Origin of the sequence: Megamonas funiformis (assembly GCF_010669225.1) — a bacterium.
Taxonomy (GTDB): Bacteria; Bacillota; Negativicutes; order Selenomonadales; family Selenomonadaceae; genus Megamonas; species Megamonas funiformis.
This window is the reverse complement of the sequence record NZ_CP048627.1, coordinates 288,358-403,700: the sequence shown is the minus strand read 5'-3', so window position 1 is coordinate 403,700 and position 115,343 is coordinate 288,358. Positions and strand designations below refer to the sequence as shown.

At 32.0% G+C, this 115,343-nt stretch carries 108 protein-coding genes, 7 tRNA genes, 1 pseudogene, 1 riboswitch and 1 other annotated feature (1 of these 118 running past the window's edge); of the genes and pseudogenes, 55 read left to right on the top strand and 61 right to left on the bottom strand.

Features of this window, described 5'->3' with window-relative positions; translation table 11 throughout:
* Positions 1-96: 96 nt before the first annotated feature.
* The 4 genes from GXM21_RS01900 to GXM21_RS01885 form a co-directional block, all read right to left on the bottom strand.
* Positions 97-173 (bottom strand) — tRNA-Met (locus GXM21_RS01900).
* 13 nt (positions 174-186) lie between these two features.
* Positions 187-262: transfer RNA gene (locus GXM21_RS01895), tRNA-Thr, on the bottom strand.
* An 11-nt stretch (positions 263-273) separates the two neighbouring features.
* Positions 274-349, bottom strand: a tRNA-Met gene (locus tag GXM21_RS01890).
* A gap of 15 nt (positions 350-364) precedes the next feature.
* Positions 365-440 (bottom strand) — tRNA-Thr (locus tag GXM21_RS01885).
* A gap of 373 nt (positions 441-813) precedes the next feature.
* Between GXM21_RS01885 and GXM21_RS01880 the strand changes: the two genes are divergently transcribed.
* The 10 genes from GXM21_RS01880 (at position 814) to argH (ending at position 11,460) form a co-directional block, all read left to right on the top strand.
* A complete protein-coding gene (locus tag GXM21_RS01880; RefSeq protein WP_008538903.1) occupies positions 814-1,533 on the top strand; it encodes an ABC transporter ATP-binding protein in 720 nt (239 codons plus the stop codon).
* Between the two features lie 11 nt (positions 1,534-1,544).
* On the top strand, positions 1,545-2,465 hold the full coding sequence (locus tag GXM21_RS01875; RefSeq protein WP_008538904.1) for a SufB/SufD family protein: 921 nt from the start codon (positions 1,545-1,547) through the stop codon (positions 2,463-2,465).
* Between the two features lie 111 nt (positions 2,466-2,576).
* Positions 2,577-3,161 (top strand): hypothetical protein, encoded by a 585-nt coding sequence (locus GXM21_RS01870; RefSeq protein WP_008538906.1) that lies wholly within the window; start codon positions 2,577-2,579, stop codon positions 3,159-3,161.
* Positions 3,162-3,400: 239 nt separating this feature from the next.
* Entirely contained in the window at positions 3,401-4,438 is a 1,038-nt protein-coding gene (argC, locus tag GXM21_RS01865; RefSeq protein ID WP_008538907.1) for an N-acetyl-gamma-glutamyl-phosphate reductase, read from the top strand.
* A gap of 27 nt (positions 4,439-4,465) precedes the next feature.
* A complete protein-coding gene (gene argJ, locus GXM21_RS01860; RefSeq protein ID WP_008538908.1) occupies positions 4,466-5,671 on the top strand; it encodes a bifunctional glutamate N-acetyltransferase/amino-acid acetyltransferase ArgJ in 1,206 nt (401 codons plus the stop codon).
* Positions 5,671-6,573: an acetylglutamate kinase gene (gene argB, locus GXM21_RS01855; RefSeq protein ID WP_008538909.1), complete on the top strand. Its 903-nt coding sequence runs from the start codon at positions 5,671-5,673 to the stop codon at positions 6,571-6,573. Before argJ ends, argB begins: the two co-directional genes overlap by 1 nt.
* A 21-nt stretch (positions 6,574-6,594) precedes the next feature.
* The gene (locus GXM21_RS01850; protein ID WP_008538910.1) at positions 6,595-7,791 is read left to right on the top strand and encodes an aspartate aminotransferase family protein; all 1,197 of its coding nucleotides are present in this window, start codon (positions 6,595-6,597) and stop codon (positions 7,789-7,791) included.
* A 23-nt stretch (positions 7,792-7,814) separates the two neighbouring features.
* A complete protein-coding gene (gene argF / locus GXM21_RS01845) occupies positions 7,815-8,744 on the top strand; it encodes an ornithine carbamoyltransferase (protein ID WP_008538911.1) in 930 nt (309 codons plus the stop codon).
* Positions 8,745-8,821: 77 nt separating this feature from the next.
* Positions 8,822-10,036 carry an argininosuccinate synthase gene (locus GXM21_RS01840; RefSeq protein WP_008538912.1) on the top strand — a complete coding sequence of 405 codons (1,215 nt, stop codon included), beginning with the start codon at positions 8,822-8,824 and terminating at the stop codon, positions 10,034-10,036.
* Positions 10,036-11,460, top strand: a complete 1,425-nt coding sequence (gene argH, locus GXM21_RS01835) for an argininosuccinate lyase (RefSeq protein WP_008538913.1) — start codon at positions 10,036-10,038, stop codon at positions 11,458-11,460. The genes GXM21_RS01840 and argH overlap by 1 nt, the downstream gene beginning before the upstream one ends.
* A gap of 455 nt (positions 11,461-11,915) precedes the next feature.
* On the opposite strand, the gene GXM21_RS01830 is transcribed toward argH, so the two are convergent.
* The 4 genes from GXM21_RS01830 to uxuA all read right to left on the bottom strand — a co-directional run bounded on the left by GXM21_RS01830 (position 11,916) and on the right by uxuA (position 17,063).
* Entirely contained in the window at positions 11,916-13,523 is a 1,608-nt protein-coding gene (locus GXM21_RS01830) for a mannitol dehydrogenase family protein (RefSeq protein WP_008538916.1), read from the bottom strand.
* Between the two features lie 65 nt (positions 13,524-13,588).
* Entirely contained in the window at positions 13,589-14,866 is a 1,278-nt protein-coding gene (locus GXM21_RS01825) for an MFS transporter (protein WP_008538918.1), read from the bottom strand.
* Between the two features lie 22 nt (positions 14,867-14,888).
* Positions 14,889-15,908 carry a zinc-binding alcohol dehydrogenase family protein gene (locus GXM21_RS01820; RefSeq protein ID WP_008538919.1) on the bottom strand — a complete coding sequence of 340 codons (1,020 nt, stop codon included), beginning with the start codon at positions 15,906-15,908 and terminating at the stop codon, positions 14,889-14,891.
* Positions 15,909-15,983: 75 nt separating this feature from the next.
* Entirely contained in the window at positions 15,984-17,063 is a 1,080-nt protein-coding gene (gene uxuA, locus GXM21_RS01815) for a mannonate dehydratase (RefSeq protein ID WP_008538920.1), read from the bottom strand.
* A gap of 227 nt (positions 17,064-17,290) precedes the next feature.
* Here uxuA and GXM21_RS01810 point away from each other — a divergent pair, with 227 nt between their 5' ends.
* Positions 17,291-17,980 carry a GntR family transcriptional regulator gene (locus tag GXM21_RS01810; protein ID WP_008538921.1) on the top strand — a complete coding sequence of 230 codons (690 nt, stop codon included), beginning with the start codon at positions 17,291-17,293 and terminating at the stop codon, positions 17,978-17,980.
* 98 nt (positions 17,981-18,078) lie between these two features.
* Here the strand turns inward: GXM21_RS01810 and GXM21_RS01805 are convergent, their stop codons facing one another.
* The 4 genes from GXM21_RS01805 to GXM21_RS01790 all read right to left on the bottom strand — a co-directional run bounded on the left by GXM21_RS01805 (position 18,079) and on the right by GXM21_RS01790 (position 22,132).
* On the bottom strand, positions 18,079-18,774 hold the full coding sequence (locus GXM21_RS01805) for a FadR/GntR family transcriptional regulator (protein ID WP_008538922.1): 696 nt from the start codon (positions 18,772-18,774) through the stop codon (positions 18,079-18,081).
* Positions 18,775-18,882: 108 nt separating this feature from the next.
* Complete coding sequence (locus GXM21_RS01800; RefSeq protein WP_008538924.1) at positions 18,883-20,169, bottom strand: MFS transporter; 1,287 nt, start codon at positions 20,167-20,169, stop codon at positions 18,883-18,885.
* 29 nt (positions 20,170-20,198) lie between these two features.
* On the bottom strand, positions 20,199-21,170 hold the full coding sequence (locus GXM21_RS01795) for a bifunctional 4-hydroxy-2-oxoglutarate aldolase/2-dehydro-3-deoxy-phosphogluconate aldolase (RefSeq protein ID WP_008538926.1): 972 nt from the start codon (positions 21,168-21,170) through the stop codon (positions 20,199-20,201).
* A 20-nt stretch (positions 21,171-21,190) separates the two neighbouring features.
* The gene (locus tag GXM21_RS01790; protein ID WP_008538927.1) at positions 21,191-22,132 is read right to left on the bottom strand and encodes a sugar kinase; all 942 of its coding nucleotides are present in this window, start codon (positions 22,130-22,132) and stop codon (positions 21,191-21,193) included.
* 305 nt (positions 22,133-22,437) lie between these two features.
* Between GXM21_RS01790 and GXM21_RS01785 the strand changes: the two genes are divergently transcribed.
* The 12 genes from GXM21_RS01785 (at position 22,438) to hydF (ending at position 38,423) form a co-directional block, all read left to right on the top strand.
* Positions 22,438-23,388, top strand: coding sequence for a C-terminal binding protein (locus GXM21_RS01785; protein WP_039881341.1), 951 nt, complete (start codon positions 22,438-22,440; stop codon positions 23,386-23,388).
* Between the two features lie 89 nt (positions 23,389-23,477).
* Complete coding sequence (locus GXM21_RS01780) at positions 23,478-24,740, top strand: nickel-dependent putative hexonate epimerase (RefSeq protein WP_008538930.1); 1,263 nt, start codon at positions 23,478-23,480, stop codon at positions 24,738-24,740.
* A gap of 111 nt (positions 24,741-24,851) precedes the next feature.
* The gene (locus GXM21_RS01775; RefSeq protein WP_008538931.1) at positions 24,852-26,690 is read left to right on the top strand and encodes a sigma 54-interacting transcriptional regulator; all 1,839 of its coding nucleotides are present in this window, start codon (positions 24,852-24,854) and stop codon (positions 26,688-26,690) included.
* Between the two features lie 187 nt (positions 26,691-26,877).
* Positions 26,878-27,897, top strand: a complete 1,020-nt coding sequence (locus GXM21_RS01770; protein ID WP_008538932.1) for a zinc-binding alcohol dehydrogenase family protein — start codon at positions 26,878-26,880, stop codon at positions 27,895-27,897.
* A 13-nt stretch (positions 27,898-27,910) separates the two neighbouring features.
* Positions 27,911-29,410: a tagaturonate reductase gene (locus GXM21_RS01765; RefSeq protein WP_008538933.1), complete on the top strand. Its 1,500-nt coding sequence runs from the start codon at positions 27,911-27,913 to the stop codon at positions 29,408-29,410.
* A gap of 3 nt (positions 29,411-29,413) precedes the next feature.
* The gene (locus GXM21_RS01760; RefSeq protein WP_008538934.1) at positions 29,414-30,901 is read left to right on the top strand and encodes a UxaA family hydrolase; all 1,488 of its coding nucleotides are present in this window, start codon (positions 29,414-29,416) and stop codon (positions 30,899-30,901) included.
* A gap of 246 nt (positions 30,902-31,147) precedes the next feature.
* Positions 31,148-31,648, top strand: a complete 501-nt coding sequence (locus tag GXM21_RS01755; RefSeq protein ID WP_008538935.1) for an NADH-quinone oxidoreductase subunit NuoE family protein — start codon at positions 31,148-31,150, stop codon at positions 31,646-31,648.
* 17 nt (positions 31,649-31,665) lie between these two features.
* Complete coding sequence (locus GXM21_RS01750; protein WP_008538938.1) at positions 31,666-32,907, top strand: complex I 51 kDa subunit family protein; 1,242 nt, start codon at positions 31,666-31,668, stop codon at positions 32,905-32,907.
* Positions 32,908-32,923: 16 nt separating this feature from the next.
* A complete protein-coding gene (locus GXM21_RS01745) occupies positions 32,924-34,666 on the top strand; it encodes an NADH-dependent [FeFe] hydrogenase, group A6 (protein WP_008538939.1) in 1,743 nt (580 codons plus the stop codon).
* A 19-nt stretch (positions 34,667-34,685) separates the two neighbouring features.
* Positions 34,686-35,759 (top strand): [FeFe] hydrogenase H-cluster radical SAM maturase HydE, encoded by a 1,074-nt coding sequence (hydE, locus tag GXM21_RS01740; protein ID WP_008538942.1) that lies wholly within the window; start codon positions 34,686-34,688, stop codon positions 35,757-35,759.
* A 31-nt stretch (positions 35,760-35,790) separates the two neighbouring features.
* Positions 35,791-37,209 (top strand): [FeFe] hydrogenase H-cluster radical SAM maturase HydG, encoded by a 1,419-nt coding sequence (hydG, locus tag GXM21_RS01735; RefSeq protein WP_008538943.1) that lies wholly within the window; start codon positions 35,791-35,793, stop codon positions 37,207-37,209.
* Between the two features lie 20 nt (positions 37,210-37,229).
* The gene (gene hydF, locus GXM21_RS01730) at positions 37,230-38,423 is read left to right on the top strand and encodes a [FeFe] hydrogenase H-cluster maturation GTPase HydF (protein WP_008538944.1); all 1,194 of its coding nucleotides are present in this window, start codon (positions 37,230-37,232) and stop codon (positions 38,421-38,423) included.
* A 9-nt stretch (positions 38,424-38,432) separates the two neighbouring features.
* On the opposite strand, the gene speD is transcribed toward hydF, so the two are convergent.
* The gene (gene speD / locus GXM21_RS01725; protein ID WP_008538945.1) at positions 38,433-38,900 is read right to left on the bottom strand and encodes an adenosylmethionine decarboxylase; all 468 of its coding nucleotides are present in this window, start codon (positions 38,898-38,900) and stop codon (positions 38,433-38,435) included.
* A 125-nt stretch (positions 38,901-39,025) separates the two neighbouring features.
* Here speD and GXM21_RS01720 point away from each other — a divergent pair, with 125 nt between their 5' ends.
* The 3 genes from GXM21_RS01720 to GXM21_RS01710 all read left to right on the top strand — a co-directional run bounded on the left by GXM21_RS01720 (position 39,026) and on the right by GXM21_RS01710 (position 40,748).
* Complete coding sequence (locus GXM21_RS01720) at positions 39,026-39,655, top strand: hypothetical protein (protein WP_008538946.1); 630 nt, start codon at positions 39,026-39,028, stop codon at positions 39,653-39,655.
* Between the two features lies 1 nt (position 39,656).
* Positions 39,657-40,055, top strand: a complete 399-nt coding sequence (locus tag GXM21_RS01715) for a GNAT family N-acetyltransferase (RefSeq protein ID WP_008538947.1) — start codon at positions 39,657-39,659, stop codon at positions 40,053-40,055.
* A 75-nt stretch (positions 40,056-40,130) separates the two neighbouring features.
* The gene (locus tag GXM21_RS01710; protein ID WP_008538948.1) at positions 40,131-40,748 is read left to right on the top strand and encodes a LysE family translocator; all 618 of its coding nucleotides are present in this window, start codon (positions 40,131-40,133) and stop codon (positions 40,746-40,748) included.
* A 30-nt stretch (positions 40,749-40,778) separates the two neighbouring features.
* Here the strand turns inward: GXM21_RS01710 and GXM21_RS01705 are convergent, their stop codons facing one another.
* A complete protein-coding gene (locus GXM21_RS01705; protein WP_008538951.1) occupies positions 40,779-41,672 on the bottom strand; it encodes an AraC family transcriptional regulator in 894 nt (297 codons plus the stop codon).
* Positions 41,673-41,790: 118 nt separating this feature from the next.
* On the opposite strand from GXM21_RS01705, the gene GXM21_RS01700 reads away from it, so the two are divergent.
* Positions 41,791-42,387, top strand: a complete 597-nt coding sequence (locus GXM21_RS01700; protein ID WP_008538953.1) for a sugar O-acetyltransferase — start codon at positions 41,791-41,793, stop codon at positions 42,385-42,387.
* Between the two features lie 59 nt (positions 42,388-42,446).
* Here the strand turns inward: GXM21_RS01700 and lysS are convergent, their stop codons facing one another.
* Complete coding sequence (gene lysS / locus GXM21_RS01695) at positions 42,447-43,889, bottom strand: lysine--tRNA ligase (RefSeq protein WP_370763773.1); 1,443 nt, start codon at positions 43,887-43,889, stop codon at positions 42,447-42,449.
* Between the two features lie 65 nt (positions 43,890-43,954).
* A complete protein-coding gene (gene greA, locus GXM21_RS01690; protein ID WP_008538956.1) occupies positions 43,955-44,431 on the bottom strand; it encodes a transcription elongation factor GreA in 477 nt (158 codons plus the stop codon).
* A 237-nt stretch (positions 44,432-44,668) separates the two neighbouring features.
* On the opposite strand from greA, the gene GXM21_RS01685 reads away from it, so the two are divergent.
* On the top strand, positions 44,669-45,292 hold the full coding sequence (locus GXM21_RS01685) for a hypothetical protein (RefSeq protein ID WP_008538957.1): 624 nt from the start codon (positions 44,669-44,671) through the stop codon (positions 45,290-45,292).
* Here GXM21_RS01685 and GXM21_RS01680 read toward each other — a convergent pair.
* Complete coding sequence (locus GXM21_RS01680; RefSeq protein WP_008538958.1) at positions 45,274-46,209, bottom strand: bifunctional riboflavin kinase/FAD synthetase; 936 nt, start codon at positions 46,207-46,209, stop codon at positions 45,274-45,276. The genes GXM21_RS01685 and GXM21_RS01680 overlap by 19 nt on opposite strands.
* Positions 46,210-46,302: 93 nt before the next feature.
* On the opposite strand from GXM21_RS01680, the gene cobU reads away from it, so the two are divergent.
* The 5 genes from cobU to brnQ all read left to right on the top strand — a co-directional run bounded on the left by cobU (position 46,303) and on the right by brnQ (position 53,615).
* Positions 46,303-46,851, top strand: coding sequence for a bifunctional adenosylcobinamide kinase/adenosylcobinamide-phosphate guanylyltransferase (gene cobU, locus GXM21_RS01675; RefSeq protein WP_008538960.1), 549 nt, complete (start codon positions 46,303-46,305; stop codon positions 46,849-46,851).
* A gap of 127 nt (positions 46,852-46,978) precedes the next feature.
* Positions 46,979-47,773, top strand: coding sequence for an adenosylcobinamide-GDP ribazoletransferase (cobS, locus tag GXM21_RS01670; RefSeq protein ID WP_008538961.1), 795 nt, complete (start codon positions 46,979-46,981; stop codon positions 47,771-47,773).
* Between the two features lie 36 nt (positions 47,774-47,809).
* The gene (locus GXM21_RS01665) at positions 47,810-48,448 is read left to right on the top strand and encodes a histidine phosphatase family protein (RefSeq protein ID WP_008538963.1); all 639 of its coding nucleotides are present in this window, start codon (positions 47,810-47,812) and stop codon (positions 48,446-48,448) included.
* Positions 48,449-48,463: 15 nt separating this feature from the next.
* Positions 48,464-52,231 carry a PolC-type DNA polymerase III gene (locus GXM21_RS01660; RefSeq protein ID WP_008538964.1) on the top strand — a complete coding sequence of 1,256 codons (3,768 nt, stop codon included), beginning with the start codon at positions 48,464-48,466 and terminating at the stop codon, positions 52,229-52,231.
* 40 nt (positions 52,232-52,271) lie between these two features.
* Positions 52,272-53,615 carry a branched-chain amino acid transport system II carrier protein gene (brnQ, locus tag GXM21_RS01655; RefSeq protein WP_008538965.1) on the top strand — a complete coding sequence of 448 codons (1,344 nt, stop codon included), beginning with the start codon at positions 52,272-52,274 and terminating at the stop codon, positions 53,613-53,615.
* 37 nt (positions 53,616-53,652) lie between these two features.
* Here brnQ and GXM21_RS01650 read toward each other — a convergent pair whose 3' ends face one another.
* Positions 53,653-54,780, bottom strand: coding sequence for an acyltransferase (locus GXM21_RS01650; protein ID WP_008538966.1), 1,128 nt, complete (start codon positions 54,778-54,780; stop codon positions 53,653-53,655).
* Between the two features lie 266 nt (positions 54,781-55,046).
* On the opposite strand from GXM21_RS01650, the gene dnaG reads away from it, so the two are divergent.
* From dnaG to GXM21_RS01595, 11 genes are all read left to right on the top strand, one after another.
* Positions 55,047-56,861: a DNA primase gene (dnaG, locus tag GXM21_RS01645; RefSeq protein WP_008538967.1), complete on the top strand. Its 1,815-nt coding sequence runs from the start codon at positions 55,047-55,049 to the stop codon at positions 56,859-56,861.
* 64 nt (positions 56,862-56,925) lie between these two features.
* Entirely contained in the window at positions 56,926-58,062 is a 1,137-nt protein-coding gene (gene rpoD, locus GXM21_RS01640; protein ID WP_008538968.1) for an RNA polymerase sigma factor RpoD, read from the top strand.
* Positions 58,063-58,189: 127 nt separating this feature from the next.
* A tRNA-Asn gene (locus GXM21_RS01635) sits at positions 58,190-58,265 on the top strand.
* Between the two features lie 22 nt (positions 58,266-58,287).
* Positions 58,288-58,363: transfer RNA gene (locus GXM21_RS01630), tRNA-Asn, on the top strand.
* 9 nt (positions 58,364-58,372) lie between these two features.
* A tRNA-Ile gene (locus tag GXM21_RS01625) sits at positions 58,373-58,447 on the top strand.
* Positions 58,448-58,701: 254 nt separating this feature from the next.
* Positions 58,702-59,106, top strand: a complete 405-nt coding sequence (locus GXM21_RS01620) for a divergent PAP2 family protein (RefSeq protein ID WP_008538969.1) — start codon at positions 58,702-58,704, stop codon at positions 59,104-59,106.
* Positions 59,107-59,242: 136 nt separating this feature from the next.
* Entirely contained in the window at positions 59,243-60,628 is a 1,386-nt protein-coding gene (gene nagE / locus GXM21_RS01615) for an N-acetylglucosamine-specific PTS transporter subunit IIBC (protein ID WP_008538970.1), read from the top strand.
* 94 nt (positions 60,629-60,722) lie between these two features.
* Positions 60,723-61,412 carry a tRNA (adenine(22)-N(1))-methyltransferase gene (locus GXM21_RS01610; protein ID WP_039881343.1) on the top strand — a complete coding sequence of 230 codons (690 nt, stop codon included), beginning with the start codon at positions 60,723-60,725 and terminating at the stop codon, positions 61,410-61,412.
* The gene (locus GXM21_RS01605) at positions 61,409-62,527 is read left to right on the top strand and encodes a Nif3-like dinuclear metal center hexameric protein (RefSeq protein ID WP_008538973.1); all 1,119 of its coding nucleotides are present in this window, start codon (positions 61,409-61,411) and stop codon (positions 62,525-62,527) included. The genes GXM21_RS01610 and GXM21_RS01605 overlap by 4 nt, the downstream gene beginning before the upstream one ends.
* Before the next feature lie 36 nt (positions 62,528-62,563).
* On the top strand, positions 62,564-63,214 hold the full coding sequence (gene thiE, locus GXM21_RS01600) for a thiamine phosphate synthase (protein ID WP_008538974.1): 651 nt from the start codon (positions 62,564-62,566) through the stop codon (positions 63,212-63,214).
* Positions 63,215-63,250: 36 nt separating this feature from the next.
* Entirely contained in the window at positions 63,251-63,886 is a 636-nt protein-coding gene (locus GXM21_RS01595) for a sugar O-acetyltransferase (protein WP_008538975.1), read from the top strand.
* Positions 63,887-63,921: 35 nt separating this feature from the next.
* On the opposite strand, the gene GXM21_RS01590 is transcribed toward GXM21_RS01595, so the two are convergent.
* The 3 genes from GXM21_RS01590 to GXM21_RS01580 all read right to left on the bottom strand — a co-directional run bounded on the left by GXM21_RS01590 (position 63,922) and on the right by GXM21_RS01580 (position 67,027).
* A complete protein-coding gene (locus GXM21_RS01590; protein WP_008538976.1) occupies positions 63,922-64,626 on the bottom strand; it encodes a GntR family transcriptional regulator in 705 nt (234 codons plus the stop codon).
* 59 nt (positions 64,627-64,685) lie between these two features.
* Entirely contained in the window at positions 64,686-65,918 is a 1,233-nt protein-coding gene (locus GXM21_RS01585) for an MFS transporter (protein ID WP_008538977.1), read from the bottom strand.
* Positions 65,919-66,055: 137 nt separating this feature from the next.
* A complete protein-coding gene (locus GXM21_RS01580; protein ID WP_008538979.1) occupies positions 66,056-67,027 on the bottom strand; it encodes an L-lactate dehydrogenase in 972 nt (323 codons plus the stop codon).
* 325 nt (positions 67,028-67,352) lie between these two features.
* Positions 67,353-67,551 (top strand) — a binding site (T-box leader).
* 48 nt (positions 67,552-67,599) lie between these two features.
* Between GXM21_RS01580 and pheS the strand changes: the two genes are divergently transcribed.
* Both pheS and pheT read left to right on the top strand, forming a co-directional pair.
* Entirely contained in the window at positions 67,600-68,625 is a 1,026-nt protein-coding gene (pheS, locus tag GXM21_RS01575; RefSeq protein WP_008538980.1) for a phenylalanine--tRNA ligase subunit alpha, read from the top strand.
* A gap of 21 nt (positions 68,626-68,646) precedes the next feature.
* Positions 68,647-71,082, top strand: a complete 2,436-nt coding sequence (gene pheT, locus GXM21_RS01570) for a phenylalanine--tRNA ligase subunit beta (protein WP_008538982.1) — start codon at positions 68,647-68,649, stop codon at positions 71,080-71,082.
* Between the two features lie 37 nt (positions 71,083-71,119).
* On the opposite strand, the gene catA is transcribed toward pheT, so the two are convergent.
* From catA to GXM21_RS01550, 4 genes are all read right to left on the bottom strand, one after another.
* Positions 71,120-71,767, bottom strand: a complete 648-nt coding sequence (catA, locus tag GXM21_RS01565) for a type A chloramphenicol O-acetyltransferase (protein ID WP_008538984.1) — start codon at positions 71,765-71,767, stop codon at positions 71,120-71,122.
* 7 nt (positions 71,768-71,774) lie between these two features.
* Complete coding sequence (locus GXM21_RS01560; RefSeq protein WP_008538985.1) at positions 71,775-72,176, bottom strand: arsenate reductase ArsC; 402 nt, start codon at positions 72,174-72,176, stop codon at positions 71,775-71,777.
* Between the two features lie 16 nt (positions 72,177-72,192).
* Positions 72,193-73,179 carry a permease gene (locus tag GXM21_RS01555; protein WP_008538986.1) on the bottom strand — a complete coding sequence of 329 codons (987 nt, stop codon included), beginning with the start codon at positions 73,177-73,179 and terminating at the stop codon, positions 72,193-72,195.
* A 69-nt stretch (positions 73,180-73,248) separates the two neighbouring features.
* Positions 73,249-73,530, bottom strand: coding sequence for an ArsR/SmtB family transcription factor (locus tag GXM21_RS01550; RefSeq protein ID WP_008538987.1), 282 nt, complete (start codon positions 73,528-73,530; stop codon positions 73,249-73,251).
* Positions 73,531-73,616: 86 nt separating this feature from the next.
* Between GXM21_RS01550 and GXM21_RS01545 the strand changes: the two genes are divergently transcribed.
* The 4 genes from GXM21_RS01545 to GXM21_RS01530 all read left to right on the top strand — a co-directional run bounded on the left by GXM21_RS01545 (position 73,617) and on the right by GXM21_RS01530 (position 77,348).
* Positions 73,617-74,540, top strand: coding sequence for a ketopantoate reductase family protein (locus GXM21_RS01545; RefSeq protein WP_008538988.1), 924 nt, complete (start codon positions 73,617-73,619; stop codon positions 74,538-74,540).
* A 39-nt stretch (positions 74,541-74,579) separates the two neighbouring features.
* Complete coding sequence (locus tag GXM21_RS01540; protein WP_008538989.1) at positions 74,580-75,365, top strand: sulfite exporter TauE/SafE family protein; 786 nt, start codon at positions 74,580-74,582, stop codon at positions 75,363-75,365.
* Between the two features lie 121 nt (positions 75,366-75,486).
* The gene (gene trmB / locus GXM21_RS01535; RefSeq protein ID WP_008538990.1) at positions 75,487-76,155 is read left to right on the top strand and encodes a tRNA (guanosine(46)-N7)-methyltransferase TrmB; all 669 of its coding nucleotides are present in this window, start codon (positions 75,487-75,489) and stop codon (positions 76,153-76,155) included.
* Complete coding sequence (locus tag GXM21_RS01530) at positions 76,155-77,348, top strand: FtsW/RodA/SpoVE family cell cycle protein (protein WP_008538992.1); 1,194 nt, start codon at positions 76,155-76,157, stop codon at positions 77,346-77,348. The genes trmB and GXM21_RS01530 overlap by 1 nt, the downstream gene beginning before the upstream one ends.
* Before the next feature lie 722 nt (positions 77,349-78,070).
* On the opposite strand, the gene dhaL is transcribed toward GXM21_RS01530, so the two are convergent.
* Positions 78,071-78,694 carry a dihydroxyacetone kinase subunit DhaL gene (gene dhaL, locus GXM21_RS01525; protein ID WP_008538994.1) on the bottom strand — a complete coding sequence of 208 codons (624 nt, stop codon included), beginning with the start codon at positions 78,692-78,694 and terminating at the stop codon, positions 78,071-78,073.
* A 306-nt stretch (positions 78,695-79,000) separates the two neighbouring features.
* Here dhaL and GXM21_RS01520 point away from each other — a divergent pair, with 306 nt between their 5' ends.
* Positions 79,001-79,846 carry a menaquinone biosynthesis protein gene (locus GXM21_RS01520; protein ID WP_008538995.1) on the top strand — a complete coding sequence of 282 codons (846 nt, stop codon included), beginning with the start codon at positions 79,001-79,003 and terminating at the stop codon, positions 79,844-79,846.
* Positions 79,847-79,916: 70 nt separating this feature from the next.
* On the opposite strand, the gene manZ is transcribed toward GXM21_RS01520, so the two are convergent.
* The 9 genes from manZ to GXM21_RS01475 form a co-directional block, all read right to left on the bottom strand.
* Complete coding sequence (gene manZ / locus GXM21_RS01515; protein ID WP_008538996.1) at positions 79,917-80,732, bottom strand: PTS mannose transporter subunit IID; 816 nt, start codon at positions 80,730-80,732, stop codon at positions 79,917-79,919.
* Positions 80,733-80,748: 16 nt separating this feature from the next.
* On the bottom strand, positions 80,749-81,567 hold the full coding sequence (locus tag GXM21_RS01510; RefSeq protein ID WP_008538997.1) for a PTS mannose/fructose/sorbose transporter subunit IIC: 819 nt from the start codon (positions 81,565-81,567) through the stop codon (positions 80,749-80,751).
* Positions 81,568-81,637: 70 nt separating this feature from the next.
* Positions 81,638-82,114, bottom strand: a complete 477-nt coding sequence (locus GXM21_RS01505) for a mannose/fructose/sorbose PTS transporter subunit IIB (protein ID WP_008538998.1) — start codon at positions 82,112-82,114, stop codon at positions 81,638-81,640.
* Positions 82,114-82,557 (bottom strand): PTS sugar transporter subunit IIA, encoded by a 444-nt coding sequence (locus GXM21_RS01500; protein ID WP_008538999.1) that lies wholly within the window; start codon positions 82,555-82,557, stop codon positions 82,114-82,116. Before GXM21_RS01500 ends, GXM21_RS01505 begins: the two co-directional genes overlap by 1 nt.
* A gap of 236 nt (positions 82,558-82,793) precedes the next feature.
* Positions 82,794-85,520 (bottom strand): sigma-54-dependent transcriptional regulator, encoded by a 2,727-nt coding sequence (locus GXM21_RS01495; protein ID WP_008539000.1) that lies wholly within the window; start codon positions 85,518-85,520, stop codon positions 82,794-82,796.
* A 116-nt stretch (positions 85,521-85,636) separates the two neighbouring features.
* Entirely contained in the window at positions 85,637-86,392 is a 756-nt protein-coding gene (locus GXM21_RS01490; protein WP_008539001.1) for a C40 family peptidase, read from the bottom strand.
* Positions 86,393-86,442: 50 nt separating this feature from the next.
* Positions 86,443-87,708 (bottom strand): DAK2 domain-containing protein, encoded by a 1,266-nt coding sequence (locus GXM21_RS01485; protein WP_008539003.1) that lies wholly within the window; start codon positions 87,706-87,708, stop codon positions 86,443-86,445.
* Positions 87,709-87,839: 131 nt separating this feature from the next.
* Entirely contained in the window at positions 87,840-89,093 is a 1,254-nt protein-coding gene (locus GXM21_RS01480) for an Nramp family divalent metal transporter (protein ID WP_008539005.1), read from the bottom strand.
* A 109-nt stretch (positions 89,094-89,202) separates the two neighbouring features.
* Complete coding sequence (locus GXM21_RS01475) at positions 89,203-89,787, bottom strand: pentapeptide repeat-containing protein (protein ID WP_008539006.1); 585 nt, start codon at positions 89,785-89,787, stop codon at positions 89,203-89,205.
* 87 nt (positions 89,788-89,874) lie between these two features.
* Between GXM21_RS01475 and GXM21_RS01470 the strand changes: the two genes are divergently transcribed.
* Positions 89,875-90,153 (top strand): metal-sensing transcriptional repressor, encoded by a 279-nt coding sequence (locus GXM21_RS01470; protein WP_008539007.1) that lies wholly within the window; start codon positions 89,875-89,877, stop codon positions 90,151-90,153.
* Positions 90,154-90,191: 38 nt separating this feature from the next.
* Here GXM21_RS01470 and GXM21_RS01465 read toward each other — a convergent pair whose 3' ends face one another.
* The 12 genes and pseudogenes from GXM21_RS01465 to GXM21_RS01410 all read right to left on the bottom strand — a co-directional run bounded on the left by GXM21_RS01465 (position 90,192) and on the right by GXM21_RS01410 (position 100,893).
* A complete protein-coding gene (locus GXM21_RS01465) occupies positions 90,192-90,548 on the bottom strand; it encodes a hypothetical protein (RefSeq protein ID WP_008539008.1) in 357 nt (118 codons plus the stop codon).
* 167 nt (positions 90,549-90,715) lie between these two features.
* Positions 90,716-92,248, bottom strand: coding sequence for a cobyric acid synthase (locus GXM21_RS01460; protein ID WP_008539009.1), 1,533 nt, complete (start codon positions 92,246-92,248; stop codon positions 90,716-90,718).
* Positions 92,248-93,642: a cobyrinic acid a,c-diamide synthase CobB gene (locus GXM21_RS01455; protein WP_039881344.1), complete on the bottom strand. Its 1,395-nt coding sequence runs from the start codon at positions 93,640-93,642 to the stop codon at positions 92,248-92,250. The genes GXM21_RS01460 and GXM21_RS01455 overlap by 1 nt, the downstream gene beginning before the upstream one ends.
* A gap of 15 nt (positions 93,643-93,657) precedes the next feature.
* A complete protein-coding gene (locus GXM21_RS01450; protein ID WP_008539011.1) occupies positions 93,658-94,293 on the bottom strand; it encodes a precorrin-8X methylmutase in 636 nt (211 codons plus the stop codon).
* 11 nt (positions 94,294-94,304) lie between these two features.
* Entirely contained in the window at positions 94,305-95,072 is a 768-nt protein-coding gene (locus GXM21_RS01445) for a cobalt-precorrin-6A reductase (RefSeq protein WP_008539013.1), read from the bottom strand.
* The gene (gene cobJ / locus GXM21_RS01440; RefSeq protein ID WP_015563025.1) at positions 95,069-95,806 is read right to left on the bottom strand and encodes a precorrin-3B C(17)-methyltransferase; all 738 of its coding nucleotides are present in this window, start codon (positions 95,804-95,806) and stop codon (positions 95,069-95,071) included. The genes GXM21_RS01445 and cobJ overlap by 4 nt, the downstream gene beginning before the upstream one ends.
* Positions 95,797-96,858, bottom strand: a complete 1,062-nt coding sequence (locus GXM21_RS01435) for a cobalt-precorrin 5A hydrolase (RefSeq protein WP_008539016.1) — start codon at positions 96,856-96,858, stop codon at positions 95,797-95,799. The genes cobJ and GXM21_RS01435 overlap by 10 nt, the downstream gene beginning before the upstream one ends.
* A complete protein-coding gene (gene cobM / locus GXM21_RS01430) occupies positions 96,858-97,619 on the bottom strand; it encodes a precorrin-4 C(11)-methyltransferase (RefSeq protein ID WP_008539017.1) in 762 nt (253 codons plus the stop codon). Before cobM ends, GXM21_RS01435 begins: the two co-directional genes overlap by 1 nt.
* A gap of 23 nt (positions 97,620-97,642) precedes the next feature.
* Positions 97,643-98,224 (bottom strand): precorrin-6Y C5,15-methyltransferase (decarboxylating) subunit CbiT, encoded by a 582-nt coding sequence (gene cbiT, locus GXM21_RS01425; RefSeq protein ID WP_008539018.1) that lies wholly within the window; start codon positions 98,222-98,224, stop codon positions 97,643-97,645.
* Positions 98,225-98,260: 36 nt separating this feature from the next.
* The gene (gene cbiE / locus GXM21_RS01420) at positions 98,261-98,887 is read right to left on the bottom strand and encodes a precorrin-6y C5,15-methyltransferase (decarboxylating) subunit CbiE (protein WP_008539019.1); all 627 of its coding nucleotides are present in this window, start codon (positions 98,885-98,887) and stop codon (positions 98,261-98,263) included.
* On the bottom strand, positions 98,872-99,978 hold the full coding sequence (gene cbiD / locus GXM21_RS01415; RefSeq protein ID WP_008539020.1) for a cobalt-precorrin-5B (C(1))-methyltransferase CbiD: 1,107 nt from the start codon (positions 99,976-99,978) through the stop codon (positions 98,872-98,874). The genes cbiE and cbiD overlap by 16 nt, the downstream gene beginning before the upstream one ends.
* A gap of 109 nt (positions 99,979-100,087) precedes the next feature.
* A riboswitch (cobalamin riboswitch) is annotated at positions 100,088-100,262 on the bottom strand.
* 46 nt (positions 100,263-100,308) lie between these two features.
* A pseudogene (locus GXM21_RS01410) lies at positions 100,309-100,893 on the bottom strand (N-acetyltransferase family protein).
* Positions 100,894-101,102: 209 nt separating this feature from the next.
* On the opposite strand from GXM21_RS01410, the gene GXM21_RS01405 reads away from it, so the two are divergent.
* Positions 101,103-103,472, top strand: coding sequence for a heavy metal translocating P-type ATPase (locus GXM21_RS01405; RefSeq protein WP_008539026.1), 2,370 nt, complete (start codon positions 101,103-101,105; stop codon positions 103,470-103,472).
* 49 nt (positions 103,473-103,521) lie between these two features.
* Here the strand turns inward: GXM21_RS01405 and GXM21_RS01400 are convergent, their stop codons facing one another.
* Complete coding sequence (locus GXM21_RS01400; protein WP_008539027.1) at positions 103,522-104,397, bottom strand: helix-turn-helix domain-containing protein; 876 nt, start codon at positions 104,395-104,397, stop codon at positions 103,522-103,524.
* Between the two features lie 113 nt (positions 104,398-104,510).
* Here GXM21_RS01400 and GXM21_RS01395 point away from each other — a divergent pair, with 113 nt between their 5' ends.
* A complete protein-coding gene (locus GXM21_RS01395) occupies positions 104,511-105,296 on the top strand; it encodes a histidinol-phosphatase HisJ family protein (protein WP_008539028.1) in 786 nt (261 codons plus the stop codon).
* A 49-nt stretch (positions 105,297-105,345) separates the two neighbouring features.
* Here the strand turns inward: GXM21_RS01395 and GXM21_RS01390 are convergent, their stop codons facing one another.
* Genes GXM21_RS01390 through yqeC form a run of 7 tightly spaced genes read right to left on the bottom strand, consistent with a single transcriptional unit; the run spans position 105,346 to position 109,578 of the window.
* Positions 105,346-105,834: a MogA/MoaB family molybdenum cofactor biosynthesis protein gene (locus GXM21_RS01390; RefSeq protein ID WP_008539029.1), complete on the bottom strand. Its 489-nt coding sequence runs from the start codon at positions 105,832-105,834 to the stop codon at positions 105,346-105,348.
* Between the two features lie 13 nt (positions 105,835-105,847).
* Entirely contained in the window at positions 105,848-106,285 is a 438-nt protein-coding gene (locus GXM21_RS01385; RefSeq protein WP_008539030.1) for an MOSC domain-containing protein, read from the bottom strand.
* Positions 106,286-106,304: 19 nt separating this feature from the next.
* Complete coding sequence (gene moaC, locus GXM21_RS01380; protein ID WP_008539031.1) at positions 106,305-106,784, bottom strand: cyclic pyranopterin monophosphate synthase MoaC; 480 nt, start codon at positions 106,782-106,784, stop codon at positions 106,305-106,307.
* Positions 106,785-106,805: 21 nt separating this feature from the next.
* Positions 106,806-107,000, bottom strand: a complete 195-nt coding sequence (gene tatA, locus GXM21_RS01375) for a twin-arginine translocase TatA/TatE family subunit (RefSeq protein WP_008539032.1) — start codon at positions 106,998-107,000, stop codon at positions 106,806-106,808.
* 26 nt (positions 107,001-107,026) lie between these two features.
* Entirely contained in the window at positions 107,027-108,016 is a 990-nt protein-coding gene (locus GXM21_RS01370; protein ID WP_008539034.1) for an XdhC family protein, read from the bottom strand.
* Positions 108,013-108,822 (bottom strand): selenium-dependent molybdenum cofactor biosynthesis protein YqeB, encoded by an 810-nt coding sequence (gene yqeB / locus GXM21_RS01365; protein ID WP_008539035.1) that lies wholly within the window; start codon positions 108,820-108,822, stop codon positions 108,013-108,015. The genes GXM21_RS01370 and yqeB overlap by 4 nt, the downstream gene beginning before the upstream one ends.
* 33 nt (positions 108,823-108,855) lie before the next feature.
* Positions 108,856-109,578 carry a selenium cofactor biosynthesis protein YqeC gene (gene yqeC, locus GXM21_RS01360; RefSeq protein ID WP_008539036.1) on the bottom strand — a complete coding sequence of 241 codons (723 nt, stop codon included), beginning with the start codon at positions 109,576-109,578 and terminating at the stop codon, positions 108,856-108,858.
* Positions 109,579-109,606: 28 nt separating this feature from the next.
* Here yqeC and GXM21_RS01355 point away from each other — a divergent pair, with 28 nt between their 5' ends.
* Complete coding sequence (locus tag GXM21_RS01355) at positions 109,607-110,215, top strand: nucleotidyltransferase family protein (protein WP_008539037.1); 609 nt, start codon at positions 109,607-109,609, stop codon at positions 110,213-110,215.
* Here GXM21_RS01355 and GXM21_RS01350 read toward each other — a convergent pair.
* The 6 genes from GXM21_RS01350 to moaA all read right to left on the bottom strand — a co-directional run.
* On the bottom strand, positions 110,212-110,454 hold the full coding sequence (locus GXM21_RS01350; RefSeq protein ID WP_008539038.1) for a putative Se/S carrier protein: 243 nt from the start codon (positions 110,452-110,454) through the stop codon (positions 110,212-110,214). The two genes, GXM21_RS01355 and GXM21_RS01350, sit on opposite strands and share 4 nt — an antisense overlap.
* On the bottom strand, positions 110,442-111,569 hold the full coding sequence (locus GXM21_RS01345; RefSeq protein WP_008539039.1) for an aminotransferase class V-fold PLP-dependent enzyme: 1,128 nt from the start codon (positions 111,567-111,569) through the stop codon (positions 110,442-110,444). Before GXM21_RS01345 ends, GXM21_RS01350 begins: the two co-directional genes overlap by 13 nt.
* Complete coding sequence (gene yedF / locus GXM21_RS01340) at positions 111,566-112,177, bottom strand: sulfurtransferase-like selenium metabolism protein YedF (protein ID WP_008539041.1); 612 nt, start codon at positions 112,175-112,177, stop codon at positions 111,566-111,568. The genes GXM21_RS01345 and yedF overlap by 4 nt, the downstream gene beginning before the upstream one ends.
* Positions 112,178-112,197: 20 nt before the next feature.
* A complete protein-coding gene (gene selD, locus GXM21_RS01335) occupies positions 112,198-113,211 on the bottom strand; it encodes a selenide, water dikinase SelD (protein WP_008539044.1) in 1,014 nt (337 codons plus the stop codon).
* A gap of 151 nt (positions 113,212-113,362) precedes the next feature.
* A complete protein-coding gene (locus GXM21_RS01330; protein ID WP_008539047.1) occupies positions 113,363-114,673 on the bottom strand; it encodes a nucleobase:cation symporter-2 family protein in 1,311 nt (436 codons plus the stop codon).
* Between the two features lie 62 nt (positions 114,674-114,735).
* Positions 114,736-115,343, bottom strand: partial view of a GTP 3',8-cyclase MoaA gene (gene moaA / locus GXM21_RS01325; protein ID WP_008539049.1) — the 3' portion only. 355 nt of this gene lie beyond the right edge of the window; 608 of the gene's 963 nt are visible here — the last part of the coding sequence; the start codon falls outside the window, past its right edge — the gene reads right to left on this strand; its stop codon occupies positions 114,736-114,738.

Genomic DNA, 115,343 nt, shown 5'->3' with positions numbered 1-115,343 from the left:
ACTGAAAATATTATCATTTTTCATTGAATATTTATATGGTATATTCAAAGGCTACCAACATAAATAAAGCCCCTATTAAGGGGTTGTTGTTTTAATTGGTGGCGGCGCAGAGATTCGAACTCCGGACACTGCGGGTATGAACCGCATGCTCTAGCCAACTGAGCTACGCCGCCATATTATATTTTCTGGAGCTGATGACCGGGATTGAACCGGTGACCTTATCCTTACCAAGGATACGCTCTACCGACTGAGCTACACCAGCAGAATCGGTTTTGGTTGCGGGGAGAGGACTTGAACCTCTGGCCTTCGGGTTATGAGCCCGACGAGCTACCAACTGCTCCACCCCGCGATTTGGTAAAGAATATGGAGCTGGCGAGAGGAATCGAACCCCCAACCTGCTGATTACAAGTCAGCTGCTCTGCCAATTGAGCTACACCAGCGTTTCTCGCTTTCGTTTGTCAGCACCGTGCTGACAGGTAATAATGTTATCATAAGATAATTCATTTGTAAACCCCTTTTTTGAAAAAAAGTTAAAAAAAGTTGTTTTCAAGCATAAAAATTATGCTTATATATATTAATTAAGGATATCTTTTTTATTGATTTCATTTCCAAAAATCTTTATTTTTTTCTTCAAAAAAGCTATATTCTTCATTGACTAGCCATATAAACTCTTTTATAATCAATCACGATTTAACAAATATTTTTGATTTAATTTATTTTGCTAATACATAATAAAAATTGTATAATAGGTATCATATATTATGTATTTAATATATATAAATTACATAAATATATTAGATTGGAGTTAGATTAATGTTAGAATTAAAAAATCTATCATTTTCTGTTAATGATGGAAATAAAACAAAACAAATTCTTAAAGATATCAATTTAGTTATTGATGATAAAAAATTTACAGTAATCACAGGTCCAAATGGTGGTGGTAAATCTACATTAGCCAAAATCATCATGGGCATTGAAAAACCAACTAGCGGAAAAATCTTCTTTAATGGTGAAGATATAACTGATTGGGATATTACTAAACGAGCTTTAGCTGGTATTAGTTTTGCCTTCCAGCAACCAGTTCGCTTCAAAGGAATTGGTGTTAAAGATTTACTCAGCCTAGCAGCTGGAGAAAAATTATCTACTAGTGGTGCTTGCACTTATCTTTCTGAAGTAGGTCTTTGCGCTGCTGATTATATAAATCGTGAAGTAGATACTTCCCTATCTGGTGGTGAAATCAAACGTATTGAAATCGCTACTATCTTAGCTCGTAAACAAACTAAATTAGCTGTTTTTGATGAACCTGAAGCTGGTATTGATTTATGGAGCTTCCAAAAACTCATCAGTGTTTTTGAAAAATTACATGAACAACAACAATCCATTATGATTATTTCTCATCAAGAACGCATCTTAAATATAGCTGACCAAATTGTATTAGTTGCAAATGGCTCCATTAAACAAATTGGCACAAAAGAAGAAATCATGCCTCAACTTATGGAAGTTGCTGGTGTTTGTGATTTCTATAAAAAATAGGAGGACTCCTCATGTTAGATAATCTAGAAAAAGATTTATTAGAAAAAGTAGCCGGTATTAAAGATAAACCACAAGGTGCTTATAATATCCGTTTAAATAGTAAAGCTGTTGATAGAGCTTCTAGTAAAAATATAACTATAACTAAAAAAGAAGATAAAGATGGCATTGATATCCGCATTGCTCCAGGAACAAAAAAAGAAGTTTGTTACATTCCTGTAATCATGGATAAATCTGGCGTTAATGAATTAGTATATAATGACTTTTTCATCGGTGATGATTGTGATGTAACCATCGTCGCTGGCTGTGGTATCCATAACTGTGGCAATGCAGACTCCGAACATGATGGTATTCATGCTTTTTATATAGGTAAAAATTCTAAAGTAAAATATTTAGAAAAACATTATGGTTCTGGCGATGGTGATGGTAAACGCATCATGAACCCTACTACCATTGTTGAAATGGACGAAAATTCCTATATGGAAATGGAAACAACTCAAATTCGTGGTATTAATTCTACAAAAAGAATTACTAAAGGAACTGTTGGTAAAAATTCCACTTTAATTGTAAAAGAAAAACTTTTAACACATGGCAATCAATATGCAGAAAGTGATTTTGAAGTAAATTTAGATGGAGAAAATTCCCACTCTAATATTATCTCTCGAGCTGTAGCTCAAGAAAAATCAAAACAAATCTTCATTGCTAAAATCTATGGTAATAACAAATGCCATGGTCATTCTGAATGTGATGCTATCATCATGGACGATGCTACAATTTCTGCAATTCCTGAAATCAAAGCAAATCACCCTGAATCAAATTTAATTCATGAAGCAGCTATCGGTAAAATTGCAGGAGAACAATTAATAAAATTAATGAGCTTAGGCTTAACTGAAAAAGAAGCCGAAAATCAAATCATAAACGGTTTCTTAAAATAAAATACAAAAGGCTCCAAACAAAATATATCGTTTGGAGTCTTTTTTTGCAGGAAATAAAATTTTTAAAACGAATATTATTTATTGATTAAGATTTATTTAGGAGGCTTTTTCATGAAAAAACTAATTACTATATTTTCATTATTAGCAATTATGCTCTTTAGTATATCTACAGCCTTTGCTGCTAATGAGAAAATCACCATGATGGATGAAGATTATAATTTAAAAAATATCCATACATTGGCTATTTATACACCAAGCTACAAACCTTCCGCATTAAGCATTGAACGTAAAGCTAAATTACCTAATGCTCCAGAATTAATCACTCCTGATATGTTGACAGACGTTATCTTCAAAGTAGCTAAAGAAGATGAAGTTACTTATACTTTATTATCTGATAAAGATGTAATCCAAAATATAAAAGCTACTACAGGTACTGATATCACTACTTTGTCCAATCGTGAAGCACTAGCTATCTATAAAGAAAATATTAAAAATTACGCTGATGCTTATGTAATTTTCACATTTGCTAATGATAGCCGTGTAGTTATGTTTGCTGATGTTTATGATGCTAAAGACAGTCATTGGATTTGTTCTTATCAAATAATCGGCGGAGATACTGAAGATGATAATTTAGAAAATTATTCAATGTTTATGCATAAGTTCTTCCGTACTTTAACTATTCAAAGCCAAAAATAAACATAGTTTATAAATATTAATTTATGGTATATATATTCTTTTAGTTTATATATACCATTTTTTATTAAAAATTTTTAAAAAAACTATTGAAATTTTATACGATTGAGTTGTATAATTATAACCACCTTATTTTGTTAGCGTTTTTTTTATTTTGTGTTATAATTTATTTACATGTTAACACTGCATATCTTTAATTATATTGAAGCGTTAATATTTAACTTTTAAAAATGGAGGATATCATGATTAGAGTAAGTATTATTGGTGCTACTGGATATGCTGGTGCAGAACTTTTACGTTTACTGTACAACCATCCCCAAGTTCAAGTAGTGCATATAACTTCAGAAAGTTATACTGGTAAAAAAATTTCTGAAGTATATCCTCACTTACGAGGATTATATGACCAAGAATTAATCAGTATGAAAGATATGGATACTATCGCAAACGATAGCGATTTTGTATTTATTGGTCTTCCTCATGGTCATGCTATGGAAGTAGGTAAAGCTTTAGCCGATACTAATGTTCGCATTATTGATTTAGGTGCTGATTATCGCTTTGATGATACAGATATCTATGAAGCATGGTATAAAGTAGCTCATACACATAAAGACGCACCTCGCGTTTATGGTTTAGCTGAACTTTATCGCGAAGATATTAAAAATGCTAAAATTATTGGTAATGCTGGTTGCTATACTACTGCTAGTATCTTAGCTTTAGCACCACTTGTAAAAAATGAATTTATTGAACCAAATACTATTATTGTTGATGCTAAATCTGGTACTTCTGGTTCTGGTCGTTCAGCTAAACAAATGACACATTACCCTGAGCTTTATGATAATTTCAAAGCTTATGGCGTAGCTACACATCGTCATACACCTGAAATCGAACAGGCTTTAGGTCATTTATGTCATCGTAAAGTTACTTTGAACTTCACACCTCATCTAGTACCAATGTCTAGAGGAATTTTAAGCACTTGCTATGCTAATATCAAACAATGGGTTACTCCAGAAATGATAGATAAAGCATACACTGATATGTATGGCGATGAATATTTCATTCGCTTATTAGGTAGAGGTGCTTATCCATCTACTAAAGAAGTTCGTGGTTCTAACTTCTGCGATATCGGTTGGCATATTGACCTTAGAACAGGTCGCATTATCGTCCTTTCCGCTATTGATAATTTAGTAAAAGGCGCCGCAGGTCAAGCTATTCAAAACTTTAATATTGCTTGCGGTTTTGATGAAAAAACAGGATTGGATTTCACTCCAATTTATCCATGATATTTCGATAACTCGGAGGTATATTTTATGATAAAAAAAGATACTCAAGGTGTAACGTTTGCCAAAGGTTTCACTGCAGCAGGCGTTAAAGCTGGCATAAAAAAAAGCGGTAACTTAGACGTTGCTGTTATCTATACAAAAACTCAAGCTGTTGTAGCTGGTACATTCACTCAAAATAAAGTAGCTGCTGCTCCAGTTTATGTATCTAAAGAAGTTGTTGCTACAGGAACTGCTCATGCAATCGTAGCTAATGCTGGTTGTGCTAATGCATGCACTGGTCAACAAGGTTTAGATGATGCTCACAAAATGGCACAAATCGCAGCTGATGAACTCGGTGTTAATGCTGATGATGTAATCGTTGGTTCCACTGGTGTTATCGGTGTTAATTTGCCAATGGATAAACTTGAAGCTGGTATCAAAGATGCTGTAGCTAATTTATCTGCTGATGGCAGTGGTAATGCTGGTAGAGCTATCATCACTACTGATACTCACAGCAAAAGTGTAACTTGCGAATTTGAATTATCTGGTAAAACAGTTCGCATGGGCGCTATCGCAAAAGGTTCTGGTATGATTCGTCCTAATATGGCTACAATGCTTTGCTATATTACTACTGATATTGCTATCGACCAAGCGCTTTTACAAAAAGCTGTATCTGGCTGCGTAGAAAAATCCTTCAACATGATTTCCGTTGATGGTGATATGAGTACAAATGATATGGTAATCGTTCTTGCTAACGGCGAAGCAAATAATGCAAAAATCACAGAAGAAAACGCTGATTACCAAATCTTCTTTGATAAACTCATGATGCTTTGCACAGAACTTGCAAAACAAATTGCAGCTGATGGTGAAGGTGCTAGCAAATTCTTAACAATCAATGTAAAAGGTGCAAAATCTTTTGCTGATGCTAAAACTGTAGGTATGGCAATTGCTAATTCCCCACTTGTAAAAACTGCATTCTTCGGTGAAGACCCTAACTGGGGACGTGTAATCTGTGCTGTTGGTTACTCTGGTGCAGATATGGTTCCTGAAAAAACTGTTGTAAAATTCGGTGGCATTACTATTTTTGCTAATGGTACTGGTGCAACTTATGATGAAAAAGCTCTCGCTCATGTTATGAAAGAAAAAGATATCGTTATCGATATTGAATTAAACATGGGGCAAGAAGATGCTACAGTTTGGAGTTGTGACCTTTCTTACGAATATGTAAAAATCAATGGGGAGTATCACACCTGATGAGTAATTTAAATAATTTTTCCGCAGAAGATAAGGCTTCTATTCTAGTAGAAGCCCTTCCATATATTCAAGAATTCTACGGCAAAACCATCGTTATCAAATACGGTGGTAATGCCATGATAAACGATACTTTAAAAGAACAAGTAATGAAAGATATCGTACTTATGAAATATGTTGGTATTCGCCCTGTAATCGTTCATGGTGGCGGTCCTGATATCACATCTTTCTTAAAAAAATTCGGCAAAGTAACTGAATTTGTAAGCGGTCTTCGCGTTACTGATAAAGAAACTGTGCAAATCGCTGAAATGGTACTTGCTGGTAAAATCAATTCTGAAATCGTAAATCGTTTAAATCGCCTCGGCATTCGTGCTGTTGGTTTAAGTGGTAAAGATTCAGATTTAATCATCGCTCATAAAAAATTAGCAGAAGTACATAATGGTACAGACGCTGTTGAACAAGTAGATATCGGTTATGTTGGTGAAGTAGAAAAAATCAATACAGCTTTAATCAATGATTTACTAGATAATGATTATGTTCCTGTAATCGCTCCAATCGGTGCAGGTCATGCAGATGAATCATTTAATATCAATGCTGATTATGTAGCTGCTGAAGTTGCTGGTGCACTTCAAGCTGAAAAACTTTTACTCTTAACTGATACTAAAGGAATTTATCGTGATTTTGAAGATAAATCTTCCTTTATTTCTACACTCACTCAAAGCGAAGCTAAAAAACTCATCAATGATGGCAGTATCGGCGGTGGCATGATACCAAAAGTAGAAGCATGTCTTCATGCTCTTGATAGCGGTACTGGCAAAGCTTGTATCATTGATGGTCGCGAAGCTCATTCTTTAATTCTCGAATTATTTACTTCTCAAGGTATCGGTACAGAAGTAGTTCGTTAATTCGACAAAAGGAGAATTTATATGTTAACTAATGAAGAAATATTCGCCAAAGACAAAAGCGATTATTTGCCTGTCTTTGCTCGTTATAATATAGTTTTAGACCATGGCGATGGTCCATATGTTTATGATACAAAAGGTAAAAAATATATCGACTTTTTAGCTGGCATTGCCGTAAATGTAGTTGGTCATAATTATAAACCACTCGTTGATGCAGTTTCTCAACAAGCTAGCAAAATGATACATTGCTCCAACCTTTATTACACTGAAGTTCAAGTTGAAGCAGCAGAAAAACTCAAAAAATTAAGTGGCATGGATAAAGTCTTCTTCGGAAATTCCGGTGCAGAAGCTAATGAAGGTGCTATCAAACTTGCTCGTAAATACGCAACTAATATTGACCCTGAAAAAATTCAAATAATCTCTGCGCTTCATAGTTTCCATGGACGTACACTTGCTACATTGACTGCTACAGGTCAAGATCATTATCATCATGGCTTTGGTCCATTACCTGCTGGTTTTGACTATGTACCATACAATGATATTCAAGCACTTGAAGCAAAAATGAGTGATAAAACTTGTGCTGTAATGCTTGAAGCTATCCAAGGTGAAGGTGGCGTTCATGTTCCTGATCCAGATTATTTACCAAAAGTACGTGCTTTATGCGACAAATACAATGCCGTTTTAATCTTCGATGAAGTTCAATGCGGTATGGGTCGTACTGGTACATTCTTTGGTTGTCAACAATTTGGTGTAAAACCAGATATTGTAACACTCGCTAAAGGCTTAGCTGGTGGTGTACCAATCGGTGCTTTCATGGCTACAGACAAAGTTGCTAGTGCCTTCCACGCTGGAGACCATGGTTCTACATTCGGTGGTAATCCTCTTGCTTGTGCAGCTGCTTGCGTTGTTTTAGACGCTTTAATTGATGGTAATCTCATGGAAAATGCCAAAGAAATCGGTGCTTATCTTCAATCTAAATTTGAAGAATACAAAGCAAAATATCCAAATTTAATCAAAGAAGTTCGTGGACGTGGTTTAATTTTAGGCATGGAACTTACTCGTCCTGGCCGTGAAATTGCCAACGAATGTTTAGATTATGGTGCAATCATCAACTGCACTGCTGGCAATGTACTTCGCTTTGTACCACCACTTAATATAACAAAAGCTCATGTTGACGAATTAATTTCTGTTTTAGATAAAGTATTACCAAAATACGCTTAAAACTTAACGAGGAGGAAATATTCATGCTAAAAGGCAAAGATTTATTATCTATACATGATTTAACTTCTGATGAAGTTATGGAAATTTTAAATTTAGCTCATGAATTAAAAGCTAAACAAAAAGCTGGTATTGAACATCACATTTTAAAAGGTAAAACTCTCGGTATGATTTTTGAAAAATCTTCTACTCGTACTCGTGTTTCCTTTGAAGTTGGTATGTATCAATTAGGCGGACAAGCATTATTCTTATCCAACCGTGACCTTCAAATCGGTCGTGGCGAACCAATTAAAGATACTGCTCGTGTTCTTTCTCGTTATCTTGATGGTGTAATGATTCGTACTTTCGGTCATGAGATTGTTGAAGAATTTGCTCAATATGCTAGCATTCCTGTAATCAACGCACTCACAGACTTACTTCACCCTTGCCAAGCACTCACAGACCTTTTAACTGCTCAAGAACATAAAGGCAAAGATTTAAAAGGCTTGAAAATGGCTTATATTGGCGATGGTAACAATATGACTCATTCCTTAATGTATGCTTGTGCTAAAGTTGGTATGAACTTTGCTAGTGCTAGTCCAAAAGGCTATGAACCAAATGCTCAAGTAGTAGCTAATGCTAAACTTGATGCTGCACAATCTGGTTCTACTATTGAAATCTTAAATGACCCATTTGAAGCTGCTAAAGATGCAGATATTTTATATACTGATGTTTGGGCAAGCATGGGACAAGAAGCTGAACATGATGAACGTGTAAAAATCTTCAAAGATTATCAAATCAATAATGAACTTCTCAGCGTAGCTGATAAACGCGCTATTGTAATGCATTGTCTTCCTGCTCATCGCGGTGAAGAAATCGCTGAAGATGTTCTTGAAAAGAATGCAAATGTTATTTTTGATGAAGCAGAAAATCGTCTTCACACACAAAAAGCAATTATGGCTCTTTTAATGGGCTGATAAATCTGTTAATATATCTAATAGCCATACATAAATATGACTATTTAAAAATCGTAATTTAAGGAGTTGTAATTTAAATGGAAAATATTAAAAAAGTAGTCCTTGCTTACTCTGGTGGTCTTGATACTTCCGTTATCATTCCATGGCTCAAAGAAAACTATAATGGTTGCGAAGTTATCGCTGTTTGTGCTGATATCGGACAGGGTGACGAATTAAATGTTGTTCATGACAAAGCTTTAAAATCTGGTGCTTCTAAAGTTTATATTGAACATTTAACAGAAGACTTCGTAGAAAACTATGTATTCCCAACTTTAAAAGCTAGCGCTGTTTATGAAGGTAAATATCTTTTAGGTACTTCCTTTGCTCGTCCACTCATCGCAAAACGCCTTGTTGAAATCGCTAAAGAAGAAGGCGCTGATGCTATTGCTCATGGTGCTACTGGTAAAGGTAATGACCAGGTTCGTTTCGAACTTTCTGTAAAAGCTCTTGCTCCAAACATCAAATTAATCGCTCCATGGCGTGAATGGGAACTTCGTTCTCGTGAACAAGAAATTGCTTATGCTGAAAAACATGGTATTCCAATCGCTATAGAAAACAAAACTTATTCCATGGATAGAAATATCTGGCACTTAAGCCATGAAGGTTCTGACCTTGAAGATCCTTGGAACGCTCCAAAAAATAGCATGTACTTAATCAGTAAAGCTCCTGAAAATGCTCCTGATGAAGCCGAATATGTAACAATTGACTTTGAAAAAGGTATTCCTGTTGCTGTAAACGGCGAAAAACTTGCTCCTGTTGCACTTCTTGAAAAATTAAATGAAATTGGTGCTAAAAATGGTGTAGGTATCACAGATATCGTAGAAAACCGTCTTGTTGGTATGAAATCCCGTGGTGTATATGAAAACCCAGGCGGAGCTATCTTATATGCTGCTCATCAAGAACTTGAATATCTTTGCCTTGACCGTCAAACTCTTCATTACAAAGAAACAGTTGCTATCAAATATGCTGAACTCGTTTATGATGGTATGTGGTTCTCCCAACTTCGTGAAGCTCTTGCAGCATTCGTTGATGCAACTCAAGAAACAGTTACTGGTACTGTTAAACTTAAACTTTATAAAGGTAATATTTGCCCAGCTGGTGCAAAATCTCCATACTCCCTCTACAGCCAAGAATTCGTAACATTTGAAGAAGACGATGTTTACAACCAAGCAGATGCTACTGGATTCATCAATCTCTTTGGTCTTCCACTCAAAGTTCGTGCATTAATGAAAGAACAAGCAGGTTTAAAATAATGGCTGAACAAATGTGGGGCGGTAGATTCGCCAAATCTACAGATGAAATGATCAATGAATTTCAGGCTTCTATTAACTTTGACAAACGCATGTATCATGAAGATATAGCTGGTAGCATAGCTCATGCTACCATGCTTTGCAAAGTTGGTATCTTGACTGAAGAAGATAAAAATAATATCATCTCCGGCTTAAAAAATATTTTAGCTAAAATTGAACAAGGTGATTTTAATTTTTCTGTTGACCTTGAAGATATTCACATGAATATTGAAAAACGTCTTACAGAAGCTATCGGTGAAGCTGGCGGTCGTCTTCACACTGCTAGAAGCCGTAATGACCAAGTAGCACTTGATACCCATATGTATGTACGTCGTGAAACAGTTGAAGTTATTAATTTAATCAAAGAATTACAGACTGCTTTAACTGAAACAGCTACAAAATACAAAGATGTAATCATGCCTGGTTATACTCACCTTCAACGTGCACAGCCTATTTTATTCTCTCATCATATGATGGCATATTTCTCCATGCTCAGCCGTGACTTCTCCCGTTTCAAAGGTGTTTATGAACGCTGTGATATTATGCCACTTGGTGCTGGTGCTCTTGCTGGTACAACTTTCCCTATTGATCGTGAATTCGTTGCTAAACAGCTCAATTTTGATGCTATTTATGCAAACAGCTTAGATGCTGTAAGTGATAGAGATTACATCATGGAATTTTTATCCGCAGCTTCTATTCTCATGATTCACTTAAGCCGTATCAGCGAAGAAATCATCTTCTGGTGCTCTCGTGAATTCTCTTTCGTAGAATTAGATGATGCTCATTGCACTGGTTCTAGTATGATGCCACAGAAAAAAAATCCTGACGTATCCGAACTTGTTCGCGGTAAAACAGGTCGTGTAATTGGTCATTTAATGGCTATGCTCACAACTGTAAAAGGCTTACCTCTTGCTTATAATAAAGATTTACAAGAAGATAAAGAAGGTTTATTTGACGCTATTGATACTATCAAATTCAGCCTTGCTGTATATGCTCAATTAATCCGTGGCATGAAAGTTAGAAAAGATGTAATGCTTAAAGCTGTTCGTGAAGACTTCTCTAATGCTACTGACCTTGCTGATTATCTTGTAAAAAAAGGTATGCCATTTAGAAAAGCTCATAGTGTATCTGGTCATGCTGTTCATTACTGCATTGAAAATAACAAATGGCTTGAAGATTTAACTATGGACGAATTCAAACAGATGTCTGATTTATTTGAAGAAGATATCTATGAAGCTATTGCACCAGAAACTTGCGTTAAAAACCGCAATTCCTATGGTGGAACATCTTATAGCCAAGTAGATATGCAACTTGCTCTTGCTGATAAAATCTTAGCTCAAGAACAAGCTCAATTAGATATCTACAAAGATAAACAAATTAAACTTTAATATCTTTAAATATAGAAAGCACGCAAATTCTATAGATTTGCGTGCTTTTTATTTATAATATCATAATGGCGTATGTATGCTATAATATGAAGAATATTTTTCCTTTTTTTCATTTTTTACTAATAATTTATAAATTATACCCACTATACTTAATCCTAAGAAATTAACTATACCTGGTATAAATATCATTAGCAAATCTCCTGTAATTGCAAAAAAAATTATACCCGAAAAAACTGAGATAAAACTACAAAATATTAATATTAAATTCATCTATTTCACCTCTATACTTATTTACAAAGTGTAATTATACCATACTAGTTAAAGTAGTCAACGTTATTACTAAAAGTTTATTTTTTGAAATTATTTATATTATATAGATAATTTATTAATATCAAAAAAAATAAACTAGTTTAATATAAAAATTTTATACTAAACTAGTTTATCAATAAATATTTCTATTTTAAATATTTATTTAAAGTAATTTCTACTCCATTTTTTTTAGAAATCATTTCAAGAAAATATCCTTCTATTTTTTCTCCAATACCAGCATCATATAAATTTACACCAAAAATTTTACTATCACTTAATATATCTTCTAATATATTATGGACATTTATTTTATCTCCCAAATTTATATTTCCTAATTTACTTTGTAGTACTTCTAATAATGGATCAGGGCTTATAGAAAATTCATTTCCTTTATCATCTATTCCTAATAAATATCTACACCAAGCAGCTATTGTCAATGGTATATATACTAAATCTTCTGATTTTAAAGTATTAGATTTCATATATGCTTTAATTGTTTCGCCAAAACGAATAGCTACTTTTTGTGATGTATCACAAGCTATACGTTGTGGTGTATCTGGAATTGCTGAATTAGGAAAACGTTCATTTATACACTTTTCAATAAATTCTTTTGGTAAAATTACACCTGGATCTATTACTACTTTCATACCTTCATCATAACCAATTTTTTCTACTAATTTTCTTAATAATGGACTATTCATCTCACTAGAAATAGAGGTATAACCTAATAAACAGCCAAAAATAGCCAATGCTGTATGTAAGGGATTTAAGCAAGTACATACTTTCATTTTTTCCACTTTATCTACTGTAGCTCGATCAGTAAAAATCACACCTGTTTTTTCTAATGCTGGACGACCATTAATAAAAGAATCTTCAACAACAAGATATTCTGTTTTCTCTGCATTTACAAATGGTGCATATTTGCTTCCTCTGCTACTAACAACAAAATCCATATCATTAAAACCATCTTGTTTCAATTCTTCTTGTATTTTTTCTGAAGGATATGGTGTGATTTTATCAATCATTGTACATGGATATGTTATATTTTTTTCAAGATATTGTTGAAATTCTCTTTTTACTAAATTTCTATCTATCCAAATTTTAGCAATATCTAATATTGCATCATGCAATACTATCCCATTATGTGAACAGTTATCCATACTAACTAAAGATACTGGTTTTGCTCCATTTAAATAGCGCTTATACAATAATGAAGTAATCTTCCCCATAAAACTTTTTACTTGGCTTGGTCCCATTTGTAAATCTTGTTTTACAGACTCTAGATATTCCCCATTATCTTTTTTTAACTTATAACCTTTTTCAGTAATTGTAAAACTCATTATTTGTAAACTTCCTGCTATACAAATACTCTCTATCCTTTCCCAATCCACTTTATTTTGCATATCGCAAGTTAAACTTTCAGTAATACTAGCAATAATCTTTTTTTCATTACTTCCATCAGCATTCATAGTCACTAATAAGCTTAAATTATCATGTGGTCGATATATTTTATCTATTATTTCACTATTATTTGGTGCTACTGCGATAATACCACAATCATCTTCTCCCCTATCTAATAAGGATTGTTGTAAATTAGCTATAAAAGCACGAAAAATATTTCCTGGTCCAAAATGAATCCATTTAGGATTTTTTTTAGTATTTTCTTTAACTTGTCTTCTATTAAATAAAGGTAATTTTATATTTGTTTTATTTACTAATTCTTGTGACGTTAAACATTCTTCATTAAAATACATTTGAAAAATCCTTTCTTTTAATTAGAAAAAATGAATGCCTTAACGACATTCATTTTTTGATTACATTATTTTTTATTCAATGCAATTTCTGATTCACTAATATTCAATTTTTTAACATTAATTAACGCACCTAAAGCACCTAGAACTCCAATCGTTCCGGCTAAAATAAATGCAGGTATAAATGAATCAGTTGCCTGAACAATAAAACCTGTAATAGCAGGACCTAAAATACCGGCGCAATTACCTACAGCATGCATTGCTCCACCAATAGACCCCACATTACTACTATCTACAATATCATTTACTACACCCCAATAAATACCACCAGTAAAATATAAAGCAAATACTGATACAGTAATCATTGCTATAATCAAAATAAAATTAGTTGTATTTGCTGCTACAATAACAGCACCTCCAGATATAAGTAAACAAATACCTAAGACCAATCGTTTTGGAGTTAATGGATCTTTCCACTCTCTAGAATCAGTAATTTTATCAGATATAATTCCTCCAATTGCAATAGCTACAAAACCAAAAGTCCATGGAATTACACTAATTAAACTCACTTCTTCCAGACCTATACCTAAACCTTTTTGTAAATAAGATGGAAACCATGTTAAAAAGAAAAATAAAATATAATTATAGGCGAAAAAAGCTAAAGCAGTAAAAATGATAGTAGGTCTTTTTAAATAAAAACCTTTTCTTAAAGTTACTCTGATTTTAGTGGTAGAAATTTTTTCTTCTGCTTTTTGATTAAATTCTTCTGATACTTTAGCAGGTTTTTTATCAACCATTTTATACCAGATTAAAGCCCAAACTAAACCAATTAAAGTTATTACAATAAAAGATTCTCTCCAACCCACATTTAAAGTAATATAACCAACAATTGGTCCAGAAATAGCAGCTCCTAGTGGAGTACCACTAGAACAAATTCCCATTACAGATGTTTTTTTATTGTCAGGATACCATAAATCAATAGTTTTATTCATTGTTGTTGATAATGGACCTTCTGCCATACCAAAAATTATTCTAATAATTAAAATGCTTAAAAACCCTACAGCAAAAATGAGTGCACCACTAAACAATGACCAAACTATTACAGCTACTAATAAAGTATCTTTTGGTCCAAATTTATCAGCTGCCATACCACCAACCAAATTAAATAACGCATAACCTACGGAAAAAGCTGAAAAAATTATACCCATTTCTGAACTAGATAACGCAAATTCTCCAGCAATATGTCCTGCTGATATTGAAAGTGCTGAACGGTCTAAATAATTGATTACACCACAAGCAAATAATAAAATCATTATTATTTTTCGTTTTTTTGCTATATCATTCATAATTCACCTATATTATCCTTTCTTATTCGAAAATAAGTACTGCTTTTTTTACTTTTTCTGGATTTTCTTCTATTAATTTAAAAGCTTCTTTAATATCTGAAAATTTAAATTTATGTGTAACAAGTGCATCATCTTTCAAATAGCCAGCTTCCATTAATCTAATTACTGGAGCAAACTGATAAGCCTGTAATCTTGAACCAACTACTGTTAATTGTTTTTTCATAAAATGAATTTGTGGTATGTTTGATGGCTTTTCATCCATTCCTAATACACCAATTGTTCCTGCAATGGAAACTAAATCAAAACATATTTCAAAAGTTTTAGGTGTACAAGCTGCATCAATTACCACATTAGCCATTTCTCCATCAGTCCATGTTTTTACAGCCTCAATTAAATTTTCTTTACTTGGATTTACCACCATATCAGCACCATTTTCTTTAGCAAAAGCTAATTTTTCATCAACCATATCAGTAACTAAAACTGTTGCTCCCTTTACTTTTGCCATACGTAATATAGTAATTCCAATAGGACCTGCACCTTGTATAACGACTTTATCTCCTGCACTAATATTTGTTCTTGTTGTTACATTTCCTGCAATCGTATATGGCTCTGCTAAAACAGCTGTAGTCCATGGAATATCTTTTTTTATTTTATGCGCCTGTTTTTCAGCAATTACTATATATTCCCTCATACCACCATCTACATGAACTCCCGATACCTTTAATTGTTGGCAAACATTAGGCATTCCTTTTCTACAAGCATAACATTTTCCACAGTAAGTAATCGGTTCTACTACAATATGATCGCCAATCGCTATATTTTTAACATTATCACCTACTGCTTCCACTTCTCCGACCATTTTATGCCCCATAATTCTCGGATAAGTAGCAAATGGATTTGCACCATGAAGTATATGTATATCTGAGCCACATATTCCTACTGCTTTTATTTTTACTAAAATTTGATCATCTCTTTCAATTTGTGGTTTCTCTATTTCTTCTAATCTTAAATCATTTATACCATAAACAACTGCTGCTTTCATTTCATTTCACCTTTCTATTTTATAAATAACTATAGAGATTTGTCTAAAATCCCTATAGTTATCATATTTTAAATTCTATTTTGCACCGTATATTCTATTAATCGAATCCCAAAGACCACAAAGATAATTTGCACCCAATGCTCTATCATATAAACCATATCCTGGTCTACCTTCTTCATTCCAAATCATTCGTCCATGATCTGGTCTAATTGGTCCATCAAAATCTACATCATATAATGCTTTCATAATTTCAAACATATCTAAAGACCCATGTTTAGATTTATGTGCTACTTCGTTAAACACCCAAGGTTCATGTACTTGAATATTTCTTACATGCATAAATGCAATTCTTTTTTTAGCACCAAATTTACGAATAATATGTGGAATATCATTTTTTAAATTAGATCCTAAAGAACCTGTACAAATGGTTAATCCATTACTTTCACTATCTACCATATTAACAATTTTATCTAAATCTTCTTCATTTTTTACAATTCTAGGTAAACCAAATACAGAAATTGGTGGATCATCTGGATGAATTCCCATTTTAATATTACATTCTTCTGCTACAGGTACAACAGCTTTTAAGAAATACTCTAAATTTTTTCTTAATCTATCTTCATCCATACCTTCATATTGTTCAAATAATTTTGATAGTTCTTCTAATCTATCTGGTTCCCAACCTGGAAGTACAAAACCATTAGAATTATCTAATATTTCTCTTGCCATATCTTGAGGACTTTTTCCAGCTATTAAACGATAATCGTATGCTAAAGCTGTAGAACCATCATATAAAGGTAATGCTAAATCTGTTCTTGTCCAATCAAAAATAGGCATAAAATTATAACAAACTACTTTAATACCTGCTTTAGCTGCATTTCTTAAAGATATAATATAATTTTCTATATATTTATCTCTTGATGGTAACCCTAATTTAATATCTTCATGAACATTTATACTTTCGATATCTTTAAAATCTAAATTATATTTATTAGCATCTTCTTTTATTGATAATAAATCTTCTAATGGCCATACTTCCCCTACTGGTACATCAAATAAAGCTCCTACAATTCCATCCATACCTGGGATTTGTTGAATTTGTTGTAATGTGATTTTATCATCTTTCTTACCATACCAACGAAAAGTCATTCTCATGTTATCTAATCTCCTTATTTTTTATTTAAAATAAATCATTAATTTTAAATTTTCTGTCTTTTATTACTTATATACTACCATACAAGTATATCAATTTCAAGTATTATTATAAAAAAATTTCAAAATCAATAAACAATTCTATACTATTATTAATTAAATTCATCTGTTATAATAAAAAACATACATATTACTGTAATTATATATTACTTATATTGTGAGGATTTTTTATGACAACATTAACTTTATCTCTATTTAAAGAAAATGAATCTGTACGTGAATATGCTTATCGTACCTTACGTGAAAACATATTAAAATTAAAGCTAAAACCTGGGGATAAAATATCTGAAAAAGAAATTTCTGATACTTTATCTATAAGTAGAACACCAGTCCGAGAAGCTTTTATTCGACTATCTCAAGAACAACTATTAGAAGTACTTCCTCAAAGAGGAACTTATATTTCTAAAATAAACACTTCTCAAATTGCTGAATTTAGATTTTTACGTGTTACACTTGAACAAGCAGTTATGAAATTAGCCTGTGAAAAGTTTCCCCCTGAATATCAACAAAAAATCATAGATTGCTTAGAAGAACAATCAACTTGTGTAAAAATAAAAAATTATAGTCGCTTTTTTGAATTAGATAATGGAATGCATTCTATCATCTTTTCCGGATGTGAAAAACCTAATATTTGGCAGTTAATGCAAAATACTAATTTAAATTATATACGTTCCCGAGTCTTAGATTTACATTCTAAAAATAATGAAATTGATTTATTATTTACTCAACATCAACAAATAGTAGAAGCTATTTTAAATCATGATTCTGTTTTAGGTAATAAAATAATAACTGAACATATTAATAAAGTTATTGGTGATATTGAAGAATTAAAAACTATTTATCCTGATTATTTTGAATAATAATATATCAAAATAATAAAGACCTAAATAAATTTATAATAAATTTATTTAGGTCTTTATTGCTTAAAGATACAATAATTATAGCTCATCATTTTAAATTATAGTTGTTTTCTTGTCAATTTATATTTGTAATTATCTATTAAAAATCTTCGTTGTGCATCTAAATGATTTATCATTGCATATTTAGCTCCACTTATATCTCCATTTTCAATACAATCAATTATTCTTTTATGAAAAACAATTGTATCTTTACATAAAGTATTATCTGTCATAAAAATATTCTTTTTTATTGAAGAATGTATTACTTGCGTAATTTTGTGAATTATACTATTTCCACTAGCTTTAGCTATAGCTACATGAAAATTTGCATCTTCTTTATAGTAATCTTTTCCCTCATTTATTAAATTTTCCACCTCATAGCAACAATCCTTTATATATTGAATATCTTTTCTTGTTGCAAATTGCGCTGCCATTGCTGCCATTTCTGGTTCAAAAATCAAACGTAACGTTACCATATCAAAAATTATATTTATATCATCACTAATATATTCTAACCCTAAAGGATCTTTACTCATACCTTGTTGTTCTGAAATAAATGTTCCTGAACCTTGTTTTATTGTTATTATATTTTGAGTAGCTAATACTTTTAGAGCTTCTCTTATAGTACTTCTACCTACATTATATTTCGTTGATAATTCTTCAACTGTTGGCAATTTATCATTTGGTTTAAGATTTTCATTTTTTATTAAATTTAATATTTTGTTTATTGTTATATTAACTAATGATGTAGTCATAAAACCACTCCTCATTTACTTAATTAAAATTATTTTATCATAAATATATAAATAAAAATAGGAGCTTATAGAAATGCCTTTCTATAAGCTCCTATTTTATTATGAATTTTACTTTTCAGGTACTTTTATTTGTTCAATTTTTCCTAAATAACATCCATAAATAAGTGCACCAATTACAGCTGTAATACCATAAGTATATAAAGCAATCTGAAATGAATTAGTTGCAGATAAAATAGCTCCTGCTACAATTGGACTTGCTACTCCTCCAAAATTTGCTACACAATTCTGAATTCCTGCCAATTGAGAGCTCATATTTTTAGGAGCAACATCACTTGCTAAACACCATTGCATAGCACCAGTAACAGCACATCCAAAATTAGCTACTGCCAATAAAGCAATTACAATTACATTTGATTCTACAAATGCTGCAAAACCTACAGAAGTTGCTAATAATATACCAATTACTAATAAAGTTTTACGAGTTTTTGTTACAGACCAACCTTTCATTAAAAGTTTATCTGCTAATATACCTGCAATAAGAGAACCACAAACTGCTGCAATAAATGGTACTGAAGCAGCCATACCCATTTGAGAAAATTGCATACCACGTTCTTCTACAAGATATGTTGGAAACCATGTAATAAAAAAGTATAAAATATAATTCAAAATAAAGAATCCTAAACACATTGCTTGAACATTTCTATATTTTAACAATTGGTACCATTTCATTGTTGACTTGCAATTTACATCTTCAATTACAGCAGATCCATCTTGTTCAATATAAGCCACTTCTGCTTTATTTGTATATTTAGATTTACGTGGATCATTATAGAAAAACCACCATAAAATAGCCCAAACAATACCAATAGCCCCAAAAATTAAAAATGGTGCATGCCATGTAAACATAGTAATAAGACCAACAACTACCGGCATTGCAAAAGCATTACCAAATTTAGAAGCACTATCAAAAATGGCAGTAGCCCTAGAACGCTCATGTTTTGGAAACCATTTAGAAACAACACCAACATTACATGGATAAGAACCAGCTTCACCTACACCAAGAAATAGTCGAGCTGTAACAAAACCAAATAAAGAACTACATACTGCAATGCACATTTGAGCAATTGACCACCATGCAACAGCTATTGAATATACTATACGTTGTCCAAATTTATCAGCAATATATCCCATAGGAACTTGTAACAAAGCATATGCCCAGAAAAAAGCTGCCATGATAATACCCATTTCTGTACCATCAATATTAAATTCTTTCATAATAATAGGTGTTGCTGCTGATAATGCAGTCCTATCAACATAGTTTACAGCAACTGCTACCCATAAAAAACCACATACAATCCACCTATAGTTAGTTTTCTTATTTGTATTTAATTCCATAAAAGACCCTCTTTTCATTAAAAAAAGTATTACTGAGCTTTTCTTCTAACATGTATAGCAAAACCACCTATACTATCTTTTAAATAAACGTTAATAATATTCCCCTTGTCATCTTTAGCCCAAGTTTCATTATTGAATTCCACGCCAATACGTTTCAAATATGCAATAGTTCGTGGCATATCAATTGTATCAATGCAAATATGGCCATGTTCGCCTAAAAACGAGCCTTTTACTACCTCTGCTACATCACCACTAAAATATGCACCAGAAGTTTCTCTTTTTTCTTGTAAAAATACATTTCCTAAAGTATTAGCTATATTATTAGCTTCATTAGCATCTTTTGTATTAATACCTACATGTGCCAATTCAAAACCTAACATTTTTTTCACAATAGCTTTGCAAACCTCAGTAATTTCATTCCATTTTTTCTCTTTAACTAATTTTGAAGGAGTCATAAAACTTCCACCAATAGCTCCTACATTAGATAATGTTAAATATTCATTCATATTATTTTCGCTGACTCCACCAGTAGGCATAAATTTTATATCAGCATAAGGACCAGCTAAAGCTTTTAAAGTTTTTACTCCACCATATGCTTCTGCTGGGAAAAATTTACATACTGATAATCCTAAATTCATTGCAGCTTCAATATCACTAGGTGCTACAGTTCCTGGAATTACATCTATATTATTATCTACACACCATTTGACTACATCTAAATTAAATCCTGGTGTCACAATAAATTTAGCACCTTTTTCTACAGCTTCTTTAGCATGTTCCACATCATGAACAGTACCCGCACCTACAAGAATTTCAGGTACTTCTTGAGTCATCTTTTCTATAACAGCACCACCTGCCTCTGTACGGAAAGTAACTTCTGCTACAGGTATACCACCAGCAACTAAAGCTTTTCCTAAAGGAACAGCATCTTCTACATCATCTAATACAATTAAAGGTACTAAACCTATATCAAAAATTTTTTGTATATTCTTACTAATCATAAATAAAAACTCCTTTAAAATTATTTATTCATAAAATCTTTTAACTCTTGTCTAGTTGGTAAACCTTCATTATCGCCACGACTCATAACCTGAATTGCCCCAATTGCTGTACCTCGTTTAACTGCCTCCGATAAAGTTAATCCTTCCATTAAACCAGTAACTACGCCTGTTGCAAATCCATCACCAGCCCCCACAGTATCAACAACTTTTTCCACTTTATAACCTTCTACCATATAACCTTCTCCATCTTTAGTAGATACGTATGCCCCTTTACTTCCACATTTAGTTACACAAATAGAAGCTCCATTTTGTAAATAAAAATCATTAATCTCTTTTTCATCATCTGTGCCAATTAATATTTTTCCTTCTGCCTGCCCTGGTAAAACTAAATCTGCATATGATGCTAATTCATTAATAGTTTGTATCATTTCTTCTTGAGATTTCCATAATTGAGGACGTAAATTAGGATCAAAACTTATAAATAAACCTTGTTTTTTAGCCTTTTTAATTAAAGAAAATGTAGCTTTCTTAGTATCTTCTGATAAAGCTGGTAAAATACCAGTCAAATGAATATAACCATAATTTGATAAATCTATTTTTTCTACATCATCTTCATTTAATGTTGATGCAGCAGAATTTTTTCTAAAATAAAAAATTTCTGGATCTCCTACACTAGTTCTACCTTTCAACATAAAACCAGTAGCTCGTTCTTTAGAAAAAGATATAAATTCATCACCAATTTTATTATCTTTTAATACTGTAGTAATACGTTTTCCAAAAGGGTCATCACCCAATTTAGTCATATATGTAACTTTATGTTCTAATCTTGCTGTACCTATTGCTACATTAAATTCTGCACCTGCTACTGCTAAATCATAACTACTAACATTATTTAAACTGCCTTCAGTTTGGGCAATCAATAATCCCATAGGCTCACCAACTAAAATTAATCCACTTTGCATTAGTTTATCCTCCCACCTCTAAAATCATCTAACGATTTTCTATAATTCATCATATCAATTTTGATAATATGATATCATATTATATTTTTATATGCAATATTTTTTTCATTCTTTTTTTATATTTCAGATTTTTATTAATCATTTTTCTATTTTTCTCCAAAAAAACAATATCTATTTACTGTTTTATACATTTTAAAATATAAAATCAGTATATTTATAATTATATTTTTCTAAACTTCTTGACTTTTCTATTTTAATATTTTATTATATTTTTATAATACATATGATGAATTGGAGTGATTATGATGAAGGTTATTATTACTGATTGCGATCATGATAATATTGATATGGAAACCAAAATTCTAAATACTGCTCAAATCGATTTTGAGCTAAAACAATGCCATTCTGAAGAAGATGTTATTTCTCAATGCCAAGATGCTGATGCTCTTATTGTTCAATATGCACATATTACAAAAAAAGTTATGGACGCTTTACCAAAATTAAAAATGGTCGTTCGTTATGGTGTAGGTGTTGACACTATTGATATAGAAGAAGCGACTAAACATAATATTCAAATTTGTAATGTACCCGATTATGGAATGAATGAAGTTGCTGACCATGCTATTGCTTTAATGATGGCTATGACCAGAAAAATCGTGCTTATGAACAATTTCACTAAAAGCACAAAATGGGACTATGCTCATTCTATTCCAATACATCGTGCTTCCACACAAACAGTTGGTGTTATTGGTTTAGGTCGTATTGGCAGAAATTTTGCTATTAAAGCTCATGCTCTAGAATACAATATTATCGGTTATGACCCATATTATAAAGAAAATGAAAATACTAAATTTATAAAAATAAAATCTTTAGAAGATGTTATCAAAGAATCTGATATCATATCCCTTCATATTCCAGCAGATGGAAATAAAAACCTATTTAATGATGAAACATTTAAAATGATGAAAAATAATGCTATTATCATTAATGTAGCTCGTGGTGGAATTATTAACGAAGATGACCTTTATGATGCACTTGTAAATAAAGAAATAGCTGGAGCTGCCATTGACTGTGCAGCAACAGAACCTATGATGCCAAATAATAAATTATTTACTTTAGATAATTATTTAGCTACACCACATATGGCATGGTATTCTGAAGAAGCTGCCTTAGAATTAAAACGTAAAGTTGCAGAAGAATGTGTTAGCTTTTTAAAAGAACATACTGTTCGTTATCCAATAAATCATTTGAAATAAAAATCTTATTCTTAATGTAACTAAATAAATAGACTATCGATTAACTTATTAATCGATAGTCTATTTACTAATAAGGAGGTATAAATTCCATGAATGAAATTTATTTATCATCTACTAAAAATTTATCTAATTATGATATTGAAACAGCTATAGATAAATTATTACAGCAGTATGATAATTTAAGAAAAATTCTAATTATTCCGCCAGATTTTACACGTTGTTTTTCTAAAGCTGGTGATATTACCCAAATAATTTATAAAAAATTATCTACTAATGTAAAAATTGATATTATGCCCGCATTAGGTACTCATGCAATGATTAATGACGAAGAACGCATTAAAATGTATGGTGATATTCCTAAAGCTAATTTTTTACATCATAAATGGCAATCAGATACTATAAAGATAGGTGAAGTTCCTAAAGACTTTGTAGCCAAAATATCTAATAATCTATTTAACGATACTATTGATGTTGAAGTTAATAAATATTTTTGGGAAGACGATTATGATTTAATTTTATCTATAGGACAAGTTGTTCCACATGAAGTTGTTGGTATGGCTAATTATAGTAAAAATATTTTTGTAGGTATTGGCGGTCGCCAAATGATAAATAAAAGCCATATGCTCGGTGCTATATGTGGTATTGAAAAAGCTCTTGGCAATGACCACGCACCAGCACGTCAAGTCTTTGATTATGCTCAAAAACATTATTTAAAAAATAAACCTCTAGTATATATTCTAACAGTTACTACCACAAATAAAGATGATACTATTAATTTAAATGGTTTATACATTGGTACCAGCCGCCAAGCTTACGAACAAGCTGTTCAATTATCACAAAAACTTAATATCACCTATTTAAATAAACCTGCAAAAAAAGTTGTTGCTTATCTAAATCCTATGGAATTAAAAACCACATGGGTAGGTAATAAAGGTATTTATCGTTCTCGTATGGCTATTGCTGATGGTGGAGAATTATTATTGTTGGCTCCTGGTATTCACAGTTTTGGAGAAAATGCTGAAGTTGATGAAGTCATTCGTAAATATGGCTATATTGGTAGAACAAAAATTTTAAAACTGTATAATGAAAATAAATTTCCTAATCAATTAATGGTTCCCGCACACTTAATTCACGGTTCTTCTGATGATAGATTTTCTATTACTTATGCTGTTAATCCAAAGTTAATAAGTAAAACAGAAATCGAAAGCGTAGGCTTTAATTATATGAATATTGATGATGCTATAAAAAGATATAATCCTGATAAATTATCCGATGGATGGCAAATAATGCCTGATGGTGAAGAAATTTATTTTATTAAAAATCCTGCTACTGGACTTTGGCGTTTACCTTAAATATAAATAAAATAAAGGAGAATTAAGATTAAAATCTTAATTCTCCTTTGTTTTATTTTGTTAAATTAGCTAAAATAATAATTATATTTATTTTATTAAAGGAGCTTTTATATGAATTCTATTCTTTTTATTGCCCCTCATGAAGAAATTGCTTCTATTGCCAAAAAAACCTTGATAGAAATGAATTTATCTATACCATTAATTGTAGCTAAAAATAAAATTGCCGTAAATATAGCCAAACAATCAGAATCTACATCTATTATCATCAGCCGTGGTGGTACTGTTCGTGATTTAAAAAAATACACAAATAAAATTATAGTTGATATTGGTATTTCTCTTACTAATATTTTAAAATCTATAGAAAAACTTCACCTAGCCGGTTGTAAAAATATCGCTATTATTTCTAATAACAATATAATTGAACCAGAAAGCTCTATTATTAACATTCACCAAACAAGTGTAAAAATTTGTCCCTATTCAAACGATGAAGATGTTTCCAAAATTATTGAAAATCTATTACCTAAAAATATTGATGGAATTATTGGTGATATTAAGCCTGTTGAACTTGCCAAAAAATATAATATTAAAAACAGTATATATATTGAATCTGATATCATCTCTATAAGGAAAGCCATTAATGAGGCATTAATCCTTGCCAACAAACAACAGAAAAAACAGCTTCGCTTGCAAACATTGCAAAGCATTATAGACAATATAAACGAGGGTATTATTGTCTATAATCTAAATAAACAACCTATATTTTACAATAAACTAGGTAAAGAGATACTTAATAATAATACGGTTCTTGCCGGAAAAAAAGGAACTGCTCAACTTAATAATTATCTAACTATGTATAAAGGCAAAATTTTAGATATCAATAATGAAAAATTACTTTTAGATGTTATTTCTTTAGATATTAATAATGAATTAAATAATCAAATCTTGATTTTCCAAAAAGTAAATTTAATTGAAAAGACTGCTCGTAAAATTCAAGTAGCACTCTATCAAAAAGGTCTTTATGCTAAAAAAACCTTTAACGATATTTTATATAAATCTCCCAAAATGGAAAAACTTCTAACTACAGCTAAACAATTTGCCCAATCTAACTCTAATATCCTAATATATGGTGAAACAGGCACAGGCAAAGAAGGTCTGGCACAAAGTATTCACAATGCCAGTCAACGCCACGACAAACCATTTGTTTCTGTAAACTGCGCTTCACTCCCACCAACACTTATTGAATCAGAACTATTTGGATATGTTGAAGGAGCATTCACAGGCGCTAGAAAATCTGGTAAAAAAGGTCTATTTGAAATGGCTCATACAGGTACTATTTTTCTTGATGAAATCGGAGATTTACCACTAGATATTCAAAGTAGATTACTTCGTGTACTGCAAGAGCGTGAAATCATGCGTATTGGCGATGATAAAATACTCCCTATAGATATTCGTCTAATTTGTGCCACTAATAAAAATCTTAAACAACTCATTCATGAAGGCAAATTCCGCCAAGATTTGTATTATCGTATCAATGTACTGCGCATTACCCTACCACCATTACGTGAACGTACAGAAGATATATCTTTATTATTGGATTATTATTTAAATAAATATGGTCAAATATCAACTAAAAATCTCGCTACAGAAATAAATCGTTATTTACTTAATTATCCTTGGAATGGCAATATTCGTGAATTAAAAAATGTAGCAGAAGTTCTTGCTTTTATTTACAAAAACGATATTTCTTTAGATGATGTTAAACATATATTAGATGATGTTAATGATATTTCATCATCTAACACTTCTATGTTAACTTTACCTATAAATAATAATTTAAAAAATATGGAAAAAACTATTATTCAGCAATTAATTGATAAAAATTATTCTAATGATGAAATTTGCCATTTATTAGGTATAAGCAAAGTTACCTTATGGCGAAAAACTAAATAATTTCAAATATGAAATAGTTGTATTTCTTTTATGAAATATAGCTATTTCTTTTTTTTACTATAAATCGTTTTTTGCTATAAAAATCTTTAAAAATTAAGTAATTCAAACTAAATCAGTTAAAAATTTAAAATTGGCATACTATTTGCATTATATAATATTAGAAAAATTTTTAAATGGAGTGATTTAGGTGAAAACCATTATTATTAATAAACCTGGTGAAGTTGAAATTATTGAACAAGCTATGCCTGTACGTAAACAAGGAGAAGCTTTACTTAAAATATTATATGGTGGAATTTGTGGTAGTGATTTAGGTACATATCGTGGAACATTTGCTTATGCTTCCTATCCACGTATTCCTGGACATGAATTTTCCGCAGAAATCATCGAAATTGGTGATAATGACCGCAACTTAAAACCTGGTATGATTGTAACTTGTAATCCATATTTTAACTGTGGTCACTGTTATTCTTGTCAACGTGGTCTTGTTAACTGTTGCACTAGTAATGAAACCATGGGCGCACAACGTGATGGTGCTTTTTCTGAATATATAACAATGCCTATTGAACGTATCTATGATGGTAAAGGATTATCAGCAAAAACATTAGCACTTATTGAACCATTTTGTATTAGCTATCATGGTATCAGCCGAGCAAATATTCAGCCTAATGATAAAGTTTTAGTAATCGGTGCTGGTACAATTGGTGTTCTTGCTGCTGTAGCTGCTAAGGCTAAAGGAGCTAAAGTTTATATTTCTGATGTAGCAGAAAATAAAATGAATTATGCCATTGAAACTTTCGGTCTTGATGATGGTATTTTAAATGATAGCCCAGAAAACTTTATTAAACGTGTTGAAGAAATCACTAATGGCAATTATTTTGATGTAACCATTGAAGCAGTAGGTCTACCATCTACCTTCCAAGCTTGTATTGATGCTGCGGCATTTGGTGCTCGTATGGTACAAATAGGTGTAGGTAAACGCACTCATGAATTTGACTTCACTTTGCTTCAGAAAAAAGAATTAAATGTTTATGGTTCTCGCAATGCTTTGAAAAAAGATTTCTTAGAATTAATCGATTTAGTAAAATCTGGAAAAGTTGATTTAGAAAAAATCGTTACTAATACTTATAACTTAGACGAGGCTGATAAAGCTTTCCAAGATTTCTCTAAAAATGTTGCTTCAATGCTAAAAGTTGTTATCAAATTTTAAGTTGGTGTAAATAATGAATAAATTAAATGCTGATAATTTTCCTGAATTAATCTGTAAACGACCTGAAAAAATCATTCAATTTGGCGAAGGTAATTTTATTCGTGCCTTCATGGATTGGATTATTCAACAATTAAATAATCAAAATAAATTCAATGGTAGTGTAGTTGCTATTCAACCAACACCTCATGGCAAAGTGGTCGGTAAATTAAATACTCAAAACGGATTATTTACTACTATTTTACGTGGTATTCAAGACGGTCAAACTGTAAATACTAAAGAAATCATCTCCTCTATCAGTCGTGGTATCAATCCTTACACTAATTGGCAAGATGTTTTAAAATGTGCTGAAAACCCTGAAATCGAAATTGTATTTTCCAATACTACTGAAGCGGGACTTACCTATAACAATCAAGATACAGCCACAATGGCACCTCCACTTTCTTTCCCTGCTAAATTAACCTTATTTCTCTATCATCGCTATCAATATTTTCATGGTGATGCAACAAAAGGAATGTATATTATTCCTTGTGAATTATTAGAAAATAATGGTCAATTACTCAAAAGTATAATCTTAAAATACTGTAAACAATGGCAATTACCTTCTGACTTCATCACTTGGCTTAATGCCCACAATAAATTCTACAATACTTTAGTAGATAGAGTAGTTAGTGGTTATCCTAAAGATGAAATTGAAACCCTTACCCAAGAATTAGGTTATAATGATATACTTATCGCTTGTGGTGAACCATTCCATTTCTTAGCTATTGAAGGAGATACTAGTTTAAATGAAAAATTACCACTATTAAATAGTGGATTAAATGTCGTTATTGAAAACGATATCTCCCAATACCGCCAGCGCAAAGTTCGCCTTTTAAACGGTGGGCATACAGCTAACGTTCCAGCTAGTTTTCTCGCTGGATTAAATACTGTAGCTGAAATGATGAATGACCAAATCACTGGTAAATTTGCCCAACAAACCATAAATAATCATATTTTGCCGTCAATTTCTATGGATAAAGAAATGCTCATTGATTTTGCTAATGCTGTAATTGAACGTTTCCAAAATCCATTTATCAAGCATCAATTATCAAGTATTTTACTTAATTGTACATCAAAATTTAAAGCTAGAGTTTTACCTTCTATTTTAGAGTATCATGATAAATTCCATACATTCTCACAAAATTTAAGTTTTAGTTTCGCCGCTTATATAACTTTATATAATACTTCTAAAATTAATGGAAATCATTTCTATATTGAACATAATGGTACAACTTGTGAGTTAACTGATGATGAGTATGCTATTCAAAAATTAACTTCCGCATGGAAATATTATGCTAAAACTCAAGAATCTGCCACTGTAGTTGTTAATGAAATTTTAGGTGATACTAATTTATGGGGCATAAATTTAACTACTTACCCTGAACTTATTAATGATGTTAGTAAATATCTTTATGCCATTGATACACAAAATATCAAACAAATCATGCAATCATTATTATTAAATGAGGAATAATCTATGGACATCTTACAAATCAATAAATTAGATAATGTCGCTGTTGCTCTAACTGATTTAACCAAAGGTAAAATAATACAAATAGATGAGCATGATATCATTTTAAAAGAAAATATCCCTGCTGGTCATAAAATTGCCTTAAAAAATATCAACAAAGATGAACAAATTATCAAGTATAGCTTCTCTATTGGTCATGCTACAGACGATATTATAGCTGGTTCTCATGTGCATACACATAACTTAAAAACTAACTTAGGAAAAATCTTAAATTATAGCTACAAGCCGACAAAAATATCAAATTTACCTAAAATTGAAAACTGCACCTTCAAAGGTTATCAACGAGAAAATGGTGATGTTGGCATTCGTAATAATTTATGGATTGTACCTACAGTAAATTGCGTTACCAGTACCGTTCGTTACCTTGAAAAAATCGGTAAAGAATTAATAAAAAATTATCCTAATATTGATGACTGTATTGGCATTACTCACCCTTATGGTTGTTCACAAATCGGCAAAGATTATCAAATGACTCAAAAAATTTTAGCTGATATTGTTAATCATCCTAATGCTGGTGCAGTATTAGTCATCAGTCTTGGCTGTGAAAACAATAATCTAACTGAATTTAAAAAAATTCTTGGTAATTACAATTCTGACCGTGTTAAATTTTTAGTAACTCAAGAAGTTGAAGATGAAGATATCATCGGGAAGCAACTACTAACAGAATTAGCTACATTTGCCAATAAATACACTAGAACTACTTGTCCTATTAGTAAACTACGCATTGGTCTAAAATGTGGTGGTTCTGATGGCTTTTCTGGCATTACAGCTAATCCTTTAATTGGTGAATTGTCAGACTTAGCTATTGGTAGTGGTGCTACTACTGTGCTTACTGAAGTTCCTGAAATGTTTGGTGCTGAAACTTTATTAATGAATAGAGCTATTAATGAAGATATTTTTCACAAAACGGTGGATTTAATCAATAATTTTAAACAATATTTTAAACGTTATGACCAACCTATATCTGATAATCCCTCTCCAGGTAATAAGGCTGGTGGAATTACTACTTTAGAAGACAAATCTTTGGGCTGTGTTCAAAAAGGTGGTCATGCTCCTATTGTTGATGTATTAGATTATGGCGATACTATCAATAAAGTAGGTCTTCAATTATTAAATGCTCCTGGCAATGATTCAGTATCTACAACAGCTTTAGCAGCTTCTGGCTGTCAAATAATCTTATTCTCTACAGGACGTGGTACACCATGGGGTACAATTGTTCCTACTATTAAGATAGCAACCAATAGTAAATTAGCACAGCATAAATCCAAATGGATTGACTTTAATGCAGGCGAATTAATTGAAAAATCCTCTATGGAAAAACTTCGTAATGAACTATTTGATTATATATTAACTATTATTTCAGGTAAATTAACAAAATCTGAACAAATGCATTTCAATGAAATAGCTATAATGAAAGATGGTATTACTGAATAATAGTAATATATTATTATTTAAAATAAATTTATCTGAATAAAAAATCAACTAATAAAATGTAAAAAATAAGAGCATTATATTAATCAATGCTCTTATTTTTTACACTCTTAATTTAATTGTAAAGTTTACACTTTTTTATATTCACTCTAAATCTAAATTATGTTAATATATTACTAACATAAATTTTATTTAGTCAGTTAAGTAAAATTATTATCTGTATATATTATATAAAGGTAGGTTGATGACATGATTGAGGATAGCACAAAATTTGAGCTAACAGATGAACTCAAAGAAAAAATTGATAATATCTTACAAGCTCACGATTATGATTACACTCAAATTGTTGGTATTCTAGTAGAAGTTCAAGAACAAATTCCCCAACATTATATTCCTAAAATTGTAGCTTACTATATTGTAGAAAAACTTCCTAACGTAAAACTTTCTGTCATTTATGACTGTATAACTTTCTACGATACTTTATCTGATAAACCTCGTGGACGTTACCCAATTGAAGTATGCGATAGCATCGCTTGTAAAGTAAATAATAATGAATTCTTAATTGATACATTGCGTCGTCTTTTAAATATTGATTTTGATACTGTAACTTATGATGGTAAATTCACTTTAGAAAAAGTATCTTGCTTTGGTGCTTGTGATGTTGCTCCAGCAGTAAAAATAAACGGCACAGTATATGGTCATTTAGACAGCGAAGAAAAAATTAGAGATTTATTACAAAAATTCATCTAAGAAACGGAGGTATTTTCATGAGTAGTGTAAAATACATAACTGAAAATTTTGGTAAATATGATGTATTTTCCATTGAATCATATATGAATATCGGTGGTTTTTCTGCTTTGAAAAAAGCAATTACTATGGATAAAGAAGATATTGCTAGTTTATTAACTGAAGCAAAAATCAAAGGTCGCGGTGGTGCAGCATATCCTATGGGACGTAAATGGTCTCAAGCTCGTGCTGTAGAACGTCCTCATCATTGTGTAATTTGTAACGCTGATGAAGGGGAAACTTGTACTTTTAAAGATCGTGAATTAATAAAAAATGACCCTTTCAATCTAATTGAAGCCATCATCATTGCTGGTTGGGCAGTAAATGCTGAAGATGGTTATATTTATATGCGTTCAGAATATAGCAGATTCCGCCCTCGCCTTTTAAATGCTATCAAACAAGCTGAAGAAAATGGTTTTTTAGGTGAAAATATTTTAGGCACTGGTTGGAATTACAAAATTCATCTCTATTCTGGTGCTGGCGCATACGTTTGTGGTGAAGGTACTGCTCTTATCCGCTCTATGGAAGGTAAAGCTGGTCGCCCTCGCATGAAACCACCATTTATGAAACAAAGTGGTTTATTCGCTCGCCCTACTTGCATGAATAACGTAGAAAGCTTATCTATCGTACCTCATTTACTTCGTGATAGTGCTAAAACTTACATGAAATACGGTGTAGGTGAATCCTTAGGTACAAAACTTGTAAGCGTTGGCGGTAACGTAAAAAAACCTGGTGTATATGAAATTCCATTCGGTACTACAATCCGTGAAATCATCTACGATTTAGCTGGTGGTATTCAAGGTGATCGCAAAATTCGCCTCATTCAATTCGGTGGTGCTTCTGGAAAAATAGCTGATGATAGTATTTTAGATGTTCCTTATACTTATGAAGATTTCAAAGAACATGATTTAGTCATCGGCTCTGGTTCTATTCTTGTAATCGATGAACGTACTTCTGTAATAGATTTCTTACGTTATACTCAAGATTTCTTTTTACATGAAAGTTGTGGTCAATGCACTCCATGTCGAGAAGGTAACCGCCATATCAAAATGTTCTTAGATAAAATCAAAGCTCAAACTCATACACAAGAAGACTTAGAAACTATGCAAACTTTTGCCAAAGTTATGCCTATGTCTTCACTTTGTGGTTTAGGAGAAACAGCTCAAAACGCTTTAAAATCCGCTATGAAAATTTTCCCTGATACGTTTAAAATAAAAAACTAGGAGGAATTGGAAGTTAATGGAAGAGTTAATTAATCTTAAAATAAATAATATGCCTATAAGTGTAAAAAAAGGCACTAAAATTTTACAAGCAGCTCAAATGCTTCATATAGATATTCCCCATTTATGTTATCATCCTGATCAACGCATCAAAGCACGTTGCCGTATCTGCTCTGTAGAAGTTGTCGGTCAACGCCGTTTACTTGCAGCTTGCTCTACTGAATGTTGGGAAGGTATGGAAGTATTCACTGATACAAAAGTTGTACGCGATACTCAACGTGGTATTTTGCAATTAATCATGGCTGACCATGAAGAAAATTGCTTGACTTGTCCTCGTAATGGCAACTGTGTGCTTCAACAACTCTGTAGCCGTTTCAATGTACTTCGTCCAAACATTCCTCATGTTGGTCAACATATCGAAAAACGTGGTGCTAATCCAAGCTTAGTACATGACCCTGAAAAATGCGTTAAATGCGGTCGTTGTATCCGTGCTTGTAAAGAAATTCAAGGTATTGAAGTTTTAGGTTTTGCTGGACGCAGTACAAATATTCATGTAACAACTCCATTTGATGCTGAATTTGATAATACAAAATGTGTGCTTTGCGGACAATGTAGTCTTGCTTGCCCTGTAGGTGCATTAGTAGAAAAAGATGATACTGACCGTGTTCTTGATGCCATCTTCGACCCTAATAAAACTGTTATCGTTCAAACAGCTCCAAGTGTGCGTATAGCTTTAGGCGATGAATTCGGTATGCCAAAAGGCTCTATCGTAACTAAAAAAATGGTTACTGCACTTCGCATGATTGGCTTTGATAAAGTATTTGATACAAACTACGGTGCTGACCTCACTATCACTGAAGAAGCTAATGAATTAATCGAACGCATAAAATCTGGCAAAAAAATGCCAATGGCTACTTCTTGCTGTCCTGGTTGGGTAAATTATATGGAAAAACATTATCCTGACCTTTTAGACCATTTATCTACTACAAAATCTCCTATGCAGATTTTCTCCGCTATCACTAAAACACATTATGCAAAACAAGAAAATCTCGACCCTAAAAATATTTTCACTGTAGCAATCATGCCATGTATCGCTAAAAAATATGAAATCACTCGTCCTGAAATGGCTCATGATGGTCGTCCTGATACTGACGCAGTATTGACAACTCGTGAATTAATCAAACTCATTAAATATATCGGTATTGATTTTGAAAATCTTCCTGAAAGTGAATTTGATAATCCTATGGGTACTGCTACAGGTGCTGCTGCTATCTTTGGTGCTACTGGTGGCGTTATGGAAGCTGCACTTCGTACTACTTACGAATGGCTCACAGGAGAAGAAATGAAAAATGTTGAATACACTCCTGTTCGCGGTTTTGATGGTATCAAAGAAGCTCAAATCAATATTGGCGATAAAACTATCAACATCGCTGTAGCTCATACTTTAAATAATGCTAAAATCCTCATGGATAAATTGCGTGCTGGCGAATGTAAATATGATTTCATTGAAGTAATGGCTTGCCCAGGTGGTTGCTTAGGTGGCGGTGGTCAACCAATAGGCACTACTATGGAAGTAAATAAAAAACGTATGGAATCCATCTATCAAATAGATAAAAATACTAAATATCGTAAATCTCATGAAAATCCATATTTAAAACAACTCTATAAAGATTTTCTTGAAAAACCAGGTAGTGAAATTGCTCATAAATTATTGCATACTCATTACCAAGCACGTAAAAAACAATTTGATTTTGAAAAATAATTTATTGAAATAATTCATTATGGAAACTAAATTAAATTCATTAAACATTATTGATGATTTAGTCATCAATCCCCAATTTAATAAATCAAAAATAAAAAAACTTCTTGATGAATTATCTCAAGAAGCCTATGCAGGGCCGCTTAGCAAATATCTATTTGCAGCGGCTCGCTTTGTTCGTGAAAAATCATACGGACATAATGTCTTTTTGCGCGGTCTTATTGAATTTACCAATTACTGCAAAAATGATTGCTATTATTGCGGTATTCGCTGTTCTAATCATAAAGCTACTCGCTATCGCCTATCTTTAGAAGAAATATTATTATCTTGTGAAATAGGCTATAAAAATAATCTTCGCACCTTTGTCTTACAAGGAGGCGAAGATATGTATTTTTCTGATGATAAAATGATACAAATAATTAAAGAAATAAAAAATAAATATCCCGAATGTGCTATCACTTTATCCATCGGTGAAAAGACAAGAGCAAGCTATCAAAAATATTTTGACGCTGGAGCAGATAGATATTTGCTTCGTCATGAAACAGCTAATATTTCACATTATCAAAAACTTCACCCAGCAAAAATGGATTTAAATAATCGCTTAAACTGCCTAAAAAATTTAAAAGATATTGGCTATCAAGTGGGAGCTGGTATGATGATTGGCTCGCCATATCAAACTTTAGCTGATTTATTGACTGACTTAGAATTTTTAAGTGATTTTCAACCTCATATGATAGGCACTGGCCCTTTTATTCCGCATGAACAAACACCGTTTAAAGATAAAACGGCAGGTAGCGTTGATTTGACTTTAGTCATCTTGGCTATAATTCGTTTATTACTGCCTAAAGTTTTATTGCCAGCAACAACTGCACTTGCCACATTAGCTCCGAATGGAACTATAAAAGGTCTTGAAGCTGGCGCTAATGTCATCATGCCTAATATCTCACCTTTAAATATTCGTTCACTTTATACTTTATATAATAATAAAAAAATAACAGGTGGCGAATCTTTAGAAGGTATCATAAAATTAACAAATGCCTTGCAAGAACATGGCTATCATGTAACCTCTAGTAGAGGAGATAGCTTAATGTCTTAATATATATTTCTAAAGAAAGAAGTTGATAGATTTGTACAATCCAAAATCCTCTAAAGCAGAAGAATTTATCAATCATGAAGAAATTTTATCTACTCTTGCTTATGCTGATGAACATAAACATGATAAAGCTTTAATCACTGAAATTTTAGCTAAAGCAAAACTTGAAAAAGGTCTTTCTCACCGTGAAGCTTCTGTGCTTTTAGCTTGTGATATTCCTGAACTCAATAAAGAAATTTTCGCTCTAGCAAAAAAAATTAAAGATGATTTTTATGGCGATAGAATTGTTCTATTCGCGCCACTTTATCTTTCTAATTACTGTGTTAATGGATGTGTATATTGCCCTTATCATGCTAAAAATAAACATATTGCTAGAAAAAAATTAACTCAAGAAGATATCAAACGCGAAGTTATCGCCCTTCAAGATATGGGACACAAACGCCTTGCTTTAGAAACAGGCGAAGACCCAGTAAATAATCCTATCGAATATGTACTTGAAAGCATCAAAACTATTTATAGCATAAAACATAAAAATGGTGCTATTCGCCGTGTCAATGTCAATATTGCTGCTACAACTGTTGAAAATTATCGCAAATTAAAAGAAGCAGGTATCGGCACTTATATTTTATTCCAAGAAACTTACCATAAAGAAAGCTATGAACAACTTCACCCAACAGGGCCAAAGCATAATTATGCTTATCATACAGAAGCTATGGATAGAGCTATGGAAGGTGGCATTGATGATGTTGGCTGTGGCGTATTATTTGGCTTAGAAAAATATCGCTATGAATTTGCAGGTCTACTCATGCACGCAGAACATCTCGAAGCACGCTTTGGCGTAGGTCCTCATACTATCAGCGTTCCTCGTATCCGTCGTGCTGATGATATCGATCCATCTACTTTTAATAATGGTATTGATGATGATACTTTTGCCAAAATCGTAGCTTGTATCCGCATTGCTGTTCCTTATACTGGCATGATTGTTTCCACTCGTGAAAGCCAAGCTTGTCGTGAAAAAGTATTGCAACTTGGTATCTCTCAAATCAGTGGTGGCTCTCGCACTAGCGTTGGTGGCTATGCCGAAAAAGAAGCTCCCGAAGAAAATTCCAGCCAATTTGATGTAAGCGATAATCGCTCCTTAGATGAAGTCGTAAATTGGCTTATGAAATTAGGTTTTGTACCTAGCTTCTGTACAGCTTGCTATCGCGAAGGTAGAACAGGAGATAGATTTATGAGCTTATGCAAAAGTGGTCAAATCTCCAATTGCTGTTTACCTAACGCTTTAATGACACTTAAAGAATATCTTTGCGATTATGCTAGTGATGATACAAAACAAGTAGGCTATAAATTAATTCATGAACAATTAGCGCAAATTAAAAGCGATAAAGTTCGCGATATCGTAACTAAACAACTTCATTTAATCGCTGAAGGTCAACGTGATTTCAGATTTTAATAAAAAATAAGGTGTATATTATGGATTTAAATCAAACTCCATTTGCCAATCGCACCCATATCGCTTTTTTTGGTATTCGTAATGCTGGTAAATCTAGCATTATGAATGCCTTAACTAATCAAAATATCGCTGTAGTTTCTCCAATCAAAGGAACGACAACAGACCCAGTGCATAAAGCCATGGAACTTTTACCACTTGGTCCTGTAAATATCATTGATACAGCTGGTCTTGACGATATTGGCGAACTTGGCAAATTGCGTATAGAAAAAACTAAACAAATTTTAAATAAAACTGATATCGCTATTTTAGTCATTGACGCTACTTTAGATTTTACCGATTTTGACCGAGATATTTTAAAATTAATCACTGATAAAAACATTCCCTATATCGTAGCTTATAATAAAGTCGATTTAGTGCCTGATTTCAAACCTAAAAATGAAAATATTAAACAATATGTATATATCAGTGCCAAAGAAAAAACAGGTATTGAAGAATTAAAATCTAAACTTGTACAAGTAGCCAAAACTAAACAAGAAAAATTTATCTTAAAAGATATCGTAAATCCCAAAGATACTGTAATTTTGGTAATTCCTATTGATAAAGCAGCTCCTAAAGGGCGACTTATTTTACCTCAACAACAAGTAATTCGCGAATTGCTCGATATTGGTGCTACTGCCATCATGACTCAAGATGATAATTTAGAAAATACTTTAGCCAATCTAAAAACTAAACCAAAACTCATCATCACGGACAGCCAAGTTTTTGGCAAAGTAAATAAAATCGTTCCTCAAGATATAGAATTAACTTCTTTTTCAATTCTCTTTTCCCGCTATAAAGGAGATTTAAAGCGACAAGTAAATGCTGTTAAAGTCTTAGATACTATCAAAGATGATGATAAAATTTTAATTGCTGAAGGCTGTACACATCACCGCCAATGTGATGATATCGGCACTGTGAAATTACCTAATTGGATAAAAAATTATACTAAAGCCAACCCAGAATTTATTTTTACCTCTGGCACAGAATTTCCTGATGATTTATCTAAATATAAATTAATCATTCACTGCGGTGGCTGTATGCTCAATCAAGCGGAAATGCAATCAAGATTAAAAAAAGCTCATGAGCAAAATATACCCATGAGCAATTACGGTACTACTATTGCCTATATTCACGGCATTTTAAATAGAACCTTACATGTATTTTCTGATTTTTAATTTCATAAATTATAATTTTATTCTGCGTGCTACAGTTTTAATAACTTTAGCACCTTTATTTTTTATACTGCGAAGTGGTCTAAGTGGTGCAATACGAATTTTTATACGTGGTTTAACATCTTTGACCGTACCAAAATCGCCACGTTTTAAATAAGTCATTCTTATTTTTTCTGGCTTCATTAATTTTTTCAAAGCCTTAATTGCTTTTTCAGGTTTACCATCTTCTTGGCAAATAAATACATCGCTAGCAACATATTTTAATTTTGGATACGTACGCACTACTGCATGACCTTCTTGAAGTAAAATAAATACAATAGCTTGTTCTTCATTCCATAGTTGAGCACGAACTTCTATCGGTGTATATCCAGCCATATTCATCGCCATGTCCAAGGACTCACGCAAATCTTCATAATTACTTAAATCTTTATTTTTACAATCGTACATATCTACAGTTAATTGTCTAGCTAAAATCTTCACATCGCTTCTCTCCCTGCCTTAAAATTTACTAATATTATATCATAGCTATAAAAATTATTATATATATCAATCGATTAATAATATATAATAATTATAGAATATATTAGCTTTAAGGAGTGATTTTTATGTTAAAAAAAGTTATGACTTTAATATGCTTTTGCTGTTATCTTTGCTTTATGCAAATAGGTTTTGCTCAAGACATTATCAAACAAGAAACACCCCAAAAACAGACATTGAAAGTGGCTATTTTACCTACGCTTTCCAGTAGCCAACGCTATCCAGATGTCAATCAATTACTCTATAACAATTTAACCCAAGAAATGTATATTCCTCTAAATGATACTTTACAAGCAGTTGAATATATTGATGAAAACAGTATTTATTCTGCGATAAAACAATCCAACTTTACTTATAATCAAAATCTTGATACACTAAAAGATACAGCTGATTTATTAGATGCTGATGTCGTAGTTGGTTATACTATCCCTACTATGTATCAACATTATTATCATTCCATCTCTCGTTTAGATGGTTCTCCGCTTTTAAATAGTTATATATCAGTAAACCTTTGGGTATATTATCGCCCATTGAATAAAACATTTAAAATCTCTGATAGACGTCAATATTTTGATGAAATCTCTACATGGGGAATGTTAACTGAACTTGCTAAAGATGCTTCATCAAATCTCAATAAAAAAGCTGAACTAAAATCGCTATTAAAACAATCAATAAAAATAAAGAAAGGTGAATTATAATATGAATATCACTTACTCTCAAGAAAAAAATTTTGATGCAAAAACTCTTTTAGATTTCTTCACAGTATCTGGTAATCCTGATGCTAAATACGAAGAAACATTAGTTGAAGCTATCAACAATGCAGGCACTGTAGTTTCTGCATGGGATAAAGATACAAATGAACTTGCTGCACTTATCACTGTAGTTGATGATGGCAAAATGACAGCTTATATTCGCTATCTTGTTGTTGCACCAAACTATCGTGGTAAAGGCATCAATGATGAATTAATTGCTCAAGTAAAAGCTAAATACGAAAATTATCCTTATCTTTTTGCTTTTGCTCCAGATGATTTCCATGCTTCCTTCTTCTCCAAATTAGGATTTAATGTATTAGATGGTGCTAAAGTATTAGCTCGTTAATTTATAATACTAATACAAAACCGCATTTATTAACTTAAGTGCGGTTTTATTTTATACATATCGAGGTGTTTATCTATGGAATTAACTACTCTTTTATATTTTTTGATAGCTTCTGTGCTACTGACTTTAGCACCTGGCCCAGATATCATGTATTTACTTGCTAAAAGTCTAGCTGATGGCACTAAAGCTGGTATTAGCTTAGCCCTAGGCTTAACGACTGGTCTTATCTTTCATACAACACTTGTAATCATTGGTGTTGCTGCTATCATTCAACAATCACCACTTGCCTTTGCCACCTTAAAATATATTGGTGCTGCTTATTTATTATATCTTGCTTGGGGAGCATTCCATGCTCAAGGCAATTTAAAATTAAATGCTGTAAATAATAGTACTTCCTTTTTTAAATTATATCGTCGTGGGCTCATCATGAATGTTTTAAATCCTAAAGTATTATTATTTTTCTTAGCCTTCTTACCTCAATTTGTCAATTTAAATTCTGATAGTGTCAGCCTTCAAATTGCATTTTTAGGATTTATCTTTGGCTTACAAACACTTATAATATTTTCCCTAGTCGCTATCTGTGCTGGCAAAGTCCGTGACTATATTTTAAACGTAAAAAACTTCAACAAAATAATGGGCTATATTCAAGGTATTGTTTTACTCTTTATCAGCTTAGCCCTAATCATAAGTTAATTTAAAAAGCTCTTGATTTTAGAAATACCTCTAACTTTTCAAGAGCTTTCTATATTCTTTAGGTGTCATTTTCATATACTTTTTAAATAATTTACTATAATAACTAGTACTACTAAATCCAACTTTTAAAGATATCTGTAAAATTGATAATTCTTTATCTTGTAATAAATAAAGACTTTGTTGAATACGATAATGCAAGATATACTCAAATATACTTTCTTTCATAAACTTTTTAAAACTATGACTGCAATCACTTATAGATATATGTAAATTATCAGCTATATTTTGCAAAGTTATCTTTTCTGCATAATGTTTATGTATAAATTGCGTTATCTGCTTTATTTTTATTAATTGTTTATAATAATTTCTATCTATATCTATTTCAATTTCACTTTCAAAAACTTCCCATAAAATTTGCCATAATTTTAACAGATGTTCCTTTATCTCTAATTCATAAAATAAATTCTGTTTTCGGTAACATTTATCAATATACTTTACTTGTTTTATTATTTTCTTTTCTAATTTATTTTCTGGTAAACACACAAAAGATGATAAATTTTTACTATAAATAACAGGCAATACATATTTTTTATAAATTAATTCTTCCTCATTAGCCAAAAAATGTATATTAAAAGTCATTGCAAAATATTTACATTCTTCTTTATTGATATGTTCACCTCTATGAAAAGTATTCGCATTGATAAATAGACATTGCCCTTTCTTTAATTCATAAATTTTATCATTGACCTGATATCTCATCTTACCTTGATATACATATGTAAACTCTACTTCTTTATGCCAATGACAAGCAAATTTTCCATTATAATATTGCCAAATATCTTCATATCCTATTCTAAAAGGAAATTCTACATTACCATGTTGCTTTAATTCTTGTTTATTTTTATCTATTAATAAATCTCTCATTTTCAATTCACTCGCTTTATAAAATTTGCAAGATATTTATATATTTTAATTATATAATAACACAAATAAAAATCTCCATTTATTATAATAAAGAAAAATAACAGGAGGTTATATTTTCATGAGTGAATTATCTAAATGCTTACAAGGTAAACAATTTAATTGTATCGATAATGAATTAGTTTCTATTATTACTAAAGCTCGCAGACTCACCAAACAATACAATCAGACTAAATTTGAAGATACCATACAAAAAGACAATATTCTATCTGAATTATTTGCCAAAATAGGTAACAATGTAAAAATTGATGTACCTTTCTATTGTGATTATGGTCAACATATTTCTATTGGCAATAATGTAATTATCAATATTAATTGTACCTTTGTTGATTGTAATAAAATAACTATTGGCAATAATGTTTTAATCGCTTCTAATGTTCAAATTTATACAGCTACTCATCCTGTAAATATTAGTGACCGTCTACTTGATAATTGGTCTTATAATAATCCACACGCATTTTTCAATACGTATGCTTTACCTGTAACAATAGAAGATAATGTTTGGATTGGTGGTGGTGTTATAATTTTACCTGGAGTGACTATCGGTAAAAATTCAGTAATTGGCGCTGGAAGTGTAGTTAATAAATCAATACCACCTAATTCATTAGCTGTTGGCAATCCATGTAAAGTTATCCGTAAAATCAATAATAAAAATTAAACAAAAAAACCAGTAGATATATAATCTACTGGTTTTCTTATCTTATAATTAACTTTTAATTAATTTTCAATTGGTTTCATTGTTGGGAATAAGAGTACATCACGAATAGAAGAGCTGTCTGTTAAGAACATTACTAAACGGTCAATACCGATACCAAGACCACATGTTGGTGGAAGACCATATTCAAGAGCTGTGATATAATCATGGTCCATCATATGAGCTTCGTCATCGCCACCTTCACGAGCTTTTTGTTGATCAATGAAACGTTGTTCCTGATCAATTGGGTCATTTAACTCGGAGAAAGCATTTGCAAGTTCACGACCATAAATGAACATTTCAAAACGGTCAGTGAATGCAGGATTTTCTTTATTGCGTTTTGAAAGTGGAGAAACTTCTGTTGGATATTGTGTTACAATAGTTGGCTGAATTAAAGTAGATTCTACTTTTTCATCGAATACTTCATATAAGATTTCGCCAATAGAATGTTTACCTTCACAAGGAACAGCTAATTCTTGTGCAATTGCTTGTGCTTCTTCTAAAGTCTGAACTTTGCTGAAGTCTTTGCCTGTAGTTTCTAAAACAATATCATTCATTGTAACACGACGGAAATTACTTAAGTCAATTTCTGTACCTTCATAAGTAATTTTAGTTGTGCCACAAGCATCCATTGCAGCCTGTTTAATGATACCTTCTGCTAAATCCATTAATTCATTGAAGTCTGCATATGCTTGATATACTTCGATAGATGTGAATTCTGGATTATGTCTTACGTCAATACCTTCATTACGGAAAATACGACCAATTTCATAAACACGTTCAAAGCCACCAACTACAAGACGTTTTAAATATAATTCTGTAGCGATACGAAGATACATATCAATATCAAGTGCATTATGATGAGTGATGAATGGACGAGCATTTGCACCACCAGCGATTGGGCTTAATACAGGTGTTTCAACTTCTAAGAAGTTACGGCTATCTAAATAGTTACGGATAGATTTAATGATTTTTGTACGTGTGATGAAAGTCTGACGTACATCTGGATTTACGATTAAATCTAAATAACGTTGACGATAACGAGTTTCTACATCTTTTAAGCCATGGAATTTTTCTGGTAATGGACGAAGGGACTTCGCTAAAATAGAGAAATCAGATACTTTGATAGTGATTTCACCGCGATGTGTTTTGAATAAAGTACCTTCCACACCGATGATATCACCGATATCTAATAATTTAAATTCACCATATTTTTCTTCACCAAGGTTATCAAGACGGAAATATGCTTGAATTTTTCCGCTAAGATCGGAAACAACAGTGAAGCTAGCTTTACCATGACCACGAACAGCCATTAAACGACCAGCTACGCGCACTACAGTTTCTTCTCCTAAAGTTTCAAATTGGTCTAAAAGTTCTTGAGCATGATGAGTTACATCATAACTACGACCAAATGGTTCAATACCTTTATCTATGAAAGCTTGCATCTTATCACGACGCACCTGCATAAGTTCATTGATATCTTGTTGTTTTTCTTCTATATGCTGTTTTGCCAACGAAAGTCCTCCTCTTCTTATTTTTTAATTTCTACAATTTTATATTCTAAAGTACCAGCTGGCACTTTTACTTGAACTACTGTTCCTACAGTTTTTCCTAAGATAGCCATACCAACAGGAGATTCATTGGAGATTTTACCTTCTGTAGTATCTGCTTCTGTAGAACCTACGATTGTATATGTTTCATCTTCATCATATTCCATATCTTTGATTACTACAGTATTACCAAGATGTACTACATCTTTATTGCTATCATCAGCTTTGATGATTTCACTATTTCTAATCTGGCTTTCTAAAGTGAGAATTTCACCTTCAATGAAAGCCTGTTCGTTTTTAGCATCATCATATTCAGAGTTTTCGCTAAGGTCGCCTAGTGCGATAGCTGCTTTTAAACGGTCAGCAACTTCTAAACGACGGACACTTTTTAAATATTCAAGTTTTTCTTCTAGCTTCTTTAAGCCTTCTTCGGTCAAAACTACTCGCTTATCTGCCATTTTAATGCTTCCTTTCAGTCATACAATTCATTATACAAAATCATACAATAGTTAAAAATAATAGAAGAAGTGCCAAGCTAACGCCTGACACTACCTTTTTGCAATCAGCAAATATTATATAGGTTTTACGGTATTTTGTCAATTTTTGACAGTAGTTTTTGAGACATTTATACTATACATATCATAGAAAAATTTGTCTTTTACTTGTAAAAATTTATAATGAAAAGGAGTTTTATTATGCGACTTTATCTAATTATTCTCTGCCTTTGTTTTAGTATCCTTTCTATGGGTATGACCTTTGCTCCTACAAAAAATAATTTGCACTACAACAACTTAGCTTTAGGCGATAATTATGAAGATATGATTGCTCAATTTGGTACGCCTCGTTATGATGAACAAAACTATCTTTGGGGTCAAAAAATCACATATTATGTTTATAAAAATAATAACAAAATTGGCATAAATAATGATACTAAAAAAATAGTTGATATGATTATCGTCGATGATACTTATAATCACAACGATAAATTAAAAACTGGCATGACTTCCTATAAAATAGAACAAGTATTTGGTAAAGCAGACAGACAAATGTTTGAAGGCAATACTTGCTATATTTATAAAAATGAAGCTAAAGAAAAACTCATCATTCAAGTTGAACCTACAGATAAATATTTAGAAAGCTTCCGCATAACTAATCTACCAGTTGAATTACCTATAGATACGACTGAATATCTTCCTGATGATGCCACTGACGAAACAGAAAATCCTTTAATGGCAGATAAACAAATCGATACTTCTGCTGTTAGTACTCCTGCTAAAGATAAATTCCAAATAAATTATAATTATTCCTTCACAAAATAAGCTTTAGCTTGTTTTACATCTTTTTTCATTTGATTTAATAATGCATCAACTGAAGTAAATTTTATTTCCCTGCGAAGCATTTTTAGAAAATCAACACGTATGATTTGTCCATAGATAGTTTGTTGAAAATCAAAAATATTTACTTCCACGCGACGGCTGATATCTTCAAATGTTGGATTTGTACCTACGCTAGCTACAGCTTGATATTTTTTCCCTTCCACATAAGCCTCAACAACATAGACACCATTTGGCACCATAGCACGCTCTGCTTTTATAGCTAAATTAGCAGTTGGAAAACCTAATAGACGACCACGTTTTTTTCCATGAATTACTTCTTCATCTATGCTAAATGGCTTACCTAACATTTTATTTGCACAATCTAAATCACCTTCAGCTAATGCTTTACGAATGACAGTGCTACTTACCATATTATTATGGCAATAAATAAAATGTTGCATATATGCTTTAAAACCATATTTTTCTCCAAGTTCTTTTAATAAATCCGGTGTTCCTAATCCTTTTACCCCAAAACTATAATTAGGACCTGTAACTAAAAATTTAGGAGATAAATAATCTTTCAACATTTTAACGAAAGCTTCTGGTTCCATCTGACAAAGTTCTAAATTAAATTCAATATTAAATAAAAAATCTACACCTAAAGCTTCAATATCTCTAATCTTGGCTAAAGTATCATTGATAATCAAAGGTTTACGCTTCGGAGCAATCACAGATAACGGGTGATTACTAAAGGTAAATACAGCACTTAATCCTTGATTTTCTTTAGCCAATTTGACAGCTTGCATTATGACATTTTGATGACCTATATGTACACCATCAAAAGTCCCTAAAGCAACAGCCAAATTTTTACCTTGCAAATTTAAATTTTTTATATCCAAAAGCGAGGAAAAAACTTGCATACAATTCTACCTCTTTACTACTTAAAATTTATATATAATTTAGAATAACATACTTCATCTAAAAAATAAATCTATACGCAAAGGAGCCTTGTTATGGGCAAAATAATTTTAATAACTGGTGGTGCGCGCTGTGGAAAAAGCAGTTTTGCCGAAGACTATGTAAAAACTCATGGTCAAAATATCGCCTATGTCGCCACCTCACAAATCTATGATGATGAAATGGCTTATCGCGTGAAATTACATCAACAACGCCGTCCTAGTTCATGGCAAACATTTGAAGCACCATTTCACGCTGAAAAAGCTATCCATGAAGCTTTTTGTCATCACGATATAATTCTCTTTGATTGTTTAACACTTTATTTAAGCAATTATCTTTGCAGTGAACAAACACAAGCATACTCTATGGAACAATTATCTGCTGGAGCTAAAGATATGATGTCATCTCTAATTGAAGCAGTACAAGCACAAAATGCAGATAAAACATGTGTATTTGTAACTAATGAAGTCGGTTCTGGCATAGTTCCAGAAAATGCTCTTGCTAGAAAATATCGCGATTTAGCAGGACTTTGCAATCAACAAATCGCTAAAGCTGCCACTGACGTTTATCTCGTTGTTTCTGGTATTCCTGTAAAAATAAAATAATTTTTATATTTATATTTTATGTTTTTTCATCTATTATATAAATTATTCTCGTTAGTTCGTTTCTTTTGAATGAATAAAAATTTTTCATAAAGAAACGAACATATTATTTTAAAGGAGGTATTTTTTAGTGAATAATTTTTTATTGGGTCTACAATTTTTAACACGCATCACTATCAAGAAAAATCTTGATTGGTCTGAAAAAGCTTGTGGTGGCAGTGTTAAATTTTTCCCTTTAATTGGTGCAATTTTAGGTATAATATATGTTCTAGTGGGTTATGTGATATATTATTTATTGCCTAGTTTTAATATTTATCTATCAGCACATCTCATAGGTTTTATCCTTCTATTTTGCAATATCTTTTTGACAGGAGCACTTCACTGCGATGGCTTCACTGATACTATGGACGGTATTTTATCAGGAAGAAAACGCGAACGTATCTTAGAAATCATGAAGGATAGTCGCGTAGGTGCTCATGGTGCTACTTGTTTAATTCTAGTTTTGATTGGCAAATATAGTATGTTTACTGATTTAATGGTAAATCAAAATATTTATATTACTCATACTCAATTTTTCAACAGCTTATTTGCTTTATTCTTAATGCCGATTATCGCTCGTTGTTGCATGAGCATTGCTGTAGTCTTATTCCCTTATGCTCGCAAAGAAGGTCTTGGCAAAGCTTTTCATGAATATTCTTCTAAAAAAAGTATGGCTTTTGCTCTTCTTTTCACTTTTATCATTTCATTACTTCTAGGCACTATTGGCGTTATTGCTCTTATCTTTACTATAATCGTTATGTATTTGTTCAATCGCTATGTTGCAAATCTAATCGGAGGTTTAACAGGCGATGTATATGGTGCTACTGCAGAAATAGGTGAATTAGTAGTTTTATTTGTTTTTGTCTTAGCACAATCTTTTATATGATTTAATTTTCAAGTTAAAAATTAAGGAGGATTTTCTTTGACTAAGCTTATTTTAATTCGTCATGGTAGAACACTTTGGAATAGTTCTGGAAAATTTCAGGGACAATCTGATATTGAATTATCTCAGGAAGGAATTTCACAAGCTGAAAAACTAGCTGAAAATTTTCCTGTTACTCATATAGATAGAGTATATAGCAGTAATCTAAAACGAGCTTATATCACTGGAGAAATAATCGCTAAAAAATTTAATGTGCCAATCATCAAAGATAAACGTCTTTGTGAAGTTTCTTTCGGCTCTTGGGAAGGTTTAACTTATGATGAAATTCATGAAAAATGGCCTAATGAAATCGAAACTATGTTTTCTACTCCAGATGTTTTGACTATGCCTGAAGGAGAATCTTTCGCTCAAGTGCAAAAACGTGGCGTTGAAGCTCTATTAGATATTGTAAACAAACACCCTGATGAAACTATTGCCATCACAGCTCATGGTGGAATTTTACGCACTTTACTTGCTTATGCTTTGCATATGCCACTTCGCTATATTTGGACTTTAAGACAAGATAACACAGCTGTAAATATCGTTACTTTTTATGGCGATAAAATCAATGTTGAGTTATTAAATAGCACAGCACATCTTAGCCTTACACAATTGCCAAAATTAGGTCGTTTTTCTTAATTAACGAGGTTTATTATGACAAAAAAATATCTTATTTTACCTCAAAATGGTGGCGATAAATTTCGTCAGCTTCTTGCTTCTATGCCCGGAACAGCTCAAGAACAAAAAATCATGCAAGAAGCTACTATTAAACATGTAGAAATTGATGTAAATAACAATTCATGGGAAATCCTCATGCAAACTTATAATGGTATACCTGATGAATTATTAGCTAAAGCTTCATCATATATCTCGCAAAAATGCAATATTCCCACTGTAATTTTTTATCAAGATATTGTGGACTTGCCACAAGAAGTAGCCCGCCATTGGTCTATCATTGTTCAAAATGCAGCTAATGGTAACCCTACTTTATTTTCCATTTTAAACCAAGCTAGTCATAGCGTTGATGGCAATAAAATCATGATAGATTTCAAAGGCGACCATATTGAAGATATTTTACGCTCTCATAATATTGAAGAAACTATATCTCAAGCTGTTCAAGCTATGGTACATTGCCCTTGTCATGTTATCTGTCGCATTGATAGTCAACAACAACCTGCAATAAATAATACTTTAGCTGATTTTGACCCTGAATCTTATCTTCGTCAACTTCAACAACAAGCTAAAACACAAAACCATACAGTCAGCAAAAATAATACACCGCCACCACCTGCTAATAATGCAGATAACCCTGCACCAAAATTCCGTCGCAAAAGTGAACGCAAATTAATGATTGATAACATTCCTGAAGAACATATTGAAATCACTAGCATTGATGGCGAAATGAAAAATATCGTTTTACGCGGTCGCATTTTCAATATCAATAATCGTGAATTCAATACAGGAACTAATCTTCTAACTTTTGATCTAGCAGATGAATCTGACGGTATTTCTTGTAAAGTATTCTTAAAAAATAAAGATGACTTTGAAGAAGTAATGTCTGCTCTAAAAAAAGCTGATATTATCAAAATAAAAGGCTCTATCCGTTTTGACTCTTATCTCAATGATTATGTAATGATGCCACTTAATATCTGTTTGTCTGAATTACCAAAAAGAGAAGATAGAGCTATCGAAAAACGCGTAGAACTACACGCACATACACATATGAGCAATATGGACGCTGTTGTATCAGCAAAAGAATTGATATCTACTGCCGCTCGTTGGGGCTGGCCTGCTATCGCTATCACTGACCATGGTGTCGTTCAAGCCTTCCCAGAAGCGATGAAAGCTGCCAAAGATAATAAAATAAAAGTAATCTATGGTATTGAAGGATATCTGACAGGCGATGATTATCAACAGCGCAGAGCTAATCACATCATCATGTTAGCCAAAAATTCTATCGGTCTTAGAAATATTTATCGAATGGTCTCCTTATCTCATTTGAAATATCTCTATAAATCAAGACCTAGATTACCGAAAAAAATCATCTCTGAATTGCGTGAAGGTGTAATCATCGGTTCGGCTTGTGAAGCAGGTGAATTAATCAGAGCTATTGTAAATAATGAAAGCGATGAAAAATTATTAGAAATAGCTAGTTTTTATGATTATCTTGAAATTCAACCCATCGGCAATAATGCCTTTTTAATCCGCAACGAAAATTTCCCTGATGTACAAACTGATGAAGACTTAATAAAAATCAATTTAAAAGTTGCTGAGCTTGCTAAAAAATTAAATAAAATGCTCATAGCGACTTGTGATGTTCATTTCTTAAATGCCAAGGATAGTATTTATCGTGCTATTTTAATGAAAGGCAAAGGTTTTGAAGATGCGGAAAAACAACCGCCATTATATCTTCGCACAACTGATGAAATGCTCAAAGAATTTAGCTATTTAGGCGAAGAATTAGCCTATGAAGCAGTCGTTACCAACCCACGCAAAATAGCAGATATGGTAGAAGTCTTCAAGCCTATTCCTGATGAATTATATTCACCTATGATACCAGGAGCTGACCAAGAAATTCACGATATGTCATATGCCAAAGCTCGTGAATTATACGGTGAAAATCTGCCTAAAGTAGTACAAGACCGCTTAGAATTAGAATTAAATTCCATCATTGGTCATGGTTTTGCCGTGCTTTATTTAATCGCTCATAAACTCGTAAAAAAATCACTTGATGATGGCTATCTTGTTGGTTCTAGGGGTTCAGTTGGTTCTTCCTTTGTCGCTACTATGACGAATATAACAGAAGTAAATCCTCTACCACCACATTGGCGCTGTCCTCATTGTCGCCACAGCGAATTTATTGAAGATGGTACTTATGGTTGTGGTTTTGATATGCCAGATAAAGATTGCCCTCATTGCGGAACTAAAATGATTAAAGATGGCCATGATATTCCATTTGCTGTATTCATGGGATTTGACGGCGATAAAGTTCCTGATATTGACTTGAATTTCTCTGGTGATTATCAACCAGTAGCTCATAAATACACTGAAGAATTATTCGGCAAAGATAATGTTTTCCGTGCAGGAACTATCGCCACTGTAGCTGATAAAACTGCTTATGGTTATGTAAAAAAATTCTTTGACGAAAAAGGTATTAAAAAACGTGATGCTTATATCAACAGTCTTGTAAATGGTTGCACTGGTGTAAAACGCACTACAGGGCAACACCCTGGCGGTATCATGGTTATTCCTCGTAATATGGACGTACATCACTTCACACCAATTCAAAGACCTGCTGACGATACTACGACAAATACGATAACTACACATTTTGATTACCACTCTATCAGTAGCCGTCTAGTAAAATTAGATATACTTGGGCACGATGATCCTACAGTAATAAAAATGCTCGAAAATATAACTCATCGCGACCCTAGAACTATTCCTTTTGATGACCCAGCTACTATGAGTATTTTTTCGTCTACAGAAGCACTTGGTGTAACGCCAGAAGAACTCGGTGCTACATCTGGCACATTTGGTATTCCTGAATTTAGAACACCATTTACACGTCAAATGCTCGATGACACTAAACCTAAAAAATTCAGTGATTTAGTGCGTATCAGTGGATTTTCTCATGGTACTAATGTGTGGCTTGAAAATGCTCAAGATTTAATTACCTCAGGAACTTGTACTGTTTCCGATGCGATTTCTTGTCGTGATGATATCATGATGCATTTAATTCACAGTGGTATTGATCCACTATTTTCCTTTAAAACTATGGAAAAAGTGCGTAAAGGTAAAGGTCTTAGTGAAGATGATATTAAAGTCATGAAAGATGGCGGTATACCTCAATGGTATATTGACTCTTGTCTAAAAATAAAATATCTCTTCCCACGTGCTCATGCTACAGCTTATGTTATGATGGCATATCGCATAGCCTTTTGCAAAGTTCACTATCCACTTGCCTTTTATGCTGCTTATTTCTCCATTCGTGCTGCTGAATTTGATGCAGATATTATTTCTAAAGGTAAATTAGCTGTTCGTGATAAACTAGACGAAATTATTGAACTTGAAAAGCAGAAAAAACTATCTGTAAAAGATAAAGGCTTCCAAGTCGTTTTAGAACTTGCTTGGGAAATGTATCTTCGTGGTTTTTCTGTAGAAAAAGTAGACCTTTATAAATCAAATGCTGATAAATTCATCTTACATGAAAAATCTCTATTACCGCCATTTACTGCCCTTACTGGTATCAGTACTATGGCTGCAAATAATATCGTTCAAGCTCGCCTTGAAGGGGAATTCACTTCTATTGATGACCTCAAAAAGCGTGCTAGTTTATCTACACCAATTGTTGAACGCTTGCGTGAACATGGTTGCTTAGATGGTCTACAAGAAAGTGACCAAATTTCCTTATTCAGTTAAAATCAAAAATTAAATAAAAACTCATCAGAAAGGATTTATCATGAAACGAACACTTTCACTTTCCCAAAATATTTTAGTTGGGTCTATGCTATTTGGTATGTTCTTTGGTGCAGGAAATTTAATATTTCCTGTACATCTAGGACAAGAAGCCGGCAGTAATATTTTTCTAGCTAATATCGGCTTTATGCTCACTGCTATCGGTCTTCCATTTTTAGGTATTGTCGCTATGGGGATTTCTCGTAGTGAAGGTCTTTTTGATTTAGCTAGTCGCATTAATAAACCTTATGCTCATTTTGTTACTGTACTTCTATATCTCACAATTGGACCTGCTTTTGCAATTCCACGTACAGCAGCAGTTTCTTATGAAATAGGTTTATCTAGCCATGTTGATGCTTCCATGCAAACAATTTATTTAGCAATTTTTTCACTTATTTTCTTTGTTTTAGCATTAGCATTTGCTTTAAAACCAGGTAAAATTCTCACATGGATTGGTAAGATTTTAAATCCACTCTTTTTAGTATTTATTGCAATTTTAATGATAACTGCTTTAATCAATCCAATGGGTTCACCTGATGCTATGCCTGTACAAGAAGCATATCAACAAGAAGCTTTCTTCAAAGGTTTCACTGAAGGCTACAACACTATGGACGCTTTAGCTTCTCTTGCTTTTGGTATCATTGTTATTCATACATTGCACAATCTAGGATTAAAAAATCCAAAAGATGTAGCTTATGGTACATTAAAAGCAGGTATCGTTGTTTTAATTCTCATGGGCATTATCTACAGTTTCTTAGCTTATATTGGCGCTTGCAGTCTAGGACAATTTACTTTATCTGCTAATGGTGGTATTGCTCTTGCTCAAATCTCTACTTATTATTTTGGTTCATTTGGTCATATTCTGTTAGCTCTTACTGTTACTATAGCTTGCTTAAAAACTTCCATCGGTCTTATCACTGCTTGTTCCACTACATTTAGTGAATTATATCCTAACTCTTTTAGCTACAGAACATATGCTTTTATCTTCACTATTGTTTCTTTCTTAATTGCTAATGTTGGTTTAACTAGTATCATTTTCTTAGCTATTCCAATTCTCATGTTATTATATCCATTAGCTATAACACTTATCATCTTAGCATTTATCAGTGCAATTTTTGGCTATCATCGTTATGTATATTCTGTAACCACACTTTTCACTTTATTTGCAGCTATTGGTGATATGTTAAATTCCCTACCTTTTGGACTAAATAACACAGCTACTATCAGCGCTATTATTGAAGTATATAAAAATACTTTGCCATTTTTTGATATGGGTATGGGCTGGATTGTCCCTTCCATCATCGGTCTTGTCATTGGCGTTATTATTTCTTTTATTAAAAAAGATTAAAAAAATGCGGTAACACTTATTTGTGTTACCGCTTTTCTTATTTTTTAGGATAAACGCCTATTGTCAATTCATTTAATTTTGGATATTTCGTATTGCCAAGCTTTCTAAATATTATAGCTACAATTAAAGTAAACAATACTACTAATACATAAAAAACCATGGAATTAACAGCCGTCATAACTATATTAAATTTTGCCATAAATAAAGCTAAATAAGTGATTGCCACAGGATGAGCTAAATATACAAAATATGAATGTCTACCTAATAAAGAAAATAAACTTGTTCCTATCTTAGCTAAAAATCCATATTGAAATTCTGCAAATAAATATAAGCTAGCACCTAAAGTATAAACAAGACCAGCTGGAGATAATTGATGAGCAGTATTTATTGCTCCTTCTGGAGAATAACCATTGTAATAAATACAATAATAATAATATACTAATAACCCAATTAAGCTTATAAAACCAAAAGCTCTTAATTTATTCAAATTATCTCTCATGAAAATTTTAAATTCATCATAATGTACAGATACATATCCACCTAATAAAAAGATAAATACATAATGTATTACCCAATAATTTAAACGATACATAAAAATAGCTTTAACTATTTCATTTTGAATACCATATGGGTTTATCAAAAAGCTTGAATAATAATCTACTGCCATTTGAAAAACGAATAAAACTACTAATAATACAATATTTAATCTTTTTACAATAAAAATCCACAGTGGCATTAAAGCATAAAACCAAACCAATAATATCATAAAATATAATTGATAACATGCCAAACCAAAAAATAAAATGCCAATCAAATTCAATGGATGAAGTAAATACAACGTTTGATTTGTTATTGTATAATGCAAAATATAAAAAATAGACCATACAAGATAAGGGATTAACACTGTTTTAAATCTTCGCTTCATAAAATTTTTATAATTAAATTTTTCCTGTAAATCTAAATTATAAAATAAGCCAAAAGCAGAGATAAAGAAAAAAATCGGTACTGAAAATCTCGTTACAATTTCATACAAAGCCAATAATTGTAAATTAGGAGTGGGATTATTCATCAAGTATTGTGAACCCACATGTATACCAACTACGCCTAGCATGGATATTCCACGCATATATTCAATAGCTGGCACTCTCTCTTTTTTTATACTCACATGAATACCTCTTTTATTATTTATTTTTATTCATCATAGCAAATCCATCTTCAAAATACAATAACTACTACATAATACACTAATAAAGCAGGATATTTAAGCATACGTATTGAATAGTATAGATAAAGTCCCTAAAATGTAAATACGAAAAAATTTTAAATAAAATTAAAAAATAAAGCAGGATTTTCATAATTATGTGTAGAATGTATTTACGTTATGGCAAAAATCATCTATAATTAAATAGTTTTATTGAAAGGTGAGTTTATATGCGTACACAAAACTTGCACGATGATTTTGTTGAACAAGTGCGTTCTTCTTCAGATATCTTATCTGTCATCTCAAGTTACGTTCATCTCAAAAAACGAGGTAATCGCTATTGGGGTTGTTGCCCCTTTCACAATGAAAAAACACCTTCATTTTCCGTAGTTCCCCAACAGGGATTTTTTTATTGCTTTGGTTGTCATGCTGGTGGTAATCTATTTAAATTTATATCTCTTATAGAGAATATTTCTTATTATGAAGCCATAAAACTACAAGCCCAAAGATTGAATATTCCTATACCGACTACGAAAAAAAGTGCTGACGAACTCAAACAAGAACAACAAAAAGATTCATTGTTTAAAATACATGAACTGGCGGGTTCTTTTTTTCATAATTGTTTAACTCGTACCTCTCTTGGAGAAGCTGGTAGAGCATACTTTTCTTCTCGCCAAATAAATTCAGATATAATTACGAAATTTAAACTTGGCTTTGCTCCTAACCTTTGGGATAAACTATTTACCTCTTTTACTAAACGAGGCATTACTAAAGAGTTACTTGCTAAAGCAGGTCTAATCACTATAAAAGATTCTGGTAAAGTCTATGACCGTTTTCGCAATCGCATAATCATTCCTATCATGAATGAACATGGTCAAATCTGTGGCTTTGGTGGCAGAATTATCAATCCAAATGATTCTCCCAAATATTTAAATTCACCAGAAACACTTATTTTCAATAAAAGACATTTGCTATTTGGTTTAGATCATGCACAAAAATCAATAAAAGAAAATAACTTCAGTATTGTTGTTGAAGGTTATATGGATGCTATCGCATTACATAGTCATAATATTACTAATGCTGTAGCGTCATTGGGTACTGCATTTACTGCTCAACAATGTAGAAAAATTCTTCGCTATTCACCAAATATCTATTTTTGCTATGATAGTGACAATGCTGGGCAAGCTGCTACTATGCGAGCTTTAGCTATCGCTAGCAGTAATGGTGCTAATGTTAAAGTAATCACCATTCCTGATGGCAAAGACCCAGATGAATTTTTACGCCATCATGGTAACAAAGAATTTTATGCATTAATTGATAAAGCTCTTCCGCTAATGGAATATCAATTGCAATATGTATTAAAATCAACAGACCGCAATACTTTAGAAGGAAAGCTTTTAGCAGTAAACCAATTAATGCCACTTTTAGCTAATATTACAAACACTGTCGAACGCAATGAATATATTATTCGTATATCAAATGTTTTGGGTATAGATGAAGGCGTTATTCGCAGTGATTTGCAACGACAAAATTCGCAAAGAAAATTTAATGCATATGATGTCTCTACAGATAATCTTCCTGGAATAAATTCACGCAAAGCATTCTCTGAAAAAAAAGATGCTTTGACCATGGCAGGAAGATGTATCATCAAAAAAATTTGGCATGAAGCTAGTATTTTAGATTATGTTCTAAATCTTATACCAGCTGAAGAATTTCCCAATAAAACTCATGGAGAAATTCTAAAATATTTAGCAAGTACACTTGCTAATAATCAGCCTTTTACAGATATTGATGCTGCTGAGAAACTAAGTGATACCGCTTATAGTGAACTTTCACATTGTTTAGTTGAAGAATTTACAACTGATGATGACATTCAACTCACTGAAGATTGTCTAAAACTTTTACGTCGTTATTATCTAAATAGTAATTATGAAAAACATCGCCTTTTAGCAGATGAATTACAACGAAATGGCGACAGTAGATTTTTAGAAGAATTAAAAATTAGTCAACAAATACGAATGGAAATGGATAATTTATCCTCGTAGAGCTCCTATAAATCTGGAGACATAAGCCCTATACCTATAATAAATTAAGAGGAGGCATGTAATAATGGCTCAATCCAAAAAAAATGTAAAAGCCGTTAAAGATACTAATGCAGCAGCTGCTGCCAGCTTAGACGCAATCAGTAAGTTATTAGATAAAGGTAAAAAAACTGGCGTTTTAACTTACAATGAAATTATGGAATCCCTTCAATCAGTTGACATGTCACCAGATGAAATAGACGAATTATACGATACATTCACCAAACGTGGCATTGACATCATTGATAATGGTAATGATATAGGACCAGATGATGATTCTAATCTCAAAGATGATGAAGATGATATTGATATTGACCTTAGCATTCCTGAAGGTATAAATATCGATGACCCTGTTAGAATGTATCTTAAAGAAATTGGTCGTGTTCCATTATTATCTGCTGATGAAGAAATAAAATTAGCAAAACGCATGGAAGATGGGGATCTTGAAGCTCAAAAACGCCTAGCAGAAGCAAACTTACGTCTTGTTGTAAGTATTGCTAAACGTTATGTTGGTCGTGGCATGCTCTTTTTGGACTTAATCCAAGAAGGTAACTTAGGCTTAATAAAAGCTGTTGAAAAATTCGATTACAATAAAGGCTACAAATTTAGTACTTATGCTACATGGTGGATTCGTCAAGCCATTACTCGTGCTATTGCCGACCAAGCTCGTACTATTCGTATTCCTGTCCACATGGTTGAAACCATCAATAAATTAATTCGCGTATCTCGTCAACTTCTCCAATCCTTAGGACGTGAACCAAGCCCTGAAGAAATAGCAAAAGAAATGGACGTAAGTGTAGATCGCGTACGTGAAATCATGAAAATAGCTCAAGAACCAGTATCTTTGGAAACACCTATCGGTGAAGAAGAAGATTCTCATCTTGGAGATTTCATTGAAGACCATGATGCACCAGCTCCTGCTGAAGCAGCATCTTTTGTACTTTTAAAAGAACAATTAGAAGATGTTCTTGATACTTTAACTGAACGTGAAGAAAAAGTTCTTCGTCTTCGCTTTGGTTTAGATGATGGTCGTGCTCGTACTTTGGAAGAAGTAGGTCAAAATTTTGGTGTAACACGTGAACGTATTCGCCAAATTGAAGCAAAAGCACTTCGCAAACTTCGTCATCCTAGCCGTAGTAAAAAATTAAAAGATTTCTTAGAATAAGCTTTGTTTAAAGCCTATTTATTGCTTATATAAATAGGCTTTATAAATTTTTTAAAAAGTTTATAAAAAAAGTGTTGACAATATAGTTAATAATGTATTATAATAATTTCCGTTGGTGATGAGACATTCCTCGATAGCTCAGTTGGTAGAGCAATCGGCTGTTAACCGATCGGTCGTAGGTTCGAGTCCTACTCGAGGAGCCATTTTCTAACAAGATTGTAAGATTCCTTGATAGCTCAGTTGGTAGAGCAATCGGCTGTTAACCGATCGGTCGTAGGTTCGAGTCCTACTCAAGGAGCCATTTTTATTTGGGCCTATAGCTCAGCGGTAGAGCCCCCGGCTCATAACCGGTTGGTCCCTGGTTCGAATCCAGGTGGGCCCACCACTTAATAAAGATGATAAGCTTCCATAGAAATATGGAAGTTTTTTTGTTGCCTTTTTTGCTAAAAATTCAATAATGTAAACAAAAGATAGATAAAAATTTTTCCGTTTTTATCTATCTTTTTTTATTTACTTAAACTATTTTAAAATTAATATTTATACCTAATCTTTGATTTTACATAAATATGATTTTGTTTAAATTAAATCTTTGCTATAATTTAATTATCTTAAATTATTTTTAGAAACCCAGGTGATTTTATGCAGTCTTGTATGATTTTTGTTCCTTTTATTGGTTGGCTTGTAGCAGTTATCATAAAATTTATAACTAATTACATTTACTATTCTACTTTGGATTTGAAATTATCTTTCAGTAACGGTGGTTTTCCTAGTGTACATACGGCTACTATAATTACCACTACAACTTATATCGGCTTTTATGATAATTTTAATTCTCCATTATTCATCTTAGCTGTAACTATTGCTTTTATCATTATGATTGATGCAACTCATCTACGTCGCTCTATTGGTAAACATGCCTCTATTTTAAATCACTTAACAGGGAAGGCAGACCTCCATGAAAAAGAAGGTCATACTTATTTCCAAGTCATCAGTGGCGCTATTATTGGTATCCTTACAGGATACATTCTCTATAATTTTTTCTGAAGTTGTAATATTGACGTGAAATAAAATTTATAGTATATTATGGGCAAGTAAAAGTTTGTTTTTATATACTATAAATTTCTTTTTATTAAGAAAATTTAAACTTTTATGCTAAAATTTTATAGGAGGGGATACTATTATGTCCAGTTGGTTTTCCAAACTTCAAGCTGTAGGTAAAGCGTTAATGCTTCCTGTTGCCGTTCTTCCTGCTGCCGCTCTTTTACTTCGTTTAGGAGCACCTGATGTCTTCGACATTCCATTTATTACTCAAGCAGGTGGTGCTGTTTTCAATAACTTAGCACTTATTTTTGCCGTTGGTATCGCTGTTGGCTTAGCTAAAGATAACAATGGTGCGGCAGGTCTTGCTGGGGTTATTGGCTATTTAGTATTAACAGAAGCACTCAAAGCTATCGATAAAGATTTAAATATGGGTGTTCTCGCTGGGGTTATTGTTGGTATTATTTCTGGTATACTTTACAATAAATTCTACAATATTAAATTACCAGAATTCTTAGGTTTCTTTTCAGGCAGACGTTTCGTTCCGATCGTTACTGCTGCAACATTCGTTGTTTTAGCTCTTATTTTTGGTATTATTTGGGGTCCTATTCAAAACTTTATTCATAGCATCGGTGAATGGATTGTTGGTGCTGGTGCTGCTGGTGCCTTTGTCTATGGTGTATTAAACCGTTTACTTATTCCTGTTGGTCTTCATCACATTCTCAACTCTCTTGTTTGGTTCGTATTTGGTTCTTACACTAATCCAGAAACAGGCGTTACTGCAACAGGCGATTTAAATCGTTTCTTCGCTGGTGACCCAACTGCTGGTGTATTCATGGCTGGTTTCTACTTTATCTTTATGTTCGGTGTTCCTGCTATCGCACTTGCAATGTACAGTGCTGCTAAACCAGAAAATAAATCAAAAGTTGCTGGTATGATGTTCTCCATCGCTTTCACAGCTTTCTTAACTGGTATCACTGAACCTGTAGAATTCACTTTCATGTTCTTAGCTCCTGTTCTTTATGCATTCCATGCTGTTATGACAGGTATTGCTCTTGCAGTTGCTAATATGTTTGGTATTTTACATGGCTTTGGTTTCTCTGCTGGTCTTATTGACTATGTACTAAATTATGGTCTTGCTACTAAAGCTATCTTAATCATTCCAATTGGCTTAGTATTTGGTATCATTTACTTCATTGTTTTCAGATGGGCAATCATTCACTTCGACCTTCCAACTCCTGGTCGTTTTGAAAATGAATCTGACAACGAAGCTATTGAAAATGCTAACCCAGATGAATTAGCTCAATCCTTTATCAATAAATTAGGTGGTGCTGATAACTTAACTACTATCAGCTCTTGCATCACTCGTTTACGTTTAAATGTTAAAGATATTGATAAAATCGATGAAGCTGGTCTTAAAGCTCTAGGTGCTGCTGGTGTTATCAAAAAAGGAAATAGCATTCAAGTAATTGTTGGTACAAAAGCTGAAGCTGTTGCTGACGATATGAAAAAAATTGCTAAAAAATAATTAAATATTAATAAAAAGCTGGTTCAATATAGAACCAGCTTTTTTTGTATCTATTATCATGATATCATATATTTAATCAATTTATTTTAAGGAGATGATTTTTTTGTCTTTAGGTGCTAGATTACAAACTGTAACAAAGTTCGTACCCCATGGCAGTGTCATTGCTGATATTGGCACTGACCATGGTTATTTACCTATAGAATTAGTAAAAACTGGAAGATGTTGTAAAGCAATCGCTGGTGATGTAAACGAAGGTCCTTATTTAGCAGCCAAGCGTTCTGTACGCAATGCTTCATTGATGAATAAAATCGATATTCGTTTAGGTAGTGGTTTAGAAATTCTTCAACCTAACGAAGTAGATATTGCTATATTTTGTGGTATGGGCGGAAATCTAATGGTTCAATTATTACAAGATTGCTCTGAAATTGTAAATTCTTTAAAAGGTCTAATCCTACAACCACAACAGGGATTTACCGCTCTTAGAAAATATCTTTACAGCATAGATTGGCATATCGAAGATGAAGCTATAGCAAAAGAAGATGGTCGCATTTATCAAATAATTTATGCTAAACCTGGAAAACAAGCTTTACCTACTGAACTTGAGCTTGAAATAGGGCCTGTATTAAATCGCACTAGACCTACTTTATTTAAAGAAATGATTGCTGAATTTATCGCCAAAGCCAATCGCAGTTTAAACGGCATGGCAAAATCTGAGACTGCTAAAAATACTGCACATTATCATCAATTACAAACTTATGTAAAAGCTTTGGAGGAATTATTATGATTAAATGTCAAGTTGTAGTTGAAGCTATGGATAGACTTGCCCCACGTTACCTCGCTGAAAATTGGGATAATGTAGGTCTTTTAATCGGTAATCCTGCTCAAGAAATCACTAAAATTTTGACTTGCTTAGATGTTACAGAAAAAGTAATTGATAAAGCTATCTGTGAAAATTATAATATGATAATTTCTCACCACCCATTTTTATTTAAAGGTATAAAAAAAATTGCTACTGATAAACCTCTTGGCAGAATGCTCCAAAAAATTCTCAGTAACAATATCGCTATCTTTGCTGCTCATACAAATTTAGATACTACCTATGGTGGTGTAAATGATGTTTTAGCTCAAAAACTTCAACTCACAGAAGTAAAACCACTTACTATTTCTTACCGTGAAGAAATTTTAAAATTAGGAGTCAATGTTCCTAGCGATTATGCTGATGCTGTTCGTGAAGCTTTAGCTAAAGCGGGAGCAGGTGCTATCGATAATTACAGTGATTGCTCCTTCACTTATAATGGCACAGGATATTTCAAACCTCTTGAAAATTCCAATCCTTTTATCGGTCAACAAAATAAATTATCCAATGTGCAAGAAGTTCGCATAGAAACTATTTTACCTAGCAAAATAAAAAATCGTGTGATTAAAGCTATGTTAAAAGCTCATCCTTATGAAGTTCCTGCTTGGGATATCATTCCTACAGAAAATGTTTATCACGAAAATGGACTTGGACGCATTGGTAAACTTGCTGAGCCTATCACACTTGATGAATTTGCTCAACGCATAAAACAAAGTCTTCCTGGTGATACTTTCCGCTATGTAAAAGGAAATGACAAATTAGTAAAAAAAGTAGCCCTTTGCTCCGGTGCTGGTGTTGAATTTTTAGATAAAGCTGCTATGCAAGGTGCTGACACTTATATAACTGGTGATGTTAAATATCACGAAGCACAACATGCTCAAGAATTAGGTATAAATATCATTGATGCAGGTCATTTTGGCACAGAATTACCTATAGTTGAAACTTTAGCTCAATATTTACAAGAAGAAAATATTAAACAAAAATGGCAAATAACAATCACTGCTGATAATGACGCAACAGATGTTTTCACTACTATAAAATAAAAAATAAAATTCTATATTTAGAAAAGAGGTCTTTCCATGCGTAAAGAAATGGAACATTTTATCAACAATCCCATCTATACTATAACTGCTGAAGCAATGTCTAACGGTCGCAATAATATTGAAGTTGTAGGCAAAATGCTCGAAGCTGGCATTAAATTTATTCAATATCGTGAAAAAGAAAAGCCTGCACTTGAACGCTATCAAGAATGTATGCAACTAGTAAAAATGACTAAAGAAGCTGGTGCTATATTTATCATTGATGATTTTGTAGACCTTGCTATGGCTGTAAATGCTGATGGTGTGCATATCGGTCAGACAGATTTGCCACCTCAAGTAGTTCGTCAATTAATCGGCGAAGATAAAATCTTAGGTCTTTCCACTCATGAAGAATCTCAACTTCAAAAAGCAAATGAACTTGGTGATATTATTGACTATATCGGTGTAGGCCCTGTCTATGCTACACAGACAAAAAAAGATGCTGTACCTGTTGGTTTTTCCTATGTAGATTATGCTAGTAAATATGCTAAACATCCATTTGTAGCTATCGGTGGTATAAAAGAACATAATATTTGCGAAGTAGCTTCTCACGGGGCTAAAACATTCGCTATTGTATCTGAAATTGTCAGTGCTGATGATATCGTAAATAAAATAAAATCTATTGAAAAAACATTACAGAATAAATTATAATTTAATATAGTAAATTAACGAGCGGGAGATGATTCTATGCGTTTAGAAGAACAAATGAAATCTGGATTACTTTATCGTGAATATGGTCACAAAGACCCTGTTGACCAAGAATACGAAAAAATTATTGAAAAACAACGTGTAAATGCTAAAGAAATGATGTTTGATTTTAATAATACTCGTCCTAGTGATATGGAAACAAGAACTAAAATTCTCAAAGAATTATTAGGTTCTGTAGGAAAAGGTATCTATCTTGAACCACCTGCACATTTTGCTTATGGTTGCAACACTCATATCGGTAAAAATTTCTATGCAAACTTTAATTTCCAAGTTGTAGATGACTGTGAAGTATTCATTGGCGATGATGTTATGTGTGGTCCAAATGTATTACTTTGTGTAACAGGTCACCCATTAGACCCTGAATATCGCCTTGGTGGTACTCAATTCTCCTTGCCAATTCATATCGGTAACCGTGTATGGCTTGGCGCTGGTGTAATGGTTATGCCTGGTGTTACAATCGGTGATAACTGTGTAATCGGTGCAGGTAGTATCGTAACTAAAGATATTCCAGCTAATAGCTTAGCTTATGGTTCTCCATGCAAAGTAATACGTGAAATCGGCGAATATGATAAAAAATATTTCCGCAAAGATGTTTTAGTAAATGATTTTAAATAAAATGACAAAAGCCTTAGGTTTTCCTAAGGCTTTTTTTATAAATTAAATTTAGCCAAGATATTTCCTGCAAAAATCATTCCATGCATACTAGAAATATCTGACTCTATCTCATCTTTAGCTACTACAGACAATCTACTTTTAAGTGCTAAATAAATAGAATAATGATACATATAGACATTTTCATTTGTATTTCGTTCAATAATCAATTGTTTATAATGATATCTATATCGTTGCAAATCAGGTTTTATGCGTTTATACATCTCTGAAATATAATCATTATGTGCAGCCTTAACGATTAAATCATGAAATCTCTCATCATTTTTACAAAACAATTCATCATCAATTGGTTCGTCATTGCCCTTGCGAAAGTTCAACAAAATTTCCTTTAAACCCATAAGTTCTGCTTTTGTTATGCGTTTAGCTGCCAAATAAGCAGCTTGTCCTTCCAAAAATTTACGAGCTTCATATAGATAAAAACATTCTTGTGGACTTATCTTTCGCACCGTCAAAAACCTTTTACTGCGTCGCTCAAGCCAACCATCTTTTAAAGCTCTATTAAGAGCTATATTTACAGGTGTTCTACTCACATCTAATTGCTGTGCAATCTTTGACTCAACAATCTTATCACCTGGCAATAATAAGCCCTGCATAATATCATTTTTTAAATGTTTATAAATAACGTCAGCTAATACGATAAAAGGATTTTCTTTTTTACATGCTTCAATATCTAATTTATCCATATATTTTCACCACCACAAGCATAATTTCCTTAATTATACTATATAAAGCTCATATAAGCTTAAGAAAATGCCCTTTTCGTCTGAACTTTTAAAGCAGGGAATGTAAATACAAAAATTATATATATGCAACTACATACAATATAAAATACCATAGATAAATCCCAACCATAATACGAAAGTATAATACTCCAAATAAAATTCAATACAGTATAAATAGTATAGCCCAATGCCCAAAACACACCAAACATAATAGTTAGTTTACGTGGGTTCATATTTGGCAATTCATGAGGAAAATTCAGATACACAGAATACTGAGAAAACATCACAAATCCGCCAATCGCAAATAAAAAGTATGCTAATCCTGGATTTATATATGCCATATACAAACCTAAAGCCATAGCAATAATCATCATAATACCATGAACTAATAAAAACGGCTTACGCTCAAAAGGTACTTTGCCAATTAAAATACTAAATAAAGTCCCCACTATACCACCCATAGTAATTGCCAATATCATAAATTCAGCATTAAAACCATTATTGACCTGTGCAACTAATTTTACTGGTATAGATACTAAAGACATTACATATAAAAATAAAAAACCGCCAAAGCCCATGGAAAAACAATATACAAATTTATCTGTCAATGCATCTTTATATTTATATTCCTCTTGATGATGTGTATTTTCATCATTAGGTGAAAAATCCTTTGCCAACATAGTCCATAAAACTAAAAGCAAAATACTAAATAAGCTAAATACATACATTGTATGTTGCCAATCACTGATAACCACATCTTTATATAAAAAGAAAATAATAGCCACTAAACCTGCACCAATATTATATGAAGCTGTAACTAGCGCACTTGCTATAATTTTTTCATCATTAGCTATAAATCTAGCTACTACAGTATTCATATATACCATTATCATAGAACCGCCTAATGCCATAATCATACGCGCAATAGTATATAGCCAATAATTTGTAGCAAATACAGCAACAAAAGAAAAACAAAGTAATACTAATGCTACAATACTTGCCTTTCGCGGATTTAATTTCAATAAAATATACGCTGCGACTAAGTTCGCAAAAATTCGAGCAATCGTTATTGTATAATTTATAACTTCTGAAACCATCGGTGATACTTGTTCACCATTAAAATAATGATATACAATCTTTTCGGATAAATTTGAACCAGCCACCCAATTTGAAGCAAACACTATATACGATAATAACAAGATAATAAACATCATTATTCCCTGTGATTTTTTTACATTGGTCAAAGTATTCATAATACTATTCCTTTCTTATCATAACAATTAAAACACGACCTTATCTTTAAATTTTAAACCTATAAAAATAGCGAGATTTTCTACTTAAATAAAAACCTCGCTATTAAAATAAATATTTATAAATTATCTAATTGTATTTAAGCTACAGCTTCTGTCTTTTTCTCAATAGCTTTCATAGCAAATTTTACACTTTTAGCAGAAGCTATCATTTTACCTACTTCTTCATCAGTCAATTTTGGTGTAAATTTCTTGATAATTCCTGTGTTATTAAGCATACAAGGCAAGCTCAAAGCCACATCATGAATGCCATATTCACCAGTTAAAATAGATGACATTGGTAAAATTGTATATTCATTATATTTTATAGCTTTAATAAAACGACAAGCTACCATAGCAATACCTGTATTTGTACAACCTTTTAAATTAATTACATCATATACGACTTGCATGATTTTTTGTTCAATCATACCTTTATTTAATTTATAATCACGATTAAAAAATTCATCCATATTGCCTAAGCCTAAACTTGCAATGTCCACTGTGCTCCATGCCACAAAACCAGAATTGCCATGTTCACCTAATACATAGCCATGTACAAGTTTTGGGTCTAAATGATAATAATCAGCCAAAATTCTACGTAAACGGAAAGTTTCTAATAAAGTGCCTGTACCAATTATCTTTTCTCTTGGATAATCAAAATTAGCAGATACATAATAAGTAGCTACATCTAAAGGATTAGTTACTACTAAAATAATTGCATCTTTTGTATAACGAACGATTTGCGACATTACACTATCCATGATTTTACAATTTGTCTTAGTTAAAATTAATCTATCAGGTGTTTCTCCTGGTTTTATACTTGGACCAGCTGTGATGATAATCATACTAGCATCTTTGCAATCTTCATAATCGCCTTCATGAATATAGATATTATGACTGCTAATGCAAGCTGTAGCATGACTTGTATCCAAAGACTCACCCATGCATTTTTTCTCGTTAATATCAATTAATACAACTTCTGATGCTAAACCGAAATCTACAATTTTATTCAATACTGCTGTACCAACATTACTAGCACCAATAATAACGATTTTACCTTCATTAAACATAATTCCCGCACCTCTTTTATAATTTATAAATATTCTTATTTTTCTAACGTTTTATCTTTGACTATATTTTATCGCTATTATTTTTCCGTTTCAAAATCCATTCTATTTTTTAGAGATTTTTACAATAATGCTAGTTTTCATATACTTTATTGTATTTTATATCTATAATTTGTTTTTTATAAATGCCATAATTCGCAAAATCGCCTCTAAAATACACAAAAATAACATAAATTAAAATTATTTTTTTATAAAAATCTTCAATATTTGCTCAATCTTGTTTTTAATAAATTTTTATGATATACTTTTCACTGTAAAATTGTAATATAACTAAGCGATGATAAAGAGAGTAAATTAAGATTTCTTTTACAGAAAATATTGTCTAGGCTGAGAACAATAAAAGAAAATTTAATTGAAGTTCACTTTGGAGCTTCTATGGTGAAAATAAGTAGTCATAGCGTCTGGCCGCGTTAATGCTTTTAAGTATCAATTAGGGTGGTACCGCGAAACAAGCTTTCGCCCCTTCATGGGGTGAGAGCTTTTATTTTTTGTTAAAATTTTGTAGGAGTGAAATCATGGAACAAGAACTCAAAAGTTTACAACAAGAAGCGATTAATGATATTAATAGTGCTTCTAATCTCAATGCACTAAATGATGTGCGTGTAAAATATCTTGGTAAAAAAGGCTCTTTGACTAGCATTTTACGTGGTATGGGTAAATTAAGCCCTGAACAACGTCCTGTAGTTGGTCAAATGGTAAATACAACTCGTAAAGAATTAGAAACTGCAATCGCAGCTAAACAAGAAGAATTAAAAGCAGCTGAACTTGCAAATCGTTTAGCTACAGAAAAAATTGATGTTACGCTTCCTGGTCGTCGTCAAAGTTTAGGACATCTTCATCCTTTAACTGTTACCTTAAATAATATAAAAAATATCTTCACTAGCATGGGCTATTCTATCGCTGAAGGTCCTCAAATTGAATCTGATTATTTCAACTTTGAAGCTTTAAATCTTCCAAAAGATCACCCAGCTCGTGATATGCAAGACTCTTTCTATATCACAGAAGATATCTTACTTAGAAGTCAGACTTCTCCTGTACAGGCTCGTACAATGCAAGCTCATGAGCCAAATAGCCCAATTCGCATCATTGCTCCAGGTCATGTATATCGTCGTGATGATTATGATGCTACACATTCCCCAATGTTTACTCAAGTTGAAGGTCTTTGCATTGATAAAAACATCAGCTTTGCTGACCTCAAAGGCACACTTGTTACTTTCTTACAACAAATCTTCGGTGAAGATGTAAAAGTTCGCTTCCGTCCAAGCTTCTTTCCATTCACTGAACCAAGTGCTGAAGTAGATATCTCTTGCGTTATGTGTAAAGGTAAAGGTTGCCGTGTATGTAAAGGCACTGGCTGGCTTGAAATCTTAGGTGCAGGTATGGTTCATCCTTATGTACTTGAAATGAGTGGTTATGACCCTAAACAAGTTAGCGGTTTTGCTTTCGGTATGGGTGTTGAACGTATTGCTATGCTCGCTTATGGCATTGATGATTTACGTTTATTCTATGATAATGATGTACGTTTCTTACGTCAGTTCTAATATTAAGGAGGATTATATTTAATGCAAGTTTCTATTAAATGGCTTAAAGATTATATAGATTTTACTGAAACTCCAGAACAGCTTGCTGATAAACTCACAATGGCTGGTATTCCTGTAGAAAATGTTGTAGACCCTGGCGAAGGTTTAGAAAAAGTTGTAACTGGTCGCATCGAAAAACTTGAACCACATCAAAATTCTGACCACTTACAAATCTGTACTATGAATGTTGGTCTTGCTGAAAATATCATCATTGTAACAGGTGCTCAAAACGTAGCAGAAGGACAAGTTGTTCCTGTAGCTATGGTAGGTGCTCATTTACCAAACGGCATGAAAATCTCCAAAGGTAAACTTCGTGGTGTAGCTTCTAATGGTATGCTTTGCTCCGCTCAAGAATTAAAACTTGACCTTGAAAAATTACCTGAAGAACAAAAAACTGGTATCTTCATTTTACCTAGTGATACTCCTGTAGGTATTCCTGCTAAAGATGTATTAGGTTTAAATGATGTTGTATTAGAATTTGAACTTACAGCTAACCGTGCAGACTGCTTCAGTGTTTTCGGTCTTGTTCGTGAAATTGCTGCTATCACTGGCAACAAACCACATTTCCCTGAAATCAAAGTTAATGAAGATGATAACACTAAATTAAACGATATCTTCTCTGTAGAAATCGCAGACCCTGATTTATGCTCTCGTTTCTCTACACGTATGCTTAAAAATGTAAAAATTGGCCCATCTCCTGAATGGATGCAACAACGTCTTGAAGGTGCTGGCATTCGTTCCATCAATAATGTAGTTGACGTTACAAACTTCGTTATGATTGAACTTGGTCATCCTATGCATGCTTATGATTATGATAAAATCACAGGCAAAAAATTAATTGCTCGTCGTGCTATTGAAGGTGAAGAACTTCATACTCTTGATGATACTTCTCGCAAAGCAAAAGGTGAAATGCTCGTAATCGCTGATAGCGAAAAAGCTGCTGGTCTTGCTGGTATCATGGGTGGTTTCGAAACAGAAATCACAGACACTACTACTACTGTAGTATTAGAATCTGCTGATTTCTATGGTCCATGTATCCGCAGAACTGCTCGTGCTTGCGGTCTTTCTTCTGAAGCTTCTGGCCGTTTTGAACGTGGTGTTGATAGCGAAACTACTATTAAAGCTCTCGACAGAGCAGCTCAATTACTTCAAGAAATGGGTGCTTGCACTGTTTGCGAAGGAATTGTAGATGTATATCCAAATCCAAAACAAGCTAATTATGTTACTTTCACACCAGAACAAATCAACAATCACCTCGGCACTAATATCGCTAAAGATGTTATGCTTAATATCATTACAAGCGTTGGTTTTGATGTTACAAAAGATGAAAATGATGAAATCACTGTTAAAGTTCCATCTTGGAGAAATGATGTAACTTGCATGGCTGATATTTCCGAAGAAATTGCTCGTTTACATGGTTTTGATAAAATTAAATCCACGCTTCCAAATGGCGTTTCTATGCAGGGAACTCAATCTGCAAAACAAACATTTATCGATAAAGTAAAAGCTTCCTTATCTAGCCAAGGACTTTATGAAACAATTTCCTTTGCTTTAACTAACGAAGAAACATTCAATAAATTAAACATTCCACAAGATAGTCCACTTCGTAAAGCTGTACCTATCATGAACCCACTTTCTGACGAATATCCTCTCGTTCGTACAACATTACTCAGCAGTATTTTTGATAATCTTGCTCGCAATCTTGCTCGTAAAAATGATGATGTAGCTTTATTTGAAGTAGGTTCTGTATTCTTCCCTAAAGCACTTCCTGTAACAGAACTTCCAGATGAAGTTGTAAAAATTGCAGGTGCTATTACTGGTCGTCGCAATGCTCAGGGCTGGAACCAAACAAATGATATGGTAGACTTCTACGATGCTAAAGGCATTATCGAAGAATTACTTGCAAACCTTCGTGTAACTCGTTATACAGTTGAAGCTGGTACACACTACGCTATGCACCCAGGCAAAACTGCTCTCTTCAAAAAAGGTCGCGATGTAATCGCAACAGTTGGTGAAGTTCATCCTGCTGTACTTTCTGCTTATGGTATTACAAAACCTGTATATATCTTTGAACTTGACGCTACTACTGTTATGAAATACATGGCTAAAGATTTCAAATATAAAGCATTACCAAAATATCCAGCAACTAGCCGTGACCTTGCAATGCTCGTAGATGTTGATGTAAATGCTGCTGATATCGAAAAAGCTATGACTAAAGCAGCAGGTCAAAATCTCACTCAAATCACTTTATTTGATGTTTACACTGGTAAACAAGTTGAAGAAGGCAAAAAAAGCTTAGCATTCTCCTTGACTTTCCAATCCAATGATAAAACATTAACTGATGCTGAAATTGACCCAGCAATCGAAAAAATCGTGGCTAAACTTCAAAAAGATTTCAATGCAAATCTTCGTGGCTAATAAAAATAAAAAGGCACTACAATTGTAGTGCCTTTTTTTATATTTCAGCTGTTTTATCCAACCATTCTTGCAAATCATTTATAAATCTTGATAAATGAAAACCATCACATACTCCATGATGTACTTGAATAGCTAATGGCAATAATATTTTTTCACCTTGTTCAAAATACTTTCCTATAGTGAAAATAGGCAAATAATAATCATATCCTTTAGCTAAATTCAAATTAAAACCTGTAAAACTAACCCAAGGAACACAAGAAACATTAAACACATTTTTTTCTAATAATAATTTAGAGCTTTTTATCTCTTGCTGTTGATAATTTTTCATATCCAATAAATAATTTTGATAAAACACTTCAAAATCATCATCATATTTTGTCCACACTTGATAAAACTGTTCTTGCGCTTCTTCAAAGACTGTAAAAATAGGATTTATTTTATCATAATATCCTATTTCTCCATCTTCATTTAAATCCATGCGGAATTCTTTATATTTATTAACAAACTTACTCAAACCATATAAAATTACAGGAAAAAATTTTAGTTGTTTTATCTCTATTTTATTTTTTAAATCTGTGATATCTAAATTGATTGTCATACTATAAGTGCAAGGAACATCTTTGCTATACAGCTCAAAAACTTTTTTTCTTTGCCATTTTTCTTTATCTATTTTTATAAAATCCATTTCAATATCACAACTCTTTATTATTTATTCTAGCTATTAAATTATTCATTTTCGCTTTTATCTGCTCAACAATTTTCAAAAATTCCTCATCAGATTTTCCTGTAGGGTCTTGTAGACCCCAATCTTCACGATATTTACATTTAATCATAGGGCAAGCTACATTACAACCCATAGTTATAACAATATCAATCTCTGGTAATTCCTGCAATAATTTAGGTCTTTGCACCTTTGTTATATCACCATAACCTAAAGATTTCATAATACGAACTGCATCAGGATTTATTTGATTTTTTAACTGTGTTCCTGCTGAAAAAGCTTCAAATACATTTTTTCCCATTTCTTTAGCTATGACCTCTGCCATTTGAGATCTACAAGAATTATGCACACAAATAAATGCTACTTTTAACAAATTTTACACTCCTATCTTAAAATACAAAATTAAAAACATAGCCTACAAAAATAATCCCTATACTTACAATACTTATAAATAAAAACAATAATTTTCTTTGCAATACTTGGCTGAGCATAATAAGTGATGGAAGTGATAAAGCTGTTATCGCCATCATCAATGCTAAAATCGTACCAGCTGGCACACCTACTAAATACAAAGCTTCAGCGATTGGCAAAGTTCCAAATATATCAGCATAAATAGGTATACCAATAATTGTAGCTAAAATAACAGCAAAAGGATTATTATTTCCCAAAATACTCAAAATAAATTCTTGTGGTATCCAATTATGAATTACTGCACCTATTAATACGCCCAATAATACATAAGGAAAAACTTTTCTCACGATAATTTTAGTATCATTTAAAGCATAATTTAATCTTTGTCTTTGATTAAAATACTCTGATTCAGCATAAAAATCTCTAATTGCTCCATCATATTTTTTCAAATATCTTTCAACCTTCATTATCGATAAGACTTTACCGCCAACAACAGCTAATATTACGCCTACAACTGTATAAAAAATAGCAAATTCAGGTCCAAAAAACGACATCAACATAAGCATAGATGCCACATCTACCATAGGAGAAGATATCAAAAAAGAAAAAGTCATGCCTACAGGTAATCCTGCTCTAATAAAACCTATAAAAATAGGCACACTTGAACAAGAACAAAATGGCGTTACAGTTCCAAGTAGTGCAGCAATTATATTTCCAGTAAAACCATCAAAATGCGTTAAAATTCGTTTTGTCTTTTCTGGTGGAAAATACGACTGAATATATGATATCAAATAAATTAAAGTTACTAATAAAATAGTTATCTTTATCGTGTCATAAAAGAAAAAATGAGCACTTGACCACCAATTTGAATTTTGGTCTGCATGGAAATAATTTATTAATACATACCAAACTAAATCATTTAGCCATTGCATTCCTAGTATTTGTTCAACAAAAAAATCAAACATTATCTCACCTCATATCAAATATTTTTGATATGTTTATTATATCAATTTTTTTTGATATGACAAGTCTATTTATTCATGTTGAAAAAATTTTATCGCCTTTTGACTAAATACTTCTGTCAATAAAGAACTATTAATACTATAAAAATTCCATTTTCCCTGCGGTTTTACTTTTATTAAATTCGCTTCTAACAATAATTTTAAATGATAAGATAATTTACTTTGAGCTATAGCAAATTTTTCCATTAATTTACAAACACAAATTTCCTCATGTTTTGCAATTTCTTGTAAAATTTTCAATCTCATTTCATCAGATAACGCTTTAAAAATTTTTACATAATCAATCTCTTTCATATTATTTATCTCACTTTCTTATTTTATTAAGAAAAATCTTTTATACTTTGCTATAATAACTATATCATATTTAAGGAGGGATTTTCTTGAAATATCTCATTGTCGGCACTGGAGGAACTGGAGCTTGCATCGGTGGTTTTTTAGCTAAAAATAATCATGATGTAACCTTTATCGCTCGTGGAAAACATCTTGAAGCCATCAACGAAAATGGTCTTACCATCAATTCTGATAGAATTGGCAAATTTAATTTAAAACCCGTAAAAGCAATGACTACAGAGCAATATCTTCAAACAAATGAAATACCTGATGTAATTTTCATTTCTGTCAAAGGATATGCTCTTGATGATATCATTCCTTTTTTAGCCAAAGTAAGCAAGGAAAATACCATCATCATTCCTATACTAAATATCTATGGTACAGGTTATAGACTAGCACCTAAATTACCTCATACAAATGTAATTGAAGGATGTATCTATATTGTTGCCTATATTTCTGCACCTGGAGAAATATCTCAAAAAGGTAATATTTTCCGCATCGTCTTTGGCACACGTGGAAAAACTCCATTAAAAAATCAATTAGAACAAATTGCTCAAAACCTTAAAGATAGTAATATTTCCGTTGTCTTATCAGAAAATATCGCAGAAGATACCTTCCGCAAATTCGTTTTAATCTCCCCTTATGCTAGTTGTGGAGCTTATTTTGATATACCAGCAGGTATCATGCAAAAACAAGGAAAAGAACAAGATTTATTCATTGCCTTAACAAAAGATTGTATTAATCTAGCTAAAGCTTATAATATTAATCTTCCTGAAAATATCATTGATATAAACTTAAAAACATTAAATGCTATGACACCAGATACTACAGCTTCTATGCAAAAAGACTTACAAAAAGGCAGTCAATCAGAAATTGATGGACTCATTTTTGAAGTTGTTCGCATGGCAAAAGCCAAAAATATCGCTGTGCCAGCCTATGAATTAGTAGCTAAACATTTTGGTTTTATAGCCTAAAATATAACAAATTACAAAATATGAAAGTAAGGTTTTTTTATGATTGAAATTCTTGTATTATTTGTCGTCGGTATTGGCGTAGGTACATTTGGTACTTTAATAGGTATTGGTGGTGGTTTAATCATGATACCACTTTTTACTTTTGCACTCACACCTTCTATTTTTCATAGTGCTCCTGAAATCGTTGGTACTTCATTATTTGGTGTATTTTTAAATGCACTTTCAGGAACATATGCTTATGTAAAACAACATCGCGTTTATTTTAAAGCAGCCATTCCTTTTGCTATTGCTACACTTCCTGGAGCTATTTTAGGTAGCCTTGTCAGTGATTATTTCACAGGCCCTACTTTCAGTCTTAGTTATGGTATCTTTATTTTAATCATCTCTGCTATCATGTATTGGAATTCATCTAATAAAAAAGCTATCGCTACAAATTTTGATGAAACCTTATTTATAGCTCGCAAAAAACTCGGTATTATTTTAAGTATGTTTGTAGGTTTTATCTCTAGCATCTTTGGTATTGGTGGCGGTATCATTCATGTTCCTGTTATGATTTATGCCCTTGCTTTTCCACCACATATGGCAACTGCAACATCTCATTTTGTCTTAGCTGTTTCCTCTTTTATGGGTGTTACATCTCATATATTTTTAAATCATATCGTTTGGATACCTGCTCTTGCTGTTGGTTTTGGTGCTGTAATCGGCGCTCAAATCGGTGCTAGATTATCTAAGAAAACTAAACCTCGCAGTATCATTTTACTTCTTTGCATTTCTTTATTCTTATTAGGTATTCGCATGATTGTTGAAAGCAATCTCTTATTTTAAGCAAAAAGCTTCTGTTCTCGACTCTAAAAAAGAACAGAAGCTTTTTATGTAAAAACCATGTATTTATAAATCTTTTGTGATAAAATAATCTTTGAATATATTTATAAAAAGGAGAATTATTTTGCGTTTACGAAGAAAACCTTGGATTGATGAAGCTATTTTAGATTTTAATGATTTTGTATATACTAAAGGACAAAGTCCTTCTGAAGAAATTAAAGGTCATTGGCATGAAGTATTTGACCGTCAGGCACCTCTTTATGTAGAACTTGGCACAGGAAAAGGAGATTTCATCAGTAAAACAGCAGCTCTTCATCCTGAAGTTAATTTTATCGGTATAGAACTTCAACAAGATGTTTTATACTATGCTGCTAAAAAAGTAAAAGAACTTGGCTTAACTAATGTTCGCTTAATGGTATTTAATATCGAACAAATTGAAAATATCTTTGCTGAAGATGAAGTTGACCGTTTTTATATCAATTTCTGCGACCCATGGCCAAAAGCTCGTCATGCAAAAAGACGTTTAACTTATGTAGGATTTTTGGAAAAATATCGCAAACTCTTAAAAGATAATGGGGAATTATTCTTTAAAACCGACAATAGACCTCTATTTGATTTTTCATTAGAACAATTTGAACTTGCTAATTTAAAAGTAAATGCACTTACTTTTGACCTTCATAATAGTGAATATCAAGCTAACAATATCATGACAGAATATGAACGTAAATTTAGCGGTTTCGGTGAAAAAATCAATCGCTGTGAGGTAACTTTTACTAAGCAGGATAAAAAATAATGTTGACTAAGCAAAAATTTTGGATAAATGATATGGAAGCTATCACCTGTATCATGTTTATCCTGATTGTCATTGGCACTATAAATATTTGTAGTGCCAGCTTAATAACTGCTTATACTAACTTTGAAAATCCCTATTTCTTTTTAATTCGTCATTTAATAAGTTTGTTAATTGGATTTGTCGCTTTTGCTTTAACTTCTAGATTTAATTATAAAAAATTAAAAAATAAATCTTTACTGCTTACAGTCATAACGATTTTATCCTTAAGTGCTGTATTAATTATGGGTGTTACTGTAAATGGTTCTAAGCGTTGGCTATCACTTGGATTTATGCAATTTCAACCTTCTGAAATCGCCAAAATTGTTACCATTATCATCAGTGCTTCTTATCTTGGTCAATGTATAGATAAAAAAATTCCTATAACGGTAAATCCTCAAAAAAATATTATATTTCTTCTATGTCTAATAATTGCAGGTTTTGTTGAAGCTCAACCTGATATGGGAACTGCACTTATCATCATTGGTATTCCAACCATTATGTATTTTATTGCTGGTCTATCCAAAAAATGGATTGGTATAATCTGTGGTATTGGTTTTATCTTACTTACACTTTTAGCAACCTTCCAACCATATCGTTTAGACCGTATCAATAGTTGGTATGACCCTTGGTCTCGTTCCCAAGAAGATGGTTATCAAATAGTTCAATCCATCTTGGCTATTGGTTCTGGAGGATTTTCTGGCATGGGCTTAGGTCATGGATTTAGTAAATATTCTTATCTACCTGAATCTCATACAGACTTTGCCTTTGCTGTTTTTTGCCAAGAAATAGGATTTATGGGCGCTTTTATTGTCTTTTTACTTTTAATTGCACTAGCTTTTTATTGTATAAAAATTGCTCTACGCACTAAAGATAATTTTGGCAAAATGCTTGTATGTGGCATTACTTTATTGATTGTAGGTCAAGCTACTGGCAATATGGCTATGGTTATCGGTATTGTTCCTGTAGTTGGTGTACCTTTACCGTTCATCAGCTATGGTGGTACTTCACTTATCTTAAATATGATTAGCATAGGCTTAGTTTTAAGCGTAGACCGACATAATCATATCATAAAAAAAAGTACTAAAAATGAAACAATAACTACTCCACCTATTAAATATTTAAGCAAGAAAAAACATCTCTATCGTTTAAAATAAAAAATAAATAATGGCAAAATAAAAGACGATTAACATATCTTCATGCTAATCGTCTTTTATCTAGTATACTGTGTATACATCAAACTACCTCACTATTTAATTTTTTTGCAAATCTTCCCTTAAGATAGAAGTCTTTGCTGTATTTATCAGTCAGCTAACGTGTGTAATATGCATTTAATTCCAAATACATCTTTTTACATTCTTTTATAATATTCTAACTAACTTAAAATACACCTAATACGTATTATACACTTTTTGAATTAATAATAAATTTTGTAACGTTACTATTTGTGCACACTTATAAATCAGTTTAGACTTTAACTAACAATGCCTTACTATCTATAAAATCTAGTTTTTCTTTACAAACTTGCTTTCTTCAACAGCACGAGATATCTAAGTGCAACTTTCATTAAAGCCTTTTTGCAAATCCGCTATAACCCTCACTCCTTTCGAATGCATTCTATATAAATAATTTTTAGTTCCTCTGTACAATAATTTCTATTGCTCATTCTCCATAAACTATTTTTATATCATTACATTCAATTGTTTTAAGCACTATAACTTTTCTTTCTGTTTTTATTATAGCACAGTCAAAATTTTATTGCAATAATCAGATTATTTTTTTTATATATTTTTTTCTGTAAAAATAACATTTTAATAAAAAAATATAAGTGCCTACTAAAAAATCTCATAGTAGACACTTATGAATTATCCTTTGCTTATTAACGTTGAAAAAAGTTATATAACTCTCTAACCATAATAAGAGAAGATGTAGCACCTGGGTCTTGATGACCAATACTTCTGATACCTAAATAGCTTGCACGACCTTTGCTTGCAGAAATAGTGCGTGTATAATCTGCACCTTCTTTTGCAGCTCTTGATGCTTCACCTAAACATTGGAATAATGTTAAATCTTTTTCTTTACCTTTTACAAAAGCTGTATGTACAGGAATTAAAACATCTAACATTGTTTTTTCACCTGGTTCTACACGACCACGTTTTTTAATAGCTTCGATAGCTTCACCTAAAACTTTAATTACAGAATCAACTGTAAAAGATGTATTTTCATCACAAGCTTTAGCTGCACGGTTGAAAGCTGCTGCATATAATGGACCAGCTGCACCGCCTACATTTTCAGAAAAAGCTGTACCTATAGCTTTGAAAACTTTTGCTGGATTTCCATCATCATTCATATTGTCAATTTCTTCTAAAGCAGCTTCAAAACCAATAGCCATATTATTGCCATGGTCGCCATCACCAATAGCTTTATCTAACATATTTAAATAATCTTTTTGGGCTATTATAGCTTTTGCTATATGTTCAACTGCATCTTTAATTCTTGTCATATACGATATTTCCTCCCAAAATTTTAATGAAAATTATAATATTATTTAATTAAATAACTTATAAATAGCCTAAATATACAGATTAATTTTAACATATAATCTGCTTACTGTGTATATGTATATCTAAAAAAATGATATCTATCAATATACCATTTTTATCTAATTATACAATACAAACTATACAAAAATCACCTTTGTTGTATTTCTTTTGCTAAAATAATATAATAGTATATTATATTATTCTATTTTTTACAATATTTTAATATAACATTTTTTATAATCTATTTAAATAAAAGAGGTATCTATATGTTAAAGCCAAATGTTGGTCATATAAATTATTTAAATTGTCTTCCTTTAACTTATACATTCACTAAAAATCCTAGTGATAAATTCAATTTATTTAAAGATGTTCCTGCTAATTTAAATCAAGCAATCACGCAAGATAAATTGGATATCAGTCCTGTTTCATCTATCATTTATGCTCGCAATTTTGATAAATTAATGATTTTACCCGATATCAGCATTATGGCTGACGGCCCTGTACAAAGCATAATTTTAGTCAGCAAAAAACCTATTCATGAAATTACCACAGATAAGATTTTACTCACATCTCAATCGGCTACTTCACATTGTCTTTTGAAAATAATCATGAATAAACGTTATCATGCTACACCAGATTATTCTATTGCTAAAGTTTCACCTCAAAATCCTTTTTCTGATGAAAACGCTACCGCTTCTCTATTCATTGGTGATGATGCTCTCTTTTTAAAATATCATCAAGATAAGAATTTATATTATTATGATATCGGTCAGCAATGGAAAGAATTCACTAATCTTTGCATGGTATATGCAGTATGGGTAGTACGCAAGGATTTTGCACAAGAAAATCCTCAAAAAACCTCTATTATTCAGCAATATATAAAAAATGGTTTTGCTAATGGTTTTGCCAACCTTCATCAGGCTATAAAAGAAATCGCTACAGATAAACCATTTTCTTTCACGCAATTAGATGAATATCTTCATATAATTCAATGGAAATTACAAGAAGAACAACTCAAAGCTTTATCTTTATTTTATCAATATGCTTTTGAATTAAATCTAATTGATGCACTTCCACAATTAAATATATTTAATCCAAATACTAAAAATTAAATACGTAAAAACAAAAATGGTGTTGATAAAATATCAACACCATTTTTTATATTAATTTTGGTCGGGGAACTTATTTAAGAATACCTAGACCGTAACCAATAATACCTACAGCGAATAAGCCAAAGATAATCCAAATTGCATTGACTTTTTTCTTCATGAGTTTCATGCATAAGAATGTAAGTAAAAGTGGTATGAGACCTGGCATTAATTGGTCTAAGATAGATTGAACAGTAGTTGTAACTACACTACCATCTTGCATAGTTACTTCAGAAATAACTACTGGAATATTAACGGTTGTCCATTTATTTACCAGTGCCCCCATGACGAATAACCCTAAGATAGAAGCACCTTCTGTAATTTTTTGAAGAGTATTACCAGCTACGTCCTGAATAATATCAGTACCTTTAGTGTAGCCATATTTAATACCATACCAACGAATAAGTAAACGTACTACATTGAATAATACAAAGAATAAAATAGGACCAAGCAAGCTACCGCCCATAGCTAAAGAAGCACCAAGAGCTGCGCAGATAGGACGAAGAGTACCCCAGAAGATTGGGTCACCAACACCTGCAAGAGGTCCCATCATACCAACTTTAATACCGTTAATAACACCATCTTGAATGTCTTTACCATTAGCTTTTTGTTCTTCCATAGCTGCTACTACACCAATGATTGGAGCTGTAACGAATGGCTGTGTATTATAAAATTCTAGATGTCTTTTAATAGCTTGTTTTCTTTCTTCGCCTTCATATAATTTTTTAATAATAGGAACCATACCAAAGCAGAAACCAAGTGCCTGCATACGTTCCATATTCCATGAACCTTGAAGGAAATTTGAACGAATAAAGGTCCAGAATAAATCATTTGAACTTAATTTTTTCATAATCTTCAACCTCCTCTTAGTCTAATTCATCATCAAGATCATCATCTACATCACTTTTTGCACTGCCAGCGCTTGCTGCTGCTGGAGCTGCCACTTGATGATATTTAGGGCTAAGCTGAATGTAAACAATTGCACAAACAAGACCAATTACACCAAATGCAACTAAATTGAATTCAGTAAATGCTGCTGTAACAAAGCCGAGGAAGAAGAATGGCATTAAGTAACCAGCATTCATCATGTTAATAACCATTGCATAACCAACTACAACGATGAAGCCACCAGCAACTTGAAGACCACCTGTGATTACTGGAGGAATTGCATTTAATAAACCTTGAACAGCATCTGTACCAATGTACATAGCTACAAGTAAAGATGGAACAGCTACACGTAAAGCTTGAAGTAATAATGCACCCAAATGGCAGATATCAATACCTCTTAAATTACCTTCTTGAGCAAAACCATCTGCTTTATGTTGGAAAACTACTGTTATTGTACGGCAGATAATAGTTAATACCTGACCTGCTGCTGCAAGTGGCATAGCAATCGCAATACCTGCACCAATACTTTGATGACCAGCAATTACAAGAATTGTAGAAATAACAGAAGCAAGTGCTGCGTCAGGTGCCATAGCTGCACCGACATTCATCCAACCAAGTGCAATCATTTCCAAAGTACCACCGATTATAATGCCTGTTGTCATATCACCTAAAATTGCACCAACTAATGTACATGCTATCAATGGACGATGTGTCTGAAATTCATCAAGAACACTGCCCATACCAGCTATTGCTGAAACAATAAAAATAGCTATAAGTTGTACTCCACTGAGTTCCATAAAAAAACCTCCATTCATAAGAGCAGATTAACAGCCATTGAAATTAATAGCTGTTAATCTTTTCATTTAATTATTTAATAATTTCCATTAAATTAACACGTTTATCTGTATCTACTTTTCTAAATTCGATTTCAATACCTTTTTCACTTAATTTTTTGAAGGATTCTACATCTTTATCATCTACAGAAACAGCATTTGTAATTTGGCGTTTACCTTCTTTAAAGCTCATACCACCAACGTTTACAGATTTAATATCTACGCCACCTTCAACCATGCGTAATACACTTGTAGGATTTGTGAAGAGCAATAAGCATTTATCATTTTCATATTTAGGGTTGTTGTATACGCGGATAGCTTTATCTACGCTAACAACACTGGATTTGATACCTGGAGGAGCTACTTGTTTTAAAAGTGTAGCACGAATAGTATCTGATGCTACATCATCATCACATACAATAATACGTTCACAACCAGTAACTTTTGCCCATACAGTTGCTACTTGTCCATGGATTAAACGGTCATCAATTCTAGCTAATACAATTTTCATTATAAATCGTCTCCTTCGTCATCTGTTTCGCTTTCAACTTGGCTTTTATGGAATTTTTGAGCTCCAGCTACACTAGCTTCTACAGCTTTTTCCATTGCATCTTGAACATTTGCATTTTCGCCATTGCATAAACGATAATTTATTACTTCTACAAGCATTGGTAAGCTAACGCCTGTTACAATACCGCATTTATCATTTTCCATAGCAACACGGCATGCAGCATTATAAGGGCTACCACCAAATAAATCATTTAAAATAATTACACCATTAGTAGTGTCCATTTCTTCCATGGCTTTATTATATTTAGCCATTAAATCTTCTGGACCTTCCCCTGGTACTAATGTTACTGTTGTTAAATTATCTGGCTGACCACAAATCATAGCACAAGTATTTACTAATTCTTCTGCTAAATGCCCATGTGTACCAACAATAATACCTAACATTTTAATTTCCCCTTTCAAAATTCTTCTTGTTATATATTATATGCAAATGGCGTGCCAACTTTTAGTGTCAAAATTTTTACTGTAACTATAAGGACTTTTTAAATGGTAATTATGCGTATTATCTAAAAATTGACACTCTTCTTCCATTTACTAAACTGTGTCAATTAAAAATTGACACTAAAACAAAAAGTCTGTGTCATTTTTAATTGACACAGACTTTTTTAGACACACTTTTTTTAAATCATGCTTACAATATAATACATTTCATCTTTTGTTAATTTTATTTGTAATGTTTCCTCAAATATTTTTGCAGCTTCTTCTACAACTTTTAATTTTTCTTTATTTATATTTTCTATATTTTTTTCATTAAATTTAAGTCCATTATTAATTACCATTCGCTCTAATGCACAGCCTATATGAATTATCAAGCGCAATTTCTGAGGATTGTCCCATGTTAATTTTAATTTTTCTTCTAAAATATTGATAAATTTAAGTAAAATATCAATTATTTTATTAGGATTTAAATATAACAACATTTCCTGCAATCCATCTTCACAAAAACGTTTCAAAACAATATTTGTTTCGTCTTTTTTTACAATATCTTTTGCTCCCACAATTTCACGCAAAATAATATCACCTTGACCGCTGATGATTTGCTCAATTGGTATAAATGGAGCATCTATATGTGGATTTTTTATACCTACAACAGCAATAATCTGATATTTATGCCCTATTTCCGTTAAGCGTTTATGCATATCTACAATGCCTATAGGAATTACTTTTATATGGTTCATTGAAGCATCAATCAAGATATCAATCACTAAATTTTGTAATTTTTCCGCTGTTCCCTTACCTGTACTACAAATTGTTACTACAGCTTTTTGTCTATCATTTGTGTCATCAATTGATAGTGTGTTATGTTCATAACCATTAAAATTCTTCAAGGAATCATATATAGCACTTAAACTGATACCTGCAATATCTGCTTTTCTCATCGCTTCTAATACAAATGGCGTCGTAACCATGCCTAAAGTCCTAACTGGCACACCTAATCTTTCTTCTAATATAGGGCCAAAGCTACATAAAGAACCCATATCCGCTAGTAATAATACACCTTCTTGGCAATTAATATTTTGTAATTGCTCAACAATCTGATTTAACATATCCTCTGGTCGACACTCTAAAGGCATATCAAAAGCTAATATCGGCGCTTTATTAGCACTAAACAATTTTCGTGCCACATTCACCATAGAACTTGCTGTATATTCACCATGCATAGCTACTGCTATTACTATCTTTTGCGATTTATCTTCTTGTTTTAAAGATTGCAATAACATAGCAAAATATTCTGTTTCTGATTTTGACACAGATACTTTATATTTTTCTTCAATCATCAATTTTATTTTTGTCGCTAATTTAAATTCTATAGAATTTGTGTCAATTGTACCTTCCAAAGCATTATGCAAATTCTGCTTTCCTTTTATGCGATTGAATAATGAACTTAAATGCAAACCAAACGCATATAAAAAACGCTCTCTTGATACTAATTTTATATAACGCTCCACTAAAGATACTACTTGCTGAGCAAATTCCACCATATCTGCATCAATGATTTTCAATAATCTATCATAAACAGATAAAGAAATATCATCTTTTTGATTATAAAAAGTTTTTACATACGTATTTACGTCCGCTACGACAATTTGTTGAATTAATTCTTCCGCTATGCCTTCTCGCTTAAGCATATTAACCTTATTTTCTACCATTTGATATAAATTAAATGGCTCATCTTCGCTTTCACGAGGCAATTTACTTTTGCTAGATGGTGTTACATACAATCCTTTTTCAATATAACGACTAATCAAAGCTATATCTTCACGCGTTTGACTCATCGGCAAAATCCCTGATTTTATATTTGCAGGCAACATTTGATAAGTTATCTCAATATGACCATCTGTCTTTATACCGTTTAAAAATGCTTGTGCACATAAAAGACGAATATTAGATTTTAATTGACCAACATTACCATTACCAATACTGCCGATAATCGCTTTTATCGCATCTGAAGAAACTTTTACTGGTCTTTTTATACTGCGTGATTCTTCTGTAAATAACACTGTCATTATTTCCAATTTTTCTTTTAACGAACGCTCTGCTAATGGTGGTATAGATATTATATTAGGAATACGTCTTTTAAAAGTCTTAGTCAATACTGAATCAGGATTTTCTGTAGTCGCTCCAATGATTAACACACTAGCTGTTCTTTCTCTTTTCGTTTCACCTAAACGATTGAAAGTCCCTGTATCCATAAAATAAAAAATCATTTCTTGCCCTTCTGGTGGCAATCTGTGAATTTCATCTAAAAATAAAATACCTTCATTTGCTGATTCAATTAAACCTGGTACAGACTTATCCGCCCCAGTGAAAGCACCTTTAATATGCCCAAAAATATGTGAAATCAACAATTGAGGATTATTATAATAATCTGCACAGTTAAAAGTTACAAAAGGTGCATTCGTAGCAAAACGACCAACTTCTTTACCATATTCAAACATCATGTGTGCTAAGAGCGTTTTACCGACACCAGTTTGACCTACAATCAGTGTATGTAATCCATTTGGAGGATAAATCACTGCCGCTTTTGCTTGTTCTACTTGCGTTTTCAAACTATCTTCTGCACCAATTAAATCACTAAATGCAGATTTATCTATTTTATTTATTTTATTAACAGTTTTTATTTCTATCTTATCATTGATATTTTCATCATTTATTTTATATAAAACAGGTCTACCTGAAATCTTCATTATTTTACCCATTCTATATAATTTATTTAACTCTCTACTGACATTACTGCGTAAAATTCCTAAATTATCTGCAATAGCAGTAGCTGTAAGAGCCTTCTCACTATCTTGACTCTTTGCTACCTCTTGTAAATATTCAAAAACCCTTTCAATACGTTTCATTGTCAATTACCTTTCTATTTCAAAAATTCATTTCCACACCTAGATTTCTTCAACAATGAAATCATCTCTTTTTACCATTTTTAGAAAAAACAGCAGGAAAAAACCTGCTGTTTTCTTTATTTTACTATATGTTTACCACCATAATATCGAGATGCCCAATACGTATTATCTAAATTATCTACACGAATACCTCTACTTGTTGATGCATGTATAAAATTTCCGTTGCCTAAATAAATACCACAATGAGAGGCTCCTGGTTCATACGTAGTAAAAAATACTAAATCTCCAGCTTCTAAATCATCTGGTTCGACAAGTTTTCCTAATTTATATTGTTCATCTGCCGTGCGAGGTATGCGAATTCCATGTTTAGCAAAAACATATTCCAAATAACCAGAGCAATCAAAACCTGCTGGTGTATCTCCGCCAAACACATACGGCACGCCAATATAATCCTTCGCTGTAGCTATAATACCTGGGACTTCTTTTTTAGATAAAAATTGTCTGCCATATGGCACTGAAGATAAATTATCTAAAATAATTTTTTCGTTAATAGATGACTGCGAATTGACTATAACATTTTGTTTTCCGCCTTTAATAGCCCTCCATGTCTCACGATTTACAATGCCTGTAACTTTTATTTTATGATCTTTTTGAAAAGCTTTTACTGCTTCTTGCGTCTCTTTATCATAATTACCGCTAACTTTACTTAAATCATAATTCATACGAATGAGGTTTTGCTGTAAAACTATTACATCATGTCCATGAGAATTCAATTTTAGTATTGGTGCCGCCTGTGCATTAGCATTTATAAAACAACAAATAATTGCCAAAATCAATACTTTATAACTTAATATACAATATCGTTTTTCCATCTCCACCTATTCCCACCGTCCCTTCACTTTTATTTATACAATAATTGATATTAAATAGCTTCATGCATATTCTGTAAGTTAACTTTTAAAGTTTCGTTCACATCAAAAGCTTTTAAAGCTTTTATTTGTTCTTCTACATTATTAGTATAAAGAATTTCTATATTATTTTTTAATAAGCGTTTTACTTGTGCCATAACTAAAGAGCTTGATTTATTATTAGATAAAATAATATAGTTTTTAGCAATATCGCCATGAATTAAATTAATTAAATCACCAACAGCAGGGCCACTTACTTTATCTTGAGTGATTACTGCAATTGCACCTAATTGTTCTAAACTTTGAGCTGTTTTTTCATCATCAGCTACTGCTAAAATAGCGATATCCATAATAGTTTTATCTACATTTTTCAAATCATGTGGTATAGCCAAATTTTGAATTTTAATGTCTTCGATTTGACCCCAATCTACAGCCTGACCAACTACTAAACCTGGGCAATCTGTGTGTAAATACACAGTTATTCTATCATCTAATGATTTTACTACTATTACTTTACCTAATGGATTTAACATTTTTTCTAAATCACTGATACTAGCACGACATTTTACTAAACTAAATGATACTGCATATGTATAAACAATATCGAATTTAGGATTTGGTACATCATGAGATTTTTTAAAACCAGAAGAAAATAATAATACTGGTGATACATAATTTCCATCCAAACCAGCTCTACAACCTTGTAAAAATACCATTAGAGCTTTTGCCCCTGCATCTACAAAGCCATTTTTCTTTTCAGCTTGACTTAATGCAATGCCACCTGCTTTGATAGCTTCTGTTAAAATTTCAGCAATTGGTAAATTTGCACGAACAGCATTATAAGCACCTTTTGCCACTGCTTTTGCTGTAATAATCAAAGGACGTTCTACTTCATCATTTACTGCTCGTTGAGCATATAAAATACCATATTGGAAAGATTTTCCAAAAACAGAAGATGATGCATCATATTTTCCTGCTAAACCTTTAGCAATACCACGTAAAATTTGTGAAATCAATACACCTGCATTGCCATGAGCACCTAAAACTGCCGCACTGCCTACACGTTTAGATACTCCACCAATGCTATCTGCTTGTAAATCACGAAGAGACATCGCAGCTGCACCAATTGTACGTAAAATATGTGTACCTGCTTTTTCATCCATTAAAGAATCAGCATTTAAAGCATTGATATTTTCATATTCTAATAAAAAGGCACTGTAGGCACCTGCTATCATTCTTTTAAAATCGTTACCTGTTATTACTTCTCTATTTCCTGTCATAAAAACCACTCCAATATTCTACCTGAATAATATATATATTCTACTAGATAATATTCTAAAAATCCATCAATATATCCTTTTATTATTTACAAAAAAATGGATGCATTAAAATTATACATCCATTTTATCACTTATTTATAAAAAATTTCCCATAATAAAGTTAAATTTAAGCAAGTTACAATTATACCGACAATAATTAAAATTATTTTCTGATATAAATGATTTGCAAATTTACCCATTATTTTTTTACTAGATGTTAAATATATCAATAAAAAAATAGTAATTGGTAATTGTATGCTTAAAAACATCTGTGAATAAATCAAACCTTCAAATGGGTCTTGAATAAATAATATAACTAATATAGCTAAACCATAAGTTATCAATACACCATGCCATGAATGATAATCTTTAATATTATAATCTTCACCAAAAATACCAGAGAAAATACTGCCTCCTGCTATTCCGCATGTCGCTGTTGAAGATATTCCTGCAAATAATAAAGCTATGGCAAAAATTAAGGCTGCACTATCACCTAAAATAGGTCTTAATAATTCTGTCGCTTGTGCTAAATCATCTACTTGTAAATTATTTGTGAAAAATACACTGGCTGCAATAATAATCATCGCACTATTTATTGCCCAACCAAGTCCCATAGAAAATAAAGTATCTAAAAACTCATATTTCAATTGTCGTTTTATAATTTTTTCATCTTGCAAATTCCATTGACGCGATTGTATTACTTCAGAATGTAAAAATAAATTATGTGGCATGACTACTGCCCCTAATACACTCATAATAATTACAATTGAGCCTTCTGGAAAAGAAGGTGTTACCCAACCACTTATAGCCTCAGTCCATTCAACTGAAACCATATTCAATTCAAGTAAAAATGAAAAACCAATAATAGATACAAAAGCTATGATTATTTTCTCCATTTTAGGATAAGAATTAGTTTTTAATAAAACAGCACAAAAAACTGCTGTGATTATAGAGCCTATAACAAGTGGTATATTAAATAATAAATTGAGTGCTATAGCTCCACCTAAAATTTCTGCTAAAGCTGTTGCAATAGATGCCATCATTGCCGTTGCTAATATTGGTCGTGAAAGCCACTTCGGTAGATATTTAGTAGATGCTTCAGATAAACAAAGCCCTGTTACTATTCCCAGATGAGCTGCATTATGTTGAAGCAAAATTAGCATTATCGTTGAAAGTGTTACCATCCACAACAATAAATAACCAAAATCTGCACCAGCTGCCAAATTTGATGCCCAGTTACCAGGGTCAATAAAACCAACTGTAATTAAAAGACCTGGACCAATATAGCGAAGAATTTCTCTAGCTCTTTCGCTTGCTGAATGTTTTTTACTATAATCTTTTAACATAAATTTATTCCTTTACTTTTATTTATTTGAAAATATTTCTCAATTAATATTTAATTTAAATTATAACAAATATAAATATATAATCAACAAATATTTCTTACAGGAATTATTATTCGATTACAATTTCCAAACAATCTAATAAATCAATTACATCAGGATAAGAAAATTTAGCATTTTTTAAATTGCAATCAGTGATATCTATTTTAAAGTTTTTAGCTTTTCTAAAATCTGTTTTTGTTAAATTAGAATGCTTAAATTTTGTATTTTGCAAATCAAGTTTTCTAAACTTACAATCTTTTAAATCACAATTTTCAAAACTACATTCATATATTTTATTATCTTCAAAATTAGTATTCACCATTTTTAAATTCTCAAAATAATTATATTCCAAAGAACAATTTTTTAATTGCTCTATGATTTTTATGCCCTTAATTTTCGCTCTAAAATCCTGCCATAAAATTCCTACTAACTTGCAATTAAAAAAATTGCTATATTTTATTTGTGAATTTTCTATTTTAGGATTAATAATTTGACAATCTATAAATGTGCAATTTACAAAATCACAATTGATTATTGATTTATCCCACCAAAACATATGATAAAATTTACAATCGATAAATTCCATATTCTTAATATCATTTTCAAATATATCTAATTTAAATATTTCATTTTCATAAATAATTTTATTAAACATTTTATATTCCTTTAATTAAATAGCATTATTAATAGTATTTATCTTCATGATATAATGATTATATCATTATAAAAAGGAGATTATCTTATGAAACAATGTATGGAAACAGAAAAGCTCCATCGCCGTATAAAAAAAATTATTGGGCAATTAAATGCCATAGATAGAATGATTGATGATGAAACTATTCCTTGTGAAAATGTTTTAATGCAAGTAAATGCTGCAAAATCCGCTCTACATAGTGTTGGCAAAGTAATTTTAGAAGGGCATTTAAAACACTGTGTAATTGATGGTATTCAACATGGTGATGCAGAAAAAACAGTTGAAGAATTTGCTAAAGCCATTGACCATTTTTCTAGACTATCATAAAAAAAGCGATTGATTTTCATCAATCGCCATTTTTATTATTAGAGCATTTGTTCTTTTTTCGCTAAAATATCTGCTACAGCTTTGCATGCTGGACAATCACAATATTTTGCACCTTTTGCCTTAATATCTTGAGCATGAGCTAATACATTTTTTGCCATTTCTTCACCAAAAACTTTAAAACCCATTTCAGAATTAGCAAAAGCAATCAATCCATCAATCGGCATAATATCAGCTTCAAGCTCTGCTATATATTTTTTAGTTTCTGCTAATTGATTATCTGTGCCAATAGCATCAAGCCAATTTTGTGCTGCTTGTTTTGCTTCTTTGCTACAAGAAGGAGCATTCATTAATTCATGTGTTTTTTCTACAACATAATCTAATACTTTTTGATCCATGATAAATCCATCGCCTTTCTAAGTATTATTTTCTCATTACTTTTATAATATAACTACTCAAAACGGCTGTAAAGTAAGCACCTTTTAGTAACATAGTTACTTTAAAGTAACTAATTATCAAATAAAAATGCACCTTAAAACTATATTAAGTCTTAAGGTGCATTATTTTATGCTTCTTGTAAAATTTCTCTTAATTTTTCCATATTCATATTTTGACGAACAGTATCTGCTAAACGATTAAATGCTGCTTGTTTCGCTGCTGCATAATTTGTACTTACAGGTAATGCTTCTAATCCTTTACGTTTACGCAATATATTGATCAGACTACGGCGATATTTATCATTATCAAAAATACCATGAATATATGCACCCATGACATTTTGTTCTTGATTTATCATACCTTCTGCCACCTGTACATCTTTATCAGCACGTTTTGTGATCATGAATGGATGATTTGCTTCTTTTGTAAATTTAGTAGTTCCCATATGAATTTCATAACCAAATAAATCATCTATAGATAATTTTTCACCTAAAAATTCCCAAGAAAGACATTTTGCTTCAACTTGTGAAGTGAGTTTTTTCTCTACAAAAGTAGTTTCCATTGGCAAAAAGCCAAGTCCTTTTACGCTATCATTATCTGATTCAGTATGCAATGGGTCACTGATTTTTTCACCAAGCATTTGATAGCCACCACAGATGCCGATGATAGGAATGTTTTTTTCATGAGCTTCATTTAAAGCTTTTTCCATACCACTATCACGCAAATAAAGCATATCTTCTGTAGTGTTTTTGCTACCTGGAAGTAAAATTAAATCTGCATCACCGATTTCTTGACCTTCTTTTACATAATAAAGATTTATATCATCTTCTTTACTCAAAGCATCAAAATCAGTGAAATTGGAAATTTTAGGAGTTTGAATTACTGCAATTTTTATTGGTGCATTTACTTTATCTTTCGCTTGAGTCTTTTTATCATCTAAAGATACAGAGTCTTCATCTTCAATACCTAAATCAGGTAAATAAGGAATTACACCTAAAACTGGTTTTCCCGTTTTTTCTTCGAGGAAATCAAGTGCAGGCTGTAAAATAGTTACATCGCCACGGAATTTATTGATGATAAGTCCTTTTACTAAAGCTCTTTCATCTGGTTCTAAAAGCTCTAAAGTTCCCACAAGGGAAGCCAATGCTCCGCCACGGTCAATATCAGCAATCAACAATACTGGTGCATTTAAATATTTAGCAATACGCATATTTACGATATCATTTGCTTTTAAATTCACTTCTGCTGGACTGCCTGCACCTTCAATCACCATCATATCAAAGCGCTCTTCTAAACGGCGAATAGCTTCTTTTACAGTATCAAAAGCTTTTAATGAATATCCCTTATGATATTCGCGTGCAGACATATTACCTACAGCTTTTCCCATTAAAATAACTTGTGAACAAGCATTTCCTGTTGGCTTCAATAATACAGGGTTCATCTCTACAAATGGCTCAAGACCTGCTGCTTCTGCTTGAGCTACTTGAGCCCTGCCCATTTCATCGCCATCTTTAGTTACATAAGAATTAAGTGCCATATTCTGTGCTTTAAATGGCACTACAGACATACCTTCTTGATAAAAAATTCTGCATAAAGCTGTAGTTAAAATACTTTTTCCTACATGAGAAGAAGTACCTTGTAACATAATATGTTTAGTCATCAGTTTTCCTCCATCTCTAGTGATTTTTTATAAGCTCTTATTTTTTCCACAAAATATTTAGCATTTTGCTTTGAGCCTAAAAAATGTAAATGCAAATATGAACCTACAATATTATCTTTAGCATATCCTGCTTTGTATTTCATATTATTACGCATTTTCGTAAATTCAAATGCCCATGGAAAACTTTCATCTTGTGTATCAATCTGCGTTGAAAAATGAAATTCATGACCTTTTATCTCATCATTTTGTTTTCCTAAAATATTATCTTGCAGAATTTTTGCTTTTACATAACCCACAGTCTGCAATTTTTTATTCATTTGAGCTTTTGCAGGAATAAGCCCCACCATTTCATAAAATCTTTGCTCAAAATCATAAATTCCCTGCATTAAATACATAAAGCCACCACATTCAGCATATATTGGCATTTTGCGTTCATTAGCTTTGCGTATGGATTTTATCATCGAAGTATTTTGCATAAGTTCTTGAGCAAAAACTTCTGGGAAACCTCCGCCAAAAATCAAAGCATCAACATCATCAGGAATAGTTTCATCTTCTAGTGGACTAAAAAATTTCAACTTCGCCCCTAAATTTTCTAATTGAGCTAAACTTGCTGGATAATAAAAAGAAAAAGCTTTATCTTGTGCAATACCTATAGTTATATCTTTTTTGATATTTTCAGCTTCAAATTCTTCAACTTCAATAGCTGGTGCTGTTTTAGCAAGTTCAATGATTTCATCTAAATACACTTCTTGAGCAATTTTTTCAGAAATCTTTTCGATGACCTCACGTGCATTATTTTCTCCAACTGGTGTCAAACCTAAATGACGCTCTGGCATATGCACACTATCATCACGGAAAATTGCACCATAAACAGGCACATTTATTTTCTTCATAGCTTCTTCAATCAAAGCTTTATGTGTTAGTGAACCTAATTTATTTAAAATTACACCGGCTAAATTCACATCACTATCATATAATTTAAAACCAAGTGCTATAGCTGCGGCTGAATCGCCCATTGATTGCACATTGATGACTAAAATCACAGGTGCATTTAATTTTTTTGCTAATTGTGCTGTAGAACTAACACCATTTTTTCCACCATCATAAAGCCCCATAACACCTTCGATAATCGCTATATCGGCATCTTTTGATTCTTGCACAAATAAATCATTTATCATACTTTCATCAACAAGCCATGTATCGAGATTATGACCTTTTCTTCCTGCCGCCATGCCATGATAACTAGGATCAATATAATCAGGGCCAACTTTATACGGTTGTACATTTAAACCTTTATTTTTTAATGCACGAAGTATTCCTGTAACGACTGTAGTCTTACCTGAACTACTTTGAGTGGCTGCAATAACTACACGAGGAATATTTACTTTTTTCATCATTAAATCACCTTATTAAATGCGTGTATTATCAATGATATACATTACTGCATTAATACAAGAAGCAGCAATTGGGCTACCGCCTTTTGTTCCTGTTACTGTAATATATGGAACTTTTGATTCAGCAATTAATAAATCTTTTGATTCAGCAGCTCCTACAAAACCAACTGGTGTACCAATGATAGCAGCTGGACGAATATTTTCTTCATTCATTAAACGGATAACTTCAAATAAAGCTGTTGGTGCATTACCAATAGCAACGATTGCTCCATCTAGTTCTTTGCCAAAATGACGCATAGCAGCAATAGAACGAGTGATACCATGTTCTTTAGCATATTTTGCAATTTCTGGATCTGCTATTTTACATTCTACAGAGCCACCCCAAGAGGCTAATTTGCGTTTATTGATACCAGTGCGAACCATTTCTACATCAGTATAGATTTTGCAACCAGAAAGCAAAGCTTTTTTCATGGAAGCTACTACATCTTTATGAATGCGAATGATTGGTGCATAATCCACATCACCAGAAGCGTGAATAATACGAGAATAAATTTTTGTTTCTTCTTCGCTTAAATTTAATTTTTCAATATATGGTTTAATAATTTCAAAACTACGAACTTCTATCGCCATTGGGTCTTTGATAAATTCCATCAAAATCCCTCCTATTTTTCATATTTGGCAACAAATATGCCTACACAATCATAATCATGAGTTAAATTTTTATAATCTATTCTAGGTCTATCAATAATGACAATTTCTAGACCTAATTTAATTGCAGCTGTCAATTTTGTTTCTGTGCCACCTAAAGTACCACTATTTTTCATTACAACAACATCTGCATTGTATTTTTCATATAAAGCTATATTCAAGCTTTCCGAAAAAGGCCCTTGCACAGCTACTATATCTTTGGGAGATATTCCACAGTTTTCACAGATTTGCAAAGAAGCAATCGCAGGAAGTACTCTCGCTATAATATGCTTATTGTATTTTTTACTATCATTAGCAAATAAATCTAAACGATTGCTACCTGTTGTCAAAAAGATATTTTCACCTAATTGCATAGCAAGGTCAGATGCTTCTTCATAAGTTTTCACTAAATGAAGTTTATTATAAGCAGGTATTGGTGTTACTTCTCTTTCATAGCGAATATAAGGTATATTTAATTCATCACAAACCTGCATAGCTGTTTTAGATACATTCACCGCATATGGGTGCGTAGCATCTACAAAAACTTTTATCTGATTTTCTTTTAAGCAATTCTTCATAGCTTCTTCATCTAATTTATGGTCATTGATGATTAAATTTTCATCTTTCGGTAATAACTCTTTACCATAATTAGTAACTACGGAAGCCATAACTTTATAATTTTGCTTTAATAAATATTCTACAAGACCTCTACCATCTTGCGTTCCTGAAGCTACAAAAATCATACTTCATAGCCTCTAGGTGTTATCATAAAGCCTTCTTTAGCAAAAGTTTTGCTATTGCCAATGATTACCATAGAAAACATATTGATATCTTCTTTGGTGAAGTTTTCTAAATCAGAAATAACCATTGTTTCATTTTCACGGCTTGCACTATTTACAATGCCAACTGGAGTTTTAGGGTCTTTATGTTTTAACATGATTTCACGAATTTCTTCGATATGCTGTACACGTTTATGGCTTTTTGGATTGTATAAACCAATTACAAAATCACCTTGAGCTGCAAGGTCTGCACGTTTTTTAATCAATTCCCATGGAGTCAATAAATCACTTAAGCTGATGATTGCAAAATCATGCATAAGTGGAGCACCTAATACAGCAGCAGCTGCATTTACAGCAGAAAGACCTGCTACAATCTGAACTTGTGGTCTTTCTTCTTTTGGCAATTTCAATAATAATTCTAAGACAAGACCTGCCATACCATATACACCAGAGTCACCACTTGAAACTACTGCAACATTATGACCTTTTACAGCTTCTTCAATAGCCATTTTACAGCGGTCAACTTCTTGCATCATTCCTGTGCCAATTACATTTTTTCCATCTAAAAGATGTTTTATCAATTTAATATATGTGTTATATCCTGCTACTGTATCAGCTTCTAAAATAGCATTTAAAGCACGAGGAGTCATATCCTCTTTACCACCTGGACCAATTCCAATTACTTTAATCATTCCCATGCTAAGGACACCGTCACTTTCTCAAATTTTGTTTTCGGCAAAATTATTTTTGCCCTCTCATTATATGCCAATATAGCAGCTTGACATACATTTCCTATACCAATTTGTTTTTTCACAAAATTAGATTCAGGTAATTTATATTTATCAATCACATTTTGCATGATTGTATTATCATAAAAACGAGTTTCTACTTTATATTTTTCTGCCCATTGATGTAAAGCTTTCTCATTTTGCTTGACGATTGTAGAAACTAATGCTTTGATTTTTAAATCTTCACAATCTGCCATTTTTTTTGCTTCATTTATTGCCTGTTCTACAAGATTTAATTCAACATCTTTGCGACAACCAACGCCAATTATCAATTGTTTTCGCGTTAAAAATAATATATTTTCTCGCACTTGTCGCTTATCTGTGATAAATACACAAAAGTCATTTTGCCTATCAAGTTCTTCTACATCAATCAATTTAGCTTCAATCTTAAAATCTCTAGCCAAATCAATTATTATTTGTTCACTTTGCTTTAAATCTTTATCTACATAATAAATAACTTTTTGCTGTTGAATTAATGCTGAATTAATTATTTTTATATGTTCTAAAGGATAAGGCACTAAGTTATATTTTCTTGCCACCACATCAGGAGCAATTATTTTATTCGTATCTGTCGCTGTAGTAATAACTGGAATAGCATTTAATATATCAGCAATCTTCAACGTAAGTTCATTTGCTCCACCCAAATGACCAGATAATAAGCTTATCGCAAAATTAGCTTTTTCATCTAAAACTATTACAGCTGGGTCTTTGACTTTATGCACAATAAATGGTGCTATCATTCGCACAGCAATACCTGTCGAAGTGAAAAATATAATCGCTTCATACTCAGCAAAAATATTTTTTATCAGTTCACTCATTTTGTCATACTCATATATATGATCAACTAAACTAATATCATATCTATCTTTTTTTACATAGATATCACAAGTTTTCAAGGTATTTTGCAATTTACAAGCTAAATCAGCACCATTTTTAGTTACAGTAATAATCGCATATTTCATTAAGCTTTATCTGTGCCTTGACGATACATATGACTAAATTCTGGTGCATAAAGACGAGATTTTGCATATTCTGTATCTAAACATTTACTTACAACAATCATAGCTGTACGAGAAATATTATTTTCTTTAACGATATCGGCAATAGTTTCAAGTGTACCACGTACAATTTTTTGTTCAGGCCAAGAAGCTTTCTGCACGATAGCAATAGGTGTAGATGGTTCATAGCCACCTTCAATCAACTGTTCTACTACTTCAGAAATCATATGCACGCTCAAGAAAATACACATAGTAGCTTGATGAGCTGCTAAAGATTTTAATTTTTCTTTTTCAGGAACAGGTGTTCTACCTTCATTACGTGTGATGATTACAGTCTGAGAAATTTCAGGAAGTGTATATTCCTGTTTCAATGCTGCTGCTGTAGCTAAGAAAGAACTTACACCAGGAATTACAGTGTATTCAATATTGCGACGAGATAATTCGTCCATCTGTTCTTGAATAGCACCATAAATTGCAGGGTCACCAGTATGAAGTCGAACTGTCATTTTACCTTCTTGTTCTGCTGCTGTAATTGTTTCAATAACTTCACCTAAAGTCATAGAAGCACTATTATAAATTTCACAATCTGCTTTTGCATAATCTAATAATGCAGGATTTACAAGAGAACCAGCATAAATAATTACATCTGCCTCTTTTAATAATCTTTGACCTTTAACTGTAATAAGTTCAGGATCCCCAGGACCCGCACCAATAATATAAACCATAAAAATATCCTCCCTAATTCATCTTATTTTAGTTTTTTACAAGTAACAATATAAACTGGATTTTGTGCATTGAACATATCGTATGAACCGATTTGTCTTAAACGATTTACTTGTACTTGAATTGCTTCATAAATGTAATTTTCTTTTTGCTTCATATATGTTGTAATTTCAGATATTGTCTGGATTGTTACCGCATTTACGATAATGCGTCCACCTTCATTTAATTTACTATCAATTATATCTAAAATCTCAAACATATGCTTACCACTGCCACCGATGAATACTACATCACAATTTGGCAATTCATCTAATCCTTTTGGTGCTTCTGTGGCAATGACTTTAACTTTACCTTCTAATTTAAATTTAGCAATATTTTGATGTAATAAATCAACAGCTAAATCTTTTTTCTCTATAGCATAAACTTCTCCTTGAGGAGCAAGTAAAGCCGCTTCAATAGATAAAGAACCTGTACCAGCACCAATATCCCAAATGATATTATCAGGACGAATTTTTGCCTTGCACATTGTCAAAATGCGAATTTCTTCTTTTGTCATTGGCACTTTATCGCGAATAAATTCTTCATCTGCTATTCCTGGTAAATTCAAATATGCACCAACTTTCTATTCATAATTTATTTTATATTAACCTTCAACTATCATCACACAATGACTCGCACATGCTTTTGTCTGTGCTTCATCTAAAGATAAGCTAACTATCTTTTCATCAGGATAAGAAAGTCTAGAACAAATATATGCTCTCGCATTTTTATCCCAGCCTCTTGCTATCAAATATGTGGCTATAGCATTAGAATTAAATTTATTATCTGTGAGCATACCGATTATGCGACCTGGATAATATTTTAAGTCTTCATCACTCGGCACACGTCCATGAAAACTAAGTAGACTAGCTTCTTGCCATGGAAGTGCTATCTTAGCAAAAGCTGTTTGCATGGAACTTAGTCCTGGAATTACTTTTATATTTTCTAAAGGAAAATTCTTGCGCAAAGCACTTAACAAAGAATAATATCCCGGATCACCAGATACCATTACTACTACATCATTATCATTTAATTCAACTTTTATAAAATCCATCACAGCACTGATATCTGCTTTTATGGCAAAAGTTTTTTGACCTTGATGAGAAAATTCATTTAATGCTCTTGTTCCTCCAACTAAAACTTTTGCTTCATTTATAGCTTGCATAGCCATAGGAATGACATATTCTTTCGCTCCTGGACCAATTCCAGCCACAATTATTTTATGTTCCAACCTAATCTACCACCTATTTCTCTTGCATTATCGTCCATGCCCAAAATTTCACCTTTCAAAGTAACCATCACAGTTCCTACTTTAAAAGCATTAAATACATGTTGTTCACTGCGAAGACTAGCTCTTTTAGCTAATAAATCATAAAAACCTTTTTCTACCAATCCATATCTTTCAATGATTGGCATAGCTGCTTCTGTTGTCTTCACTTTAAAAATTTCTTCTACGCCTTTTTTGTCCATGCCCAAAAGAGCAGCATAAGAAGCTAATATTTCCAAGCGAGCATCAGCTATTTTACTATGTGTATAGAAAATTCCTCCAGCTACTTTTACTAATTTACCTAAATGACCAAATAAAAGCACTGATTTAATTCCTTCATCAGCAGCAAATTCCAACATATGACCGATAAAATTACTTGTCTGCACCATAGCTTTTGCTGGAAGATTTAATTTACTAGCGATATTTTCACCAATTTTCCCAGGAACAAAAATAATATCATCAAATCCATTTGCTTTAGCTACAGAAATCTGCGGTGTAAGCGAATTTTTAAAGCCTTCTTCAGACATTGGACGCACCACGCCAGTAGTGCCAATTACAGAAATACCGCCTTCTATACCTAATATAGGATTAAGCGTTTTTTTCGCTAGTTCCACTCCTTTAGGAATAGAAATTGTAATATCACAGCCATAACCTTCTGGCAACAATTCACGAACGACTTTCGTCATCATTTTTCTTGGCCCTGGATTTATTGCCGGCTCTCCTGGCGGAATAGATAAACCTGCCTCTGTAACTTTTCCAATACCTAAGCCAGCATAAAAATTGATTTTATCATCATCTTTATTTATTTTTACTTCCGTAAATACAGAAGCTCCATGTGTGATATCTGGGTCATCACCAGCATCTTTTATGACTTCTGCTCTTGCTCCAGTTGATGTAAGCTCTACATTTTTAATGGGAATATGCAATAATTCTCCACTTAGAGCATATAATTCAATCTCTTGAACGACATTTCCCTGTAAAGCAAGTATAGCAGCTTTTGTACCAGCAGCTGCACAAGAACCTGTTGTATAGCCACTTTTCATTTCTTTACGCATAAAAAAATCTCCCTTTGGGCAGGGAGATAGACTTATCCCGTATTTCTACGAAAAATTCTCCACCTGCCCATCTCTCGTGAGTCTGAAAAATATATCATCTATAAATTTCACGGTGTTTTTCCAATAGGCAAGTCTCCTGACTTAGGTTCCTCGCTGATTTTCGCCTTCCCAAAATAAATTATTTCAGTGACATAATTAAAAATAGCTCCCCTTACAGTGGCGGGACCGTACTGGCTCTTCCAGTTTCCTTATTAAGCTTACGCACCTATCTCTATTTAATTTAATATATTATATTATAGGCATTATCCATTAATACTGCAAATCAAATTATTATTTCTGCAATATCTTTTCCACTAAATTTTTATCTAAATCAGGCAAATAAATAATTTCTTTTGCCAATGTTTCATGTTTATTTATCATTTTTTCCATGAAAACCATATCATACCAACAATTTTGCTTATAACCACATTTTGTAAAATGAGCTATTTTCTTATAATTAAATTTTTCATGGAAAGCTATACTTTGCGGATTGGGATATGTTATGCTTGCTACTAAATTAGTTATATTTTGCAATTTTAAAATCGCTTCTAATTTCGTATATAAAATTTCTCCTATTTTTCTACCTTGATATTTTTCATTAATATAAATAGAAGTTTCTACACATCAATTATAAGCTTGTCGTTCCCTAAAAGTAGAAGCATATGTATAACCTACTATTTCATCACCAATACAAGCTAAAATATAAGGAAATTTCGACATTATTTTTGTTATACGCTGTTTAAATTCGTCAATTATTGGCACTTCATATTCAAAAGTGATATTTGTATTTTTTACATAGGGAGCATAAATTTCTACTAATTTTTCTGCATCATCTATTTTGGCTAAACGAAAAATTATTTTTTCATCATTCTTCATTAAAATCTCTCCTCAATGACTAAATTTTTACTTAAAATCTATACAAATATTTATACTAAATAATTCTAGTCAAAATTTATACTGAGTCAAATAAAAATTTAATCATTATTGATATTCATTCTTGACACCATATACCCCATAGGGTATACTAAAGACATAAAGATAATACCCCTAGAGGTATATAATTATTTTAGAAAAGAGGCGTACATATGGCTACTACTTCTAATTTATCTATTGATAATAATAATCACAAACAAAAAGCATATTCAATCAATATCCATTGTGCTAATTGTGCTGCCAAAATCGAACGAAAAATCAACGAATTATCTGATATAGATAACGCTACTATTTCTATTTTGACTAAACAATTAACTTTGACAGCTAAAAATCCTGATGAATTATTACCTACTATTCAAAAAATAGCAGACAAAATTGAACCTGGCACTATAATCTCTCAACTTGAAGAAAATGCTTCTAATTATAAAGAAAAAATCTATCTAATCGAAAATCTAGATTGTGCTAACTGTGGTGCTAAAATCGAAAAAAAATTAAACGAATTACCTGAAATTAAATCTGCTCAATTGACATTTGCTACTAAAAAATTAAAAATAGTAGCTCAAAATCCTGATGCACTTCTACCTCAAATAAATAAAATAGCTAATTCCATTGAAAATGGGGTAAAAATCATAAAAGCTGACGAAGCTTCTTCAAAATCTCATCAAAATACAAAAAAATTTTTTGATGAAAAAACCATTGATATTATTGAAATTGTATTTGGTGCCATTTTATTTATCATTGGCGAATTTACCTCTCTTGTACCTGACCAATACACACTTTATCTTTATATCGTAGCTTATTTAATTTTAGGTTTCCATGTACTAAAAACTGCCATCACCAATTTATTTCATGGCAATGTCTTCGATGAAAACTTCCTCATGAGTATCGCAACTTTGGGAGCATTTGCTATCAAAGAATATCCTGAAGCTGTCGGTGTTATGCTCTTTTATCGCATTGGCGAATATTTTGAAGAACGTGCTACAGAAAAAAGTCGCAGTCAAATCATGGACGCTGTTGATTTACGACCTGAAACAGTAAATCTTCTCCATGGTGATAAAATTTCTGTTATTTCTGCTCATGAAGCTAAGGTTGGCGATATTTTATTAGTTCGTGCTGGCGATAGAATTCCTGTTGATGGCATTGTCATTGAAGGAGAAAGCCGTTTGGATACATCACCTGTTACTGGCGAACCTGTTCCAATAAAAATTGCCCCTAATAGCTCTATCACTTCTGGTTGTTTGAATATTTCCGGCGCTATCAAAATGAAAGTGGAAAAGCCATTATCTGAATCTATGGTTTCGCGCATTTTACAAGCTGTAGAAAATGCTGCTGCTAATAAACCTAAAATAGATAAATTCATCACTCGTTTTGCTAGAATTTATACTCCTATTGTCGTTTTAGTAGCTACGCTTACAGCTATCATTCCTTCATTGATTACAGGTGATTGGGAACATTGGATTTATACAGCTTTGACTTTTTTAGTAATTAGTTGTCCTTGTGCTTTAGTATTAAGTGTGCCACTTGCTTTCTTTTCTGGTATCGGTAGCGGTTCCAAACAAGGAATTTTATTTAAAGGTGGTCTAGCTTTAGAAGCTTTAAAAAATATAAAAACTATCGTCATGGATAAAACAGGTACACTGACTCATGGTAATTTCACAGTTAAAACTATAAATCCTACAAACAATTACACAAAAGAAGAATTGCTCTCTCTTTGTGCTAGTTGTGAAAAAATTTCCTCTCACCCTATTGCTATCAGTATTATCAATGAAGCCACTAAACAAAAACTCAATTTAAAAACTACTACTGATAATCAAGAAATTGCTGGCGAAGGCATAATTTGCACTATTGATAAACAAAAAATTTATTGTGGTAATAAACGCTTAATGCAACGATTTAATATTGCTTTACCTGATGATTTACCTATTAATGCTGGTACAGAAATATTTATTGGTATAGATAGTAAATATGCTGGCTCTATTGTTATTGATGATACTATCAAAGATGATGCAAAATCCACTATTGCTAAATTAAAAAATTTAGGTTTAACTACAGCTATGCTCACAGGTGATAATGAACATAGTGCTTATGCTGTAGCTAATGAAGTAGGCATTGATAAAGTTCATGCTAAACTTTTACCTGAAGATAAATTAAAAAAATTATCTTCACTTAGACAAGAACATGGTAATGTACTTTTTGTCGGCGATGGTATAAACGACGCTCCTATTCTCGCTGGTGCTGATGTTGGCGCTGCTATGGGTAGTGGTGCTGATGCTGCCATTGAAGCTGCTGACGTAGTATTTATGAATTCTAAAGTTCATTCTATTTTCCAAGCGATAAATATCTCTCGTGATACCATTCGCATAGCATGGCAAAATGTAGTCTTTGCCTTAGGTGTAAAAATACTCATCATGATACTCGGTCTTATGGGATTTGCTTCCATGTGGGCAGCAGTTTTTGCCGATACTGGTGTGGCTATAATTTGTATTTTAAACTCCATTCGCATTCTTTATAAAAACTATTAATAGCTTTCAACTTTTAATAATCTGTTCATTTTCTTTTTAGATGAACAGATTATTTTTTATATTTACGAAAATTTCTTGGAGTACATCCATTATATTTTTTAAAAAGTTCTGCATAATAACTTCCACTATTAAATCCACATTCTAATGCAACTTCTGTAATTGATAAATCTTCATTCTTCAATAAAATCTTACTTTTTTCTAACCTATATAAATTAACAAAATCATTTGGTGTTTTATTTACATATCGCTTAAAAAGTTCATAACACTTACTTTTACCTACATTTCCAGATTTTGCAATATCTTGCAAAATTATTGCTTTTTTATAATTTTGATAAATAAATATTACCATCTGTTTAAATATATTCACATCATCAGAAGTATCATCTTTTATTAAGTTTAAATTTTTATCATTATCTATTAAATTATATATTTGATACCATAAATCATATACTAAAGACAACAATCTCCATTCTTTTGCTCTACAAGATTTTTCCTGCCAATCTATTAATGCAAATAATATTCTATCTAATTGTTTTCCTTCATTATTTTTTAAACACCATGCCAATAGACCATTATTCTCAATAATAGGAATTACATATTCTTGATACATAGCTTTATTAATTTTTAATACTGAAGGATTTACCATTAAACAAATAAATTTACAATCATCATGATTATATTCATAACCATAATGTATCTGCTTTGAATTTACAATTAAAATATCATCTTTTATTAAACGAAAAATTTCTCCATTTATATAAAAATTCATTGAACCTGATAAAATTTTTATAATTTCTATATCATCATGCCAATGACATAAAGCTCTTTTATTTTTATATTGTATTAATTCTCTTATCTTTATAGATATTGGCAATAATAAATTTTCATATTCTACTACTTCTAAATTATTTTCTATTATATACATAAAGCTCATCCTCAGCAGATTATTGTTATAAAAAACTCGGTCAATATTGATAGTATTATCCCTTATTATATATTATTATGACTCTATAATTAATTATTTTAGGAGGTTTTATCATGTTAGCTGATTATCATATGCACACTGAATTTAGTGATGACTCTACTTGCCCTATGGAAAAAGCTATCCAAACAGCAATAGCTAAAAATTTCGATGAAATCTGTTTTACTGAACATATTGATTATGGTGTAAAAACAGATTTAAATTGTGATTGTCAAAAATATCTTGAAAAATTTACATATTATCAAAAATTATTTTCTCCTCAAATAAAACTAAAATTCGGCATGGAATTTGGTATGCAAACACATACTATCAATCAATTTGCCAAAACATTTGCTAGTTATCCCTTTGATTTTATAATACTTTCTTGTCATCAAGTCAATAACCTTGAATTTTGGAACCAAGCTTTTCAAAAAGGAAAAACACAACAAGAATATAATGAACTTTATTACCAAGAAATTTTAAAAGTAATCCAGAAATATAAAGATTATTGTGTTCTTGGTCATTTAGATATGATTAATCGTTACGACCAAAAAGGGATTTATCCTTTCAATAAAGTCTTTGACCTTGTAAATGAGATTTTAAAACAAGTCATAAATGATCATAAAGGCATTGAAATTAATACTTCTTGTTATCGTTATGGACTAAAAGATTTAACGCCTTCCGTTGAAATTTTAAAACTCTATAAAAAATTAGGTGGTGATATTATAACCATTGGTTCTGACGGTCATGATGTTGACCAATATGGCTTTAAAATCCAAGAGACTAAACAAATATTAAAAGATTTAGGATTTAAATATATCTATACATTTGACAAAATGAAACCTATTGTTCATACAATTTAATAATTAAAATAAAAAAACTAGATGCAGTTAAACTACATCTAGTTTTTTATTATTTTCTAGCACATTCATTATCTAAATTAAGCATAATTTTAAGACCATGGTCTAATGTTGGCAATAAATATTCCAAACATTCTCTTACAGCTTTAGGACTTCCCGGCAAATTAATAATCAAAGATTTTTTTCTAATGCCTGAAGTTGCTCGACTCAACATAGCTCTTGGTGTAATTTTTAAACTATACATACGCATAGCTTCAGAAATTCCTGGTGTTTCTCTTTCAATTACATCTTTTGTCGCTTCAGGTGTATTATCCCTTGGCGAAAAACCTGTACCACCTGTTGTCAAAATCAAAGGAATTTCTTTATCCGCAAGCTCTATCATTTTGTCTGCCAATAAAGCTCTATCATCTGGCAAAATTTCCATGGATACTACTTTATAATCAGACTCTTCTACAATCTGCTTTATACATGGACCACTTAAATCTTCACGAAGACCTTTTGCACCTTTATCACTTGCAGTGATTATCGCCACTTCAAACATTTCATTCACCTTCTCAAGCTTCTACAAAAATTGTATCTTGTGCTTTAATTTCTCCGCCATTTAATACAATCGCAAATACACCTTCATTAGGCATGATACATTCACCTGTTTGCTTTTGAATATTGCAACCTAAATGGCATTTTTTACCTATCTGAGTGATTTCCAATAAAATATCATTTACTTTCAATCTTGTACCAATCGGCAAATTTTTTAAATCAATACCTTCAACTAAAAGATTTTCGCCAAATGCACCAGCAGGAACTTTGAAATTATATTTTTCTTCAAAAGCTCTCACCGCTTCCACTGCTAATAAACTTATCTGACGATGCCATTTTCCAGCATGAGCATCATGTTCTAAACCAAAATCTTTTATCATCAAGCCCTTATCTACAGCAGTTTTTAAAGTACCTTTTTGTTCACTGATACATACAGCTAAAATTTTTCCTATCAATTAAAATCTATACTCCTTATTATTTTTCATAATCATAAACGCCAGATTTTCCGCCTTCTTTATGCAATAGACGTATATCTGATATTTCCATACTTTTATCTATAGCCTTGCACATATCATAAATCGTCAATAAAGTAACTGATACAGCATGGAGTGCTTCCATCTCAACGCCAGTCTTACCATTGACTTTTGTTGTCGCAATAGCTTTTATCATATAATTGTCTTCGTCTAATTCAAAATCAATCGTAACTTTTGTAATAAATAATGGATGACAAAGCGGTATCATATCACTTGTTTTTTTCGCTGCCATGATACCAGCTATTCTAGCAACAGCTAATACATCACCTTTTTTATTAGTCTGTTCTTTGATTGAGCGAAAAACTTCTTGATTTACTTTTATACTACCTTCGGCAATAGCTATGCGCATGGTAATGTCTTTTTGACTAACATCAACCATGATAGCTTCACCATCTTGATTAAAATGCGTAAAATTCGCCATATTTTCCTCATTTATAATTTATTATTTTAATTTTTTAGCCACATCAGTTACATCTTTAACAGTATTCACTGTATCTGTGATATCTGATGTTGAATTTCTAAATTCTTTTATGCTTTTACCTAAAGCTTTACTTATTTCTGGCAATTTCTTAGGGCCAAATACCACTAACGCAATCACTAAAATCAAAATTAATTCTGGTATACCTAATCCAAACATCTATTTTTCTCCCATCTAAAATTATTTTACTGAGCTCTTTTTTGAATTAACTGAGCTACAATACTAATTGCAATTTCGGAAGGTGTTTCCGCTTTAATATCTAGCCCTATAGGCATGATAATTTGTTTTATTAAATCTTCGCTAAAGCCTTTTTCAGCTAAATAATTTTCTACATGAATTTTTTTATGTCTACTGCCAATCACGCCAATATATGCTGGAGGATTTTTCAATAAACTTTCTAAAACCAAAGTATCTTTTGTATGACCATTAGTTACAACTATTACATAATCACTATTTTTTATTTCCACTTGCTTACTAAAATCTGTATAATCTACAACTACAATGCGTTTAGCGTCTGGAAATAATTCTTTTTTAGCAAATTCACTGCGTTCTTCAAGCACGATATATTCAAATTCTAAATTTGGCAATAATTTTGCGACCTCTTGAGCTACATATCCGCCACCGAACAAATAAACTCTAGGGCTTTGCTTCATGATTTCTAAATACTGCCCAGATTGATTTGTTGTATCCATCTGCAATAAAGATTTTTTAGTCAACTTTTCTTTCAAAGCAAAACTTTCCGCTAAGTCATAAACTTTAAAGTCAAAGTTTTCATTTTGCCAACTTAAGTTCAAAACGATTTTATTTTTTGTATTAATTAAAGTCAATGCTTTTTCCACTTGAACTAAATCTTTTTGCTGTAAACAATATAGAGCAACTGTCAACTGACCGCCACAAACCATACCATATTCACCGGCAGTAGCATTATTCAAAGAAAAAGTCTGCACTATGGATTTACCATTTTTTAAATTTTGTTTAGCTTCCTGTATAGCCAAATATTCTAAAGGACCACCGCCAATTGTATCCACCGTTGAGCCATCAGATAAAATAAGCATATGTGCACCTACTCCGCGCGGAGCAGAACCTTTTTTCTCCATGACCATTGCTAAAATCACAGGATTATTTACTTTTAATTGTGTCTGCACTTTTTGCCAAAAAGCTTTTATTGTAATCATTTTTTGCCCTGCTTTCTCAAATTTTTCAAGCCATATAATACAGCTTCTAAAGCACCGCCACCTATAGCTCTAGATTTATCAGATATACTGAAACAATGGCTTTGCTCTGCTCGTGGGTCAATGTCTCCACATTTCATCTTATCTGTAACTATAATACCATCATGCAACATACCGCGGACAATACCATCTATTAAAGCTGTTACTTCCCTATCATCAACATAGGCTACAATATCGCCTTTTTTTACAAAATCACCAATTTTTGCCACGGATTTAAATACGCCCTCGCCATTAGCTCTGATAATTCGCTCTACAGTATAACCGCCAATATTTCCTGGAACACCTGTATTTTTTATAGCACTGCCCTCTTCGATTACCTTACCTAAGAAATGACCTCTTTTCGTTTCGATAACATAATCGCAATCTTTTTTAGCTGTAAATCCAGGCCCTACAGCAATGACAATCGGTGCATCATCAATTTTTGTATTTATATTTTTCTTAGCCATTATAGCATCAATGATAATATCTGGTTTATACTCTTTCGCAATATCAGCATTTTCATCAACAATTACAGCAATTTTATCTTTTGCGATAACTTCTTGTGCCTCTTGATAATTATTTACTAACTTTCCTTTTATGCCTTCTATATTCACTTCATTTTCATAAACAGCATTAGAATAAGACACTGTCAATCTCACAGTCAAAGGCTTTTCTATCTCCGTCATAATAATCGGAAATCCTGCTCGTTGTAATCGCCAAGCAATGCCTGAAGCTAAATCGCCAGCGCCTTTTATCAATATTTTTTCCATTAAAATTACCTTTACCTTCTCTATTTTTACTTTCTAAAACTCATCACGATAACTACTTATCGCCACTTTTATTTTACATTCTGTCAATTTTTCAGCTATAAATATAGCCTCTTTTAAAGCAAGTAAAGTATCAACTTGATTTAGGATAACAAAAAAATCTCGCCTACCTATATCTTTTCTTGCCCCTTGTTCACTTGATATCACTTTTATTATATCATTTTTTGTCAGATTTTCGTTTACTTGCTTTTGTAAAAACTTTGCTAAAAGTTCTGCCCGACATAAAGATTTTAACGGCTGATTTAATGCACTCATGCCTACGATATACACTACTTTATTTGATGAAGATATATAAACTGGTTCTTTTTGTTTAGGGAATTTAAATGGCAATCTTTTTGCTCCATCAGCTTCAATCAAAGTTATATCTGCCAAAGATATGATTTCTCGCAAAAATTCTTCGTCCCATGAACTTATCTTTTTGCCATAATCTTGACCAGTAAATACCCAATTTTGCTGTTTTAATTTTTGCTTTAATAAATTTTTATCTCTTATTGTTATGGCATCTGCTGTTTTAAACATCTTTGTTGTTGTTGTAATCAAAACTTTCTTATGTTCACGCACTAAATTTTTAGCTAATAATTTTATTGTAGACGTTTTACCACCTGCACCAGATATAGAAATTATATCTTGATTTTTCACTTGCAAATACTCTACTATACTTTTATTAATCAACTTTTTCTTTGTATATTCTAAAAACATAAATTTATTCTCCTATGAGGTGTTTTCTATGTATAAAAAATCTCTATGCGTTGTTATTTTGGCTGCTGGCAATAGCTCTCGTTTCGGTGCGAATAAATTACTTTATCCTATAAATAATATTCCTATGTATCAATATACTTTAAATTTAATCAAAAAGCTAAATCCCAAACAAACAATTTTAGTTACTAAATATCCTGAAATCACCAAAAAAATTGACCCAAATATAATAATTATTCCTAACTATGATACTCATTTGGGTCAATCTCATTCTATGCAATTAGCCATAAAAGCCAGCCAACAATTATCTTCTGCTGATAATACAAATGATAATAATATTGACGGCTATTTATTCATCGTTTGCGACCAACCATTTTTGACATTTGCAAGCCTAAATAAACTTTATCAAACATGGCAAAAAAAAGATAATATCTGCGCTCTATCATATAAAGGGAAAAGAGGTAATCCTGTGATTTTCGCTCAAAAATACGTGCCAGAATTACTTGCTATCCATGGAGATAAAGGCGGTCGCATTGTCATTCAAAAACATCTTGATGAATTAACTTTAGTCGAAGTAAATTCTGCTAAAGAATTAGTAGATATAGATACATTATCCATATTAAATGAACTTCAAGACTAAAACTCAAGCTCTAAAATATGGCCAACTGCTAAATTATTTTGTTTTATAAAATCTTCTACTATAGATTTATCTTCTATTTTACTAGTCCAACCAATGCCACAACCACCTGTAAGCTCCACAGGTACAGGCAATAATCTGCCAGCGATATTTCCTTTTTTACAAGCAGATTCAAAAGCAAAAGCATGTGTTGGATTATCAAATGTTATCACTAATTTTAAAGATTTTCCTAATCTTGACATAAATCGTCCCTGATTTCTTTTATTGCTATTAATGCTTGTTTTACTTCTTCTTGTGTATTAAATCTTGAAAAACTAAAACGAACTGTGCCTTGTTTATCAGTTCCTAAAGCCTGATGAATAAGTGGCGCACAGTGTATACCACTGCGGACAGCAATGCTGTATTCCATCCATAATCTATCTGCAACTATCGAAGAATCTATATCTTTGATATTAAAACTTATCACTGGTACGCGATTTCTTTTAAAACAACCATAGATTTTTACATCTTCAATATTTTTTAGACCTTCATAAAAATCTTTTGCCAACAAAAGTGCATCTGTATCTAAACCATTTTTTAAAATCCAATCTACAGAAGCATTAAGCCCTGCAATACCATGAACATTTGCTGTTCCCGCTTCAAATACATTTGGCATCATATCTGGGTGATTTTTCGCAAAACTATAAAAACCACTGCCACCAACTTTCACAGGTACAGGGTGAAGACCTTCTCGCAAAACTATTCCACCTGTACCTTGCGGAGCAAATAATTCTTTATGACCTGTAAAACATAAAATATCTATGTTGAAATTTTCCATGTCTATCGGTATTAAACCAGCTACTTGAGCAGCATCTAAAATAAATAAAGCATTATGTTCATGAGCTATAGTTCCTATACGCTGTATATCCATGAGATTACCAGTAACATTTGATGCTCCTGTTGTAATCACAGCCAAAGTATCAGGACGAAAAGCTCTTTCCATCAATTCATATTCAAAATTTCCATCTTTATCTACAGGAATTATGGTTAAATCCAAATCGCCATCACGTAGATATAATGGGCGCAATACAGAATTATGGTCATTTGCTGTAGTTATGATATGCCCTTTATTAAAAAAAGATGCTATGACTAAATTCAAACTCTCTGTCACCCCAGAAGTAAATGCCACATTTTCTGGTTTTGCATTAAATAAAGTAGCAATTTTTTCACGTGCTTCATAAACAATTCGCGAAGACCAAATAGATGGCCCTGTTGCACTTCTTGATGAATTGCCAGCATTAGCTAACGCTTCAATAACAGCAGTAACTACACAATCTGGACGATAATAACTCGTTGCTGCTTGGTCAAAATAAATCATGGTTTTACCACTTTCGTCGCTTTTGCTTGACGCTCTACAATATCAAGCATATTTACGATTTTACCTACAGCTAATTTTTCTTTTAACTGATAAAATTCTAAACAAGTGCCACAAGCTACTATTTCTACACCAGCATCAGCTAAAGTTTTTAAGTCCTCTAATACTTCAGAACCTTCAACTGCTAATTTAACACCACTATTATAAAAAATAACAGCTTTAGGTAAAGTTTCTAAACATGTCAAAGAATAAATAAAGCCTTTAATCAAAATACTGCCTAATTTATCATCGCCATGACCCATTACATTACTGCTGACTACAACGACAAAAGAATTATCTGTCTTTGTTGGCACTTCACATTTTATTTCTTCTTGTTGAGGAATGAACATGGATTTTTTTACAAACAAAGATACTATATAATCTGTACCTTGCTGTACTTTTTGAGATGGTAAATTCATCTGGCTTGCCATTTTTTCCAAATTCTGTGCAGAAACTAAATTATCGACAACTACATTTAATTTATCATCTTGTGTCAAAGTTTTTAATGTATCTCTAGCCATTACAAGCGGTTTTGGACAAGCCTGACCTCTAGCATCTATAGTTTTTTCCATAAAAATCACCTCTAAAAAAATTACATAACATTTATTTTATATTTATTTAAATTTGTCACCTTACCCACAATGCGAGCATCTATCTCTGCTTTTTGCATTTCTTCCACTAAAGATTTACTATCCTTAGAATTTACGCTTATCAATAAACCGCCAGAAGTTTGTGGATCGAATAAAACTTCTTGCATAGCAAAAGATATTTCATCTGCAAAAGAAACTTTTTCTCCTGCAAAATTACGATTTCTCTGACCTGCACTTGTGATTAAAAAATTATCTGCATAAGTCAAAGCTTCTTTGATAATCGGTAAATTTTTTGCGTAAACATCTACACTATAATCTTTAGCTACCATTTCTAAAAGATGACAAATAAAACCAAAGCCTGTTACATCAGTGCAAGCATGAACATCATAATCAGTCATGATTTCTGCCGTCTTTTTATTTAAAGTAGTCATGGATTTTATGGCTTTTTGCATAGCCTCATCACTTGCTTCACCAACAGAATTTGCCGCCATGATAATACCTACACCTAGTGGCTTTGTTAAAATTAAATCATCATTTAATTCTATAGTATTATTTTGATATATTTTTTGAGGATTGACAATACCTGTTACTGCCAAACCATATTTTATACTTTCATCATTTACAGAATGACCACCAGATAAAATTCCGCCAGCTTCCATTATTTTACTAGCTCCACCAGCCATTATCTGCCCTAAAATATTTAAATCTTCATTTTCAGGAAAACACACTATATTCTGTGCAGTTTTTACTGTGCCACCCATAGCATAAATATCACTTACTGCATTTGTTGCTGCTATCTGCCCAAAAATATAAGGTTCATTTACCATCGGTGGGAAAAAATCCAATGTCTGTATCATTGCAATATCATCTGTTAATTTATATACAGAAGCATCATCACTTGAATCAAAACCCACTAATAAATTTTCATCTTCAAATTTAGGCAATTTAGATAAAACTTTACTTAAAACCTTTGGCCCTAATTTGGCACTACAACCACCACTTTTACAAAAAATCATAAATATCCTCCTCCCAGTATTCAATCAATTAAATTTATAAAAATTTTATTTTTACTTTTTTATCAAATGATTTAATAAAAGTTTACCACATATTTCCTAACAATAAAAAACTCCTTTAGCTAAAAACTAAAGGAGTTTCTTTTATTATTTATTATTTTTTTAATTTATTATTTCTATTTAAAATAGCATTTAAAATAATTGCTGTTAAACTTCCGATTGTAATACCACTATGGAAGATAATGCTCCAAATGCCAGTTAAATGTTTGAAGATTTCAGGAATAGCCATGGATAAAAGACCCATTGCAAGACTGATACCTACGATTAAGACATTATAATTGCCTTCGCCTTCATATTCAACTTTCGCTAATACACGAATACCATTTGCTGCTACCATACCAAACATAGCGATACCTGCACCACCAAGTACAGGAGCTGGAATACATGCAACTAAAGCTGCCATTTTAGGGAATAAACCTAATAACATTAAAATTACACCAGAACCAGCTACAACAAAACGGCTCTTTACATTTGTGAGTGTGATAAGACCGATATTTTGAGCAAATGCTGTATAAGGGAAAGTATTTAAGATACCACCAAGTAAAGTGGAGAAACCATCAGCACGAAGACCTCTTGTAATTGTTTTTTGGTCTGCTGGTCTACCTACGATAGCACCTACAGCGATAATATCACCAGTAGTTTCTGTCATAACAACTAAGATAACTAAAATCATTACAATAATTGCTGGAATATCAAAAGTTGGTACACCAAAATGAAGAGGAGTAACAAGACCTAGCCAATCAGCTTTACCGATATGGCTAAAATCTGTATAACCACAGAAAGAAGCTACTACTGTACCTATTACCAATGCTAACAATACGGAAATATTTCTCCATACACCAGAAAACCAACGATAGAATATAATTACTAACAATAAAACAAAAGCAGATAACAATAAAGTTGGAATACTTCCAAAATCTGCAGCAGCTGGATTACCACCACCAGCCCATCTTACTGCTACTGGCAATAAAGACAAACCAATAATTGTAATAACACTACCAGTTACTACTGGAGGGAAAAAGCCAACCAATCTGCTAAAAAATGGAGACATTAAAAACATGAACAACCCGCTGGCTATAACAGCACCATAAATCGCTGTTAACCCATCAGCTTGACCAATCATTATCATCGGCGAAACAGCTGCAAATGTTACACCTTGCACAATTGGTAATTTACTTCCCATTTTACATGGACCCAAAGTCTGAATTAAAGTCGCAATACCAGCAGTAAATAAGTCTGCATTAATCAAATAAATTAAATCCTCTGTACTAAGACCGATAGCATTCGCCACGATAAGTGGTACCGCTACCGCACCAGCATACATTGCTAATACATGCTGAAGACCATAGAGAAACGTTTGACCTAATGGCAATCTTTCATCAACTGGATGTACAGATTTGTTCATTAAAAATACCTCCTGTATTCAATTAAAATATATAATATAGTGATATTTATTTATTATATCACTTATCCACCAATTAAAGACATAGATTTATCTTCTTTTTGTGAAAAAGCTTCATTTTCTAAGTGATGATTTTTAGGTTTATGATAAATAGTATCCTTTATTATCGCTAAAATTTCTTCATCTGTTACATTCTTTTTCAATAAATCATTTAAATTAACACCACTATTATAATGTAGACAAGGTTTTAACATGCCTGTTGATGTCAATCGTAAACGATTGCAATTAGCACAAAATTTATGTGATAATGCAGAAATAAATCCTATTTTTATTGATAAATTTTCTACTTGATAATAATGTGCTGGACCTTCAAATACATCTATTTGTTTTAAAGCTCCATATTTTTTGCTAATTATAGCTTTTAAATCATCTTCTTTTACCGCTTTAAAATTCTTTGCCACATTCATCGGCATTAACTCGATAAAACGCAAATCTATTTTATTACAATTGGCAAATTCTATCAAAGGTATAATTTCTTTTTCATTTATACCCTGCATAATTACACTGTTGATTTTTAAAGGAATATTTTCTTTTTGAGCTAATTTTATTCCTAATAGAACTTTATCTATATCTCCGCCACGTGTAATTTCTCTAAATAAATCTTTATCAATAC

Bases quoted from the DNA above. Each gene is read 5' to 3' on its own strand.
- GXM21_RS01880 (WP_008538903.1), top strand. From the start codon at position 814: ATGTTAGAATTAAAAAATCTATCATTTTCTGTTAATGATGGAAATAAA.
- GXM21_RS01875 (WP_008538904.1), top strand. From the start codon at position 1,545: ATGTTAGATAATCTAGAAAAAGATTTATTAGAAAAAGTAGCCGGTATT.
- GXM21_RS01870 (WP_008538906.1), top strand. From the start codon at position 2,577: ATGAAAAAACTAATTACTATATTTTCATTATTAGCAATTATGCTCTTT.
- argC (WP_008538907.1), top strand. From the start codon at position 3,401: ATGATTAGAGTAAGTATTATTGGTGCTACTGGATATGCTGGTGCAGAA.
- argJ (WP_008538908.1), top strand. From the start codon at position 4,466: ATGATAAAAAAAGATACTCAAGGTGTAACGTTTGCCAAAGGTTTCACT.
- argB (WP_008538909.1), top strand. From the start codon at position 5,671: ATGAGTAATTTAAATAATTTTTCCGCAGAAGATAAGGCTTCTATTCTA.
- GXM21_RS01850 (WP_008538910.1), top strand. From the start codon at position 6,595: ATGTTAACTAATGAAGAAATATTCGCCAAAGACAAAAGCGATTATTTG.
- argF (WP_008538911.1), top strand. From the start codon at position 7,815: ATGCTAAAAGGCAAAGATTTATTATCTATACATGATTTAACTTCTGAT.
- GXM21_RS01840 (WP_008538912.1), top strand. From the start codon at position 8,822: ATGGAAAATATTAAAAAAGTAGTCCTTGCTTACTCTGGTGGTCTTGAT.
- argH (WP_008538913.1), top strand. From the start codon at position 10,036: ATGGCTGAACAAATGTGGGGCGGTAGATTCGCCAAATCTACAGATGAA.
- GXM21_RS01830 (WP_008538916.1), bottom strand. From the start codon at position 13,523: ATGTATTTTAATGAAGAATGTTTAACGTCACAAGAATTAGTAAATAAA.
- GXM21_RS01825 (WP_008538918.1), bottom strand. From the start codon at position 14,866: ATGAATGATATAGCAAAAAAACGAAAAATAATAATGATTTTATTATTT.
- GXM21_RS01820 (WP_008538919.1), bottom strand. From the start codon at position 15,908: ATGAAAGCAGCAGTTGTTTATGGTATAAATGATTTAAGATTAGAAGAA.
- uxuA (WP_008538920.1), bottom strand. From the start codon at position 17,063: ATGAGAATGACTTTTCGTTGGTATGGTAAGAAAGATGATAAAATCACA.
- GXM21_RS01810 (WP_008538921.1), top strand. From the start codon at position 17,291: ATGACAACATTAACTTTATCTCTATTTAAAGAAAATGAATCTGTACGT.
- GXM21_RS01805 (WP_008538922.1), bottom strand. From the start codon at position 18,774: ATGACTACATCATTAGTTAATATAACAATAAACAAAATATTAAATTTA.
- GXM21_RS01800 (WP_008538924.1), bottom strand. From the start codon at position 20,169: ATGGAATTAAATACAAATAAGAAAACTAACTATAGGTGGATTGTATGT.
- GXM21_RS01795 (WP_008538926.1), bottom strand. From the start codon at position 21,170: ATGATTAGTAAGAATATACAAAAAATTTTTGATATAGGTTTAGTACCT.
- GXM21_RS01790 (WP_008538927.1), bottom strand. From the start codon at position 22,132: ATGCAAAGTGGATTAATTTTAGTTGGTGAGCCTATGGGATTATTGATT.
- GXM21_RS01785 (WP_039881341.1), top strand. From the start codon at position 22,438: ATGAAGGTTATTATTACTGATTGCGATCATGATAATATTGATATGGAA.
- GXM21_RS01780 (WP_008538930.1), top strand. From the start codon at position 23,478: ATGAATGAAATTTATTTATCATCTACTAAAAATTTATCTAATTATGAT.
- GXM21_RS01775 (WP_008538931.1), top strand. From the start codon at position 24,852: ATGAATTCTATTCTTTTTATTGCCCCTCATGAAGAAATTGCTTCTATT.
- GXM21_RS01765 (WP_008538933.1), top strand. From the start codon at position 27,911: ATGAATAAATTAAATGCTGATAATTTTCCTGAATTAATCTGTAAACGA.
- GXM21_RS01760 (WP_008538934.1), top strand. From the start codon at position 29,414: ATGGACATCTTACAAATCAATAAATTAGATAATGTCGCTGTTGCTCTA.
- GXM21_RS01755 (WP_008538935.1), top strand. From the start codon at position 31,148: ATGATTGAGGATAGCACAAAATTTGAGCTAACAGATGAACTCAAAGAA.
- GXM21_RS01750 (WP_008538938.1), top strand. From the start codon at position 31,666: ATGAGTAGTGTAAAATACATAACTGAAAATTTTGGTAAATATGATGTA.
- GXM21_RS01745 (WP_008538939.1), top strand. From the start codon at position 32,924: ATGGAAGAGTTAATTAATCTTAAAATAAATAATATGCCTATAAGTGTA.
- hydE (WP_008538942.1), top strand. From the start codon at position 34,686: ATGGAAACTAAATTAAATTCATTAAACATTATTGATGATTTAGTCATC.
- hydF (WP_008538944.1), top strand. From the start codon at position 37,230: ATGGATTTAAATCAAACTCCATTTGCCAATCGCACCCATATCGCTTTT.
- GXM21_RS01720 (WP_008538946.1), top strand. From the start codon at position 39,026: ATGTTAAAAAAAGTTATGACTTTAATATGCTTTTGCTGTTATCTTTGC.
- GXM21_RS01715 (WP_008538947.1), top strand. From the start codon at position 39,657: ATGAATATCACTTACTCTCAAGAAAAAAATTTTGATGCAAAAACTCTT.
- GXM21_RS01710 (WP_008538948.1), top strand. From the start codon at position 40,131: ATGGAATTAACTACTCTTTTATATTTTTTGATAGCTTCTGTGCTACTG.
- GXM21_RS01705 (WP_008538951.1), bottom strand. From the start codon at position 41,672: ATGAGAGATTTATTAATAGATAAAAATAAACAAGAATTAAAGCAACAT.
- GXM21_RS01700 (WP_008538953.1), top strand. From the start codon at position 41,791: ATGAGTGAATTATCTAAATGCTTACAAGGTAAACAATTTAATTGTATC.
- lysS (WP_370763773.1), bottom strand. From the start codon at position 43,889: ATGCAGGTGCGTCGTGATAAGATGCAAGCTTTCATAGATAAAGGTATT.
- greA (WP_008538956.1), bottom strand. From the start codon at position 44,431: ATGGCAGATAAGCGAGTAGTTTTGACCGAAGAAGGCTTAAAGAAGCTA.
- GXM21_RS01685 (WP_008538957.1), top strand. From the start codon at position 44,669: ATGCGACTTTATCTAATTATTCTCTGCCTTTGTTTTAGTATCCTTTCT.
- GXM21_RS01680 (WP_008538958.1), bottom strand. From the start codon at position 46,209: ATGCAAGTTTTTTCCTCGCTTTTGGATATAAAAAATTTAAATTTGCAA.
- cobU (WP_008538960.1), top strand. From the start codon at position 46,303: ATGGGCAAAATAATTTTAATAACTGGTGGTGCGCGCTGTGGAAAAAGC.
- GXM21_RS01660 (WP_008538964.1), top strand. From the start codon at position 48,464: ATGACAAAAAAATATCTTATTTTACCTCAAAATGGTGGCGATAAATTT.
- brnQ (WP_008538965.1), top strand. From the start codon at position 52,272: ATGAAACGAACACTTTCACTTTCCCAAAATATTTTAGTTGGGTCTATG.
- dnaG (WP_008538967.1), top strand. From the start codon at position 55,047: ATGCGTACACAAAACTTGCACGATGATTTTGTTGAACAAGTGCGTTCT.
- rpoD (WP_008538968.1), top strand. From the start codon at position 56,926: ATGGCTCAATCCAAAAAAAATGTAAAAGCCGTTAAAGATACTAATGCA.
- GXM21_RS01620 (WP_008538969.1), top strand. From the start codon at position 58,702: ATGCAGTCTTGTATGATTTTTGTTCCTTTTATTGGTTGGCTTGTAGCA.
- nagE (WP_008538970.1), top strand. From the start codon at position 59,243: ATGTCCAGTTGGTTTTCCAAACTTCAAGCTGTAGGTAAAGCGTTAATG.
- GXM21_RS01610 (WP_039881343.1), top strand. From the start codon at position 60,723: ATGATTTTTTTGTCTTTAGGTGCTAGATTACAAACTGTAACAAAGTTC.
- GXM21_RS01605 (WP_008538973.1), top strand. From the start codon at position 61,409: ATGATTAAATGTCAAGTTGTAGTTGAAGCTATGGATAGACTTGCCCCA.
- thiE (WP_008538974.1), top strand. From the start codon at position 62,564: ATGCGTAAAGAAATGGAACATTTTATCAACAATCCCATCTATACTATA.
- GXM21_RS01595 (WP_008538975.1), top strand. From the start codon at position 63,251: ATGCGTTTAGAAGAACAAATGAAATCTGGATTACTTTATCGTGAATAT.
- GXM21_RS01590 (WP_008538976.1), bottom strand. From the start codon at position 64,626: ATGGATAAATTAGATATTGAAGCATGTAAAAAAGAAAATCCTTTTATC.
- GXM21_RS01585 (WP_008538977.1), bottom strand. From the start codon at position 65,918: ATGAATACTTTGACCAATGTAAAAAAATCACAGGGAATAATGATGTTT.
- GXM21_RS01580 (WP_008538979.1), bottom strand. From the start codon at position 67,027: ATGTTTAATGAAGGTAAAATCGTTATTATTGGTGCTAGTAATGTTGGT.
- pheS (WP_008538980.1), top strand. From the start codon at position 67,600: ATGGAACAAGAACTCAAAAGTTTACAACAAGAAGCGATTAATGATATT.
- pheT (WP_008538982.1), top strand. From the start codon at position 68,647: ATGCAAGTTTCTATTAAATGGCTTAAAGATTATATAGATTTTACTGAA.
- catA (WP_008538984.1), bottom strand. From the start codon at position 71,767: ATGGATTTTATAAAAATAGATAAAGAAAAATGGCAAAGAAAAAAAGTT.
- GXM21_RS01555 (WP_008538986.1), bottom strand. From the start codon at position 73,179: ATGTTTGATTTTTTTGTTGAACAAATACTAGGAATGCAATGGCTAAAT.
- GXM21_RS01550 (WP_008538987.1), bottom strand. From the start codon at position 73,530: ATGAAAGAGATTGATTATGTAAAAATTTTTAAAGCGTTATCTGATGAA.
- GXM21_RS01540 (WP_008538989.1), top strand. From the start codon at position 74,580: ATGATTGAAATTCTTGTATTATTTGTCGTCGGTATTGGCGTAGGTACA.
- GXM21_RS01530 (WP_008538992.1), top strand. From the start codon at position 76,155: ATGTTGACTAAGCAAAAATTTTGGATAAATGATATGGAAGCTATCACC.
- dhaL (WP_008538994.1), bottom strand. From the start codon at position 78,694: ATGACAAGAATTAAAGATGCAGTTGAACATATAGCAAAAGCTATAATA.
- GXM21_RS01520 (WP_008538995.1), top strand. From the start codon at position 79,001: ATGTTAAAGCCAAATGTTGGTCATATAAATTATTTAAATTGTCTTCCT.
- manZ (WP_008538996.1), bottom strand. From the start codon at position 80,732: ATGAAAAAATTAAGTTCAAATGATTTATTCTGGACCTTTATTCGTTCA.
- GXM21_RS01510 (WP_008538997.1), bottom strand. From the start codon at position 81,567: ATGGAACTCAGTGGAGTACAACTTATAGCTATTTTTATTGTTTCAGCA.
- GXM21_RS01505 (WP_008538998.1), bottom strand. From the start codon at position 82,114: ATGAAAATTGTATTAGCTAGAATTGATGACCGTTTAATCCATGGACAA.
- GXM21_RS01500 (WP_008538999.1), bottom strand. From the start codon at position 82,557: ATGTTAGGTATTATTGTTGGTACACATGGGCATTTAGCAGAAGAATTA.
- GXM21_RS01495 (WP_008539000.1), bottom strand. From the start codon at position 85,520: ATGAAACGTATTGAAAGGGTTTTTGAATATTTACAAGAGGTAGCAAAG.
- GXM21_RS01490 (WP_008539001.1), bottom strand. From the start codon at position 86,392: ATGGAAAAACGATATTGTATATTAAGTTATAAAGTATTGATTTTGGCA.
- GXM21_RS01485 (WP_008539003.1), bottom strand. From the start codon at position 87,708: ATGACAGGAAATAGAGAAGTAATAACAGGTAACGATTTTAAAAGAATG.
- GXM21_RS01480 (WP_008539005.1), bottom strand. From the start codon at position 89,093: ATGTTAAAAGATTATAGTAAAAAACATTCAGCAAGCGAAAGAGCTAGA.
- GXM21_RS01475 (WP_008539006.1), bottom strand. From the start codon at position 89,787: ATGTTTAATAAAATTATTTATGAAAATGAAATATTTAAATTAGATATA.
- GXM21_RS01470 (WP_008539007.1), top strand. From the start codon at position 89,875: ATGAAACAATGTATGGAAACAGAAAAGCTCCATCGCCGTATAAAAAAA.
- GXM21_RS01465 (WP_008539008.1), bottom strand. From the start codon at position 90,548: ATGGATCAAAAAGTATTAGATTATGTTGTAGAAAAAACACATGAATTA.
- GXM21_RS01460 (WP_008539009.1), bottom strand. From the start codon at position 92,248: ATGACTAAACATATTATGTTACAAGGTACTTCTTCTCATGTAGGAAAA.
- GXM21_RS01455 (WP_039881344.1), bottom strand. From the start codon at position 93,642: ATGAAAAAAGTAAATATTCCTCGTGTAGTTATTGCAGCCACTCAAAGT.
- GXM21_RS01450 (WP_008539011.1), bottom strand. From the start codon at position 94,293: ATGGAATTTATCAAAGACCCAATGGCGATAGAAGTTCGTAGTTTTGAA.
- GXM21_RS01445 (WP_008539013.1), bottom strand. From the start codon at position 95,072: ATGATTTTTGTAGCTTCAGGAACGCAAGATGGTAGAGGTCTTGTAGAA.
- cobJ (WP_015563025.1), bottom strand. From the start codon at position 95,806: ATGGGAATGATTAAAGTAATTGGAATTGGTCCAGGTGGTAAAGAGGAT.
- GXM21_RS01435 (WP_008539016.1), bottom strand. From the start codon at position 96,858: ATGAAATATGCGATTATTACTGTAACTAAAAATGGTGCTGATTTAGCT.
- cobM (WP_008539017.1), bottom strand. From the start codon at position 97,619: ATGGTTTATATTATTGGTGCGGGTCCTGGGGATCCTGAACTTATTACA.
- cbiD (WP_008539020.1), bottom strand. From the start codon at position 99,978: ATGCGTAAAGAAATGAAAAGTGGCTATACAACAGGTTCTTGTGCAGCT.
- GXM21_RS01405 (WP_008539026.1), top strand. From the start codon at position 101,103: ATGGCTACTACTTCTAATTTATCTATTGATAATAATAATCACAAACAA.
- GXM21_RS01400 (WP_008539027.1), bottom strand. From the start codon at position 104,397: ATGTATATAATAGAAAATAATTTAGAAGTAGTAGAATATGAAAATTTA.
- GXM21_RS01395 (WP_008539028.1), top strand. From the start codon at position 104,511: ATGTTAGCTGATTATCATATGCACACTGAATTTAGTGATGACTCTACT.
- GXM21_RS01390 (WP_008539029.1), bottom strand. From the start codon at position 105,834: ATGTTTGAAGTGGCGATAATCACTGCAAGTGATAAAGGTGCAAAAGGT.
- moaC (WP_008539031.1), bottom strand. From the start codon at position 106,784: ATGGCGAATTTTACGCATTTTAATCAAGATGGTGAAGCTATCATGGTT.
- tatA (WP_008539032.1), bottom strand. From the start codon at position 107,000: ATGTTTGGATTAGGTATACCAGAATTAATTTTGATTTTAGTGATTGCG.
- GXM21_RS01370 (WP_008539034.1), bottom strand. From the start codon at position 108,016: ATGATTACAATAAAAGCTTTTTGGCAAAAAGTGCAGACACAATTAAAA.
- yqeB (WP_008539035.1), bottom strand. From the start codon at position 108,822: ATGGAAAAAATATTGATAAAAGGCGCTGGCGATTTAGCTTCAGGCATT.
- yqeC (WP_008539036.1), bottom strand. From the start codon at position 109,578: ATGTTTTTAGAATATACAAAGAAAAAGTTGATTAATAAAAGTATAGTA.
- GXM21_RS01355 (WP_008539037.1), top strand. From the start codon at position 109,607: ATGTATAAAAAATCTCTATGCGTTGTTATTTTGGCTGCTGGCAATAGC.
- GXM21_RS01350 (WP_008539038.1), bottom strand. From the start codon at position 110,454: ATGTCAAGATTAGGAAAATCTTTAAAATTAGTGATAACATTTGATAAT.
- GXM21_RS01345 (WP_008539039.1), bottom strand. From the start codon at position 111,569: ATGATTTATTTTGACCAAGCAGCAACGAGTTATTATCGTCCAGATTGT.
- yedF (WP_008539041.1), bottom strand. From the start codon at position 112,177: ATGGAAAAAACTATAGATGCTAGAGGTCAGGCTTGTCCAAAACCGCTT.
- selD (WP_008539044.1), bottom strand. From the start codon at position 113,211: ATGATTTTTTGTAAAAGTGGTGGTTGTAGTGCCAAATTAGGGCCAAAG.
- GXM21_RS01330 (WP_008539047.1), bottom strand. From the start codon at position 114,673: ATGAACAAATCTGTACATCCAGTTGATGAAAGATTGCCATTAGGTCAA.